A 115,343-nucleotide genomic window follows, 5' to 3' on the forward strand; every position below is an offset into this window, starting at 1 on the left:
CTGTCGCGTCCGACTCGGGGGGCGGCTTCTCTGTCTCCAACGACCGCCCCGAGCTCGAAAACGCGGCGTTCGGATCGAGGGTAACCCGGACCCGAGATTCAGTCGAGGTGACGCTCGCGGGGACGACGCCCGGCGAACCGGTCCGGCTGACGATCCCCGTCCACGATTCCCAGTTGGCCGAGAGCGGGTACGTCGTCACCGGAGTGACGGCGAACTTCACTCGCGATCTCGAGGGCGACCTCTCGGTGTCGACGCCGGACCAGGCGGGCGTTCCGCCAGTTTCCGCAGACAAGCAGATCGGCTACGTCGTCATCGACCACTCGATGCCAGCTGACAGCGTCTCGAACGCGAGTTACGCGTTCCTCGTGAGCGAGCGCCGGCTCGACGAGGCAGGCATCGACCCTGACGCTGTCGCACTCTTCCGGCTCGAAGCCGACGGCTGGACCGAACTCCCGACCCGGTTCGCCGAGGAGACCAGACACGGCTACCACTTTGTGGGTGACTCCCCGGGCCTGTCGGTGTACGCCATCGCCGAGAGCGGATCGGCGCGGCCGCGGTTCGAACTCAACGAGACGTCGCTCAACCGGACTGCGGTCCTCGCCAACGAATCGGTCGCGGTAAACGCGACGGTAACGAATCACGGAACGGGCCCGGGGAATTTCACCGAGGCCCTCCTTGTAGACAACCGATCCGTGGACAACCGAACGGTCCGGGTCCCCGCCGGTGAGCGGCGGACGCTTCGATTCACACACTCGTTCGGCGCGACGGCTGGGACGTACAACGTCAGCATCGAGAAGGCGACTGTCGGGAGCGTCACGGTGAGCGTCCCCGAGGCCGATCAGGAGCCGTCGGGCTCGGCCGATCCCCCGAACGAGACCGCTCCCTCGAACGACGATGAGAACACCACTACTGCGGAGTCGAACGACGACGCGCCCGCCACCGAGGAGGCGGGTATCGATCTCGGCGGCCGGGGAGCCATTCTCCTCGCTGTGCTGGCAGTCATCGCCGTCGTCGGGATCGCGTATTACCGTCGGTACGGAGGCGTATGATCCGCGCCGCTCTCTCTGGTCGACGGGGCTGGCGGATCGGACGCTCTCGGAGAGATCCTGCGCTCTCACGACGCCAGTCACGCGACACACAGTGGACAAACGCCGGGACAATCACGCACCTCACACGTCTTGCGGCGAAACACCTCCGGATGGAACGGTGTCGAGGCGTTCGGTAACTATGTCACAAGAGACGACGGCCGAATCGGTCATTCGGTGCGAACACGTCACGCGCACGTATCGAGGCACCGGCGGGGCGCGACTGGTTGACCGGCTTCGCGACGACGGTGAGCGGCCGGCAACGACAGCGGTTGAGGACGTGTCGTTATCCGTGTCCCGCGGTGAGGTCGTCGGTATCGAGGGGCCGAGCGGCAGCGGGAAATCAACCCTCCTCCACCTCCTCGCGGCGCTCGACGTCCCGACCCACGGTACGGTGTCGGTGTGCGGTGCGGACACCGCCGACCTCTCTCGACGGGAGCGAACCCGGCTTCGTCTCGAGGACGTCGGCATCGTCTTTCAGCGGTTCCACCTGTTTCCGTCGTTGTCGGCGCGGGCGAACGTCGCGCTGCCACTCGTCGAACTGGGCGTCCCGAAGCGAGAGCGACGCGAGCACGCCGAACGATTGCTCGACAGCGTCGGGCTTGCGTCCCGCACGACGCACACGCCGCGCCAGCTCAGCGGCGGCGAACAACAGCGCGTCGCCGTCGCCAGAGCCCTGATCACGGAGCCCTCGCTGCTCGTCGCCGATGAGCCCACCGGCGAGCTCGACACCGCGACGGGCGACCGGATCCTCTCGTTATTCACCGAGGCGGCCGCCCGGGACACGGCGATCGTCCTCGCGTCGCACGACCGCAAGGCACTCGACATTGCGGACAAGGTGATCACGCTGCGGGACGGAGGTCGAACCGATGGGTGAGCGATCCGCCCGCCTCCGTGGGGGCGTCGAGCTCGGGGTGGCAATGGTAATTCAGCGACTCCGCCACACCGCACCGCGTCGTATCGCGTACTCCATCCTCGGCGTCGCGCTCGCTGTCGGGCTGTTCGTCCTCGTCGCCGGGATCGGTATCGGCCTCGCGACAGGGGATGCGGCCGTCGGATCGAACGCGGACTACCGGATCGTCCCCGAATCCGAATCCAGCGCCACCTTACCGGTGTCTGTCGGCGGACCGCAACTGGGGGGTGTTCACGAGGTGGGCGCCCGACTCGGTGAGCGCGACGACGTCCGGTACGCGTCGCCCGTCGCAGTCACACTCGCGGAGCTGACTCACGGGAACACGACGGAGCACGTCCTCGTGTTCGGCGTCGTTGCGCATCCGGGTCTGCGGGCCGGTGGGCTCAGTTCCGAACCGCTGACGCCCGGAGACCCGCACTACGCAAACGGGACGTACGGTGGCCCGAAGACGAACGAGATGGTCGTTTCGACCGGGACTGCCGATCTCCTCGGCACAACAGTGGGTGAACGAGTGCTGTTGGAAAGCCCCAGCGGCGCCGGTCGGGAGACGGCACGAATGACAGTGACCAACGTCAGTGTGGCCAGTACGCCGGCCTTCGACAGCGTCCCGGTCGCACTCGTTCACCTCTCAGAGCTCCAGACAGCGACGGGTGACACGGGACGGGACACCGCGGATCAACTGGTCGTCGCAGCCGAGTCACCTGCCGTCCGGGACGATCTCGAGACCTTGTACGACCGGACCGAGGTCGTCGCGCGGTCGTCAGCCTCCGGCGTCGGCACCGACGGCGACCTCGCGCTCGCCGTCGGCGGCGCCGGCTTCGTCGTCTCTCTTGTCGTCGGCTCGCTGTTCGTCGCCACCACCACCGGGCTGGAAATTCGTCGCGACCGACGGCTCTGGGCAACGCTATCGGCCCTCGGATTCAGCGCCTCCAGCAGGGCTATCGTCGTCCTCGTCCGGACCGGTCTCGTCGCCCTAGCTGGGGGCCTGACAGGAATCGGGCTCGGGCGGATCGCTATCGCCGTAGCGAACGCCGGCGTCGATCGGTACGTCGACGAGACGACCGTGGCCGTCTTCAGTCCGGAGGTTGCGCTCGCCGGACTCGTCGTGTCCGCCGGTGTCGTCGTCATAACCGGTCCGTACGTGCTGTGGCTGACCAGCAGGGAGACGGCGAAAGCGGGGTTGAGCGCATAGATGTTCGACCGTTTCCGCGCGGTCATCGGGCTTGCTGCGGTCCGCGTCCGGCGTGATCGAGCCCGGACGGTGCTCGCGGTCTGCGCTGTGTCGCTCGCGGTGGTGGCCGTGACGATGCTCGGGAGCCTCGGCGTCGGCGTCGTCGAGACCGGCCAACAGAAGTTCGAGTCGGCAGACCGTGATCTCTGGGTCTCGGGGGGCCCGCTGCGCATTGCTCCCGGGACCGTTGGTGGGTTCCAAGGCGGAATCGTCGACGCGCACGCAACCAGTCGGCGACTCGCGTCGTCGCCGGGGATTGAGACCGCGTCGCCGTTGCTGTTTCAGACGATCTACGTCGGCGCTTCGCCGAACTCCCTTCGGACGGTCGTTGGCGTCGGCGCAACCTCCAGTGCGGGGTTTCAGGTACGGGGTGGCGACGGGTTCGGTCGGGACAACGGATTCTACAACGACGGCGGGTACAACGGGACTGCGTCGCAAAAGATCGTCCTCGGCGACGGGATTCGGTCTACCCTCGGCGTCGCTGTCGGTGAGACAGTTTATGTCGGCGGCACGACCAGCGACGCGAGGCAAACGCGGTACACCGTTGTCGGGACATCGCCGACGTTCTCACGCTTTCTCGGCGCCGACACCGCCGCGTTGCCGCTCGCCGAGTTACAGGCGATGACCGGAAACGCACACACCGATCGCGCGTCGATGCTTACGATCGATGTCGCCGACGACACCGATGCCGCCGATATCAAGCGGACGGTACAGGCCGAGTATCCGGAATATACGGTCCGGACGAACGCAGAACAGCTAGAGAGTATCATCGGTAACCGAATCTTGGTCGTTGCTGCCGGTGTCGTCCTTACCGTGGTTGCGGTGGTCGCCGGCGTCGCGCTCTCTGCTAATCTGCTATCCCTGCTCGTCGCCCAAGAGCAGACCACGATAGCCGCCCTCCGGGCCGTCGGCCTCTCCCGCGAAGTTGTCGCCGGCGTGATTGCCACACAGGGCGTTTATTACGGCATATTTGGGGCGGTCGGGGGCATCGCGATCACAGTGCCGTTCGCGACACTGCTGAACAGCATCGCGGCGTCCCTGTTCGGGTTCAACACGTTAGTTCGTATCTCACCATGGATACTCGCTGTAGGCTCTCTCACTGCTCTCTTCGCGGGCGTCCTCACCGCTATTTTAGCAGGCTGGCGGACGGCTGGCACGGAGCCGCTGGCGGTTCTTGATAGATGAGGCAAATTATTACTATCGGACGGAATCGCAACTCCATGTCGCTGAAAGTGTTAACAATAAGTCATTCTACCGAATCAACAAACTAACTTATTTAAATATTTTAGTTATAAGCTTGTATCGTGTCCATAACTCAATCTTAACCGGGTATATTGATGTGTCTTATAGTAATACTTCCTTAATACCTTATATTGTGAATACTGTCTATAGTGTTACGAAAAAAGAGTTATACATCTGGTATGAAATTCATGACTGTGAAGTGAAACAAGACGGAGTACATTATGAGCAAATCAGAATCCACCTCAATTCAGCCCAAGTCGATCCGACAGAAACGGATATTAGAAACCGCCGCCGAGAACCCAGGGGCGTCACTCGCGGAGATAGCCGAGGAAATTCCGAGCGCCTCAGCCGACCATGTCGACCGCGTCCTCGATCGGTACGGCGACCCCGCGGCGTCCGACGACTCGGACGCAGACGACTCACAGCCGGAGTCACCGACCTCGGCTTCGATGGAGGATGAGAGTCTTGATTCCACGGACGATCCCGAGGACCATCCCGAACCTGAGCAGACTAACCAGACTGACGACCTAGAACCTCCGGCTGAGCAAGAACCTGACGAGTCATCGCTGACCGATATGCCCGACGATACTCCACCAATGGACTCGGACACGGACGCCGAGCCGGCCGGCTCAGTAGCCGAATCAAAGCCTGAACTACACAACGACGCGGAGGAGGTGACTGCTGACGATACCGATACGGTCTCCTCGGCCGACGACACGACTCCCGATCCCGAAGACCTCACGCAGAAGGAACGCGAGACGCTCCGAGCGATCTTCTACGAGCCGACCGCGACGCAGGACCAGATCGCGGATATGCTCAGTATTTCCCGCGCCACAGTATCGAACCGTGTCAACGCTATCTCGGGATTTGACTGGGCAGATCGCGGGTCGTTCGTCGACAAACTGTTTGACGAGCAGTTGACCGTTGGCGATTCCGTGAGTCCGGCCAACGGTGGCGATTCAGTAGCCGCACAAAACGCCGGAAAAGAAGTCGTCACCGACGGTGCGCCAAGCGCGAGTGCCGACCCTAGCGTCAGTGACTCGGCTCCCCGGAATCCGCACAACACCACTAATGACGGCGTTGTGGACGGTCCGGCCCCCTCGGATCCGGAGCCTAGCGACCAAGACGGTACTACGGACAGCATGGCGGCCGAGTCGGGTGACACGGTCGAGGCGATGTCACACCAGTTAGATGAGCTCGCCCAGCAGCTGGCGACTATGGAACAGGAGTTAGACAACTCGAGTGAAGCCGACGAGGAACCTCCACTCGGTGATACTGATCTACTACATAAAGTCGTTCACGCCTGTATGAACTCTGATCAGATCACAGAAGACGAAGAACTAGAGATACTCGAAGGCCTGATGAACTGAGTTGAACCTGTGCTACCTTCACGCCTTATCAGCCACGACGGCACAGTGCCGTTCTCGATTCACTTTTTTGTTTCTGCGCCTGCCGACAGTGTAACCTTCGTGTCTTCGATTGAGTCGACGGTAACCGGCGAATTCACGCTTTGTGCGGCAGCACACGCAAGCGCCGAGACAATTGGATGGTCAAGCCGTGACAGCGGACCAAAGGCGGGCTCGTCGACAGAAATGATGACTTCCCTAGCGACTGTGCTCTTCTCGACCGTTATCTGATCGGCCACTTCGAAGTGTTCCACGAGTGAATCAGCGACCTGTTCGACCGCGCCAAGCGTTGTCTCAGGTGCCTGCGTCGTCCGAATTTCGTCAACCTCTCGCGTCATCTGCTGGCCGGTGGGTGTAAAGGTTATCCCCTCTGATCCGCTCGCATCGTCTGGGAACACGTGCGACAAGCTCTCTGGCGTCTCGAAGCTGCTATCCCGCGGAATGAATCCTCGCGTTTGATCACCGACGGGGACGTACACGGTCACTGGCTGTAGTCCGAGTTCGCTTTTGAGATCGGTTAGCGTCGTCATCGCGCCGTCGTATACGCTCTCGCTCACGCTGATTGGTACGACCCGCTCAGGAGTCAGGTACCACGTCATTGTCCCGCCGAACAGCCCGATGGCCCCAGTGACAAACAACACCGCACGGACGTCTGGAAGAGCCACGCCTCCGAGCACCGCTACGAGGCCGATTACTGCGAGTGCCAACGCGGTTTCCCGGTAAGTAACTGCGCGAGCCCGAGCGTAATCCGTTCGTAACCGCTCGTTCTCTGCCTTTAGCACGTCGACGAGCGTTTCTAACTCTGTAATCCGCTCGGAGGCGTTAAACGAGTCTGCTTCGTCCGTGGAACCACTCGGTACGTGTCCGTCTTTTCTTGTTTCTTCAGTATTCGCTGATCGTAGCGTTGTCGTCGGATCACCGCCTCGATTAAGCTGTTCTACTGCCTCCGCATCGTCGTTGTTCGCATTGGGTGCGCTCATCTCTACTCCGTGGTACGCTCGACTGCCATCACGTCGGTCTCCTGGACGCCAAGTGCTTCCGCCGGCGTTACGGCGGACATCGACGCTCTCCTCCCGATACGTCGGTAACTCGCTAGCGGGTTTCGACCGTCGGCCAGCAGGCTATCTTTCGGCACTGGCCAGCGGTTTGTAGCCGTCGAACGCCCATCACGCTTAGTACGAAGGCTGTCCTGCGGTTGTGGCGGTTCCATTAGCGCACGGACGTGTCTGTCGCTAATTGAAGCTACTGGTGTGGATAACAGAATGTCCTATTTTGTACTTATTTTGCTGAAAATACGTCAAAATCACGTTGTATACACACTGATGGAACATACCACACACTAAACATTCACTAAACACGCTCCAAACACGATAAAGTATAAGAATACACATCGATACCGGTGCTGTGTGCCACGCTCTCTCGTCCGCCGTCTCCTCGCCATCTGTTGTGTCGTACTCGCTGTGGCGGTCGTCGGCGTAACGGCCGGAACGGCGGATACGGGAGCTAAGATCGATCGGACAGAAGCACAGACCGAGGGACCCCGGCCGAATGCGACCGAGATCCGGCACGAGCGCTTGGACAGGGAGAGAGAGTCCGGAAACCCGTCGGCGCTTGAGCGACGTCTCTCCGCTGGCTTGACCGATCGACTGTCGGAGAGCGCAGACAGCATCGAGGCGGGAGAGTACGATGCCGCACAGCAGTTGTTGGCGGCCGGATACGACCGGCAATTAGCGCTGTACATGGAAGTGTATCGGACGGCGGTCACTGCCGACCTCGAGCGCGTCGAACAGCGGCAGGCGCTCTTCGCAGAGACAGCAGCGTTACAGGGGCGATACGCCGAGCGGCTCTCGGCGTACCGGAGCGTCGCAACCGACTACGAGAGTGCCGTCGAAGCAGATGATCGCGAGCGCGCGCAGCGACGCGCACGCGACTTACAGAACATCACGGGCGACCTCCGTCGGATCGAACGGTCGCTCGTCCCACGGTATGAGGAACTGCGCGAGACGACGGACGGTTCGGTCGAGACTGCGAACGGTATCGTCTCGGCCACGACAGCTGACAGAACGCGACAAACGGCGGCGCGCGTTGAATCGACGTACACGGCGACGGAAGTGACCGCCGAGGCCAGCCCCAGCGGGTCGTTCGCCGATCCGATTCGTCTCACCGGTCGCCTGACTGCGGCCGGAACCGACCCGCCGAGCGGAAACGTCTCGTTCCGTGTGAACGGGAAGACCGTCACGACCACGATCGAACCGGACGGGACCTTCGTGCTGCCGTATCGCCCCGTCACAGCGAACGAGGGGCCGGCCCAAGTCTCGCTCACTTACGCGCCCGGTGATGCGGCACTGTACCTCCCGTCACAGACTACCGTCTCGACGAGGATTACGCAGTCGACGCCGTCACTCTCGATAGAGTCTTCGTCTGTCCGTGCGAGCGCCGGATCGTCGGTCACCGCCGCCGGAGGGGTCACGGTCGACGGAGTTCCCGTTCCGAACGCGTCAGTCTCCCTCCGGGTCGGCGAGCGAGCGTTGGCCGAGACGCGGACCGACGACACCGGGACCTATCGATTCGACACTCGACTACCGGCGAACGTCTCCGCAGGAACGCGAACGCTGTCCGTCTCCGTCGGCCGCGCCGGTACTGCGCTGGTACCGGTGAGCGAAGACGCCGAACTGACGATCGAAGAGACGCCGACACGGCTGACGCTGTCCGCGGTCCGGAGCAAGGGTGTCGTGAACGTCGCCGGCCGACTGGTGACCGACGCGGAGACCGGCATTGGCGGGGAGGCGGTCGTCGTGTCGGTCGACGGTGAACGGCGTTCGACCGTCCAGACGGCCGCCGACGGGAACTATCAGGCGACCGTCGAACTGTCGAACGCGACGAACGCATCGAGCGCAGTATCGGTTCGGGCCGAATTTAATGGCGGCGACACGAGCCTGAGCTCCGCGGCCGTCAGCGCCGCGCTCACGCCGCCCGGGGAAGGCGCTCTGATCGACGCCCGAACGCTCACGCTCGCTTTAGCCGTCGGTCTCGTTACGATCCTCGTCGGGGGACTCACGGTCTACCGATACCGACGCGATGGCGATTCCTCGGGTGGCCTACCAACTGATGCGGTCCAACCGACCTCGACCGACCCAGCGGTCGTCGCCGTCCCCCTCGTTACCGATGGCGACGAGTCCGGGACGAACACGGACGCGTCACCGGGCCCCGAGCGACCGGAGGATACCCATGACTAACGGAGACCCCATTACCGGAGACGACGACACCGAGCCGGACGCGGACGGAGCCAGCAGGACTGACGACGACAACGTCGACGGCGCTTCGGGTTCAAAAGTCTCGCTCCCGGGGGACCTGACCGCGATCACTCTGGTCACAATACTTACGTGCGCTGCCGTCGCTCTTCCCGGGGTCCGATCGACGGGGCTCCGCTCCGTACTCACCGTTCCGTTCGTGCTGTTCATTCCCGGCTACGCAATCGTCGCGGTCCTGTTCCCGGAAGCAGGTGTGAGCGACGGCGAGGCCGGCGAGGAGACGGACGGGTCCGAGCGGGCCGTCCGCCCCGGACTCACGTACGTTGAGCGAGCCGCGCTGTCGTTCGGCGTGAGCATCGCGGTCGTGCCGCTCATCGGACTAGTGTTGAATCTCACCCCGTTTGGGATTCGGCTGGCCCCGGTCCTGATCTCGGTTTCGGGGGTAACCCTCGCGGCGTCCGGCTTCGCGGCGTACCGTCGGATTCAGATTCCTGCGAACGAACGGTTCTCGGTGCCGTATCGTCAGTGGAGTCGGTCGGTCGCCGGCGTCTTCTCTGGGCATGAGTCCAACTTGGACCGGCTACTAACCGTTGTCACTGTCGTAGCGCTACTTCTGGCGGTGACGAGTGCTGGATACGCAATCGCCGTGCCGAAGGAGGCAGATGCGTTCACCGAGCTCTATCTCGTCACAGAACAGGACGACGGGGAGTTGGTCGCCGACAACTACCCGACCGAGTTCGTGAGCGGTGAGTCGAAGTCGCTCGTCGTCGGCGTCGGTAACTACGAACACCAAAGTGTCGAGTATTCGCTCGTCGTCGAGCTACAAGACGCTACGGTCGTGAACAACTCGACACAGGTTCACGACCGCGTCGAGTTGTCTCGGCAGCGGCTCACCCTGGCGGATGAGGAAACGTGGGAGAGCCAACTGAACGTGACCCCGGAGATGTCCGGCGAACGACTACGGCTCTCGTTCATGCTGTTCAAAGGTGACCCGCCGTCGGCGCCGACGACAGACGAGGCCTACCGGGAAACCCACCTGTGGATCACTGTCTCGGACAGCGCTGAGCAGTCGTAGCGTTCGAGTGAGCCATTGTCACGCTAGCTATTCTGTCCGGACTCGTCCGTCTTGATCTCCCCCGCAACGCGTTCAACCCGCTCGGCGTCCCAGTCCGGCTGTCGCTCGTCGATCGCTTCCTCGACCGTGCCCCCCGAGTACAGTTCGGCAGTGGTCGGATCAGGTTCTTCTCGATCGTTGCCGGTCGTCACTCTCCACCATGCGACGCCGAGTACGGCGATGAGCGACGTCGAGATTACAAACAGGCGAGGCGGCGAGTCGGCGGTCGTCAAAACGAAAGCGATCCCGTCGGGAATCGCGGGCCTGCGCTGCTGGTCGACGAGCAGAGCATCCGACGAGCCGAGGAGGTTCGCTGCGAACCGCCGGTTGTCCGTCCGGTCGAGCATCCCGTTGATGAAGACGCTCGCGTCGCTGACGAGGATCACGCTGCCGTCGTCGACGTCCTCGCGGACGACTATCGGACGCTCCCGAATCGGCTCCACCGGGTCGAGCTCATCGTTGCCGTTCGCGTCGAGGTACGAGAACGCGGAGCTGTTCACGAGCACAGTCCCGGTCGTCGACGCGTTCACCGTCGTCCCGTGATTGAGCGTCACTCCCGAGACGTTACGCGTGGTGGAGGTCTCGCGGACGGGCGTCCCGATCGGCAACGCGGGACTCCGGTAGAACCGCTGCTCGTCTCGGAGCGGTCGGCCGTCGAACCGCGACTCGACGCCGAGCGCCGCGAGCAGTCGATTCGCCTCGCCGTTGCCCTCGGCCGCGACGACGACTGTCCCGCCACGGTCGAGGAACGACGCCACCGCCTCTGACTCCGCGTCAGAGTACCTCTCTGTCGGTTCGAGAACGAATGCGGTTGCGCTCTCGGCGTTCGCCTCCCGATATCCTGCCGGAGAACGCACGATCTCGACGTCGGCACCGGCGTCCGCGGCGACCGAGCGAACATCGCTCGTCCCGTCCCAGTCGTAGTTGTACGGCCCGTAGGCCGTCGCCGAGGTTCCGACCCCGACGGCCAACGTCGTCAGCGTGACGAGGAGAACCGCGGCGAACACCACCCGCGGATACGTCAACTTGTACTCACGCACGCGCATCGGTTAGATCACCTCCGCCGGCAACACGGCGGCCGTCCGTCTCGCGAGCACGACGAGAAACCCGGCGATTCCGACGAGAATCAGCCAGCGAACCCGCTTGCGCCACGGCGGCCGGACGTGGATCGGCGAGGTAAACTCGACGACGATGAGCACGCCGATGAGCGAGACAACGAAAAACAGCTCGTACGTGAGCCACCCCGTTGCGACGAGCACGAAGAGTCCGGCAAGCGTCCACGCGAGCACGCCCGACACGAACTGATACTGCCGTGCGACACTCATTATCGTGCCCCAGAGTGTACGCAAATATGTAGCTTCGGTTTACGCAAAATCGAACACCGCTGTTTGATTCGCGCGATGAGTACGACCACCGCAAACAGTGGCATGATGTTTACGTATACCAACTCAAGTATGTGTTCTGTCTGTTGCTCCAGCGTTGAACTCCGGGGTTATGTGCCGGCCCGCGCGTGACGGACCAGATCTACGACCCAGTAATACGCCGTGATCGAGATGACGCCGACTGAGAACAACGTGAATAGATGAATATTGAGTGAATCCGGACCGGCCCAATAGGGGATTGCCGGTCTCGGGACCGGTGGAGTGAGCGGCCAACGGTGTGACAAGAATCCTGTGATACGGGTCGCGTTAATTTAGTATCAAAATGGCTGCTGTCATGCGATTTTGCTGAAGTGTTCTAGAATGTTGTAGCTGATCGTGTTCTGACGATCAACGGGGAGGAGAACTGAGATCTTGTTTCTCCCGGAGTAACTACCTGTCTTGAGTATATAAATTGGTTTTCTCGAAGCCGTGGAATACTCTTGCTGTCTTGCGTTTTTGCTTAACTTAACGCGATCGTGATACGCTCCCTAAATTGTAAGGAACGCGGGTTGTCGTCGGATCCGGGTGGAGTGCCGGGTCCCCGGTCGTGTGAACCGCATCAAGAAATTTGGCTTGACGAAATCCGGCGGCCTAGGGGCCCCCATCGCCGGTGCCGTCGGAGGTACTCACTACGCGGATTCCCCGAGTTCCCTCTACGGCACGGGGTTCCGAGACAGGCGGCGGGCGATCGGTGTCGCCGTCGAGCCCGACGGCGTTTTGCGAGGGCAAACCCCGCTACGAGTAGGAGACGTTGATCCCGATGACGGTGGCCGTGTCTTGGACCATCTCGGGGATCTCCTCGCGGAACCGGTCGCCCTTCATCCGGGTCGAGGGCCCGGAGACACTGACGGCCCCGATTAACTTGCCAGCGTTGTCGGTGATCGGAGCGGCGACGCACCTGATCCCCTCGGCCCGCTCCTCGCCGTCGAAGGCCACGCCCCGGTTGCGAATCTCCTCGAGTTCGCCCTCGAGGGTGTCCTTGTCGGTGACGGTGTTTGGCGTCTTTGTGGGGAGGCCGTGTCTGTCGATCACCTCCTCGAAGCGCTCCTTGGGCATGTGGGCGAGGATCGACTTCCCAAGCGCGGAGGTGTGAAGGTACTGCCGCGTCCCCACCTTGGTGTCGAGGTGGACGGCCTCTTCCCCTGCAGCGATGTAGACGTAGACCCCCCGGCCGTGTTCTTCGATCATTAGGTTGGCCAACTCCCCCGTATTGTTGGCTAGGCTGTCGATCTCGCCTTTCGCGATGTCGAACACGCCGGTCTGTCGCCGTGACTGTTCCCCCATCTCCAGCAATCGAAGTCCCGACCGGTAGGTCGAACCGTCTTTGATGATGTACTCGTTGTCCTCAAGCGTACTCAGGTGGTGGTGAGCCGTCGCCTTGCTCATCCCGAGGTGGTCGGCAATCTCGGTCACCCCACCGCCTTCCAGTTCGTGGATCGCCTCCAGGATCCGTAGCGTCTTTTCGCTGGAACGGACGGTGTTTTTTGATTTTTTCATACTACGTTACACATTCTAGTATATTGCTATATAAAAATTGTTTCGCCTGGTGTAACAGATTTGGGTGATCGACCCGAGATACGTTGAGCTTTCAGATCCCAGTTCGGCAGGCAGAACCTATATCTGGGAACTCTGTGGCCGATATGGAGGTGTGTCAAACAGCAACATGAAAATTTTACGATACCAAACGTATCCTTTCTGAGATTCCCCAAGCGCTGTGCCCGGGGAACGAAGCGGTCGGGTCGCCCGGGACTCCCGGAGCGGCAGGTCACCGTAAGACCCGGACTCACGGACATCTCGTCTCCGACCGGTTCTCCCTAATTTGTTTGGTGAAACCAAACGGTGTTGCGCGGGCCATCGAGATTCTGCTCGGGGTGTCGACGACCGGGGGTCAGGGGGGCTCGTCGCTGACTGCGGTCGCGCCTGTCCCGTCGCCTGTGGGGCAGGTTGGAGCCTCAGCCGTGTACCAACGTTTTTCCTGCTCCTCTTGGAGAGGACGGTGTCGACAATGCAAGCCAGTCCCTCACTCCCACGATCGGAGTTCGAGCGTCGCCTGTCCGCGGTTCGCGATTGGATCGGTGAAACCGACGCGGACGCCGGCGTCTGGTTCGGCGCCCGCAGCATCGAGTACCTCACGCACTTCTACCACGCTCAGACCGAGCGCCCGGTCGTGCTCGCGGTCACCGCCGACGAGGTCAGGATCACCGTCCCGAAACTAGAGCACATCCGTGTCCGGGACAACCCCCTGATCGACGAGGCGTACCACTACTTCGACTACCCTGGCGGCGACCCCATCGCCACGGCGGTCGTGATGCTCGAGGACCTCGGCGTCGAGCGGGTGGCCGCCGATATGGACGGCGCGCCCGGCGTGATGGGCTACCAAGGACCGGCGCTCTCGGATTTCGTCGACGTGGAGGGGCAGTCCTGGATCGATTGGCTACGCAGGGAGAAGTCCGACGCCGAACTCGCCGTCATGCGGGAGGCTTCGAAGTGGGCACACCTCGCCCACCGGTACCTCGCCGACAAGATAAAACCAGGGGCAAGACAAGGCACAGTCAGCCAGCGGGCGTCGATGGAGGCCTCGCGGGCGATGTTCGACACGCTGGGGACCCGGTATGTGCCGAGGACGGGGATCTACTTCGAGGGTCCGACCCACACGGGGATGCACAGCGGCGAACAGACGGCCGAACCCCACCCATACCCGGCCAACCAGAAGCTCCGGGAGGGCGATACGATCATCACCGCTGCCGAGGCGGACGTCGACGGCTACCTCTCGGAGATCGAGCGGACGATGTTTGTCGGCGACCCCGACGACGAGCAACGCCACTACTTCGAGGTGATGCTCGAAGCCCAGACCACCGCCATCAGGACCGCGGGCCCGGGCGTCGAATACAGCACCGTCGCTCAGGCGGTCTGGGACTACATGGTCGAACAAGGCGTCGAGGACCTGGCTTTCCACCACGTCGGCCACGGCCTGGGGATGGTGACCCACGAGCCCCCCTACGTCGACCGCGGGAGCGAGGCGACGATGGAACCGGGCCACGTCTTCACCGTCGAACCGGGGATATACGTCGAGGACCTGGGCGGGTTTCGCCACTCCGACCCCGTCGTCGTGACCGATTCAGGCACCGAACTGCTCAACTACTGGGGCCGGGACCTGGAATCGAACATCGTCACTTGGTGAGTCCCCTGTCGGTCCGCCGGGTCCTCCCGGTGGGTGTCCATCCGCGAGCGAAGGTTCCGGGGGGAGTCTCCGTATCACCCGACGACTCGCTCGCCGTGCTTGTAAACCGTCCCGACGGAGTCGGTGAGGGCGCGGATGTCTGACAGCGGGTTCGCCTCCAGAACGATTATGTTCGCCGCCCGGCCGGGCTCGATCACCCCGACGTCCTGCTTCTTGAGGGCCCTGGCGGCCTCGCTCGTCGCCACCTTGATCGCGTCCATCGGGTCCATGCCGCACTCTTCGACGTAAAGTACCGCCTCGTCGGCGTTCTCGCCGTGGGGGACTAGGTCGGGCCCGACGAAGTCCGTCCCCAAGGCGATGGTGACGCCGGCGTCGTCGGCCCGCCGGACGGCATCGAAGTGGGCCTCTCTGGCCTCTCGGGCCTTCTCTAGGCCGAACTCGGGGATTCCGTGGTCGGCCCCGTGCTCGCAGATCCGGTCGACGATGGCCAGGGTGGGGACTAGGACGCCGTCGGTCTCCAGCAGCATCTCGATCCCCTCGTCGTCGATGTAGATGCCGTGTTCGATCGTGTCGACCCCGTTCCTGAGGGCGTTTTTGATCCCCTCGGCACCCTGGGCGTGGGCGGCGACCGGGATCCCGACCCGGTGGGCTTCCTGGGTGACAGCGGTGATCTCGTCGTCGGTCATCTGGCTCTGGCCGGGGTGGTCCTTCTCCGAAAGCACGCCCCCAGTGGTGCCGATCTTGATCAGGTCGACGCCATCACGGATCCGCTTGCGGGCCTCCTTCCGGCACTCGTCGGCCCCGTCACAGAGGGCAGGGTCGTAAGGGTTCCACTCCGTGACCCACTCATAGGGGAGGAAGTGGGCGTCGCCGTGGCCCCCGGTCTGGTAAATCGCGCGGTGGCTGGTGTGGATCTCTGGGCCCCGGATCGCGCCCTCCTCGACGGCGGTTCGCAGGCCGAGTCCGGTCCGAGAGTCCACGTCCCGGACCGTCGTGAACCCGGCCTCGAGCAGTCGTTCGAGGTGGACCGTCGCACGGGCGGCCCCCGCGGCGACATCGTAGCTCAGGTAGTCGGACTGGTCCATCGAGGGCCACCCCTTGAGGTGGAGGTGGGCGTCGATCAGCCCCGGCAGTACAGTCTTGCCCGAGTGGTAGATGACCTCCGCGCCGTCGGCGTCGAACTCCTCCTGGGGCGTGACTTCAACGATCCGGTCGCCCTCGCAGACGACCACGGCGTCGCTCCTCGGCTCGTCGGAGAGCCCGTCGATCAGCGTCCCGCAAACGATGGCGGTTTTCTCGGACATCGTCGGCCCCAACGCCCAACAGCGGATTAAAAATTCCCACTGCAGGGGCAGAGGTTGTGAGACAGTCCCAAGATTCAGCTCCGTCTTCGTTGTAGGTGGTCCCGACGTATGACCGAATGCCGGGGAGAGCCGTTGCTAGCGGACGCCGTCGAAGCGATCGCCGCCGAACGCGACGTGACGACAGAGGAGATCGAGGCCTTGGCCGCTTTCGCTCGCCGGCTCTCCGAGACTCCCGAAGCCGGGGCCGCCGCGATCCAGCCCGCTAGCGGGGGCCACGACGAGGGTCCCGCTCCGGACACCCGGTCCCTCGGCGTCGACGTAGGGACCCGGACCCTCTTCGAGGAGACGGTGCGGCAGGCGCCAACCGCCGACGAGCACGAGGCCGAGCCCACGACGCAGATGGCCGCGGACCTGGCCCCGGAACTCGCCGCGGCGATCTACGGCTCCGCTGACCCGACGCCGAACCTGCGGACCCTGCTCCGGCGGGCCGTCCGAGGCGTTTTTGAGAATCGGCGGCAGACGATCCGGAGGGGCGACCGAGAGGAGTGCGGCCTCCGCTCGTACCGCTCCGAACTGGCGGCGATCTGCGAGAAACTCGCCGAGTACGAGGCGTCCCCCAGACACCCCCGCGGACGGGTCGTTCGGCCACTACGAGCGGCTGGGCGAACTGTGGGGGGCGTGTCGCCGACTCGCTGTCGACCGACAGGAGTTGCTCCACGAGTGGATGGGCTCCGAGTACGACCATCTGGAGTACGTCGCCTGCCTCTACCGGGACTGCGCCGTGTCGTTCCCGGTGCTGGCCGCCGTCGCCGAGACGGAGGCGGCCGTCAAACGTTTTTAAGTGGCTGTCGAACGAGACCTCGTCGGTGTCGACGAGACCGGGGATCACGGCCCGTCGCAGGTGGGTCGCCGGTCCGCTGGCTCGGCGATTTCTATGGTCGTCGTCGGCCCCCTACCCATCCGGATCCCTGTCCTCGCCCGTCGGGACCCCGCCGTGGTCGCCGAACCACGCGAGGATCCGCTCGAAGCGGTCGACGACGTGGCCCGGCTCTCCCGCCCGAGAGAGCTCGTGGGTCTCCCGCGGGTAGCGGACGAACTCGGTCTCGACGCCGGTTTTCTTCAAGAAGCGGTAGAAGACGTCCGCATTGTGGACCGGGACCCGGAAGTCGTTCTCGCTGTGCATGATCAGCGTCGGGGTGTTGACATCGTCGGCGTAGGCGATCGGCGAGGCTTCCCAGTAGCCCTCGGGGTCCTCCCACGGCATGCCGAGTTGCCACTCGTTCGAATGATAGCAGTCGGTGGCGCCGAACTGGGCGACTTGGTCGTAGACGCCCCGCTGGGCGACCGCGGCCCGGAACCGGTCAGTGTGGCCGACCGTCCAGGCAGTCATGAACCCGCCGTAGGACCCCCCGGTGACGAACAGGCGGTCCTCATCGACGTAGTCCCGCGCGGCGACCTCGTTGACGCCGGCCATGACGTCGACGAAGTCCAGGGCGCCCCAGTCCTCACCGATCGCGGTGGCGAACTCCTCGCCGTACCCCGTCGACCCGCGCGGGTTACACCAGAAGACGACGTAGCCGGCAGCCGCCAGCGTCTGGAACTCGTGCCACATCGTCCCGCTGGTGGTCCACATGATCGTCGGGCCGCCGTGGATCTCGACGACCATCGGATACGTTTCCCCGGGGTCAAAGTCGGGTGGCGTCAGCACCCACCCTTCGATCTCGGGGCCGTCCTCGGCCCGGAAGCTCACCGGTTCGGGCCGGGCGATCTTGTGGTCGTCGAGGTAGGCCTCGTTGAGCCGGCTGACGCGGGTCGGCGCGCCGGAGAAGTCGGTCACGAACACGTCGCCGGGGTGATTCCACTCGCTTTGGACGAACGCGGCGCCCCGGTCGGTCACGTCGAGGGCGTCGACGTGGCGGTCGTCCCCGCCCAGCACAATCTCGACTGTGGCCGCCTCCTCTGGGGCGACCCGGGCGAGTTTCACGGCCCCCTCGTCAGGGGCTAGGAAGTAGAGGTCACCCTCGGGTCCCCACTGCGGTTTCGCCCCGCGGTAGACCCGTCGCTCGAACCCGGCCGTGGGCGTGACGGTCTCCCCAGTCTCCTGGTCGTGGACCTTGATTTGCGTCGAGTACATCGCCGACCCGGGCTCCTCGTTCCGGCTGTACCGGTAGGCGACCCGCCCGTCGGTCGTCGCGGAAAACGCCGGGAGCCACCCCGTCGTCTGGACGACGGTGGTCTCCGCGTGGGCGGGCAGGTCGTGAGCCACGATGTCGTGCACTAGGGTGTCGTCCGGGACGCCGGTGCGCCGGACCGAGTAGTACAGGGTCTCGGGGTCGCCCCACTCGGGGTGTTCGAAGTCGTACTCACCCTCAGTGACCCGCTTGACAGCGTCCTCAGCCAGGTCGACGGTGTAGACGTGGCTCCGCACGCCGTCGAAGTACTCGCCGTGGGCGCGGTAGACCAGCCGGTTTATTACCCGCGGGTCTGGTTGCTCGCGCTCGTAGTCGACCCTTCGCTCGCGGTCGTGTCCCGCTTCGCGCTCCTCGGCGGTGACCCGCTGGACGAACGCGATCCGGTCGCCGTTGGGCGACCAAGTCGGATTGGTCACTCCGCCGACAACCTCGGTGACTTTCCGGGCCTCGCCACCGTCGACCGGCAGGACCCAGAGCTGGGGGACCTTGTCGTTCCGGTCGCTGACGAAGGCGATACGGTCGCCGCTCGGGCTCCACTCCGGGGCCGAGTCCAGGTCCCCGGCGATCGTAAACCGGGTCGGTGGCTCACTCCCATCGGCCGGCCCCACGAAGACGGTCGACTCGTATGACTCGTCGTCGACGGGGCGCTTGCGAACGAACGCGACGGACTCGCCGGTCGGCGACAGGCGGGGGTGTTCGGGCGAGGCGAGGTCGTGGTAGTCGCTTCCAGTGATCCGCATGGTCCGATCCCGACCGGAGGGAGTAAAATACGTTCGACTGTCGGGGTCGACCCGGCCGTCGAAGTCTGTGAGAACAGACCTTGTGACCCGACCCCGCGGATCGACGGAGACGTAGAACTAAGTGCGGCACGGGGCTAAACGGAAACGATGTCAGAGCTGATAGACCTCTCCGGTTACATCGAGGAGGACCAGCCCCTCGCCGGGTCGGCCGACGACACCCGGATCTTCACGACGCTCACTCATGAGGAACGCGGGTTCCAGGTTAAAAAGGAACTCGAGGAGAAGAGCTTAGACAGTGAGACCGAGTACGTCACCCGGCACCTCCGGGCCGAGCGCGAGGGCTATGAGGAGGAACAGCCGATGAACCGCACGCTGATCATGAGCGAGCACGGGCCAACCCACGTGGATTCGATCGATCACCTCGACCCCACCTCGGAGCTGTCGATCGACGAGATGCCCCTAGAGTGGTTCTACGGGGACGCAGTTTGTCTGGACCTCTCTGGCGTCGACCACCCCGAGCCGATCACCGTGGCGGCGATCCGCGGCCAGCTCGAGGAGTCCGGCTTGGAAATACGTGAGGACGATACGGTGTTGCTGGAGACCGGCAACCGCAAGAACAACTACTCTACGACCGACAAGGAAAAGAAACACCGCTACACAAGTAAGTTCGTGGGCTTGGAACAGCCGGCCGGGGAATTTCTCGTCGACCAGGGCGCCAAGGCCATCGGGATCGACTCAATCAGCGTCGACCACCCCGCGAACATCTACCCGAACTACGACTTCCCGATCCACGCGCTGTGTTCCCGCGAGGAGATCGTGATCTACGAGAATATGTCCAACCTCTGGGAGGTAACCGGCCAGCGGTTCACATTCTCGGCGTTCCCGCTGAAGATCCGCGACGGGACCGGGTCGCCGATCAGGCCCGTGGCGATCCTCGACGACTGAGACCCTCCACCCAGCCGACCACGACCGAACGCCCCCGTCCGGCGGGTGTGACGGGGGTCGTCCAGCTGATACCCGGATTCTTTAAAAAACGTGCCACCTAATCAAAGCTATTATAATAAATCGTATTAATTAGGGATGTAGAATCACTGTAAAATCAGTGAAACAGAACAACTCTATCAATCATGACTGACGACAACCCCGACGTGGTCGTGCTTCGGAAGAACACTGAGGGCCTCTCGACGGCGGACTATGCGGACCGCATCCGTGATCGACTCCCAGACCACGACGTCGTACACGCCAAGACTCCCCATCAGGAACGCACCCTCATCGAACAGGCCCCTGTCGCCACGGGCGTCACGCTGAGCGAGACCCATCTCAACCACGCCGAGAACCTCCGGATGTTCGTGGTCGCTTCCTCTGGCTATAATCACCTCCCGGTCGGGCGGATGACCGACCGAGGGATCGTCATCGCCAACGCAGCGGGTATCCACGCCCCAGGGATCGCTGAGCAGGCACTGGGCTACTGTCTCTCCTTCGCTCGGCGGATCCACGAGGGCTGGGAGCGAAAGCGGGGCGGGGAGTGGCGCCACTACAAAGCCGATGAGTTCACCGATTCGACAGTGTCCGTCATCGGGCTCGGTGCTATCGGCACCGAGTTCGTTGACCGCCTGTCGGGCATGGGCGTCCACACCATCGGTGTGCGCTACACCCCCGAGAAGGGTGGTCCGACCGACGAGGTCTTCGGATTCGACGAGCGCGACCTCCACGAGGCGCTCTCGCGAACCGACTACTTGGTGCTCTCCACCCCGCTGACAGACACGACCCGGGGGTTGATCGGCAAAGCCGAGTTGAATACGCTCCCGCCCAGCGCCTATCTCGTCAACGTCTGCCGTGGCGGGATCGTCGACACCGACGCGCTGCTGACGGCTATCCAGAAGGAGGACATCGCCGGCGCCGCGATGGACGTCACGGACCCCGAACCGCTCCCGCCGGACCATCCTCTCTGGCGGATGAGCAACGTCACCATCACCCCCCACATGGGCGGGCATACGCCGAAACACTGGGATCGACTGGCTGACATCCTCGCGACGAACGTCGACCGACTCGAGACTGGAGAGGTCGAGAGCTTTCGCAACCAGGTCAACGATCCCGTGGACCTGGCCCCCGACGTCCGCATGAATACCCACGAGGAGTGACCCCCGGTCGACTCCCAACGGTCACCGGTCGATCTGTTCCTCCTCGGTCCCGGACCGCCCCGAGGTGACGGGTGGTCTCAGGGTCGTCCGTCTCTCGCCCCCGGGGTCCATATGGCGTTCCACTGTCCCCCGAGCCCGCGGTCGGCACCGGGGTTTCATTACCCCTGATACCGTCGATTTGGTCGCATGCCGATTGAGCAGATCCGCACCAGAGAAGCATTCGAAAGCAGCGCACCCCTCTCCCAGGCGATCCGACACGGGGACACCCTCTACGTCTCTGGCAACGTCCCGATCGACCCCGAGACGAACGAACTCGTGGAGGGTGGTGTCGGTCCTCAGACCCGCCAAGTCCTTGAGAACGTCGAGGCGATCTTGGAGGAAGCCGACACCTCGATGTACAACGTCGTCCGAACCGGCGTCTTCATGACCGACATGGACGCCTTCGGAGAGATGAACGAGGTTTACGAGGAGTTCATGAGCGAACCCTACCCCGCCCGGACGGCGGTCAAGGCTGAGATGGCAAGTCCCGACATCGACGTCGAGATTGACGTGATCGCCGCGATCGAGTAGAGCCTCGCCGATCGACGATCCACTCCGTCCGCAGTTCACTCTTTCCGGTTTCGCTGCGAGGCCCCTGTAAGCCAAGCACATTCGCCGATCGTCGACGTACCGCCAGTGGGGTCGTCGCGGGGTCGGCCGCTCCGGAGCCATCGGCCTGAGCCCCGGATCCCACCGGGATTTATAACGGCCCGACCGGAAGAGAGGCTATGGCGACTAACAGTCAAGAGGATGACCTCTCTACGGAGGCGGCCTTCGAGACGGTCCTCGAAAAGAGCAAGCGGATCCTCGACCTAGAGAAGGCGGACTTTATGCTCCGGTGGGACTCGGACGTGATGATGCCCGAAGGCGGCGGGCCCGCCCGGGCGAGCCAGCGCTCGTCAATCGCGGCGGCCCAGCACCGCTACCGGACCGACGAGGACCTCGGGCGGGCGCTTAAGATCCTCGAAGACGCCGAGTTGACCCGCGACCAGGTGGCGATCGTCCGGGAGGTCCGCCGGGAGTACGACGTCGAGACCAGCGTCCCCAGCGAGGTCCAAGACCGTATCTCCGAGGTGACCTCGGGCGCCCATGAGGACTGGAAGCGGGCCAAGGAGGCCAAGGACTGGTCGGCGTTTGCCCCGACGATGGAGCGGGTCGTCGATGCCTGGGCCGAGTGGGCCGACCACGTCGACCCCGACAACGACCCCTTCGAGACGCTCTGGACGAAGCGCTCGGGGTATCACGCCCAGCGCTACGTCGACTTGGAGACCGTCGACCAGATCTTCGACACGCTCCGAGAGGAACTGGTGCCGCTGATCGCCGAGATCCACGACAGCGACGCCGACCTGGCGACGGATGCCTTCACCGCGAACGATCCCTACGACGTCGACGCCCAACACTCTCTGTGTGAGGACACGCTGGATCTCCTGGGCGTCGACTGGGACCGGGCACGCTTGGACGAGGCGCCCCACCCGTTCTCGTATGGCACCCAGTACGACGTGCGGATCTCCACCCGGTTCAGCGAGGCGACGCCGATGGTCGCGCTCCAGGGCGTGCTCCACGAGTTTGGTCACACCGCCTACACCCACGGCCTCCCGCAGGATCACTACGGTGACCCCATCGGCGAACCGCGGGGGCTAGGCGTCCACGAGTCCCAGTCGCGGTTCTTCGAGAACCACGTCGGCAGGAGCGAGCCCTTCTGGGAGCTGTTCATGCCCACTCTCCGGGAGCACTTCCCACAACTGGCCGACGTCTCCCCCCAGGAGGCTTACGAGGCGGTCAACCAGGTGTACGACGACAACTACATCCGGGTCGAGGCGGACGAGCTTACCTATCATATGCACATCATCCTCCGGACCGAGGTCGAACGCGCCCTCGTGGCGGGCGAAATCGGTGTCGAGGATGTGCCAGAAATGTGGGCCGACAAGACCGACGAGTACCTCGGGATCCGACCGGAGAACGACGCCCAGGGACCGCTCCAGGACCCCCACTGGGCCGGACAGATCCCCGCTTTCATCACCTACACCATCGGGAGCGTCTTGGCCGCCCAGCTTGACGCCAAGATGCGCGAGGACCTGGCCGTCGACGACCTGATCCGGACCGGGGAGTTCGAACCTATCCACGACTGGATGACCGAGCGGATCCGCCGCCACGGCCAACGCTACCGGACAGACGAGCTGATCGAGCGCGCCACCGGCGAACCGCTGACCGCCGAGTACTTTGTCGACTACGCCCGCGAAAAGTACGGCGAACTGTACGACCTCTAAGGCAGCCGGATGTCCCCGATCCGGACGACCGACGGCCGGAAAATGGGGCCCAGCGACTTCCATTCCGGGTGTCCCGGGGTTTGCGGACCGTGCTCAGTACGGCGCCGGCATCGCCCCGTCCAGCCGATGGAAGGTGTCCACGTCGAGGTTCAGCGTGGCCGCGGCAAGGTTTTCCTCCAGTTGCGCGATGGTCCGTGGCCCTACGACCGGGCTGGTCACCGCCGGGTGGGCGAGTAGCCAGGCCAGCGAGACCGCCACCGGCGGGGAGTCGAGGTCCTCGGTGACGGCCTCGACGGTCTCCAGGGTGTCGGAGTTCCCCGCAGTGAGGTACCGGTCCTGGAACCGTTCCTCGTGTGCCCCTCGCGATCCGGCCGGCGGTGACTCCCCACGCTCGTACTTGCCAGCGAGGAACCCGGCCGCCAGCGGCGAGAACGGCATCAGGCCCAGCCCGAGTTCCTTGACCATCGGGAGGACCTCCGGTTCGACCTGTCGGTCGACGAAATTGAAACCGATCTATGTGACCGAAAAGGGATCGTAGTCCTCGCGACGGGCTATCCCGTTGGCGTGGGCGACCTGCCAGGCGTTTGTGGGGCGGTTTGAGGCCCAGAGGTAGTGTGCGTGACCGGCTTCGACGAAGGCGTCTAGCGTGCGCAGGAACTCCCGGACCGGGGTGTCCTTGTCCCACCGGTGGACGTACAGCTGGTCCATGTAGTCGGCTCTCAGGCGGTCGAGGATCCGGTCGAGCTGTCGTCGGAGGTGATTGCGGTTGAGCCCGCGGGCGTTGGGGTCGTCGGGGTCGGTCGGCCAGTACAGCTTCGAGGCCAGGACGAACTCCTCGCGATCCCAGCCGTCGAGCTAGTCGCCGACGTAGGTCTCGTCGTCGTCGCCGCCGTAGACGTCGGCCATGTCGAGGAATTTCCCGCCCGCGGCCGTGTACCGGTCGAGCAGCTTGTAGGCCGTCGACCGGTCGATTTCGAGCGTCTCGTCTTCGCGTTCGTTCCCAAACCGTGCCGTCCCAAACGCCAGTTCGCCCACCTGGAGGCCCGTCGAACCGAGCCGGACCGCGTCGAGTTCCATATCCGGGATCCGGAGGAGCAGACCACAAAAATCTCCCGAGCGGGAGCGAACCAGGGTGTCAGGTTTGGCAGGGGAAGCCTGAGAACCGTCAGATTCCGGGAGCGGAACGCGTCGAAATTCCTCGCGGGCTCCGGTCCCTCGGGCCGTGCGAACGGCGGCTACGCCGCCGTGAGCAACACCACCCGGGTTCCTAGAGCTCGATTCGCCTTTTCAGTCTGTCAGGAGTCGATCCCTTGGGGGGGGTGAAAGAGCGATGGTCGCTCGCGCTGGAGTGGAATGACTGTCCGCGAGCGGCTCGGGGACTCCTGATGGCTTCCCCGCTCCCAAACGTTGACTCGGGGCCACAGCCCCGAGCGATATTACTGTTGCCATCGCTCCCCGGATTCACGGCGAGGGTTTAACAAGATCACCGCCAATTCCTAGGTATACTGATGACAGAACACGGGCCAACGAGTGTTGAGGACGTCACCGTGGTCGGCGGCGGGGACGCCGGGAAGCTCGCCGCGCTGATATTCCAGGCTGAGGAACCGTCGCTGAACGTTCGTGTGATCGACGACCCCGCGGAACCGCCCAAGGAGGTGGGGAAGTCGACGTTCTCCAGCATCACATCGATCCTCCACGATCACCTAGGGATCGACCGCGAGAACTTCTTCAGGGAGGTCACCCCGGTCTGGAAACACAGCGTGTACTTCGAGGACTGGACCGGCGAGGAGCTGTTTACCCCCTTCGACCTGAAGGACGTTTTCGACATGGCCGACCGGCCCCTCGAGGACGTCCACTACCGCTACCGTAACGACAGCTTCGAGACGATCAATCAGGTCTCCACGACGGATCAAAAAACCCCGTTCGTCGAGGAACACGGCGGGGTCGACTTCGACCGGCCCTACCCGTACGTCGCCTACCACCTGAACGTCTACGACTTCGACAGCTACCTCCGGGAGCTGCTGGAAGAGCGCGGGGTCGAGGTTGTCGAGGACCGGATCCGATCGGTCGGGACCGACGGAGAGTGGATCACGGACATCGAGGGTGAGAAGGGGACATACGAGGCAGACCTGTACGTCGACGCAACCGGGTTCGGGCGGGTGCTGGCCTCCGAGCTCCCTGTCGAGTTCTCGGAGTACGACTTCCCGCTGGACGCCGCGGTGGTCACCCAGGTGCCGATCGACCTGGAGGATATTGTCCCGGCGACGGTCATCAGGACGCTGGACAGCGGGTGGACCTGGCAGATAGACACGACCGAGGCCCGGGATCTGGGCTACGTTTACGCCTCCGAGTACGCCGACCGCGAGACCGCCGAACGGGATTTCAGGGAGCGCCACGATATCCCGGAGTCGGCCGAGGTTACCTCGTACTCGTTCACCTCGGGCCGGTTCGACCGCGCATGGGTCGGGAACTGTCTGGTCGCGGGCGACGCCTTCGCGTTCGTCGAGCCGCTCCAGGCCACCTCGCTGTCGACCCACGCTCACATCGCCTACGATGTGGTCAAACAGCTCGCGGACAACAGCTGGACGATGCACGAGGGGCTGCGCCGGATCGTCGACGGCACCGTCGACGAGTATTGGACCGAGATCTACGACTTCCTGACGGCCTTCTACCGGTACTCCCGCGGCGAGACGCCGTTCTGGGCGCACATGCGGACCGTCGGCGACGACGCCGACTGGGCGGCCTACGAGGACACCTACCAGAGCGGCGCCGGGTTCCTGCTGTCCAGGTCGAAGGCCGACCGGAAGATCACCTTCGGGTCGGTGTTCAACGTGTACCAGACCGACTACACCATGTACGACCTCGGGGTGCCGATCGACCTCCACGAGTCTGGCGACGTCGAGGTCGGCGACCAGACCAGCGAGCGCATCGAGGACCTCGGGAACAGGATCGACCGCGTGGTCGAGGATTTTCTCACGTACCCGGAGGTCTACTCCGGGGAGTACCTCGGGGAGCCCACGGCGGAGGGAGAGGACCCCGTCGATGGGACCGACGACGACAAGTTCCTGACCTGAGCCCCACCGGCCCCGAGGGAAGCAGCAGGGTCGGCGGAGCTCCGGGACACTATCGGCCCCCTGACACCGGCGGGAGTCGGGAGGACGGCCCGAGACGGTCACCGGGAGACGCGGGCGTCAGTTGTCCCGGTCGGTCCAGAAGTCGAAGCCGCGACCGGGTGCGAACACGTCGAGCCCGACGGCGAGTTCGTCGCCCTCGTTGGCGACGCGGTGGGGTTCCCAGGACTCCAGCCAGACCGAGTCGTACTGCTCTAGGGTTACCGCCTCCTCTTCGGTGTAGAGGGTGAGTTCCCCCTCCAGACAGAGACAGACCTGCTCGTTCTCGTGGTCGTGTATCGGCGAGGAGTGGCTCGGCGGCTTCTCGAACCACTCGAAGGTGAACGCGTCGCTGCCGGCCATCGAGACGCGCCGCCAGCCGTCTTCCGGCTCGTACGTCTCCGCATCGTCGAAGCTAACGAGTTCCATGAACACGGCCTCACGTCCGGAGCAAATCAATCTTCGGATCGTGAGTTCCGGCCGACGGCTACCGTTCCGATCGGGAGTCCTGTCGGCCACCGGCCGGCAGCACAGATCGCGGGCGGCGCGGTCGACCGGTGGATCGGCCGCCGGGGCCGCCGGAGTGAAAACGCACTTGTAATGGGGTGTGGCTGTGGGATGTATGGACCTCGGAATCGATGGCGGTTCGGCACTGGTGACGGCACCGAGCAGCGGTCTCGGGGAGGCCTCAGCCACCGCCCTGGCCCGTGAGGGCGTCGGCGTGGTGATCAACGGTCGTGACGGGGGCCGACTCGCCGAGGTCAGAGCTGAGATCAAGGAGGTAGCGGCCGGCTCGGCCGTCACCCAGCAGGGCGACCTGACCGAGAAGGCCGACATCGAGGCGATGGTCGATCGCCCGGTCGAGCGCGGTGAGTCCGACTCCTACGAGGTGGGTATGAAGGCCCGCGGCGAGAGCATCCCTATCGGACGGGTCGGCGACCCGATGGAACTCGGCGACACCGTCGCCTACCTCTGTTCGGAACAGGCCGGCAACGTCAACGGCCAGTCGATCGTGATCGACGGCGGGTCCGGCTGGGTGAACCTCTAGCGAGCCCAGGCGGACGGCCGACCCTGCGCGAAGGACCTATTCGATCCGAGGGCGTCAACCGTTTGGGCACACCCTCGATTGCTGTTCGGCCGCCGAGGTCTTTCGACGCCTCCCACTCGCTGCCGTCTACCGAGTTTCCCGTTCTCTTTGCTAAACCTGACACCCTCGATCGGGAGTTCCTGTCGTCCGTTATCACTCCGGGAAGACGTCCTCAGGGAAGTGGGAGGACACCGCCCAATTGGGCCTGTCGACGATCTCGTTGATCTTCAGGTCGGCGGCGACGGAGGTGAGGATGTAGGCGTCGTGTCGGGACAGTCCCCTCCGTTCGTCGAGGTGGGCGACCATGCTGCTGGTGGCCTTCCGGGCGGCCTCCATGAGGTCGCTGTCGATTCCCATGGTCGAGTAGGTGGGCGAGTCCGACAGGTGCGAGGGACCGCCCGGCATGTGGTACTGGGGTTGCTCAATCCCTCGGCCCCGATCGATGTCGATGCGGACGTCGACCGTGATCGGTGTCTCGATCGCGCCGCCGCAGATCTCGCCGTCGCCCTGGGCGGCGTGGCCGTCGCCGATGCTCAACAGTCCCCCGGGGGCCTCGACGGGGAGGTACAGCGTGGTCCCGCCGGTCAGGTGCTTGGTGTCCATGTTACCGCCCGCGTCGTGGGGCGGCGCCATCCCCCGGATCTCGCCCTCGGGCGGCGCGAGACCGATTGTCCCCGGGAACGGATCCAGGGGTACCTCGATCCCGTCAACGAATTTTCCCACCCCGTCGTCGAGCTCCCAGTAGTGTAGGCCCCAGTCCTCGAACTCCTCGTACAGTAGGCCGAACTCGTCCTCCCGAGGCCGGAACACCGTCCAGCCCCAGTCGTCGTGTTCGACGTTCAGGATTTCGATGACGAGGGCGTCGCCGGGCTCGGCCCCCTCGACGGCGACGGGACCGGTGATCGGCATCCCGTCCTCGCGCTGTTCCAGCGCTTTCGGGACGTCCGCCGGTTCCATGTCGGCTTCGATCAGGCCGTCCCAGGCGTCGCGACACTCGAACTGAACCGTCTCACCGGGACTCACCGTTAGCACCGGGTCCATCCCGCCGTCCCACTTCGAGTGGAGGTTTTCGTCGGTCGCGGGAACCGTGTGGTCGACTGTCGGCGTGGTCATGAACGGGCCTACTAACGACCGAGGCCGAATTATAGTTTGGCATCCCGTGGAGGCCGCCAGGGTGTCCTGGGGACCCGGAGCCACGGGTCGCCGCCGGGTTCTCCAAGGTGCGGGGTCCACAAGGTCTCCGGGGATTCGCACGGATCCAAGGCGGCAGATTCCGGGGATCAGATCCCGGCGTCCCGACGCCGACTACCCCTTTCGCTCGAACTCGGGTCGACCGGGTAGCTCAGGGGGAAGGTCTCGGAGAGCCCGTCGGCACCCTTACAGTCGGCGAACGTCCGGCCCTGTTTCTCATGGACTCGCCGGCCTCCGCGAGAACCCGCCGTTCGTCCAGCCCGCGGATCGATCCGTCCTCGACGAGGTGGGTGCTGTCGATGAAGACCTGGGCGATGTCGGTGGGCGTCGCGTAGTGGATCAACGCCCAGATCGGGTCGTAGACCGGCGCGGTGTGGAGCTGCGAGAGGTCGATACAGACGACGTCGGCCTTCGCGCCGGGGGCGAGATGGCCGAGGTCCGAGCGGTTAAACGCTCGCGCGCCGCCCAGAGTCGCATTGTCGAACAGTTCCCGGCCGATCGCCATGTCGGCACGCTGTTCGACGGTCTTGCCGGCAGAGGCCGTCCACCGGAGCACTGAGACCGGGTCGTGGGGGAAGGTATCCGTGCCGATGGCCATGTTCACCCCAACGCGGTACCGGGAGAACGGATCCAACGCGATCCCACGGCGGACAAACACCATCCGGAGGTGGATCCCCAGCCGGTCGGCCTCGGCGTTCGCCCGCTGAGACAGCTCCGGCGAGCAAGTGTCGAGGGTGTAGGGGAAGAGGTAGGGCCGGACCCGGTCGGAGCCGATCTCCCGGACGGTCTCGGCGAAGCCCACCGCCCGCTCCAATTCTGCCCGCCTGTGTTCCACGTGGGCGGTAATCTTCCCGACGTCGCGGTGCGAGCGGGAGTGGTACTCGTGGGCGACTCACCCCCGGAGCCCCACTTCCTCCATCGGGGCGGCGATCGCGGGCGGTTCGTAGTCCGGCAGTCCCAAGCGTTTCGTCGCCACCGTCGTGATCGCGCCGACGGTGGTCGACCCACAGCGCAGCGCCGTCGCGAGCGCGTGGCGAGCGCTGACGCGGGTTCGTCGCTGGTTTAGGACTTCTTTCCTCGCTCTCCCAGAGCACCTCGCATTTGGGAGACACCGGCGAGTTCACGTCGGGCCCCCAAGACCTCCACGTCGGTGTTGGCCATGTAGTGGAGGTTGACCAGACCCAGGATCACCACGTGGTTTGTCGCGTCGGCGGTGCGGTCGACCGGGCTCTCATAGTCTATGCTATAGTAGTCGATCTTGCCGTCCTCGTAGACGACCTCCCCATCGAACGATGCGTGACCGCCGGCGTTGAAGCCAACGACCAACCGGCCTGTGATGCGTGTTCGCATGTGTTCGAGCGGCGTTCCGGTACTGACACCACCGGATCGTAATTGTTGTTCCGCTGGGGATGACCGACGACGGCTCTCGGGGAGTTCAGAGCCGGGAGCCCGGATCGAGGCTTACCGGGGATCGAAGACGTCGGGGAGCGATGACGACGGTGAACGGGAAACGACGACTGCGAAGAAGACTGGCCGGGGGCGGTCGGAGCCATTTCGGGGGAGGGGCAAGCCGCGGTCGGTCGGCCAGTCTCAGGCGTCGGGGTAACGTTCGCCCGGTGCCTCCGTGTCCACCCGGTGACAGGCGGCGACGTGGCCGTCTAGGGCCTCGACCATCGATGGGTGTTCGTCAACGCAGGGGCTCGAGAACGCTTCACGGAGCATTTCCGTGGCTGTCTCCCGTTCGCCGTCGACGTACCGTTCGGTCGCCGACTTGAGCGTGCCGAGCACTCCACTCGGCGTCGCATCCAACTCCCCTGAGTAGGTGTGTTCCAGCATGTACTGGACGACCTCGTCGTCGGAGGCCTCCCTGTCGCCGACCTCGATCCGGTCCCTGATCGACCCGACCTCAACCTCCTCGTTTCCGAGGGCGATCCGGTAGGTGAAGGCGGCCTTGAATAGCGTCTGGTCGTGGGTCCACGACTCCGGGGGGATCACGGCCGGACATCGGGTATGAAAGCGGCAGCCTGAAGGCGGGTCGATCGGAGTTGGAACGGTCCCCTCCAAAGTGATCCGGTCGTCCCCGGCTCTGGGGTCAACCCGAGGAACCGCGCTGAGCAATGACCGCGTGTAGGGGTGCTGTGGGTTCTCGAAGAGCTCCTCAACCGGCGCCACCTCGACCACCTGTCCGAGGTACATCACTGCGACCCGGTCGGCAATGTGGCGCACGACGCTGAGGTCGTGGGCGATGAACATCATCGAGAGGTTGTACTCTGACTGAAGATCCAGGAGGCGGTTGAGTATCTGTGCTTGGACGCTAACGTCCAGTTTCGAGACCGGCTCGTCGGCCACCAGCAGGTCCGGTTCTAAGGCTAACGCTCTCGCGAGACCGACCCGCTGCTGTTGGCCGCCACTGAACTGTCGTGGATACCGGTTGAAGTGGGAGGCTTCGAGCCCCGCGTCCTCTAATGCGGTCTTGGCAATCTCCTCGCGCTCCTCTTTGCTGTCGCCGATTCCGTGGACCTTTAACGGAGTCGTCAGGATGGTTCCGATGGTCTTTCTTGGGTTGAGCGACCCACCAGGATCTTGGAAGATCATCTGCATCTCCTTCCGGTACGAACGCATCTCTTTTTCTTCCAGCCCTGTGATATCGTCGCCCCGGTAGTTGACTGACCCCGATGTCGGCTCCTCTAGATTCAGAATCGTCTTGGCCAGCGTACTCTTACCACAACCAGACTCTCCGACGACGGCCAGGATCTCTCCTTCGTAGATGTTGAGGTCGACACCATCGACGGCCTGAACTGTCCCGCGCTCTCCGAGAAGCTTATCAAGGAAGCTTCCACCCAAGTCGAAGTGCTTCTTCAGGCCCCGGATCTCTAGGATCGTCTCTCGGCTCGGGTCGCTAACCCCCTCGCGGGAAGTGGTGAAAGAACGACTCATTGGTCCTCACCCACCACTGCCTCGTGAGTTGACGTTGGACGCTCGCTCTCCGAGATTCCCCGGTAGTGACAGGCAGCTATATGGTTGGCATCCTCGTTTTCGCCCACCACACGCATTTTCGGCTCGATCTCAAAACACTCTTTTGTTGACTCCCCACACCGGGGAGCGAAGTGACATGCGTAGGGAATGTCGATTAGGTCGGGGACGTTGCCGGTGATAGCCGTTAGTTCTTCTTGTGGGTCGTCAAGCCGCGGTGTGCTGCGGAGAAGTTGCTGGGTGTAGGGGTGTTGCGGGTTGTCGAACAGTTCTCTCGTGGGGGCTTTCTCGATGATCTCGCCGGCATACATGACGTTAACCCGGTCACAGGTTTCGGAAACTACCCCTAAGTCGTGGGTGATGAACAGAATCGCAGTCTCGAACTCGGAGCGGAGCGACTTGAGTTCCTCCAATATCTGGGCCTGTATCGTTACGTCGAGCCCGGTTGTCGGCTCGTCGGCGATCAAGATATCCGGCTCGCAGGACAGCGCCATTGCGATCATGGCACGCTGTTGCATCCCCCCGGAGAACTCGTGGGGGTAGTCGTCGGCCCTGCTTTCAGGTGCCGGAATCTGAACCGATTCTAGCATCTCGATGGCCCGCCGCCAGGACTCTGTGTTCTTCGAAGCACCGAGGATTTTGCGCTTGATTTCGGCCGACAGCCGCGTCGACTCCCCGGTGTCTTGGTGGAGGCGGATTGACTCGGCGATCTGTTCGCCGACGGTCAAGGTCGGGTTCAGCCCACCAGCGGCGTCTTGGAAGGCGATCGATATCCGGTTGCCTCTGATTTTCTGCATCTCTTTCTCGGTTTTGTCACGCAATGATGTTCCTTCGAACCGGACATCTCCTTCCACTATCTCACCGTTCCCTTCGACCATCTGTAAAATGCTGGTAGCCAGGACGGACTTCCCGCTGCCACTTTCGCCGACGAGCCCCACGATTTCGCCTCGATCTATCGATAGGTCGACGCCGTTGACTGCCCTGACGGTGCCTCGATCGGTCTGAAACTCGGTTTGTAGGTTTTCAACTTCAAGCAACGTCATCGTTCGCTCACCTCATCACCAGCGTTGAGGCTGTCACGGAGCCCATCGCCCAATAGATTGAATGCGAGCACAGTGATCATAATGGCCAATCCGGGGAACAGACTGATCCACCAAGCGGTCGTAATGTACCCTTGCCCCTCGTTAAGCGAGCGGCCCCAGCTCGGCGTTGTTGGCGAAACGCCGATCCCCAAGAATGTTAATCCGGCCTCTGCGAGGATCGTTAGTGGTATCATTAGCGTCAGCTGGACGAGCAGTGGACCTACCGCGTTTGGCAGGATCTCGCTGAACATAATCCGCAGATCACTCATTCCAACGGATCTTGAGGCTGTTATGTACTCCTCTTCTCGGATGCTGAGAATCTCGCTACGAGCGATGCGGGTGAAGTCATCAATGTACGCGATTCCGATAGCTACAATTACGTTGAGCGTTCCAAGCCCGTCAAAGAACGCCAAGACTCCGATGGCGAGGATCAGTGCCGGAAACGCCCAGAGGAAGTCGATAAACCGCATCAGCACATCGTCCACGACGCCCCGGTAGTATCCAGCCACCACGCCGAGCGTCGTACCGATCGTAAACGCAAATATAGCCGTCGCACCGGCCACCAGTAGGGAAATGCGCGCTCCGTATATAATCCGGCTGAGCAGGTCCTTGCCGAACCCGTCCGTCCCAAGCGGATGCCACACTTGCTTGGTCTCGCCGTTAACAACTACTTCGGACGAGCCGCCCGGTCCAACTAAGAAATCGAACGTGGTGCCCGGGTCGTGTGGGGCGATGTACGGCGCCAAGACTGCGACGAAAATAAAAAGGCCAACCGTAATCGTTCCTACCGTTGCGAGCTTATCATTAACCATCCCCTGAAGGATCTGATCCAACGTCGAGTCGTGGTCGGGGACGTTCTCTTCCGTTTCATATTCTTGTGGAACCTCGCCAGCGCCGTAAACGTCACCGAGGCCCCCGTCGGTTCTGTTTTCATCGCTCATGCAACATCACTCTCGTAGCCGATCTGTGGATCGAGGTACGCGTAGGTCAGATCGACGATCAGATTGATTGTTACCATTGTAATTGCAACGAGGATGATTGTCCCCTGAACGGTCGCGTAGTCCGCCTGTAACATTGAATTGACGAGCAGTCGTCCCAGGCCCTTAATCCCGAATACGAGTTCAACGGTCACACTGCCGGTCACTATTAGTGCTACCTGAATCCCTGCGATCGTAACGACTGGCATCATCGCGTTTTGTAGAGCATGCTTGTAGAACCGGATGCGACTGGACAGTCCTTTGGCACGTGCAGTGCGCATGTACGGTTCTCTGATTTCGTCGATCAACGACCCGCGCATCATCCGCATCACTATCGCAGCGTACGGCCCTCCGACAGCGATTCCGGGGAGAATGATACCCCTAAACCAAGGGTACAACCCCTCAGATATCGGAACATATCCGAATGTTGGTAGGAGATTTGTCCAGACACCGAACACCAGGACGAGCAGGATGCCAATAAAAAAGGCCGGCAGCGATATCCCTGCGAATGAGGCCACTGTGGCGACGTAATCGACCATAGTCCGTCGGCGCGTCGCGCTGAGAATCCCGGCCGGGATCGAGATGGAAATACCCACTACGAGCCCCACTATCGCAATTGAGAGTGTCCTAGGTGCGGTCTGCATGATCAAGTCGCTCACTTGTGCACTCTGGGTCATGCTCGGTCCGAGGTCACCCACGATCAGGTTCGACATCCAATTGAAATACTGCTCGTACAGCGGGTCGTTTAAACCGTACTGCTCTTTGAACCTCGCTACCACTTCCGGACGGCTCTGAAGGCCGAACACTGCCCGTGCCGGCCCCCCAGGGACCAACCGAACCGCGAAGAAAACGGCTGTAGCTACCAGCCAAACCACAAAAACCGCGTGTACAACTCGTTTGATTATGTATCGCTTCATCTCTGAAGGGCACACTCTCTACTTTTCATATGTGTGATTGGGTATCACAATGAATTTAGAGTACTTCAAAATACCGGTTTACATAAGAGGTATTACATTTCCCAACTCTCAAATATTATCTACTTTGACCTGATTAGTCCCTATGCCCTCTAGAAATTAGCTATACTCTGCGAGCCCCATACTGCCTGTAACACCAAATCCACTTATCACACTAACGCGAATATTTATCCATACCATTAATTTTCGAAGCTTGTGCTGTATCGTATGGTACAATATTACCTTGAGGTGAGTGTACTTGTATACCCGGTACGTTCAGACCCGCGCTTGGCTCTCGATACCTGTTGGAAGGAGAGAGTGGGCCACTACACAGATGACGGAACGAGTTGGGAGACAACTACTCCATCCAGACTTGGTGGAAGTCCTGATTCTCGACGCGAATTGAAAAGTCTTTTACACTATTTCTGATGCCTTGGATACTATCGTCAACGCTAGTGAAGCACCGAGCGACCTCGCGGATACAGATGTCTTCGATCTCCCAGAGCATCTCCTTGCGCTCCTCACGGTCAGGTTCGGTGCGCTGCTCGCCAAGCAGCTCGTGGACTCGCCGGTTGGTAAACCGCTCTTCGTTCCAGATGCCATCATATCCTTCTTCTTGGGGCCCTGAGAGCCCTTCGTCGGCGATTTCGGGGTAGTCCTCCTCAGGAGGGAGCCTCCAGAAGTTGTACATCATCCCGTCGGGATCGTACCCTCCCCCGCCTAGGAACGTCGCCTCGTAGTCATGGGGTGGGGCGAGGTAGTCAACCAACTGGGAGTAGGTGATTAGTTCCACATTGACAGTTATTTCGCCGTTGGAGTTCTCCTCAATAATCGATTTAGTGATCCGAGCAGTACGCTCGTTCCCATCTGTTACCTCAATCGTGAATTCCATCCCCCCTAGGTCGTTTTCCTCTATGATTTCCATGGCACCTTCGGGGTCGAAGTTCTGGGTTGGATCTCTCTTAGGTCCGCCCGGCTCAGCTCCCGGCTCGGCGAATTCATCACGATAAAGCCATCCATGGACGGGCGTTATAGGTCCTTGATTTGGCGTGCCGTAGCCGTTGAGAGCCTGTTCGACAAACTGCTCATTGTCCATGACTTTCGCAATCGCCCGGCGTGCCTCCACCGACGAGGCGAAGTCCTTAGCATGGTTGATGACCAGTGCCTCATACCGCAGGAATGGGTTGACCTCTAGGCGGATGTCGTTCGCCCCTTCCAGTTGTCCGGCCTGCCCCGGTGTGACGTTGTCCATAAACTGAATTTCATTGGCGCGTAGGGCGTTGATTCCCGTCCCTGTCTCGGGAATGAAGTTGACAACGATTTCATCGAGGTACGGTAGTTGGTTCCCGTCATCATCAGTCATGTAGAAGTCGTCGAACGCCTCGAACCGGAGAGTGTCTCCCAGCGAGTGTTCGGTAATCTCGAACGGCCCTGTCCCGACCGGAGTCAGGTTGTGCTGATCATCGCCCATCTCCTCAAGCGCATTCTGGTCGAGGGGAGTCCCGACTCGACCTCTTGAGGTGAGGGCAAGAAGACCCGGTGCGTACGGCTCTTTGTAGTTGTACCGGACCCGGTAGTCGTCCAAGGCCTCAACGCCGGTACCGTCGACCGGGTCTTTGAGGAACGATGTCTCGCCGACGATGTTGCTAGTTTCGAGGTTACGAGCTCTATCGGCGGCAAAGACGAAGTCCTCCGCCAGCACTTCTCGCCCGGAGTGGAATTGGATCCCCTCCCTGATGTCGATCGTAATACTGAATGGGTCCTCTTCCACGGTCCAGTCGGTAGCAAGTTCTGGGACCACCTCGAGGTTTTCGTTCGCACGGACGGCCCCGTGAGCGTAGTTCCGCATCCACTGCTGAACCTGAGTGGCCGCGATACGCAGGGGCTCGACGTTGTCCCACTCCCCTTGCATCGCACCTGCTTGTAACGTCCCGCCGGTTTGGACATCGCCATCTTCGTTCGTAGTGCTCCCATCGCCGCCATCACCGCCGTCGCCACCATCACCGCCATCGCCACCATCACCCCCGCCTGTACAGCCTGCCAAAGTGCTGGTGATACCAACGCCGGAAGTGGCAAGCAACTTCATGGTCGTCCGCCGATCAACTTTGGGTCCACTGAGGTCTTCAGCAGTCAGCCCTAGTTTCTCAAGAGTGCTGTCTGATGACATACCGCACAAATGGAAGCTATTATATATATAATTTGTGCTGCTCAGTGACAGATAGATAATGAACAATTCGTACATTAAGTAGTAATTGGATGGAATCCAATCGAGATCTCATATTAACAATTAGAGTTATTCGGTACAGACAGAAGACAGCGAACGTGTCGGGACCACCTCACTCGAGCAAAGAAGTAGAGACAGAGCCCGACACAGTGCGGGAACCGACCGCGGCACAAGTGGGGGGACCAAGCACAGCGGGGCGCGGGCAAAAAAGCTGAGCCAGGGAGTTCGCCGCAAGTACTTTGGTTTTAAACGTATTAGTCCGGACAAGTAAACTAATTATGACAGTACTAATCACAGGAGGGGCTGGGTTCGTTGGAGCGAACGTCGTCAGGCATATGGCCGAGGGCGGTCGGGAGACAGTGTGTTTCGACCGAGATGCGGGCGATAGCGACCGTTTACGTGAGTGGTACTTTGAGGACGCGAGGGAACGAATCGACGAGGTTGAGGGCGACGTTTCGGACCCTGAGGACCTCCGAGAGGCGGTCGAGCGATACGATGTCGATCGTATCGTCCATGCCGCCACGATAACGCCCACTCCCGAGGCCGAGCGCGACCAAGCAAGGACTATTCTCGACGTGAACCTACTGGGCACGGCGAACGTCCTTGATGCGGCGCGGGACGCTGGCGTCGATAGGGTGGTCTATATTAGTTCGGGCGCGGTATACCGGAACAACAGCGAACTGGAGGCGATAGACGAGTACGACTCCCTAGACCTCGACGGCCTGTACCCGATCAGTAAACACGGCAGCGAGCAACTGTGCCGGCTCTATGAGGACCGATACGGGCTGGAGACGGTGACGGCGCGGCTAGGGTGGGTGTACGGTCATATGGAACGACCCACCGGCTCCCGACAACACATGTCCTCGGTCTACAACGCGATGCGCGCCGCCATCGAGGGTGAAAATATCCGGATTAACGATCCAGACAGACTACGCGACTGGACGCATAGTCGCGACGTCGCACGGGGGCTTCAGACCCTGCTGGCGGCTGACTCGCTGGGTGAACCGGTGTACAACCTCACCGCCGGGGAGGGGTATCCGATGCGTCAAGTGGTCGACCGGATTGCTGATCTGTTCGAAGGGATCAAGACCCGGCGAGTAGACAGCCGACTCGAGGCGAACGTCCCGGTCAGCTCGTCCAGCCGTCGGGGGCATCTGAGAACCACGCGGCTGTCCCGTGAGACGGGGTTCACACCGAAACTATCCCTCGAAGAGGGACTCGCCGAGTACCGTGATTGGTTCCGGCGGGCTCAGAGTGCCGGCGTGTTGTGACAGAGCATGGGCTACCGTCATGCTGACGCCCTCCGACCGATACCTATCGACCGCTTCGACCCACCGGCGTCAGCGTCCGTACGCGAGCGCCAGCGAAAGTACTGCGCTGAAGATGAGACAGACTGAGAGACAGAGGAATGCGACGGTGAAGCTGTACGTATCGACCAAGAACCCGACAATGCTCGGACCTAGACCGGCGATTCCGCCGTAAATCGCACTGAACGCCCCGTAGTCGCCGCCCTTGCTTTTTTGAGGGAAGTAGTTCATCATGTACGACTGTAGCGCGGGCCAGATCGCAGCAAGTCCCGCCCCGAGGACGACGATTCCTCCCACGAGAACGGGGGTACCGTCCGCGAAGACGACGATACACAGCCCTATGACAGTGGTGGTCGCGACCCCGGCGATTAGTCCCGGGACACTGACGCGGTCAGAGACTCTCCCCGACAGGAGGTTCGCCCCGATACCAACGGTGAACAGGAGTGCGAACAGGTTGTTCGCGAGCGTCGGGGAGACGGCCTTTTTATTCTGGAGGAAGGTCGGAAGAAAGGTGATAACCCCCTGCCATGCGACTCCGAACAACGCCCCGATCAAGAGCATCCGGCGAACGTGAGCCGACCGGATTAGCCGAAGGAACGTCGAACGGATGTCGAGATCCGGTCGTTCGAACCGGTAGGGCTCGTTGTTTCCGAAGTGAAACGCAGGGACGAGAATGATCAACGCCACGATCACGGGGAGAAACGCCGACCGCCATGCCGTCGTAGTGATTACTGCGTTCGCGAGTACCGCCCCGAGGATCCCTGCCAAGTATATCGAGCCGTTGTTGACACCCATCGCCAATCCCTGTTGGTCGCCGAATAGGTCCGAGAGCCAGGCCAACGCCGCCGTCGAGTAGAGTCCAACACCGACGCCGACGGCGGTGACCCCCAGCAAGAACGTAGGGTAGTTCCCTACCCCTGCGAGGACACCAAATCCGATCATCGAGACGAGCAGGCCGCTGACAATCACCGTCTTCCGACTGAGGTCGTCGGAAAATCGACCACCGGGATACCTAACGAGGGCGGTAATCCCGGACATCATCGTAAGTCCGATTCCGGCCGCAAAGGCTGAAATGGCAAGCGAATCGATGATTGTGGGTAACAGTGGTGACAGCACGAACCTGCCAATCGAGAATGTACACGTCCCAGTGGTGACCAGCCCCAGTTTGAGCCCTCTGCTCTGCTGGAAAAACAGGCTCTGTGGGACTATCGAACCGATCACATCTACTACTTAGAAGCAGAGCTATTGAAACCCCACCACGTCTGAGAGGGCTCTACCTGCCTCAACACACGGCTCTCTCACCCCTTTGATTTATATTTGTTACAGGATAGAGCTAGCACGCATGACGCAGCTATTCGACCTTTCCGGCTACATAGAGGAGGGACAACCGGGCGTCGGGTCCGAGACGGTATTATACACTACCTTGACCCACGCCGAGCGCGGCCACCAAGTCAAACGCGACTTGGAGAGCCGCGGGCTTGACGGCGAATCAGAGTACGTACGACGGCACCTCCGTGCCGAGCACGAGGGCTACGACGAGGAGCAGCCGATGACGCGGACGATGATCGTCAGCGAGCACGGACCGACTCACGTCGACTCGATCGATCACCTCGATCCCACCTCGGAATTGTCCATCGATGAGATGCCGATGGAGTGGTTCTACGGCGACGCGATCTGTCTGGACCTCTCAGAGGTGGAATACCCGGACCACATCACAGTGGCCGACATCGAGGCCCAACTCGACGAGTCGGGCCTCGAGGTGCCTGAGGAGGGAACGGTGCTGTTCGACACCGGCCACTACGAGGCGAACTACTCGACGACGAACTACGACAAGAAACACCGCTACGAGAGCGAGTGGGTCGGGATGACCGAAGCGGCCGCCGAGTTCGTCGTCGACGCCGGCGCCCGGGCCATCGGGATCGACGCCATCAGCGTCGACAACCTGGAGAACATCGAGCCCAACTACGAGTTCCCGGTCCACGCGCTGGCCTCGCGGGAGGACACCGTCATCTACGAGAACCTCGCCAACCTCGGGGCCGTCGCCGGCGAGTCGTTCACGTTCAGTGGGATGCCCCTAAAGATCCGCAACGGGACCGGCTCACCGGTCCGTCCGTTCGCGATCTTCGAGTAACCACCGTTCGGGTGACGACCGGGGGACAGGTGACAGGGAACCCCAGTTGGTGATCTCACCGGTTCCCGGAACATCCCTTCGACCGGACGTCGCGGATCAGGTCTCCGGTTCGGCCAGGGTCAGCACATCCCGCGGGTTCCGTTCGACGACCGTCTCGAGGTCCGCCTGCGCGACGCCGTACTCTCGGAGAGCGGGGAGAATCGTCGAGACGATGTAATCGTAGCCGTCGCCGCCGTACTTGACGAGACACCGCTTGAGGAACACGTCGTGGGAGAGCAACAGCCGGGAGTCGTACCCCTCAGCAATCATCTCGCGGATCCACTTGATGCGGTCGGTGTCCCCTGGCTGGGCATCGTCGTAGGTCGGGCGGGGTGACTCCGGGTGGCCGAAGAGGTCGAACTCTACGTACGCGCCGCGTTCGGCAAGTTCCTTCTGGTAGGTGAGGTCGCTCTCCAGCCACTTGGACTGGTCGCGGTGGCAGAAGACGACCCGGTCCGGGGCCAGCCCTTCCTTCTCGATAATGTCGAGGATCTCCAGACAGCGCCGAGAAGTGGGGTACTCCTCGGTGCGTCGGAACGGCGGGTGGATGCTGAGGGAGACCCCGGTGCGCAACGCCGCGTCGACGCCCGCCCGGAGCACCTTCAGTTCGGCGTCGTGAAACTCGTGGTCGATCCCGCCATCGTCACCGTCTGCGGTGTCGGTGACGCCGATCTCCCCGATGATCCCGGCACGGACCGTCGTGTCGTCGATACCGGTCCTGACGTCGGAGACAAACTCCTCGGCGATGTCGTCGCGGCTCATCTCGTCGATTCGTGGCGGGTGCGAACTCCGCATGTAGAAGGCAGTCCCGTGGACGATAGTGACACCCGTCTCCCGGGCGATTCCCCGGACTCGCTGTGGGTCCCCGCCGACGTTCTTTGGCGTCACGTCGACAATGGCGTCCCCGCCCGCCCGGCGGTACCGGACCAGTTCCTCGACGGCGTCCTCAAAGGAGTCGAGCCGGAGGTTGTCGCGGTTGCTCACGGGGTCCTTCCTGACCCGCCACTGGTTGTCCATCGACATCTCTTGGCGCGCCAGGCGTCGTTCGACCGCCGAGTCCGGTTCGGTGAACTTGTCGGCGTTCCAGTCCGCGAAGACGTGTTCGTGGGGCAAGGTTACCCCGAGTTCGTCGGGGTCTATCGGTCCCTCGACTGTCAGGATCGAGCCGTTCTCGTCCGCCATGGGATCTCCTTCCCAGACAGGGTACAAATAACGATGGGGCGAGGTTCTTACGAAGGTGTCAACTGTAGCGCTTGATACACTCGGGGTCCCTGATCCGCCGCCCGGATCGCTCCGGAGACGTCGAAAGCCATCGGCGGGTCATACTCGCTACCGCCTGCGAGTCCGTTGGATCTCTTCGCTAAACGTGACGCCCTTCCGTACTCACTCCTTCTCGACGGCCACCGCTGCGAGGCGCTCGCCGCCGGTGACGGTTCCCCGCCGCCGGAGGTGGTAGAGGATCCCGTCTTGGGAGGTCTCCACCTCGTGGACCGGCTCGAATGTCGTCGGGTGGTACACCGTCCCTAGGGACTGCCCCGCCGAGACCCGTTTGCCCGGCCAGACGTCGGGATCGGTGACGAACAGGCCCGAGGCGGCGGCGTCAAAGGAGTCGCTCCGGTTGCTGTGCATCGGTGAGGTCACGAGCAGGGCCTCGCCGTTCTCGACGGGCTCGCCGTCGAGGACCCCTACCTGTTTGAGGACGTTCAGGACACCGGTGACCCCCATCGCGACGGTGTTCTCTTCGACCCGGTAGGCCTCCCCGAGTTCGGCGATCATGCTCGGGATCCCCTCGTGGCTGGCGATCGCCCGGAGGGTGCCAGAGACGTCCCGGTCGGTGGGCCAGTCTGGGGTCCGTGGGGCGACCGCCGAGGGCATCACCAAGTCGGTGCCAAAGACGCGGGCCAGCTCCCGCGAGGCGGGGTCGTCGTCGGTGTACACCGAGTGTGGGTGGGTCGCCGGGGACCCGGTGTGTAGGTCGACGACGGCGTCGGCGTCGTGGACGTGCTCCCAGAGCCGGGCGGCCATCCGTTCGTGGAGGCTTCCGTCGCGGTCGCCGGGCCAGGTGCGCTCCATGTTTGCCGTCCAGAGGTGAGTGTGGTCCAGTGCCGTCGGGAGCGTGTACCGCTGGAGGTCGAAGGTCAGCGGGTTCGCGACCGGCACCAGTCGCACTTCGCCGGCGAACTCGCGGTCGGCCAGCTTGTGGTGGACCCGCCGAATCACCTCGACGCCGTTTATTTCCCGGCCGTGGACGGCGGCGTGGACGTACGCCGTCGGCCCCTCGGTCGGCCCGCTGATCGTGTGGAGCCGGGTTGTGACCTCCGTCCCCGAGGGCAGTCGTGCCAGTGTGAGTCGCTCGGTCTCCGTTGTAGTCGCTGACATCGCCGTGCGCACCTACTCCCCCCGCCAAATATAATCGTTCCCCCGGGTGACCCCCTTTCCCGATGGAATTCGTCGTCGATCCGGTGGCGTGGACGGCGTCTCCTCGTACTCGACGGGCAAACGCGGGGCACGAAGGCTTATCAGGACCGCACTCGACAGGCACTACGATGACTCCCGAATGGCAGGAGTTCCGAGATCGGACGACGACCGTGACGGTCGACGGCGTCGATGTCAACCACTTCGACGAGGGGGAGGGCGACCCCCTCGTGTTGGTACACGGCGGCGGCCTGACCTCCAACGCGGCACTGAACTGGGGCGCGGTGATCGATCGCTTCGCCGAGCACTTCCGGGTGATCGCTCCCGACCAGCCCGGGTTCGGCCACACCGACCCGCGCGGCGAGGTGGACTACTACCCGGCCGAGCGGGCGAAGTTCCTCATCGAGCTGATCGAGGAGCTGGGCCTAGATGACGTCTCCCTGGCCGGCGGCAGCGAGGGGTCGACGCTCGTGAGCCACGTCGCGCTCCGGCGGCCCGACCTCGTTAACGGGATCTGTCTCTGTAACGGCGGGACGATCGTCCGGGAGTTCGGCTCGCCTTCGCCCCACACCAGGGTTGAGGAGCCGACCATGGAGACGGTGCGGGAGGACGCCGAACGACTGGCCGAGGAGTACTTTACCGAGAGGAAGTACCACCCGTTCTGGAACGAGCTCACCGACGGGAAGATCGAGTACCTCTACGAGCTCAAGAAGCGCAACTGGGAGTTCAACAACGCCCGAGACGAGGCGATCCGGGAGACGGCTTGGGACTACAACCGCACGCTGGCCTACGATGGCAAGCCGATCGCCAGACAGCCCGAGAACTTCGAGGTCCCGCTCCTGTTCGCTTGGAGCACGAAGCCGTACTTCTCGATCGGCTACTACGACGACCAAGAGGGCGAACGCGACGCCGGCAGCCCCGACGCGACCTACGAGTTTTTCAAGCAACTTGACGACGCACAGATGCACATCTGGCAGAACTCCAAGCACCACACCCAGACCGACAAGGCCCCCGAATTCGTCGACGTCGTCACCTCGTTCATGAAGCACTAGGCAGTCCGGGGTCTCTCTCCCTCGACCCTCTCCTCGCCGTAACCGGGAGATACCGGAACTGGCATCCGGCAGCGAGGACCCAATATTAAGATCCGCCACCGCATTGTGGGTGTATGGGAGGCCCAGTCAGATTCGTAGATCCGCCCAGCCGGGCAGAGATCCGCGAGCGCGCCGCGGCGAACCACCTCGACCTGAGCGAAGCTGAAGTCGAGTACATCCACGAGGCGATCCGGTCGAACCTCGACGTCTACCGACGGATCGACCGGATCTCGTCCAAAGAATCGGATCGTCGCTACACTGACCGGGATCCGGGATACCGCCCCGACGCCGAGGAGGACCCGCACAACGCCTTCGTCAGGAAGTGCCGGATCCCCGGCGCCGAGGACGGTCCGCTCTCGGAGGTCACCGTCGGGCTCAAGGACAACGTCGCCGTCGCTGGTGTCGAGACCACCGTTGGATCGCCGATCATGGACGGTTACGTCCCCCAGCGGGACGCGACGGTGGTCACACGGTTGCTCGACGTCGGGGCGACGATCACCGGCAAGCTCACGATGACGCCGTTTTCGGTGGGCGACAGCTTCCACGACCCCGGGATGAATCCTCGGAACCCCACGCGGGACGCGGGGGCGTCCTCGACTGGGTCGGCGATCGCCGTCGTCACCGGCGACGTCGACGTCGCTCTGGGCGCCGACCAGGGTGGCTCGATCAGGCAGCCCGCGGCGTGGTGTGGCTGCGTCGGGCTGAAGCCCACCCGCGGGCTGGTGCCCTACACCGGGATCCAGTCCCTTGACGACACCATCGACTACGTCGGGCCGATGACCCGGACTGTCGGCGACTGTGCCCGAACGCTGGAGGCTATCGCCGGCTACGACCCGCTGGACCCGCGCCACCGCCACCCAACGCCGGCCGACGACCCCGGGTTCGAGACAGACGACTACACCGGGGCGGTCGGCGGGAGCGTCGAGGACCTCACGGTCGGTGTCCTCGCTGAGGGGTTCGAGACCGACGACCCCAATGAGGCGGTCCTGGAGACCGTGCGGGAGGCGGTCGACCGGTTCAAGGACCTAGGTGCGACGGTCCGGGAGGTCTCAGTCCCGTGGCACACGGACGGTGCCCTACTCTCGACGGCGATCCTCACCGAGGGAGTCGCCATGAAGGTCAGCCACGAGGGATTGACCCCATTCTCCCAAGGCTACCAGGACATCGGCTACGCCGAGAGCTTCGGGAAGGCCCGGCGGGCCCGCGGTGGCGACGTCTCGCTGCGGGTGAAATACATGACGGTGATCGGCGACTACCTCGGCGACCGCTACCAGCACCGCTACTATGCGAAGGCCCAGAACCTCGCCCGCGAACTGACCGCGGCCTACGACGAGGCCCTCGAGGAGGTGGACGTCCTGGCCCTGCCAACCTGGGACGACGTCGCCCCCGAACTCAACGCGACGGAATCCTACGATGAGACGGTCGAAGCGACGCGGGAGGCATGGGACACCGACACCTCCTCGACGACCAGCCAGTTCGACGTGAGCGGCCACCCCGCGCTGACGATCCCCTGCGGGACCGTCGACGACCTACCCGTCGGGCTCCAGCTTGTCGGCGAGCACTTCGGCGAGCGCACCCTTTTCCGGGCCGCCGACGCCTTCGAGCGCGCGGTCGACTGGGAGTCGTAACAGGGGGTCGACCGTTGAGTTCAATCGTTTGGGGCTACCCGCGTTCGGCGGCCGAGGCCTCCTTCGTGGTGGAGACCCACCCAGAACTGGTCCAGCGCGATACACTCTCTCGCGGCTACGTCGGGGAGGTCGACGGGGAACCTCTCCAGCGCGAGGGCCTAGACGCCGTCAGCGACAACGGCGTCATTAGTGACAGGAAGAAGGCCTCGCGCGCAACCGGCCGGACGACCGTCCACAAGACGGTACGGTACCTCGCCGACGCGATCGAAGGCGAGATGGAGTGAGCGGTGACGAGGTCCCACCGCCGACACCGGACCCGTGTGGATCCCCGGTCGGACCTCCGGAAGAACTATACGAGGGCCCGGAGTGATTCGCTCTACGGAACCCCCATGAGTGAGGACACCGGTACGGTCGTCACCGTCGAGGGTCGCATCGATCCAGAGGAACTCGGGGTCACGTTGCCCCACGAGCACCTATTCGGGAACGCAGTCGACAGCCTCTACGAACCGCCGGATTCGGCGGTCGAGCGACGGATCGCCGAGGAACCGATCTCCCTGGAAAACTACTGGTGGGTCAGGCGTAACCCTTGGAACCACAAGGACAACCTCGTGCTCGACTCCTTCGAGGACGCCGTCGAGGAGGTAGGCCATTACCACCGCGCGGGCGGCGACGCCATCGTGGACGTCTCCCCCAAGGGCACGGGCCGCAACCCGGAGGATGTCAGGGCCGTCGCCCGGGAGACGGGGGTCACGTTTGTCCACGGCACGGCCTTCTACACCCGCGATTCGCACCCGGACCGCGTGGCGGAGATGACCGCCGACGAGATTGCCGAAGAGTTCGTCGCCGACGTCCGGGAGGGCATCGGCGACACCGACGTGCGGGCAGGGGTCATCGGCGAGATCGGGATCACCGGCCACGAACAGGACGACAACGCGTACTGCGACTGGATCCACCCCCAAGAGGAGAAGGTCCTTCGGGGCGGGGTCCGGGCCGCACTCCGCACCGGGGCCTCGGTCAGCGTCCACCCGCCCTCCAAGCGGGACCCGGAGTATCCCACCTCCCGGCGGACCTTAGAGGTGCTCGACGTGGCCAGCGAGGAGGGCCTCCCGATGGAGCGGCTGATCCTCTGTCACCGCGACCAGTCGAAGTGGCAGGAAACCGATCGGACCTACCGCACGGAGATCGCCGAACGCGGGGCCTACGTCGAGTTCGACCTGTTCGGTCACGACGACCTCTACCACGCCGCGGTCGACGACGCCCAGCCCTCGGATCTGGACCGAGTCAAGGCCCTCATCGGGATGATCGACGACGGCTACGCCGACCGGATGTTGCTCTCCCACGACGTGTTCCTGAAGTACCTCCTGAAGAAGTACGGCGGCTACGGCTACTCCCACATCCTCGAGAACATCGTGCCGCTGCTTTCGGAGATGGGCGTCGAGCGGTCGGTCCTCGACACGATGCTCATAGATAACCCCCAGCGGGTCCTAACCTTCCAAGAGCCAGAGTCGTGACCGATCTCCCGAGATCCCTCCTCGTAGCCGGCCGAGACTAGCGCGGCTCCCCGGGTGGGACCGCGCCGTCCGTCGGCGGACCGAGCAGTACACTTATGATCGGGACGGGAGTACCAGCACCCAGGCCGGACGATGAAACTAGATACCAGGACTGCAGTAGTGACGGGCGCGGCCTCGGGCATCGGCCGCGGGATCGCGATCGAACTCGCCAGGGAGGGCGCGGACGTCGTCGTCTCCGACACGGACGAGGCCCCGCCGGGGTCCGACCAGGCGACGACCGTCGAGGAACTCCGGGACCTCGGTGCGGAGGCTACCTTCGTCGAGTGCGACGTCTCGGACCAACTCGAGGCCGAGGCGCTGATAGAGACCGCCGCCGAGGAGTTCGGCGGCATCGACGTGCTCGTGAACAACCTCTCCATCTCCCGACCCGGCACCGTCGAGCACCTCTCGATGGAGGAGTGGCACGAGTCCATCGCGGTGAATCTCACCGGGAAGTTCCTCTGTTCGAAGTACGCCATCCCCCACCTCCGAGAGAGCGACCAGCCCCGGATCATCAACGTCTCCTCGCAGGTCGCGTTCGTGAGCCGCCCCCGGAGCGCGGCCTACGCGACGACGATGGCCGCGGTGTCACACCTCACCCGACAGATGGCGGTCGATCTGGGCTCGGATGACGTCACCGTCAACGCAATCGCCCCGGGACCGGTCAAGACTGAACGGATGAAAGAGACAACCCAGGAGTGGATCCTGCCGTCCCGGATGGACAACAGGGTCGTCCTCTCAACAGTCGGGGAACCGAAGGACATCGGGAGAGCGGCGGTGTACCTGGCCTCCGAGGACGCTAGGTACGTCACGGGACACAACCTCGTCGTCGACGGCGGCTGGACCGTCAACGACCTCGCGGAGTGAATCGATGAGTAGAGAACGCGGTACTCGTGGCTCGCGGGACGGTCGAGACGGCCGCCGGGTCCAGCCACGGTGGCCTCGCTTCGGTAGTGGCGTCAGGGGCACCAGTACACTTTTGTTTCGAACCGGGGAAGGGGGATCTGAAGAACCACAATGAGACTCGAAGACAGAACCGTCGTGATCACCGGCGGGGCCTCGGGCATCGGCCGCGGCACGGCGATCGAGATGGCCAAGGAGGGCGCCGACGTGGTCGTCGGTGACGTCCGGGAGACCCCGCTCGGGGCCGACGAGGACGAGACGACCGCCGAGGTGGTCCGAGACCTCGGTCGAGACGCTGTCTACTGCGAGTGTGACGTCTCGAAGGAAGCCGACGTACGGGCGCTTATCGAGACCGCCGGCGAGGAGTTCGGCGGCATCGACATCCTCGTCAATAACGCGGCGATAAACCTGCGTGGCAGAGTCGAGGAGCTCTCCCTAGAGGACTGGAACACCATGATCGGCGTCCTCCTGACGGGCCCGTTCATGGGCTCGAAGTTCGCGGTGCCGTACCTCCGGGAGAGCGACCAACCGCGGATCATCAACATCTCCTCGCAGGTCGCCTTCGTCGCCTGGCCCGGCAACGCGGCCTACGACACGCTGAAAGGTGCGCTCTCGCATTTCACCCGGCAGATGGCGGTCGACCTCGCCGAGTACGATATCCGGGTCAACGCAATCTGTCCGGGGCCGATCCGGACGAAAAACGCTAAGGAGGAACACCGCGACTACGAGATCAGCCACCGATACGACGAGAAGACGCTGACCTCGTTCACAGGCGAACCTCAGGACATTGGTCGGGCGGCAGTGTTCCTGGCCTCCGAGGATGCCCGCTACATCACCGGCCACAACCTGCTGGTCGACGGCGGGTGGCTGGCCGGGGACTTCTACAGCTGATCGACCACATCGGAGAGTGTCTCAGTCCCTGGGTTTCGGGTTGATGTGTCGGATCCTCGTGGTCGGACTGGACCCTTCTAACCCCCTCAATCGAGGATCGCGTGGGCCCGGACCGGCGACCCGGTCCCCTCGCGAACCTTCATTGGGAGCCCGGAAAAGGTGAACCGCCGGCCGGCGACGGTGTCGAGGTTCGCGAGGTTCTCATAGATGACGACCTCCTCGCCAGCACACAGCGAGTGGATGGGGAAGTCGTAGGTCGGGAAGATGTTCGGCGGGTGGTCGACGCTGATGGCATCGATGCCGATGGCCTTCGCGCCCCCCTCGATCAGGAATTCACCCGCGGAGCCCTCCATCCCAACGAACTTCGACTCGTACCGGCGCTTTCGCTCCCGGTCCTCGAGGGAGTAGTTCCGTCGGTAGTTCCCGGTGTCCAGCAGGACGATGTCTCCCTCCCGGATCTCCAGCCCCGACGCCTCAAGCGCCCGCTCTATGTCCCCGGGCGTGATCGGGTCCGGGTAGGTCACGTCCGAGACGTCCAGGCAGACCGCCGGACCGCGGAACCACTCCAGGGGCATCTCGTCGATGGAGAGGTCGGAGGTGGGGTCGAGGTGGTCGATCGAGTCGACGTGGGTCGGGCCGTGCTCGCTGACGTACAGCGTCTGGTTGATCGGCTTCTCGTCCTGGCCGGCCCGCACCCCGCGCATGTGGCGCTCGACGTACTCGTTCTCGCCCTCGTAGCCCGCTTCCTCACGCTTCTTTTTGACCTCGAAGGCGCGTTCGGCGTGGGTGTAGCCGGTGAACAGCTGGGTCTCGTCGGCCGACTCCGCTAGTGGTTGACTCTCTTCGATGTACCCGGAGAGGTCTATCAGCTCGGACATCGAACCCACCCACGACGGCCCGGTACATAACTCCACACCCCGGGTCGGGCCCGAACACAACCGGGACCAGAAGGTACGCCGCCGAACTCCCCCGAACGCGTTCCGGATCATCTGGACCCCGACCGACCGACGCGCCGGGACTCACTCCCAGACCGACTCGAACACGCGCTGGAGGTTGCCCCCGAGGATCTTCCGCACCTCGTCGTCGTCGTAGCCCCTGTCGACCAAGCCCCGGGTCAGGTTCCCGAGTCTCGTGTACCGGTTCAGGCCCTCCGGGTAGGGGTCCATCCGGTCGGTCGGGCCGTCGCCGTACACCTCGGGGTGCGTCTTGCGCCAGACGTTGAGGTTCGACCCTTGGTGGATCGACCCCGAATTCAGGGTCCGGTCGCTCATGTCGCCCCCAAAGGCGACGCTGTCGATGCCGCCAACCTCAACCGCGTGGTCGACGTGGTCGAGGACGTCGTGGACCGTCGCCGGCTGGACCTCGTGAGTATCCGGGTCACGTTTGATCACTGGCGGAAACGGCGTGATACAGTTGACACCACCGGCTTCGGCGACGGCGCGCAACTGCTCGTCGGTCTTGGCCCGCCCTTGGGAGTTCGCCAAGGCCCGACAGCCGATGTGGGAGGCGATAACCGGGTCCGCCGAGTGCTCAACGACATCCATCGTCGTCGCGTCGTTTGTGTGGGAGACGTCCAGTAGTATCCCCCTGTCGTTGAGCTCCTCGACGGCCTCCCGACCGAGCATGGTGAGTCCGGCGTCGCGGCCCTCGCAGCAGCCGTCGCCGAGCGTGTTGGCCCGGTTGTACGCGAGGTCAATCACCTTCACGTCGAGTTCGTCGACGACCCGGATCCGGTCGAGGTCAGTTCCGACCCAGTTTGCCCCCTGGAACCCGAGGACGATCCCGGTCCGGTCTCCGGCGCTATCGATATCCTCGACCGACTCGATCAAAAAGTAGTTGTCGGCGTTAGCTCGGATCCGTTCCCGCACCTCGCAGACGCCGTCGACCGTCGCCTCGAAGTCGTCGTCCGACCCGCCGACGGTGAGGTTCCCCGCGGCGATCCCTGCCTCGGGCAGGCGGTCGCGGTAGTCGGAATCGTCGAGGTAGTAGGTCCCGGCGATTAGGCCGTCCACGATGGTCGTACTGCGGTGGAGTTCGTCCGCTCGGGCCTGTTCCTCGTCGGTCAGTTCGAAAAACTCTCGGCTGTCGTCGGGGGTAGTGGTCGCCATAGCTATCCTATCTCCCCGGAGCACCTAAAACCAGGTGCCCGGGAGATCCAGGTGCCGGCTGATCGATGTCACCGGCCGCCCGGAGGCGATGTACCTGATCCGGCGGAACCGACGTCGGTACGCTCGCTTGGGTCACCGCCCGACAGAGGCCCCGGACTTGCCAATCGCGGGCAGGGACGACGTTTGGACCTGGGGAACGGATCACCCGACGTGTCCAGCCTCGTTCGGAGCATGGAGGCATCTCGGAACCGGCGTGCGGTGACCCCCTCATAACCTCGAAGCCCCCCCGCGATCCTGGGGCGTTCCCTGGGCCGACGGTAGGAGCTATCCACCTCACCGGAGGGACGGTGATCTTCCTCCGTCGCACTGGACAGATACCGCTCGACTGGCCGTCGAGGGCCGTGTCGACCCGCAGTGACCGGGTGCCCCCAGAACCCTCTAGCTCCGACCGGTACCGCCCCGGGCTGTTCGGAGTCGGGTGTGGCCCGTCGGCGCCCCACCGACCCGGTGTCGATCCCGGGGCCGACGGAGAGCTACGGACCGGTACCAACGACATATTTTGTTTGGATGAGTGAAACAACTGTGTTGGGAGTTAACAAGGATCGATAGCGATAAAACCCACCATTTGGGCCTCTCACGGTCGAATTAGCCCTAAGACGCCCCTGCCATTCCAGAACTGATCGTTCATTTGTTTGGAAGAGAAAAACACTTGTTACTAAATCCTGAGCGGGCCGGACGCCGCGATGAATGTTTGGTCCGCCTCGTCGAGATGGTGTACCTATCTTTCGACCAAGCGCTGCCACGGCCTGAGCCATAGCTTACGGTGTTCGACCTGTCTGGGAATAGGACGAACAGTGGTACGTGGGTGATCTCGTCGTGGAGGTAGCGCGGGTGTTTGTAGTAGCAGCGAAGGCTCTTAGCCGCGAACTCGTCAAGCACCGGCGAGGTGTCGCGGCCGTGGCCGTAACACCGGAGGTGGTCTGCGCGGAGCGCGCAAGGGGTGAATAAAACGACGTTTGTACGGTGTTTGTCCAGCATGTTCGGGAAATATATCGGCGTTAATGTGTTACGTACCCGATGGGACTCCCGCCAGCGTTCACAACTATATGTTATCTGACTGGTGTTAACTAGCTACATGGTTATACATTACATCTGTATCCGTGTAAAGATAGCTGTGGCGACAATATAATCAATATAACTATTACGCCTGTAGTAGCGTAAATGATCAAATCATAATCTGTTGGCGGTTCGATACAATCTTGAGAAGACAAATACTGGTGTATGAGAAATAAAGTGGAGATTCTATTACCATCGTCGCATAAGAGATCAGTCACTGAAATACCGCGGAGAATACGGTAGTAACCAACTGTTTGTCACAGTCGAACTCGCGCTTCCGGCCTGACGGTCCGCGTTCACCCAGTTCGTGAGGTATTCATGGAGGCCAAACCTTTTTTTGCGACTGAAAGGCCACAATGGCTGAGCTAGCCAATGTAATGTTTGGTTATACCAATTTGCGTATGTGCTCGTCCCGGTTGCGAAGCACCGCACCACGGATCAGGTTCCTGCTTGAGCGTGACGAAACACGTCTACGAGAATATAATACCCCGTGACGACGAGGAATCCGACGGAAAACAGCGTGAACAGATGGATGTTAATCGACCGCGGACCGGCCCAATACGGGATCGCGGGTCTCGGGACCGGTGGAGTGAGCGGCCAAAATAGATCACTCGGAATCTGACCTGCTGATAGCGCAGCGTAATTGTCCGCGACGAGATGCGAGGCGTACGCGATGGCAAACGCGATCCCTGCTCGGAACCTGTCGGTCTTCCACCCGTATAGAACGGCAAGTGTCCAGATTGGAACGGCAACTGGCAGCGAGTGCATACCGACGCGGCCGGTCGGTAACACACCCAGCTCCAGCGCGAGCGGTTTATCGATGATATCCGGGAACTGACTCCCAACGAACGCCACGGCCGCGAGCTCGAGCGACGGGAATCGTCGCGCCACGAGAGCCACGTAACAGCCCACGCATAGAAGCGCGACAATTAGGTGTTCGATCGGTCGCATCGTTTCACCTGTTCATTTCAACGATAAAAACGTCATCGTTGATCCGATTTAGACTCTCTACGACTCCCACCCATCGTGCCGTCGATACCGTGTGACGCCACCTCGTCGAGTTCATCTCCGATCCACACAATGCCGCTCCGTTGGATTCGTCGCGTACAACCCCAATAGCTATGTCCGATTCCACCGTGGATTTGTGACCATGACGACTACGCGTCGGATACTCGGGATCTATCTCCGAGGATTCTGTATGGGGGCCGCCGACGCCGTCCCTGGCGTCTCCGGCGGGACGATAGCACTCCTCACCGGCATCTACGAGCGACTCATCACCGCCATCACGGCTCTCACCGTGAGTAGGATTCGCCGACTCGCTCACGACGCCCGCGACGGAAATCGTCAGGCCGTCGTTCGGACCCTCACTGAGCTGGATATCGGGTTCCTCGTTGTCCTCGGAACAGGAATCGCTACCGCCGTCGTGAGCGTCTTGCGACTCATCAGTTGGTTACTGACCGTTTCGCCGGTTGAGGTGTACGGATTCTTTTTCGGGTTGATCGGTGCTTCCGCCATCATCCTCTACCGGGACGTCTCGCTGGAGACCTGGGGGAAGCGAGCCGCTGTCATCGTCGGATTCTTCCTCGCCTTCGTCGGTTCCGGCTACGCGGCGACGGGGATCAGCACGTCGCTCCCGGTGTTGTTTCTCGCTGGCACCGTTGCGATCAGCGCGATGGTCCTCCCGGGACTGTCCGGATCGCTGTTGCTCCTCGTCCTTGGCCAGTACGAGTACATGTCGACGGCGCTGAGTCGATTCACCGACGCGCTTCTTGCCGCGCTACAGGGTGGCGGCGCCGAAGCCGTCTACCAGAGCGCCGTTCCCGTCGTGACTTTCCTCCTCGGTGCGGTCGTCGGGCTGCTATCCGTTGCCCATGCGGTTCGGGCCGCGTTCAAACGGAACCGTGAGATGACCGTTGCTTTCCTCGTTAGCCTGATCTTCGGCGCACTCCGAGCCCCCGTCGAACAGGCGTCCGTTGAGCTAGCCGCGATGGGACTGAACTGGACGCGGTATTGGATTCAGTCGTTCATTCTGTTCGCAATTGTGGGCGTCGGCCTCGTCGTCATCTTCGAATGGGTCTCAACTCGAGATGTACAGTTTGCGTCGGTTACGGAGCACCAAGCCGAGTGAACGTCTTCCTGACTATCCAAACTGACCGTCTTGGGTGACTACTTTTTATTGTCTTGTGTGTATTGACCAATATTGATATCAACGCCTGATGCCGGAGTCGGAGGGCCACTGTCGTGTCGCGCCCACGCTAGCTTATGACAAAATAAAAATACTAAAACAGTACTCTACATTATAGATTAGAAATAGTCTCTCCTTTCTATGTGAGTATATTTGAATTATACGTCTCGTGAGTCGCTCAGCCACTCAGACATAAACACATTCAATTATGAGAAGAATTTAGCATAGGGTACATGGCTACGAATCAAGTCACCGAGTCCGCCGTTCGCGTCGAAGTCGAAAACATCGGTGGAATCGACGAAGCGAGCAGTACCCTCCCACCCGGTGTTTCGGTGCTCACCGGTGAGAACGCGACGAATCGGACATCGTTTCTCACCGCCATCATGGCCGGTCTCGGGAGTGAACGGGCATCGCTGAAAGGCGACGCCGAGCGCGGTTCAGTCACGCTCGAAATCGACGGCACGACGTACACCCGAACGGTGGAGCGACAGGGAGAGACGGTCACATTCGGGGGCGACCCGTTCCTCGACGACCCGGAGCTCGCCGAACTCTTCGCGTTCCTCCTCGAGAGCAACGAAGCGCGACGGACCATCGCGAGGGGCGATGACCTCCGCGAACTCATCATGCGTCCCGTCGACACCGACCGGATCGACGCCGAAATAGACTCCTGTAAACGCGAACGCGACGAGATCGATGACGAGCTGGAACGGCTAGACCGGATCGAGAATGAGCTCCCCGAGCTCGAGGAAGAACGGCAAGAGACGAAAGAAGAGCTCGACTCGACGCTGGAAGAGCTTGACGCGGTTCAAGACGAGATAGACGCGTACGACAAAGACATTGAACAGAGCCGTTCGCAGAAACAAGAGCTCGAAGCGGCGTTTCAGCGCGTTCGGGACGCGAGATCGGAGCTCGAAGACCTCGAGTTCGACCTCGAAACGGATCGGTCGACGCTCGAAGAACTCGAATCCGAACAGGCAGACCTCGAGGATACGCTGGCCACTGCCGACGAACCTGAAGAGAGTCCCGACCGCCTGACCGGTCGTATTCAAGAGCTACGAGACCGGAAGCGCAAGATCGACGATACGATCAGCGAGCTCGGCAGTGTCATTAATTTCAACGAGGAGATGCTCGAGGACGAGGGCGTTAGCGTGGAGTTAGCTGACGAGGACTCGAGCGGGGCTCCGACGGACGAGCTCCTCGCCGCCGACGAAATGACGTGTTGGACCTGTGGGTCGTCGGTCTCCGCTGACGAACTCTCTACCACGCTCGATCGGCTCCGCAGCCTTCGGGCCGACAAGCTCGACGAACGCCGAGGGGTCGAATCAGACATCGATGAACTCTCCGAGAAGCGGTCCGACCTTCGCGAACAGCGCAACGCCCTAGAGCAGGCCGAAGACCGACTAGAGACCGTCGAGTCCGAAATCGAGGCCACGCAAGAGCGGATCAGCGATCTCGAATCGCGCATCGAATCCAAACAGGAGGAGGTAGCGGAGCTCGAAGCCGAAACCGAGTCGATCGAGGTCGACGACCACGAGGACCTGCTCGAACTCCACCGCGAGTCGAACGAACTGGAGCTCAGAGTCGAAAATCTCGAGTCAGATCTCGAAACGCTCGATACGAAGATCGCTGAACGGGAGGAGGCGATCCAGAAGCGCGACGAGCTAGAAGCCGACCGCGAGGACGTCTCACAGCGGCTCACTGACCTCCGAACGCGCATCGAGGATCTCGAAGCGGAGGCGGTCGAAGCGTTCAACACGCACATGGAGACCCTTCTCGATATCCTCGAGTACGAGAACCTCGACCGGATCTGGATCGAACGACGTCAGGAACGGGTCAGGGAAGGCCGTCGGAAAGTCGAGAAGACCCGATTCGATCTCCATATCGTGCGGTCGGCTACCGACGGTACGGCGTATGAAGACACTATCGAGCACCTCTCGGAGAGCGAACGTGAAGTGACGGGACTGGTGTTCGCTCTGGCCGGGTACCTAGTCCATGACGTCCACGAACAGCTGCCGTTCATCCTGCTCGACTCGCTGGAGGCGATCGATTCGAACCGGATCGCGCGGCTCGTCGAGTACTTCCGGACTCATGCCCCCTACATTACGGTAGCGCTCCTTCCCGAGGACGCCGCCGCGCTCTCAGACGATTACACCTACATCACTAGCATCGACTCCTAACGCCCGCTGGTCCTGCGGGTCCGTGGGCGCAGTACTACCAGCACTCCGACAAATTACATCGGTAAGCTTGTAACGCTCGATACGGTACATTAGACATGAGCAACGAGTCACGCAAGCGCGGGACGAAAGTCGCGCGGCTCATCGAGAAGTACGAGCTATCGGGAAAGGGGGCAGAGCTAGAGGCAGCGTGGATCGGTGACGACGGCGAGCGAACGAGCCTCCGCGACCTCGCCGACGAATTCAACGAGACGGTCCTCCGGTCGACACTCAAAGAAAACGGAATATCGCTCTCCAACTTCGAGGTCGCCGGGACGTATGAGGCGCTTCGGCACGGGTCTGGATCTGACGAAACCCGCGCTCGTCGACGGCTCGAACGGGAGGGAGTCGACGTTGAGGAACTCACCGGCGACTTCGTAACGCACCAGTCCGTACACACGTATCTCACGGACGCCCGTAACGCGTCGCTTCCAGACCAGGGCGAAGACGCGGTCGAACGGCGCACGGAGACAATCGAGAAGTTAGAGGGCCGCACCGCAGTGGTGACCGAGGCATCGATCGAATCGACACTCCCTGATGAAGAACTGAACCGTGTCGATTACGACGTCATCGTGGACGTGCAAGTCGTCTGTTCGGCCTGCGGCTCGACGTACGATGCCGGTGAACTCCTGCGTCAGGGTGGCTGTGACTGCGGGGACTCGGCGTAGCAAAGCTCGCAATATATACTCTCTCAATTATTATGCCTTAGCTGATAAAAAATATAACAAAATATCTATATGATTGATTTGCGGCGGGTGGCCGGCAATCTGACAAGCCGTTTGAGTCCACTCCTACTGAGGGTCCCGCACTTTCTCCGTACTCGTCCAACTATATTGATTAATACTGTATAATAAGCAAGCCCGCGTCCGGTACGCTGAGAGAGTCTCAACTGATCGACCGCAATTAGTATACAGCAGCAGTACGTGTACCAGTACCATGGGTGTAGACAACACTCCGGTTGAAAAATTGATGAGCACTGACCTTCTGACCGTTACACCCGACACCGACATCAACAAAGCCGCAGATATCTTGCTCGACGAGGGTGTCGGGTCACTGATCGTCTTAGACGCCGACGATAACCTCGCAGGAGTACTGACAAGCACTGATTTCGTTACAGTCGTCTCGACAAACCACTCCTCGTACACTGGGGTCGTCGGCGATTACATGACGGAAGACGTTCTCACGGTTCCCTCTTCGGCCACGCTCTACAATGCCGCGGTCAAGATGATACGAGAAGACGTCCAGCACCTCCCCGTCGCCGGTGACGGCAACGAAATCGTGGGAATGCTGTCTGCGACGGATCTCACGGCGCAACTGACGTACATGGGCAGCAGTGGAACCGATTAACTGTTCTGAGACTACTCTCACGCACGTCTCGGAGTTGCTCATGTTGATTTCGCGGGCGGGGTCCGACAGGTCGGCCGCGTGTAACCGACTACAGATCTAAGTTGAGAATCTAAGATAGTAGTCTTAGACGAATATCTAAGCTTTGTTTCTAAGTCGTCATTCTACGGCCTGAGCAGGCCGAGTGACCCGGGGCTTGACCCGAGGGGGTTCGCATACTGAGCCACCGCTTCCAGACGTGTGGCCGAACTCTGCCGAAAACGACCCGACAACACGGTTGTGAACTCACCCCGGAGTCTAGCCCCGGGGCAGTCGCCTCGACCGCCTGTACACCCAGAGGTAGGTGCCTCAGTGACCGTCGAGCACGTGGTCGTACGTCGCGGCGATCGGATAGTTCCACCCGCGTCCGAGTGCCTTCTGCGTGATACGGAGCGGCGGCGGTGTCTGTCGTCGTTTGAATTCGGCGTGCGTTACCCGTCTGAGGGCTTCGTCAACGACGTGGTCAGGATACCCACGCTGGATCGATTCGGCGTTACCACCCCCCTCGATGTACTGTTTTAGAATGGGATCTAGAACCTCATACGCCGGAATTTCCTCCTCGTCAGCCTGCCCCGCGCGTAGCTCTGCGGTCGGTTCCTTCTCGATTACTGACCTCGGGATGACCGGAGACGTCCCGGCCGACGCAAGCGTCCGGTTAAACACCTCTGCGAGTTCGTACACCAGTTGCTTGTAACAGTCACCGAGCGGGGCGAGCGCACCCACGGCGTCGCCGTACAGCGTACAGTAGCCGACGGCGGCCTCACTCTTGTTATCGGGCGTAAGCACGAGGGCATCGCGCTGATTTGCGATCCCCATGAGGATGGCGCCACGGATCCGCGCTTGGATGTTTTCAGCTGCGACACCGGTGAGCGATGCGTCGTTCGCTTCGAGCGTCCCGGATATCGTCTCTACCATCGCCCCGATTGGGATTACGTCGAATTCAATCTCTAGGTTCGCCGCCACTGCGCGGGCGTCAGCGACGCTCTGTTCGCTCGTGATCTCGCTCGGAAGCGACACGCCGTAGACGCTGTCCTTGCCGAGCGCGGCAACCGCGAGCGCGGCTGCGACGGCGGAATCGATTCCACCTGATAAGCCAATTACCGCTTCCTCAAACCCGGTCTTTTCGAAGTAATCACGCACCCCAAGCATGAGTGCCTCGCGAGCCTGCGCAGCACGAGTTTCTGACTCGCCCGTCCGAGCGGCCGCGCTACCAGTGATCGGAACATCTACCACCGCTGTGTCGGAGTCGAATCCCGCGAGCCGCTCGTGGACTGCCCCGTCAACGGTGACTAGCGAGTGGCCGTCAAAAATCAACTCGTCGTTGCCGCCGACCTGATTGGCGAAGACGACCGGGCACCCCGTCTCGGCCGCGTGGGTCGTGAAGCGGTTCTCACGGCGAGACGGTTTGTTGAGACTGAACGGGCTCGCTGATAGCGTGACGATGAGTTCCGCGCCGCTCGCAGCTGTGTCCTGTAGCGGCGTCTCGTCGTGGCGCTGTGTTCCGGTTACCTTGGCGTCTTGCCACGCGTCTTCACAAATCGTGACTCCCACCGATGTTCCGCCAACGTCCACGACCAACGGCTCGCTCCCGCGGCGGAAGTAGCGATGTTCGTCGAAGACGTCGTAGGTCGGGAGTAAGCGCTTGTGATACGTCTCACTCCATTCCCCATCGCGTAACACGATCGCCGCGTTGTGGATCGGTGCGCCGGTCTCGTAGTCCGTCCTGACCGCAGCCCCAACAATCAGTGGTGGTCCGTCCTCGGTCTCTGAAGCGAGGTCGTTGAGTGTAGATTCCTGCGCATCGAGTATCCCCGACCGGTGGAGCAGGTCGCGGGGTGGATACCCCAGCAACGAGAGCTCGGGTGTGACAACGAGATCCGGATCAGTAGCCAGTAGCTCTCCGTACTCGTCAGTGACCTTGTTACAATTCCCGCGGACATCTCCAATTATCGGATTGTGTTGTATAATGCCTATCTTTAGCTCTTTTTCCATCCTTCTAGAGAAAGTTTGACTGAACACTAATAAAAACTAGAATAGGTTGGTGTGTATAGTCAATTACTGAGTTCCCCCTTGTCAGTTCGCCCGCCCTGTAGTTCAGCAGTATAGATTCAAACTCGAAGCTAGACGGTTCGAATCACCACGAACTCATGTTGATTCGATTCAATACTGGCCCATCCTCCGAAAGTATGGAATTTCACCGTAGTCATGGTAGTTGAGACTGGCCGTCTCAATGTATACGATTCTCGAACTGCTTCGACGAGGCTACGGGCGGAGTATCCCCTTCAGCAATTTCGTCGCTTTCACACCTAACACTCATTACGATTGACACCGTATTTCTGTTCAACGATGTCCATCGACCGAGATACCTTCGAGAAGACGAGCGAGGACGAACTCGAGGAACTGTCCGTCCCGGATCAGGTCCTCGGATTTCTCGCCGCCAACGATGATCGCGCGTTCAAGGCCCGCGAAATCGCCTCTCAGATCGGTCTCGATGAGGGCGCGGTCAGCACCGCGCTCTCGAGACTGAAGGACCGCGATCTCGTCGAACACAAAGCGACGTACTGGGCGATAACCGACGACACAGAGCGACTCGACGGATACAGCGGGTACGAACGAGCGACCGCCCTGTTCAACCAGCGACTCGATACAGAAGACAAGGAGTCTTGGCGGGAACACGCGCCCAGCGAGCCGCACCCCAATGTCGAGGACGAACAGTGACGGACGGAGGCGCTCCGATTTTCGAGCGTGGAGACGTCGTCTACGGCGATGATCCGTTCAAAGGTGACGAGGACGCTCGACCCTGGCTCATTCTCTCGAACCACAAGGGACGGCCGTTTTACGGCGAACAATACATCGCGCTGACGTTGACGTCGAAATCCTGGATGGACGGCCTCATCGACATTCCCGAAGAGAGTTGGCTTCGTGGCGGTACGCCAGACGAGAGCCGGGTCGTTCCATGGGGTGTACAATCGATTGGCCACGAGGACATCGATTTCTGGCAGGGCCGTCTCACAGACGATTTCGTCGATACCGCAACTACTGCTCTCGTCGACGAACTTCGGTAGCCACTTTCGAGCACTCACGTGCGACGTGTACATCCATTCCTGACCATAGTCTCAACTTCCCCACCGTTGCACAGTAGTTGAGGCCAGCTTTCTCAAGGCATATGGCAGTCTGGCGCAGTTCATAAATAGTATGAAGACGTAGTTTGGGATAGAACGATGGCACGAATCACCGGTTCCTATCCAGACGATCTCGACCTCCTCATCGAGGGTGCTGTCGAGGCTGGTGTGTTTGGGGGCAAGAGCGATGCGTTGCGTGAATTCGTGCGTGAGTACTTCGAGGACCACGAAAACGAACGCACCGCTGCTGCAGTCGCCCTCTACGAACGCGAGCGGATTACGCTCGGTGATGCTGCGAGACTCGCCCATGTCGATCGCTGGACGATGCGGGATATTCTCTGTGAGCACGGTGTAGAACTCCGGCTCGGGCTCGTGGATGAGGAGGATGCGGCCTACGAAGCGGAGGCGGCGACGGAACTCGAATTCGATGATGAGCCTGCTGATAACGATAACTCGGACTCGCAATGACGACTACCGATATTCTGTGGACCCAAGCGTTCTCAATACGACCGTTCTCTCGAACTTTGCATGCATTGACCAGTTGTGGGTGGTTTCAGGACTCTCAGGAATATGTACGGTGCCGGTCGTTCCTCTACCAATGAGCGCTCTCGAAATAAATCCCACTTCAACGCTGACTGACACAGTCTAAATGACCAACGCAGAAGGACGACTCCTCATGCTGCCGGTCGTTTTCCGGCACATCGTGACTGATAAGGAGATGTAACATCAAAGTATGGTGAGGGGTGACATTGGTGTTCAACTGGTTCTCGAGGGCGTGACTTTCGCAGGCGAGTACGGATTTAGTCCTGGCGCTTCATGATCAACTATGAGCAAAGTTGGCACTGACCGCGAGCGTGTGACTTCACAGCAGCAGCTGACGGTGGATTACATGCAGATGGCGGGACACCGGAGCAACATTCACGGACTCGTCGAGATTGACGTTACCGATGCCAGAGAGCGCATCCGGACCATCGAGGAAGAGACCGGAACAAAACTCTCGTTCACTGCTTTCATCGTATCCTGTTTGGCCGCCACTGTTGATGAACAGCCTCACGTTCAACGGTACCGTGATTGGCGAGGGCGAATCTACGAGTTCGAGGATGTCGATGTGAACGTCCTCATCGAACGGGAAACCGATGGTGACCAAATCGGCATCCCGTATGTCATTCGCCAAGCGAACCAGCGGACGATTCGGTCGATTCACGACGAAATTCGACGTGTCAAAGCAGACACGACGAACCGTCCAGAGGCCCGCGTCGCCAGATTCGCACGCCGCCTTCCCGGCTTTCTGCGCCGTCAAATATGGCGGCTTCCCCAGTGGTTCCCGACACGTTGGAAGCACATCGCTGGCAGTGTCGCGGTCACCTCTATCGGCATGTTCGGCACCGGAAACGGCTGGGCTATTAGTCCCACTAACTACACCCTCCAACTAACCGTCGGCGGGATCGGCACCAAACCACGCTTGATAGACGGCGAACTGTGTTCCAGGGAGTTCCTGAGCCTGACCGCCACGTTCGACCACGATGTCGTTGACGGAGCGCCAGCCACACGATTCGTCCAACGCCTCTGCGAACACATAGAAGCCAGTCACGGGCTTGATACTATATCCACCGAATGATTGAGCTATCGATTCCGGTTTGCTGGGTATACCCTCTGTATCGGTCACACCCTTACTGACTGGCGGGAGAGAGTTCGAAACGGCGCTGCTGCATACAGAGCGCTTCTCTCACACACAAGTATCTCTTGATTCGATCTATGTTGGACCGATCAACATTGTCCTCGTATTTCTCAATCGTGAGTACAGTTTTAGGCCGCGGCGTTATGCGGATTCAACAGGGCACAGTTGAGATACAGTTATTTCTTCTCCTGACCAAGATTGTGTGTGATGTCCACATTACTCAAAGACAACGTGGCGGTTGTTACCGGTGGCTCCAGCGGAAATGGACGCGCGATTGCCCGTCGGTTCGCTTCGGAAGGGGCCGACATCGTTATCGCGGATATTCAGGAGTCGCCTCGCGAGGGCGGGGACCCGACGCACGAACTGATCGAGGCCGAAACGGAGGCGAGGGCGACGTTCGTCGAGTGTGACGTCACGAACGTCGACGATCTCGAGGCGGCGGTCGAGGCTGCCGAGGAGTTCGGTGGGATCACCGTGATGGTGAACAACGCGGGGATCTTCCACGGCGAGGAGTTCCTGGAAGTCGACGAAGATGCGTTCGATCGGATGATGGACATCAACGTCAAAGGTGTCTATTTCGGCGCACAGGCGGCCGCAAAGCGGATGGTCGAAGCCGGGGGCGGGCGGATAATCAACCTCTCGTCGGTCGCCGGTCTCGAGGGCTCCGGCGAGTTCATCACGTACTGTGGGACGAAAGGTGCCGTGCGACTACTCACGTACTCGATGGCGGCGAAGCTGGGGCCCGATGGCGTTCGGGTGAACGCTATCCATCCGGGGCTGATCGAGACGACGATGACGACCGATGACTACCCGATTATGGGGACGGATGCTGAAGAAGAGTTCTTACAGGCAATCCCATCGCGGCGGGCGGGCCAGCCTGAAGACGTCGCGGATGCAGCGCTGTATCTCGCAAGTGATCTCTCAGACTACGTGAACGGTGAATCGCTCGTCGTTGACGGCGGGATGACGAATACACAGTAGATACGAAACAACGGCCACAAAGAAGGGAGTGGCCGTCGGATTATTCTCTCCTATCACCGTATCACGTGGGCCGCTATTTACCGTCGATTTACAGACGGAGGTCAGCCATTTCTGGTCGGAACTCAGTAATCGATTCGCAGGGACATTCTCTCGGCTGATTCAGGATTAATTTAGAGAAAATATCGAAGCTCTTGTGCTGACTACATCCTCTGGGCCTTGTTTAGACGCCAGCGTTCAGCGGTCTGTCCCCTCGATCGCGCGTTCGAGGTTTCGCACCGCTGATTTCATAACAAGTTCGCGGAATTGACCGAACCACGTTCTCACCCACAACGTCTCACCGTATCGCTACCGAAATCCGAAAAACACGGAATAAGCATTCGAACGCTGGTTATACGCCCGATCATGGATGAGTAAGTTTCTCGCCCATCCTCGGAAACCTGGGCCGCGTTGCGGAATCAACGGTGTGATACTTTCAGCAAGCAACCTCGTCCGAAGTGCTTCCCAGTCGTATCCTTAATCAGCCGCTACAGCCGTCAGATCGTCGAGATTCCGCACTAACATTGCCAGCTGACCTGTGTATCGTGCGGTTGTTTCATCGAACAGTGTATGTCTAGAATCGCACTCGTTTTACAACCGATGAGCAGCGTGGTCTTCACCGACTCAAAGGTGTAATCCGTCCGTTTCGCGTAGTGCTGGCTCGCTTGAATACGATCCACGTCGGTTGCGTCGATTGCCTGAATATCTCCGAGTTCATATAGTCCGACCGACCCGTCGAGGATCGCTCGCCACCGCTTCATCGGACTTCCTAGTAGATTTGGTACTTTGTCGGAGCTACTAGCAAGACGACACTAGTCACACATCATTCAGACTGAGCGACTCTCCTCGTCTAAACAAGGCTCATCCTCAGTATCCGCTGCGGCCAAAATCTCAGGATACCGGTTCCGTATCGTCATCTCGCTCACGCCTGTAGCATGAGCGATATCTGCCTGTCGGAGAGACTCATCGCATCGTTTAGCAGCCGCGTACAGCGCCCCAGCGGCGATGCCTACCGGATGTTTCCCGCTGTGAACGCCGTTTTCAACCGCTATTCCGGCGAGACGTCGTGCCTCTCGCTCTGTCGCGTCCGTACACCCCACGTCCGACGCGATCCGTCCGATGAACGAGCGGGGATCTGGTGGAGCAATTTCCAACCCGAGTTCACGTGAGACGTGTCGGTATGCCCGCTCAACGCGAATTTGTTCGACGCGGCTCACTGCCGAGACCTCGTCGATAGAGCGCGGGACACCGTCTATGCGACTCGCCGCGTATAGCGCCGCAGTGGCGACGCTTTCAACAGCTCGACCCGGAAGGAGTCCGTCCGCGAGTGCACGACGGTAGATGACGCCTGCCGTCTCTCGGGTGCTGTCGGGCACGCCGAGCGCGGAAGCCATGCGATCAATCTCACCAAGCGCATGCATGAGATTTCTATCCGTAGATGAGCGTCGTCGGAAGCGCTCATCCCACCGTCGAAGGCGACGCATCTGTTGTCGCCGTTCTCCAGACAGCGCGTTCCCCTTCGCATCGGTGTTCTGCCACCCGATCATCGTTGACAACCCCTTATCGTGTAAGAGGTTCGTGCTTGCTGGTCCGACGCGAGAGTCCTGATCGCCGGTGCCGTTCGGCGTGTACAGCGTGACACTCGTATCAAGCGTCGCGTCTGAAACGACGAGTCCACAGTCGTCACAGACCGCATCCACGCCATCATCGGCTCGACGAAGTCGTCCGTGACACTCCGGACACGTGGTCCGACCGTGCCGTCCGTCCCTATTCTCCTCGGAAACGGAGTCGGTAACAGATTGTCCGTCGCCGGTTTCGCTCGATGAGGCCCCGTGGGTCCTATCGCTGCGAGAAACGGTGTCCGGTTGCTCTCCGTCAGTGCGCTCGTTCATCACGTGGCATCACCCTCGTGACCGGGACGGAACAGACGCATTCCACCGCGTGTCTGACCTGTACTGTTCATCATGGGATCTGAGCCGGCGTCGAGTCGCTGATCCTGATTCCGTGCGCGGTAACTCTCGTAGCGACGGCAGATGGAACTGACCACACTGTCTCGGTGGGTACGGTTACCCCATCAATCGCGAGACAGACGAGCTTCCCTTGTCCCCGCCGCGCCGCAATGACAAATTCGAAACAACGTGACCGGTCGTCGGTCGCTGTCACGTGAATCGTTGAGAGCCCGTTCGCACTCTCCCACGTTGTCGTGTCGGCGATATTGAGGTCGCCTGCTGGCGTAACGACCGATGAGCCGCAGGCTGGACAGGACCCTTCGTGCGGCGTCGTTCCAAGGTACCCATAGTCGGTGTCACACGCGAAGCAGTGTTCCATAGTTCGCTGTCAGCGACGGGCTAGCACTGTCTCTGCGATGTTCGCCTTATTAGAACATGCTGGACAGGCAACTACGTCACCATCGTCTAACCCGAACACGGTCACAAACTGTTGTGAGACGTGTGCTCCACAATGTGTACACTCCGGCATCAGATCACCCCAGCGAGCCCTCCATTTCGAGTTCGACGAGCCGGTTGAGCTCGACGGCGTACTCGATGGGCAGCTCCTCCGTGATGGGCTCGATGAAGCCCGAGACGATCATCTGCTTGGCGTCGTCGTCGTCGAGGCCCCGCGACTGCAGGTAGAAGATGTCCTCGTCGCCGATCTTGCCGACGGTCGCCTCGTGGGCGACGTCGACCTTCGACTCGTTGATCTCCATGTACGGCATCGTGTCCGACGTCGACTCGTTGTCGAACATCAGCGCGTCGCACTCCACCGCGGTCGAGGAGTTTTCTGCCCCGTCGGCGATGTGGACGAGCCCGCGGTAGTTTGTACGGCCGCCGTCTTTCGCGATCGACTTCGACTCGACGGTCGACTTGGTGTCCGGCGCGTTGTGGTACACCTTCGCGCCGGTGTCGATGTTCTGGCCTTCGCCCGCAAAGGCGATGGTGATGTGGTTGTCGGAGGCGCCGCGGCCCTTCAGGATCGTCGACGGGTACAGCATCGTCGCCTTCGACCCCATCGATCCCGAAATCCACTCCATGCGCCCGCCCTTCTCGGCGATGGCGCGTTTCGTGTTCAGGTTGTACGTGTTCTTCGACCAGTTCTGTACGGTCGAGTACTGGACGTGGGCGTCCTCGCCGACGAACACTTCGACGCCACCGGAGTGGAGGTTGAACGCCGAGTACTTCGGCGCCGAGCAGCCCTCGATGTAGTGGACTTCCGAGCCCTCCTCGGCGATGATGAGCGTGTGCTCGAACTGGCCCATCCCCTCGGAGTTCATCCGGAAGTACGCCTGTACCGGCATGTCGACGGTGGTGTTCTCCGGCACGTAGACGAACGAGCCGCCGGACCAGATCGCGCCGTGGAGCGCCGCGAACTTGTTGTCGCTCGGGGGGACGCACTTCGTCATGAAGTGCTCGCGGACGAGCTCCTCGTGCTCTTGGACGGCCTCGTCCATGTTACAGAAGATGACGCCCTTCTCCTCCCAGCGCTCCTGCATGTTCTGGTAGACGACCTCGGACTCGTACTGGGCGCCGACGCCCGAGAGCGCGTTCTTCTCGGCCTCGGGGATGCCCAGCTTGTCGAAGGTGTCCTTGATCTCGTCCGGGAGCTCCGTCCAGTCGTCGACGCCGGCGCGGACGTCGACGTCCGGCCGGATGTACGGGATGATCTCGTCGACGTCGACCTCGCTGAGGTCGGGCTGGCCGGGCCAGTCGGTCGGCATCGGCATCTCCTGGAACTGCTTGAGCGCGCGCAGGCGCCGCTCCAGCATCCACTCCGGTTCGTCCTTGTCCTCCGAGATGACGCGGACCGTCTCCTCGGTGAGACCCTTCTCGGTCTGGAAGGCGGATTTCTCCTCCTTCTTAAACTCGAAGCGGGCCTCGGTGTTCGTCTCCTTGAGATCGTCTTGTTTTGAACTCATCAAAGTATTCTTCAGAGACTACGAATATAAGTGTGATGCGTTAGAATATAATTTTGTAACCTATATTGGTTTCTTTAATGGGAGAAGATAACTTTATGAGATTTAATTTGGTTTCACTACTTGATGGAACTTATTGGGATTAGCAAAAGAGTCCGCACATAGAATCAACTACTCTCGAATCCCTGTCAGAACCGACGTGATAGATACAACGCGCACATCCATCAGAGCAAGAATTCTTAGACTGGACTGAAAGAAAGCGAATATGGATGAATTATCATCAGACCGATGCGGATACACGTGGCCTGAAGATAATGGAGTTGTTCACAATCCAAGTCCCCAAAGTTGCTGCTGGCGGGAGACGATGGAAGAAAGCGACTCCTGTATCTGGCACGCCGATTCAAACGAAGTCTCGAAGTCGGTTGAAACGTTACGGGAAGCACGCGCCCCACCAGAGATTCGTGAGCAGAATTCGGCTCACTCTGCTTTGTTGAATCCGATGACGGCGTCGGGGTCACTGTTTGAGAGCCTGTTCGAGGTTGTAGACTGCGGCGGTCAACACAAGTTCGCGGAACTCGCGGTACCACGCGCGAGGGTGGACAGCGGGGCCGAACCGACGCTTGATGGCCGAAAAGGCGGTCTCGGCCATCCACCGCTGGCCGTATAGCTCGCTGTCCAACCGTGCGTTGTGCGCGTGATCGTACGCAGCGAACAACCGGTGACGCAGCAACGGCCGGACGCCCTCTGAACGGAGGGCGTCCCGGAGAGATTGGTCGTCATAGCCTTTGTCGCCGGCGAGACTCTCGATTTTCTCGGTGTTGCGAAGGGCAACTCGACGGCCAGTTTGGGTGTCGTGAGGCCAGTGTGCCGAGCAGTGAATATCGAGGATGGCACACGAATCTGTATCGACGAGTGCCGTCGTTTTGAGCGTGCGTATGTGGCGATCCGAGCGGTGTTGGTAGTGTCTCGATGCCGTTTCGCGGTCGAAGAACGTGGCATCGATGGCACCGTGCGAGCCCGGATCGCAGATGGTCGCAGACTCCCGAAGGAACCCGCGCCACACGGACATGGGCACCCTCTCAAACGACCGGTACAGCGTTGAGGGTGCGGGAAATGCCGTTCGAGCGAGCTGTAACAGACCACGAACACGATCCATTTCACTCGCCCAATCGACGATCTCGCGGTACGTCGCATCCATGTGAACCCGCAAAAAGTGGAGCGTGACATGCTTCCACCCGGGAAATCCGTTGCCAGTCGGATCACTCACCGCCGTTGGACTGGCGGCACAGCGCTTTTGAGCCAGCGACGCGGCTTGCTTAACGAAGCGGAAGAGTAGGTTAGTCACATTCGGCTCTTCCGCTTCGCTTCCACCTTCAGAGCGACGCTATCCCTTTGCCTTCTGCGAATTCAACAGAGCAGCTCACTCTGAATTACTCGATGGAGCTAAACTATCTGGTCTTGACCTAAAAGACCGGATTAATTTCTACCATGTCGCACTTCGTGAAAGTGATCTCAGAGATGCGGACCTCTCAGATGCGAACCTCAATCGTGCCGATCTCTCGGACGCAAGCCTCATGCATATCGACTTCTCGGACGCGGAGCTCATGTCTGCTGACCTCTCGGATGCGAACCTCTGGGACGCCGACCTTTCGAGTGCAGATCTCCGGGGTGCTAAACTCTCGAACGCGCATCTCGTGGACGCCGACCTCTCGAATGCGGACCTACAAGAAGCGGTACTACAGCAAGCCGATGTAGATGGCGCAGATTTTGTCAGCGCGAATCTAGCAGAAGCATCACTGGTGGGAGCGGACTGCGAAAGCGCGGAATTCGAGAATGCAGTGCTGGTTCGCGCATCACTAGAGAATGCAGACCTCGTAGACACGAATCTTACGAGTGCCTACCTGTTCGGGGCTCGATTAGGAGGAGCACGTATTGATAGTGCGACTCAACTTGTCGTAGAGGGTGGCGTCGGCGATGTGACGGTGACCGAGCGGTGCCGGTACGATCCCGACGCGCCGCCAGAGGGACCGGAGGCGTCGCTGGCGATGGACCCGGAGGATCTCAAGGCAACCCCCGACTCACCGCGGGTTATCCAGTTACGCCGCGCCCGTAGCGTCTACCAACGATTAGAGGGGTTGGGCCGGCAGAACGGATTTCCAACCCTTCAGAGTCGGATGTTCAAGCGCCGCCAGGAGATGCGCCGACACCTGCTTCGTGAACAGGGAGAGCGCACGCGCTGGCTCTTCGCCGAGCTCCAGCGGGGGCTATTCGTCTACGGAGAAAGCTTTCGTCGCGTCCTCTCAATATCGGCGCTCGTTGTCAGCCTGTTCTGGGGGTTGTTCACCACGACGGGGACCATCGAGACGACCGACGGAACAGCCGTGACCGCTGGGGCTGTCGTTGACGATCAGCTGCTGGTCTGGGAAACGTTGTACCACAGCCTCTCAGTGTTCTTTGCCGGTACTGGCCCCCTCTCTCCGACCGGAACGCTCGGACAGGTACTGACAATATCTTTACGCGCCACAGGGCCAATCCTCCTCGCGCTGCTGATCTTTGTGTTGGGCCGTCGCGCTGCAAGATAGACACTCTGCATCTCGCACGCCAATCTTAGCAAGTCAGAGCCCTGTTACGTTGGAAATATGAGGACTTTTGCTAATCCCTATTAATATGTGGCATTGAGGGCCATTCCGTACAATCCGGATCAAAATCACTCGTTAGCGAGAACGACTCGACAGCACTCAATCGCTGCTTCGATGTGGCGGTCGGCGATCACATCGTCCGTTTCGTCAGCCGATTCAAGCAGTGTGGCAACCTGACGAACCCGTTTCTGTCTGGTTTGAGTGTCAAGATCGTCACTGGTAGCGTCGCGGGCGACGGCTTCAGCCTCTCCGAGCCATCGGTTCGTCGCTGGCGGTACTGGGCGATCTGCGGTCGCAGTGAGATGAGTCGCCAGTGCGTCGACTGCAGCCCGCGGCTCGGTTGGGATGTCGATTTCGTCCGTCATCGTTAGTGTATTGACACCCACTGTGAAGAATTGTTGTCCCAAGCGACACTCCAGACTCTTGAGAACGTCTCCAGCCTAGCACAACCCCTTGTCAGTCAGTGGCAACGTGTCCTCAGTGTCTGTCCGGTATCGTTCGAGAGCCACACCAGACGACACAAACCCATACGCGGCCGAGAACGTCGAGTATGGTGGAAGTCGATCTCCCCGACTTCGTTGTGTGGTCGGTGAGCGAGCGAGGAGAGGGTGACGTGCTCGTCGCGCTCCCTGCTACCTGATCACCACCGAGTCGGTCCCGTACACTGTCAGTCCTCCGGTCGTTCGGCCGGTGAAGACGGCGATTGTGTCGTCAGCCTCGAAACCGGCGTCGGAGAGGCGGAAGACCGCGACAAGGTCGGCGTATCCGTCGCCGTTTACGTCCTCGACGTCGGTTGCGAACGCTGTCGCCCCGCCGCCGGCGGCGACCGTCGTCTCGGACCCGAACCTGAGCGTCGAGTCGTCGATAGTGGTCGGGTCGAAGTCCGCGTTCCCGAGGACGGCAACGGGGACTGCCGCGCGTTGGCTCGGCGGGAGTTTGTTCGCCGTATCGCCCGGCCGGACGTCGACCTCGACGGGGAGCTTGACGAGTACCGTGCCGACAGCGGCGCTCTCGACGGCGAGATCGAACGTCCCCGCAGCGGTGACGGTGTAGTCGAACGTCACGGTCGTCTTCTCCCCGACGCCGAGCGTGACCGCCCTCGAGTCCACCACCGCCCCGTCGACCGTGAGGTTCAGCGTCTCGGAGCCGGCGGCGCCGCCGCCGTTTCTCGCGGTGGCCGTCACAGCGACCGTGTCACCGACGAGTACTTCGCTCTCGTCGACCGAGGCGTCGATGACGACGATCTGGGGGACCAGCCCGCCGATCGCGAACACCGATAGGCCGGGCGAGACGGCCTTGTACTCGTACGCATCCGACGTGGCGTTCAGCCCGAGGGCCGTCGTGGGGAGCGCCTCGGGCGTTCCCGTGGTATCGTCGTAGCGGAACAGCGCCACGTTGTTGGGGGCGACGCCCGCCGTGGCGAGCGCGTCCGCGTCGACACTGAAGCGGAACACGACCTCAGAGACCTCGGCGTCGAGAAGACTCGTCTCGACCGTAAGGTAGCCGAACGGGACGGTCCCGTTCGGGCCAACGACGGCGAGGTCGGTCGTGCCAGGCGGGGCCGTCTCGCCCGTCGTCACGTTGAGCGCGTAAGTCGTATCGAGCGCGGTGGTGACCGCGAGCGAATCGAGGGTGACGTTCTCGGTCACCGGGTCGTCAAGCGGAATCGTCACCGGCTCGTCCGTGATGGCGCCGATGACGGTGACGTTCGAGCCGTCACCCGAGTCGTCTACGTCGACCGTCGGCCCGGTGGTCCCGAGCGGGGCGAAGACACTGAAGTCGGTGATGCTTGCCGAGACGGTGTCGTTCGTCGTGTCGACCATCGACCCAGGGACCGGCGCCCAGGCCGCCCCGTCGTACTGCCACAGTTCGAGCGTCGATTCGGTGATGTCCCTGGCGAGCACGTCGGCGTCGTCGTAGGAGACGGTGATGTTGAGGAGTGACGAACTCAGGCCAGTCGTGCTGGTCGCGGTCGCGTTGAAGAACCCGCCCACGTTCGTCCGGTCAGTGGGCGTCGCCGGCAAGGCCTCGACGTCGCTGACGCGAACGTCTTGGCCCGTAAAGGAAACCGTCGCCGACGACAACTCCAAGCTCTCGAAGGCGATCGCCGTCGAGTTGTTGTCGAATAGCGAGGGATTGCTACCGACGCGAACGTCCTCGAACCCGCTGTTCACGACGGTGCTGTTCCGTACAGTGACATTGTCGGAGGGTTCCCCCACGCTATCGTCCCCGACACTGATCCCGGTCTGGGCGTTGCTAACCGAGAGGCCCTCGAGCGTGGTGTTCGCGCTGTTCCGGATGGAGACGCCTACGAGGGCGTCAGAGACCCCGACGTTCCGGACGGCGACGTTGTGAGAAGGTGCGCCGAACGTGCCGTCTCTGGCGCTAACCCCCGTGTTGACATCGGTGATAGAGAGGTCCTCGAACGCCGCGTTCGCGTTGTTCCCGATGTCGACACCGATGAGGGTGTTCGAGACCGCGACGTTCCGCACCGAGACGCCGTCGCTCCCGACCACTGTGAGCGCGCTGTCGAGCGGGCTGCCTCCGAGTCCGCTCGCGGTGATATCCCCGAGAGAGAGTTTGCTATCGGTGAATGCCGCGTTCCGGACGGCGCGAAGCTCCACGGCACCACCGCCCTCGACGATGCCGTTCGACGTTGACGTCTCCTCGACGATATTCGTGATCACTGCCCCATCGATGTCGGACAACCCGACAACGGCGGCCCGACGGAGGGTAACGCCGGCGACCGTCACGTCGGTGCTCGCCTCGAAGGATGCTCTGTTACCCTGCATGACGACGTTTTCGAGTCGGACATCGGTGGTCTCGACGAACTGGAACGTGTTGACGGTGAAGCCGCTCGTGGTGACATTCCGGACCGTGACGTTCGTGTAGGGACCGGCAGTCGTCCCGTCTACGAGCACGCCGATCGACGGGTCGAACGGTAAGTTTGTGCCCGTTAGGGCGTACCCCTGTCCATTCAAGACGACGTCCGAGGATCGGATGTCGATGCAGACGTCCGTCCCGTCGTCGAGGATAATTCCGTTTTGCAGGACGGAGAGGTCGTTCTGCACGAGGTAGACTCCCGGCGAGTCGATGACTCGGCAGGTAGTGACGTCGGTGGTGGCGGCCGCGACCGGCGTGGCCAGCCCGACGAACCCGCCTGTCACGACCCCTAAAGTCACGAGGACTACTACTGCGGCCCGGATGACGTTCGTACGGCTTGTACCTCTCCTCTGGAGCGCCTCACGGCGTGTTGAATCGGACATGGCTGCGAACTCCGTGTCGAACTACGACTGGTAGCAATTGACACGTGTAGAACGGCTTAATCGAAGATATACTTATCTACGGAGAACGCTTTCAAAATCGAGACTCGAATAAACGGCTCCGTTGAAATCATTAATCGGTGATAGGTTTCAGCGGTCGTGCTGCATACAGGGTACGTATCTCGCACAAGGCCTTCGTCAGAATAGGTGGCTCGTTCAGTACAGGTCGGACAAGCAAGGGAGTGCGAAAAAACTACTCCCCGTCTCTAACCAGGCTTGTCACAGGTATCACTCGCCGCTGAGCACTCCTCGGATCGCGCTGACTGCCTCTCTGAACGAACGAACGTCCATGGAGTCAGCAGTAAAGAGGACGCCAACATCGCCCTCAAGCACCCTGACGACGAATCCGTTGTCGTGGAATCGGACGGTGAAGTTGTACGGGCCGATGTTCGAACCGTCGTCACTGTGTGCGATTTCGGTTCGGGCTGACCGTTCCGCGAACCCCACTTGTTCGAGTTGGACCAATTGCGCTTTCCGTTCTTGCGCGGCCTCATCAGACGGGTAGAGGTCCCGCCGTACGTACAACAGATCGAACGACGACGGTGTGAAATACATGACGCTCCGGAGGGTGTCCCCGAGGCTAGTTCGGGTGGCACTGAGGATCTGTTTGGCCGTCTCGTCACTGATACTCGTATCGAATGTCTCTGAGTTCATACAACGTAGCAATCGCGTCCGGTGATAAGAAGCATTTCTACGGCGATATCCGAAAATCAGCCCTGGCGTTCCGGCGAGATCTGCTGTACACACTGTCTTCCGCATCGAGAGCTGCTCCCATGATGGCGTATTCGGTTCTAATCGCCCCATTGGAACCGAAAACTTGTGTAATTATAGACGAAGTAACAGTTAGGTAGAGTCCGCTCCAATACTGTGTATGCCCGAAGACAGTGAGGTAGTATCTCAGGACCGAATACTCAAACCGGGACAGCAGGTGTACGACGGGAACGGCCGGACCATCGGCGTCATCTCTGCCATCACGGAAACTGGGGTCGAAGTCAACACCAACAGTGACGTTGACACGTTGTCGCTCAGGCGCGCTCCCACCGTTAATCTCGGCGAGGGATATCTTGTGTGGCGGTGCAGCGAGTGTGGGGAGTTGGGTGATATCGACCAGATTCCCGACCACTGTCCAAGCTGTGGAGCTAGCAGAGAAACCCTCTACGCCTACCTAGAGGATTAACACGTATGTCAGAGGATCACCCCCCACGCGATTCGCCGGAGTGGAACAACCCTGACCTGTGTCCGTTTTGTGGTGCGGCCCTGTCGGACGGCGGGGTCGGATTTATCGATCACATTGCGGACGCCCCCAGATGTGAAGAGCGATTCGAAGCTTGGCGAGGACAAATTCGAGACGACATCGGTGGGGAATGGGGTGGGTAACTGCGGTTTGCCTGCTGTATCTATCCTCTGAGTCTTGCACAGTGATTGCTGACACATTCCAATATAGGTCGAAGTGAGACGTGCAAGATACAGAGAGCTTGTTCGGCGATGAGTCCCCGAGTGAACACGAGGCCTATCGCACCCGAACTTTCATAAACCAGCGTCGTCGGACGACCGTCAGGCGGTCTGTGTGCCAACTATGTGCGACTAATCGGTCTCTTTCATCAAATTCCATACGTTCCGGCTCGCGATTACCTGCGTCTCCATCGCCGAGATAACCGGCTCCATCGCGTTTATGTAATAGACGTTGGGGTGGAGCCGGAACGGAGCGGTGTCCGACCGTGGCGTGAACTCCGGATATGCATTCCATGGAATCGTCTGCACTTCGGTGACGTCGTAGAATATATCCGTTTCGGTTACCGGGACCGATGGTTCTCGCGATGCTAGGGCGAAAACGTACGTTCCGGTTTCTCCATCGGTAGGCTGGCGGTGTAGGTCGTAGAATGGTTCCGTCGAATCCGCCGTCGTAACTACGGATCCGGGTGGAGCATCGGTACTCCCGAAGTATTCCGGTGAGCACTCCCCGGCTACGAACTGCGATTCCAGCCGCACGAAGCCGATATCCTCCGGGAAGTCGACCCCCTCGAGGGACCTACCGATCGAGATATCAGCCGGTTCCAGCGGCGCCGCGATACATAATACGTCGAATTCGAAGTCTTCTGTGTCGGTTGCAACAGAGACGGTGGAACCATCCGCTTCGATCGAGCGAATCTCCATGTCGGTTTTTACCGTGGCGTTCGACCGTTCGAGGAGCTGCTGACAGAACTGGATCGTCCCTCCGTCCACTGTGTACACCGATCCGACCGTCCCTCCCCCCACGAGCGCGACGAGACAGGCGAAGGCGTGGATTTCAGAGGCGTTCTGTGCATAAAAATTTCGTGTGATTGCACTCACGAATTCGTCGATTGCCCGGTCTGAGATTCCCTTATCCCTGAGGTATTCGTCACCTGGGATCCAGAGCAGGTGATCGAGACCAATCGCGTGTAACAAATCCGTTGGGGTTTCGAATCCGGCCGTCGAAACCGGGAGACGATACACGCGTCTAAACCGGCGTAAGAACGCCTGAGTCACCCAGTGGATTCTCAGAATCGAGAGGCCGTACCGCCTGACAATAGACGCATTCGCTCGCCACGCAGGACCGTCGGTTCGGACGACGAACCGGTGTCCGTTCCAGATTCCACTTGGCCCGTGTTTGGGCTTCATCGGTTTCGAAAGTTTCAGTCCAAGTGTGTTCGCCAGTCCTAGCAACAACTCGTTTGACGAGTGGATGTACTTTCCTCCTGCATTAATGGACTGGCCACCTACGGAGATCCGTTTGATTCGTCCCCCGATCTCTGGTGCTCGCTCCAAGACCACAATCTCCGCGGGCTCTCCGGACTGTGTCCCGACCTGGTACGCCATTGAGCATCCGGCGATTCCCGACCCGATAATTCCGATCGTGCGTGAAGTCATCGAATTGCATAAGCAGCGTTTGGCTATCAATCAACCGAATACACATATACGCAGTAATTGCAGTCCTGAGTTGCGGAATCACGGGTAGTGTGAGATGCACCCTCGTATCAAAAACCCCTCTCGAACAACGAGTCTCGCCGTCAATAAGCATGACGGCAACGAGACCACCGAACTCGGGACAATCAGTTCGACAGCGATGCTTGATCTCTCATTCGGACGTTACTGATTCGAGTTCTGCTCTGCAGTTTCGCTCGGCTCCGTTACTGAGGCGACTGTTGCGACCACATTCGGAGCCATCCGCTCTGCGTACCCTGCCGCAAACCCGATAACAACCATTATCGGTGCGGTAATCACGTCGTCCGCGATGATCGTCCCGTTCTGCAACAGGGGCGTCTGGAGGACGAAGTAGAACAGGAGCGCGGAGATCGCTCCGATCACACCACGAGCGCCCGTAACAGTGAGTTGATTGATCTGTTGTGGGATCTTCGTCGAGAGTGATCGGTTCCTGAGCGAACGCATCCCGAACAGGGACGCACCCATCACACCGGCGATGATCATGAACACCGCGAACCCCGGAGTTGCAGTCGCTGGTTCTCCCCACGGTGTTTCGAGCAGGGATGCCACGCTGCCGGTGAGCCCCGACGTTCCGTTCCACACCCAGTCGAGCAGCGTGAGCGCGAGCAACGTCAGTCCGGAGAGCGCACCCATCAGTACGAGTTGGTTGAACTGACGCTGTCGCTCGCTCCGGTTCAAGTAGACACTCTCGTACTGATCGTCGAGGATCCGGCTCGCCGCTCGGAGCTCCGCGCCGGTGATCTCGTCCTTGAGAGCTTCCGTCTCGTCACAGAGCAGATCAACCACTGCCTGTCTCGGCCAGCCGCCGAGCGCATCGAGTGCCTCCCCGCGGATGACGGCAGCCCGAGTCCTGAGTTCCGAGCCACGGTCGTGGTTACTGTCTATTCCCTCGAGCTTCTCGAGGCCGTAGACTTCGAGCCGTTTCGCGGTGTGGAGATGGCGCCACGCCTCGTCGAGGGCGCCCGAACGTAAGTCCGCTTCAGCCATCGCCAGCAGTTCACGCCCGTACGCGACCCACGAATCGTCTTCCGAGCGGGTCCGCTCGGCCAAGAGCTCGAACTCCGGGCGAGCCGTGGAGAGTTCGGCATGGAGTCTCACATAGGCTGCTCTGTTGACGAATCCCCTGGTCAGGAATCTTGGCCCCGTGAACCGGTCTCGTGCGTCGACGGGCGTGCCCGACCCCGTGGCAGAAAGAGGCCGTTTCTGTATAGCCGATGCCTGATCGGGGGGACTCATGATTCGATAGATACGTCATCACACAGCATAACCGTATCGTCCGCGTTAGATACGCTCGACCGCCACGAACTCCATACGCGACTCCAGCGCGATCACCCCTCCGCGGCTCGCGGCTTCCCAGTAGGTTTTCGACCTTGTAGCCCGGTGTCGGATGGATATCTCGTCCACTTTTCCGACGCTAAGTTCATTTAGTAGTATGACATTTAGGGCTCTGAATATGAGTGTGATAGAATCCGGAGTGAGTTCCGAGTACAAACCGCCCGAGGATCTCGAGAGCTGGCGCGACGGCGTCAAACTTCCGGGGACGGATCAGGTTGGACGCGGCTACAACGTCTTCGAGGGCGACTACCTGCCGGACGCGAACGCGATGAGGGAACCCCTCTTCGACCTGGGGGAGTACGAGGAGGACTCGACGCTGAACGATCGGAAGTACTACAAGCGGGAGCGAGTGGACGTACTGCCGAGAGGCCTGGGAGAGTTCACGAAGACTGAGGGGCTAACCGTACAGGAATACCAGCGGAACCTCGCAGTGTCGGTCGGCATTGAGGGGGAGTCCGCGGTCGGGTTCGGGCTGTTGAGCGGGGCCATCAGCGCCCAGTTCGCGACGTCGCACATGCAGCTTGCCTCGGCGTACTTCCTTTCGCGCCACAATAACATCCACAAGGCCACGTTGCGCCTGCCCAGCGGCTTCCGGAACCTGCTCACCGACGAGGCCAGGTCGGACTTGGCCCGGATGCCCCCCATGGACCTGTTCGACAAGTACGGCACGCACTTCCTCCGCAGTCTGATCATCGGGGCACAGGCCGAGCTCAGGGTCACGACCAACACGGCAGAGATAAGCGACGACATGGATATCGATGTGGCAGCTAAAATGTCATACGAATACCTCACTGGGCGGGTAAAGGCCGAGGCGGCCGCCGAGTACCGCGAGCGCCATCGGGAATTGCAGCGGCACTCCCTCCTCCACCTGGTGACACGGGGCGGGAAGGTGGAGTACGGCAACGGTATCATCGAAAAGGGTACTTACGAGCAGTGGACCGAGAGTATTGAGGGGAACCTGGCCGTCGTCGCGCTCCCGCACACCAACGACCCAGACCCCTCGAACAGCAACCGTCCCCTCCAGCCGATCTGGGAGCTCTGTGACGACGACCAACGTCGGGAGGAAATCGAGGCGGCGTTCAAGAAGTACGCGGAGCGGTTCGAGTCGCTACCCGAGCCGACCATCGCGCCGGTCTACGCGTACTCGACGAAGAAACCGAAGAACGGCTACTCCGTCAAAGAGCCGAAACGCTGGTACTTCTCCCGGAGCCGATCCGAGATGGGCAGCGGGGGCTGGGTCCTGCAGCCCCACCCGTTCTTTTACGTCTCCACGGAACCCGAAGATGACAGGGTACCCGTCTACTTGCACTCGGCGCGGGAGCCGCTTCGGTTCAAGCTCTCTGTCAACCCGAAAGAGGACCACGGCTGGTCGCTTCACCGGCCCGACCCAGTCTGGTACGCCTACCACCCAAACTCGGGCGTCGAATCGGGAGGGGTCCCGATATTCGGCCACACGAACCCGAACAAAAGCCACAAAGGCGTGTCGGGCTGGTATTACAATACACGCGATCGAGCGCACGGATGGGACAGTGAGGAGCTGACCTTCTACGCCGACGTGGCGAAATTCGGTGAGTAGACAGGTCGATACCGGCCCAAGCTCTCGACCGCAAGGGGGGGGGGGGGCGTGGGAGCCCCCCGATTCCCAGCCAATATATTTGCTCCTTATCAACGCAGCCCTGCACGTTAACGTCGGAGAAGTCCGTAATCGGCATCACCCATCCCTGCCACCGCCTACCTCACGCTTCTACTTCCACGTGCAAAGCTGAGTACTTCAGAAAGCGTTCCGAACGGACTCTTCCGAAAACAGGAGTTCGATGGCGAAGATCGTAAAGAATCGACTGCTGGCGGCATCATCAGAGAGAACGTCATATCATTGGCCAAGAACGGCAGACACGTCCCCGATGGTACCCACTCCCGTCTCTCGGCGTGATGTCTTCCGCTCGATAGCAACAACACAGTATCTCGACTGGCCGGCGTATGGCTCGACGCCACTGTACGACCAGAGTTCACTGCCGGCGCTTATTGAGGATTTCCGGACCGTTTCGGGAATCTGGTTCGAGCACGACGCCCACGACTCGGTTGAGAGGTTCGTCTGTCAGTATCCACTCTCCTACGTGGAGTTCAGTCCCCACGACCAGTACTCCGGTCCGACTCGATACGAGATGCCACAGCTCTTCAGGGCGTTCCTGCTGAAAGAGATACACGCCTGGGACCACGAAACCGCGCTCGTCGAATATCTCCGGCAGCACTCAGAAACCCATCGCTCGCTCGGGTTCGATTCCGTTCCCGATCAGTCCACACTCTGGCGCAGTTGGAACAAGCGCTTCAGCGCCGGCCTCCGTGAGACAGTCGAAAGAACGGCTCGGACGATCCTCATCAACGCACAGAATGCCGGTGTTGCGGTTCCCCGTGACCCGGAACGGAAGCTCCAGTACTATGACGACGAATCCGAAGCGAGCGATCCGGACGATCAGTCCGTTTTGGAAGAAGCAGCGAAGATTAGCGATCACGTCAGCCGTGTCGTCTTTCCGGCGTTCTCGCTGGATCGTGGCGAGGGCTGTGAGATCCACGAGAACGCCTACTGGGGCTTGCAGACGTATCTTGGACTTCGCGACCGGCTAGCTGCCAACGAAGGAGCTCGCAGTTTCGTCTATGAATCGACTCGGGATCGAACACCGCTGGGGCACGCCCATCGCGAGCACATCCGCGACCTCTCGATTGGAGAGGTACGAGAGATGTACCAGCAGGCCATCATTCGGCTCTTAAACGAAGTTGCGGAGACAGAGCAGTTCTTTCGAGCGGGAGTCGTCGCAATCGACATTACCGAAGCTGACCCGTTCACGGGCGATAGAACGGGCTACGAAGACGAGATCATCGGGACGAAGGAGAAGACCGACGAATACGCCTACCAGTGGGCGACAGTCCAATTAGTTGGTAATGCCGTGCCGATCGTTTTAGACGCACGGCCTGTTCGGAAGGGCGAGAGTCGGAAAGAAATCGTCGAGGATTTGCTGAACTCGGCTGAAGATCTTGTCCACGTCGATAACGTGCTGATGGACCGGGAGTTCGATAGCCAGCACGTCCTAGAGATGCTCAGCCAGCGTGGCTTGTCGTATGTCGTGCCCAAGCGGATGCAGACCAGCGAGAAAGCCCAAGCGAAGCGGTTGCTCCAACGAGATCGGGATCGATACGAGACCGACCGGAAGCTCCACCTCGGGAAGAACGAATGGCACGAGACGACGCTGATCTACCGCCGGAAAGAAGACTCCGAGCATGACGACCACCGGCAGTACTCGGTGTTCATGACGAATCGGGGGAGCGGCCACCTCACTGAGTACGGCTACAGGTGGGAAATCGAGAGCGGGTATAAGTCGATCAAGCGATTTATGGCCGCCACGACGTCGAAGGATTTTGGACTGCGGTTCTTCTACTTCGCGTTCGCGTGTCTGCTGTACTCTATTTGGCGAGCAGTCGATCTACTCGTACAGGTGGAGTTGACCGGAGAGTACGAGCATTCGCCTATTGTGACAGCCGACAATACGCTTACCCTGTTGAAGAAGGAAACCGGAATCGGGTAGAGAGGCACTCATTCTAGGTTAGCGTGGCGTCTGAGTGGCTACACTGTTCGTGGCCGGAAAATACTCCGAATTAGTCCCAATCTCAACAAGAATACTCGTTGGGAGAAGGATCTAAAGCAGATTCCGCTCGTCAATTCGTCCGAAACCGCGCATCAAAGCCCCGCTAAACCCACTGTAGTCTCAACTTCTACCTAGTCAGAATTCGTATAGCAGAATGCGATTTACAAAGCGGGGCTAATGTCTAAACGTACGAAAAAAGCCTCTAGAGGCTATTTGAGGCTATACTGAATATTGAGACACTTACTTTGGATTAGTCGAGTAGTCACAAGTAGATTTTTGAGGGTCGCCGCCGTCGGTGATGCTGAATCGATGGCACCGCCAGCTGACGGCCCTCACCCCGGGGAAACGACCGGTGAAACACCACTCGACGAGCCACTGTCGGATTTTCTCGACGCAAAGGCGAAGACGATCGAAGAGACGGATTCGGATGAAGACGAGACGCAGCGTTCAGGCAACTACGTTCAAGCGCTCGAACGCGTCATTCCAGACTGGCTCGAGTGGATGGTCTGTCGCAGCGTGACTACCTTCGAAAAACTCGATAGCCGCGACCTTGCCCGATACGCTGGTCATCTCGCCCGACGCGTGAACGCCCGACGGGCGAACGGTGACACCGAGGGGATCACAGCCGCTACTGCGTGGAACTACTATTCGCTCGTCTCCGCATACCTCCATTATTGCCAGCAATGGGAGTATATCGCGGAGAATCCGGCAGATACCGACCGAGCGAAAGACGAAATGCCTGACCGCCCCACGACGGATTCCGGTCAACAACAATTTTGGTCTGAGCAACAGCGTGAGACAATTGTCTCACACGTCGACGGGCGAGCGTACGATGCCATTGATGCGGATCCCCAGAGCCGGGAAGCACTCACAGCAGCCCGTGACCGGGCCCTCGTCTACGTCATCGGGTTCTCAGGTGTCCGTGGTGCTGAGGTTCTGGCTGCCAGTCGCGATGACCGAAGAACGGGAATTACCTGGGCGGACGTCGACACCGACCAGGAGGTGCTGACAGTACTCGGAAAAAGCCAGAAAATCGAGAAAGCACCGCTGACGGATCGCCCTGTCAGAGCACTCACACGCTGGCAGACGCTCTTAGATCCCCCCGGCGGTGCCTGGCCCGTGTTCCCCTCATTCCACCTCGCATCACTGCGAGACGCCGCACGAAGCCAACTTCAGGACCGTGGGGTCAATCACGAGACGATTGATGAAATCACCAGCCTCGGCACAGCTGAGCTCGTCGGTGCCTTCCGGGAACGAGAACTTACACCACCGGCGTTAACCACTGAAGGTGGCCGGTACACGCTCAAAAAGCTCTCTCAAGCAGCTGCTGTGGATTGTTCTGGCGATTCGAAGAACTATCTTACCCTCCACGGCGCTCGCCGAGGCGTTGGTGAAGCGTACTACGATGAAGCAGGGTTCAGTGACGCGCAACGAGTCCTTCGACACGAGGACCCGTCGACGACATCGAAGATGTACGCCCACAAGGAGGCGAGTGAACTGTCCGACGTTGGCAGTGAAATCTTCTCACCAGAGGAGTAGCCGCTATCAGCCTGCGGTCAAGCAATTAACAAGTCACTGTATAAACCGTCTATAGCGATATCATATTGGACGCGGTTACCGTGCGCACACCCGTTTCAGTCGAGAGCGTACCCCCACTGTTTGAGGACGTCGACGACATCGTCTGTGTGTTGGAGTCCGACCAATAACGCTGCTTCCCGGAGATCGGCTTTTCGAACGCTCTCCCCAAGCCGGGCCTCAATGAGGGACTTCTGTTTCCGCTGGACGTTCATCGTCTCTTCTTGGAGGTGAAGCTGGACTGTCTGATCGCGCCCGTCAGTGATACTATTTCGTCGGAGAACCCACGGAATGTCTCCCGCTGAAGTGTTGTTTGCCCTAGTTTCGACGGTATTCTCCGTCCCGGTTTCTATCTCCACTTCGGTAGATTCTACCTCTTGACCGCTGCTGTCCTCATTGGCCGATGCATCTCCTTCGGACTCCGGCTCGCTGTCGTTGTCTTCCTCTTCTTCGTCGTCCCACCCGTTGACTGTCCCCTCTTTGAATCCCCCCATCAGGCGGTCACCTCCTCAGGATCGTCTAATGCGCCAGGTTCTGGTGGGGATGGGGCAGTAATACCGCCCTGGGTTTCGAGGAATCGAGCAATTCGATCGAACTTGGCCAGTGTCTCAACCTCGTAATCCCGGCGTCGACTCCGGTGAGATCGCACGAACTCGAACGCACTACACTGATGTCGCCAACATCCCTCCATCATTGAGGTCCGGTCACCGATTACCTCAGGGACCTCGAAGGGAACCTCTTCGACGATCTCGTTCTGGTCTTTCGTTCCCTTGAACTCGATCGGCACCGCACCAAGGACCCCGACATCGATATTCAACTCATCTGCGAAGTTCGTCGCAAGCTCTTCTAAGCCCTCAACGGACGCTTCTCCCTTCGCCGACGGCTCAAACGGAATGAGGAGGTTTCGCGTCGCGTAAATCGCATTATAGAGGTGATCCGATTCTGTCGCTGGCGGATCACAGATGAGAACATCATATCGGTCCGGCACATCGTTTTCTGCGAGCACACGGCGGAGCTGCGCGTAGATATTGTACGCATCTCCAAAGTCCTCTGCTCGACTCTTCTCGCGTGCGAGGTGGTCTGAGAGGTCCGAGAGCGTGTTGTGCTCTGGAATGATATCGATACCCTCTGCCGTCCGAATCAGATCGTCGAACTCGCCACCAGGGTTACCGACGAGATGTCGAACAAGGCTGTCTGCGGACGAATCACTCCGATCGTCATCGACGTCGAACAATCGGCTTAGATTACCGTCTTGTGGGTCAAGCGGGATCACGAGTACATCCAACCCGGCCCGAGCGTGCGCACAGGCGATGTTCGCTGTCAACGACGTTTTGCCGACGCCGCCCGCCTCGCTGTAAACCGTGTACGAGAGCATGCCGGGTTATTAGATACGCATCAAATAAACCTATGTCAGACACCTATCTGAGATGGATAACTTAGATACATCAGGTACTTATATGTCTAAGATACCTTAGATTGTTATCTAAGATTACTTTATAATATTCGCTCGTCGCAGCCCACATAGAATAGACGTTGTTGTGATCCTGCTCGCAACCCGGGTGTTCACCCGGTTTCGTATACAACCGAGGAAGTCGCTTTCTGGAACACATCTCTAAGTTATATTTCTAAGACACTTGACTAAGATAGATATCTAAGATATTTCTCTTTTATTGCCGCCCGAAAATCAGACAGTCCCGTCTTCTGTCAGGCCCTGTAGCGTTTCGACCGCTTCGTCACACCACTCCGAGCAGTCGGTCGTGCGGCGGTGAAGACGGCGGCACAACGTTGCTGACGGTGTTCCACTCACAGAGACAATAGGGGACGTTCGTTGCTCCCATGAGAGCGTCCACGAGGCATCCGGTTCGATCCGAAGATACGTCGTAGTGTTACTCACGCTTTCGAGGTCCGAGACTGAGTGGTGTTGCCGCCCGGCAACGGCTGTGTCGTCGACGACTACTGACGCCGTCGACGGCACTGCGTCAAGCACACGGACCGCTTCGACGAACTGCGACCGAGTCCCAGCCTTCCACGTCAATGTCCGGTGGGTAGCAAACGTTTCGACGTGGATCACCGGATCGACAGGAATCCTCCGCGGGCCGTCAGCTGACGTGTTTTCTGGTATCTGTCTTTGGTCGGTCACACAACGGCGAGGCGTCTCAATTGTGGTGTACGTCGATCGATTCAGCTGTCGAACTCAGGCATCCGTCCGCCGTCGACGGCGACGTTCTCTCCGCTGATGTAGTCGGCCGCATCGCTCAAGAAGAATCGCAGCGGAGCAGCAACATCCTCAAACGACGCGGGACGTCCTCGCGGGAACGAGTCCACGCCTGCCTCTGTGTTCGAGACCGCGAACGGAGAGACGGCGTTGACAGTGACGCCGTCGTCGCGCGTGTCTGTCGCCAACATACGCGTAAACATGAGGACGCCGGTCTTCGCGACGAAGTACGGGAAGTTCTCCGGGTGGGCGTGTATCCGGTCGCTGTCGGCGAACCCAATGTTGACGATCCGTCCCCATCCTTGGTCACCCATCTTGGGAACGGCGCGACGAGAACACAGCACAGTGCCGTAGAACGTTGTTTCGATGACGTTCTGCCACGATTCCCAATCGATCTCACTCCAGTGACGCGCGTCGAAGTCCCCAACGTTGTTGACGAGTATGTCTACTGATCCGAGTTCTGACTCAATCGTTTCGAATAGCTCATCCACGGACGCTGGATCGGTTATATCTCCCTGAGCGGTGATCGCAACCCCGCCGCGGTCGCGGACCTCCTCGGCCGTGGCGGCCGCCGCCGCGTCACTTTCGTTGTAGTGGACGACGACGTCTGCGCCGCACTCGGCGATCGACAACAACAACTCGCGGCCGACCCGCTTCGCACTACCGGTTACCAGGGCTGTTCGTCCACTTAAATCCGGGTGCGTACCCATGGAATGTGATAGTGGTGAATCGTGGTAAACGTTCTTACGTCGGTCATAGCATTGCCCGTCGCAAGCTAATGAGACGTGCTCATTCGTCTCTATTCCTCACCGCTTACGAAAGAAATGAGAAAGCCAAGAGCTTCAGCTGGAGGCGAAGTCCGACTGTGTCGGTTACTCGTCTCCGCCGTCGGTCAGTATCTCTACGTCGTCGGCCGACTCCCTCTCAGAAAGCGATGGGTGCTCGCTGACATCCTCTGCTTCGTCCTCCTTTTTTCGGGACCACTCGCTGGGTATGTGACTGTGGCACATGATACGGCATACCATAATAGGTGGTGTCAATTAAATCATCGGCCGGGAGCCGCCTTGGAGCCGTCCAACACTGTATCTACAGGCTCGTTCGCCGAGAGCATCTATAGCTCAGGCATTCTCGACCACAAGTGAGACTTCCAGTCGATCGATCCTCTCTGGCAGACCTCTGTTGAATCAGCGCTTCAACGAGCGCTCGCGGAGGAGTGATTGGACTTCTCGCTGCGGCGACACTTACCAACAGTATTTGTGCCACGAAACATCGCTGAGACCCGCAAACGACGCAACTGGCAGCTGACGCGTAGCTCACTATCCCAGACGGCTGTCAGCGTCCGAAAGTAATTCATAGTCACCGGTGAGCTTGTCGTGCCGGTACACCCTACAGCTGGGGCCGCTCCCGGTCTGTCTGTTCGACTGGATGACCACGTTCGGCCGACTTGGTGTTTCCTCGCGGACAATCCGTCCAATTACCGGAAGCCCGCGCATAGCCGCGTAATAAACCCTGTCAGCGTGAAACTGCGATATCTCGGCGGTGAATTCTGACGAGAAGTGGTCTGGGAGATCGTCGTCAGTGACCCTGTGACCGTCCTCGGTTGACCCCGACACTGTAACTGCTAGGGTCTGTACTCCGCTAATATCGGGCGCTAGGCCGTACTCGAAAAACGCCGCTTCAGCGTCGTCGATGACATCTAATAACGCGTTCCGATTGGGCGAAGCGAGACTGAGGTGCGTGGTTACTGCCATGATCAGACGTGAACAGGCCGTATCGTGTTGCCGTCGCCGTCCGTCGACGAGTCGTGCGACGCCCAGAGACTGTGGCTCGAACGCCAGTTCATGTTGTTGTATCCGGCGCCGCGAGCATATCCGTTACGACCTATCAATTGATCTGCTAAGCCCCAACTGCGTGGGCAGCACGCTGCCGACCTCGTTTCGGGTTCCGCTGGATGGCCGACGGATTGAAGCGCCGCCTCGGCATTGATTTAATCGTGAATGTCGGGCGATACCGATCGCGAGACCGGGCGCTCGGCGTCCGCAAATAGCGGCGACCCGCCACAGCAGACGGGTCCGCTGGCGGCGGAGATTCCGACGCCAGACGCGGTCTCTGATCTCGCCGACTCGACCGGTATCGTCGTCTGGCACCGGAAACACCTTCGCGTGGAGGATCAGCTGGCGGTGTCACGTGCGGTTGCCGACGGTGACGTGTTCTGCCCGCTGTTTGTGTTCGACCCAACGTTCTACGCAGACAGCGGCCTCGCGTGTGACGCTCGGATCCGTCTGTTTGAGGAGGCTGTCGCGAGTCTCGACCGACTGTACGCTGCGGCACCTCCCAGCGCGACGCACGTAGACGCAACGGATTCAGTAGCACGACTCGCTGACACGCTTGATTCGCCGCCAATTACGGCTGAGGCTGCCAGCGAGCCGCCGGAGACGATCCAACGACCGGACTCCTTGGGGTTGACGCTCGGGTACGGCGATCCGGTTGATATCTTGTCTCGCTTCGTCGACCGCGGCTGGCACGTCATCACGATGGCGACACCAACAAGCCGCTACGGTCAGCGGCGCGACGAGCGTGTGCGAGACACTTGTGGCGACGCGGTTACGTTCGTCTCTGGTGACGGACTCGTTCGCGATGAAGAGTGGCCGCGGTCAGACTGGCAGACACAAATCACCGAGTGGCTCGCGGCCGAACAACACACACCAGGGTGGGATGACCACGACACAGTCCGAGTCAGTATCCGCACCGGCGTTACGCCGGCAGCGGTTGACCGCCACTTCGACGTCTCCCCCGCGAAGACGCAGGTCCCGGTGGGAACCCACCGGGCAGCGATGACTACATTACGAGAGTTCACTGACCGTGTCCGGTCGTACCCGACCAACATCTCAGCACCGCAGGACGCTCGCGGCGGCACAAGCGGACTTTCGCCGTACCTCAACTTTGGTCTGCTCTCGGTTAGGCAGGCACACCAGTATGTCGTTGATAACGCACCGTCCTGCCGTGGGGCAGATATGTTTGAGAGTCGGCTCGTCTGGAACCTCCACTACAATCAGAAGCTCGTCGACTGGCCGGGTTGGACTGAGCAGGCGGTTAATCCGGTATTCGAAGGCCGTAATGAGGCGTTTCACGACCCCGACCTCGTGACTGCGTGGAAACGCGGACAGACGGGGTTTCCGATGGTCGACGCATCGATGCGGTGTCTCCAGGAAACCGGATGGCTCAATTTCCGAATGCGCGCGATGTGTGCGTCATTTTTCACCCATATTCTCCACCAACCGTGGTGGATCGGCGCCGACTGGTATCACCATCACCTCATCGACAGCGATGTCGGCATCAACTACACGCAGTGGCAAAGTCAGGCGGGGCTGATCGGCAAGCCGTCACAGCGAGTGTACAACCCTCGGAAGCAGGTCCGCGATCAAGACCCCGACGGCGACTGGATCACCCGATGGGTTCCTGAGCTTGCCGACTTGCCCACGGAGTTTCTTGATCAACCCGAGAAGACGCCGCTTGCCATCCAGCAGGAATGTGGAGTCCACGTCGGAGAGTCGTACCCGCGTCCGGTTGTCGACTTTGAGGCGCGCCGCGAGCAGTTCTGGTCGCGGTATGAAGCTCAGCGGTCTGAGGCTGCGCGAAAGCTTCGACGACCAGAAATCGCTAAACGGGCCTCATTTTCTGGCGGCTATGGTGCTGCCAGAGCCATTGCGGACAAACACGGAGCAGCCGACGCCGACGCGCCGGACGGAACGCAGGTCTCTCTCGACGAACTCATCGATACAGATGCTACTACTGCTGAAACTGAGGGAGCCCAAGCAACGCCGCCGCAAACGAACACGGCGGAATCAGTCGACCTGACACCGACTGACCCACATGAATCTAGTACGCAGACGACGATTCCGACTGGAGCCGGCCGGAAAGCCGGTGAACCGTCGCCGGACGATCGCGCAGCGGTATCGGGTCAGCGCCGAGAGACTGGGGAAGATAATGAGCCTGACAAGGAGCAGGACGTGGACCCCACCGGACAAACCCGATTCCACGACTTCGAGTGACACACATCTCGGTGGCTCGTTGACAGCGCGCTGTCGCTGCTGTTTTGGTCAGCTCTTAACGGTGCCGTCAGCGAAAGCCAGCTGGGTCACGCCGTCACAACACCCGAATTCGGTACCCGTTAGCGGCGGCTTCATCAGTGACCCGTCCAGCTTCAGTAGCAGCGTCAAGAACCTCTTCAACGAATTCCTTCGGCACCTCGACGCCAATGAAATCGGGACTATCGCCGGCCGTGGTCACCCGCGCCATCGTCCGGCCGGTCCCGTCGTCATTGTAAATGCTGCCGACGCGTTCCCCGTCTCGGTGAAATCCGAGCGTGACATCGGCCGGCTCGATGGCGTCGAAGTTCACTCGAACACTCGGTCGCTGCGCTAGATCTGAGCAAGCATGTGTCTGTCGTGCTCCGTCACAATCGTATTCATACAGCACTTACGAGTCCACGACGGATAAGAGAAAATCGCCGTCAGTCCCACACCACACAGCGATGCTAACCCCTACTGCTGAACAGTAGATGTTCGTCCTTGACGGCCCGAGCTACCTCGCCGATTCCGCTACCAAGCCGTGACACCCTGCCCGTGATTAGGTGTCTAGCTGAACGACGCCGACACCGGTTTGTATGTGACGACACAACAATTTGTATGTCCAGTACAAGCGTCGCAACGGCGGCTAACCCGCAGATACTGATCGACAAGCTTCCAGCAGCTCCAGCTAACTGGGAACGGAACGAAGAGCCCGGTGGCATCGTTGAGTACCGACTTCCAGACGAAAACAGTCCCTGTACTGCGGCGAAAATCGCAGTTCGTCCTGATATCCTGAGCGACGCGGCTGTCCGACTCGTCCGTAAGCGCGGCTGTAGTGATGCGGGGAGCGACACATTCGATTCACTTGATGCCGCCGTAGACGAAGTCGGCCGAGAACTCAATCACGTTCTCGCGGCTGTCAACGAGGACAAGGCGCGGTAGGCACGGCTGCGGGCTCGGCCGTAGCTTTATTATTAGCACCAGTGGGTACGGCATGTGACGCCGGTCAGGTCGGTCACGACCAATATCGATATTCAAACGGGCGATAGACTATGAACTATGTCGACACGACGCAGTGACGCCGCTTCGGCTACGTTGGTCGCACTCGTCGTCTGGCTCGCCGGACGACGTGAGGGGCTGTCTCCACGATCGATGCTTCGGCCGGTCCCATTCTTTGGCGGTGCGGCCGTCGCGGTGCTTGTTGAGGCCGTGTTCGCACGGTGGCCGGAGCGGACGGCGCGCCTCTGGCGCCGGCCAGCGATCCGCTTCGGTTCGCCTGTCGCACTTCTCGCTGCGACCCTGTCAGTAAACCCTCGCAGTGGCACGCCCCACGCGGCGACACTCGGGGGGCTCGCCGGATACTTTGTGCTGCTTGTCGGGATTACAATAGACCTTGTTCCTGAGCCGGAACAGTGGTTTTGACGCATCGGCTCGGACGGGGAGCGGGACCGCGACGACAGAGGTCACGGCCGCGGCTAACCAGCTATCGTATCGAGAACAGCACTAGAGTAGAGTCCGTCTCAGCGGACGCTTAATGCCGCTCGCGACCCTAAGTCCGGTATCCAGATGGCCGAGCAGTACCCGATAGCGGAGCTCCCGATGCCAAGCCCCACGTACGGACCCAGCCGAGTGGTCTCAATCCAACTTGAGGCACTGGCAACCAACGACGAGCCGTTCGAAGACGCTGGCATTGGCGTCGCGTACAACTTCGCATCCCCGGCGAACAGACGAGCGACGGGCCCGTTTGACCGCTTCCGACAGATGGTACACAATCCACGCTATGCCCCAATGGTCGACCACGTCGAGGCGACGACAGGCCCTGTTGAGCGCGACGACGATAGCGCCACACAGCGTGTCACGCTGACCGGTCCCAACGGTCGGACAGTGACATACGCTTTCAGGTTATCGCGACATCGACGCGGCGAGCTCGATGAGCACTGGCTGACAGACAGCGTCGTTCAAGAGTAGCCTGACCGACTGTCCGGTGACTGCTTGTGCCCCAGTCAGTGATCCCGCCATTCGAGCGACTGCCGATTTAGCGTCTCAACGGTCGGCTTCCCATCTTCGAGCATTCTATCAGCGATCTCGATTGCCTCCCGCAGTTCCTCTATTGACAGTTGTTCGTATGCGGGAGTCCCATCGATGTGGTCGTACCAGACTCCTTGGAACAGCGTGTCCAGCACCACACGGGCAAAACAGTGGTCGTGGCGGATTGGCCAGTCGCCGGCTTCGGCTGCTGCCTCGGGGAGTGCTTCGGTAACCCGTTGGAGATATATCTCGCGTAAGAGCGTGATGTCGTCGCCGCCGAGCGTTTGTTGGCCCATTCGACATTTGGGATACGAGCCTCAGTATCAATACAGCTTTGCCTACTACCCAACTGTATCCATCGTAGTCCTACCGGACAAGCGATTCGTTGGCATCAATAGATTCTGGCTCTGTTGATCTTCCTTGCTGCTCCGTGCCGACTCTCCTGACTGTCTCAATCTCTCTTCATGCTCAATAAAATAGACGTCTCGTTCCTCTCTTTGTGTATTGAAATTAAATTCCACCAATCAAATCGGTTTCCATTAATTCCCGTAGGCTCTCTCAGGAATCTGTATCGGATGGCGGTCGCTTCGAGAGCCGGTCAAAAAGGTCTTGAGAGGCGTTTGAACGCCTTTCTGTCTCCCCAGATTGGTACTGTGAAGAATACACGGCGCCATCACGAATCTCTACTTCCAAAATCGCATCAGTATGCTGCCCATCCGATGGCAGCTCGTCTGGTTCGATAACCGCATTCCCCACTTCTTCACCATCCTGCTCAAAGAACACTGTCGCGAGCCCGTCCTCAACCGAATCGACAACGGCGGTGCACTCGCCGTCCGGGAGGTCGATTGTAGTCATTAGTAGCTCTCCTCCAGCACTCGGTCGCCCTCATTTGTAGTTACAATCACCGTATCGCCGTCATTATTCCAGACTAGTGACACCGAGCCCCAGTATAGTTCGCTATCGGTTGCGGTGTCACTCCCGGTGATAGGGTCACCGTCTCACCAGGCGCCAGCGTGAAGCTATCCGGAATCGTGTATGTCTGGTCAACGTCGTCTGCGACTGTCCAGCTGGACAGATCGAGTGTTTCCGTGCCCGTCTTCTCAAAGACGACGTACTCATCGTTGAGGTTCTCACCATCTCGCCCCTCAGCGTCCGAGTTGATTTCTGCGACAGCAAGTGTACTGGTGTTCGAGTCTGTCTCCGAGTCGTAATCTGAATCCGTCTCGTCCGGCTCGTCACCAGTGTCGATCGCCCCAGTTCCCTCACCACCAATCCGCTCACGCTCGGTGACGCCACCGGCTGTCCCCGGCTCAACGACATCGCCATCGCGGAGACTGAGCGGATCGGTTGGTGCTGCCTGTTGCGTCTGAACGGAGACGGCCTGGCCATCACTCACGAGCACAATATCCCCGTGTGTGGCGGTCTAGTAGGTCGGGATCGAACGATCGGACAGGCGTTGGAGCACTTCCTCATTGGGATGGTCGTACTGTGAATCGTATGCGCTTGAGATGACGACGGCCTGGGGCTGGACGGCATCGAGGAACAGCTCACTCCACTCACCACGGTCGCTGTCGACTATCGGTTGTTGTATCAGCGATGGGGACTTGTCGGCCCTGACTCGATTGCGTTTGGATTTTCGGGTGTCGTGAGCGCATTCGGCGGCCTGCTTGCTATTGGTTTCGCAGGCGTCGTTGCTGAGTGGTACTCATGGCCGCTTTCGGTTGTCACGACGACTGGATTCGTGGCGGGTGGGATGGGGATCGCACTCTATCAGTCCCCGCTACTTCCGGTCCCACATACCGGAGAACTGGCCGTCGGTGCGGCGGTCGCGATAGGACTTGTTTCGCTCGGGTGGTGGTGCCGAGAGTCCTCCGTCCGCCGATGGATATCAACTCATCAGGATGCGATTGTACTCTTTGGTGTGCTTTGTTGAATCCGATGACGGCGTGGGGATCACTGTTTGAGAGCCTGTTCGAGGTTGTAGACTGCGGCGGTCAACACGAGCTCGCGGAACTCGCGGTACCAAGCGCGAGGGTGGACAGCGGGGCCGAATCGACGCTTGATGGCCGAAAAGGCAGTCTCGGCCATCCAGCGCTGGCCGTATAGCCCGCTGTCCAACCGTGCGTTGTGCGCGTGATCGTACGCAGCGAACAACCGGTGACGCAGCAGGGGCCGGACGCCCTCTGATCGGAGGGCGTCCCGGAGAGATTGGTCGTCATAGCCTTTGTCGCCGGCGAGACTCTCGATTTTCTCGGTGTTACGAAGGGCGACTCGACGGCCAGTTTGTGTGTCGTGAGGCCAGTGTGCCGAGCAGTGAAGATCGAGAATGGCACACGAGTCCGTATCGACGAGTGCCGTCGTTTTAAGCGTGCGTATGTGGCGATCCGAGCGGTGTTGGTAGTGTCTCGATGCCGTTTCGCGGTCGAAGAATGTGGCATCGATGGCACCGTGCGAGCCCGGATCGCAGATGTTCGCGGACTCACGAAGGAACTCACGCCATATCGACATTGGCACCCTCTCAAACGACCGGTACAGCGTTGAGGGTGCGGGAAATGCCGTCCGCGCCAGCTGTAACAGACCACGAACGCGATCCATCTCACTCGCCCAATCCACAATTTCGCGGTACGTCGCATCCATGTGAACCCGCAAAAAGTGGAGCGTGACATGCTTCCAGCCGGGAAATCCGTGGCCAGTCGGATCACTCACCGCCGTTGGACTGGCAGCACAGCGCTTTTGAGCCAGCGACGCGGCTTGTTTAACGAAGCGGAAGAGTAGTTTGGACACATTCGGCTCTTCCGCTTCGCTTCCACCTTCAGAGCGACGCTATCCTGTCGCCTTCTGCGGATTCAACAGAGCACTTTGGTGCGTTTGGTGTCGTTGTCAGTGCGCTCGTGGCAGGGATGTTCTCTGTTGAGACTGGCATCGGCGGTCGATTTCCGAACGTGATTGCTCACGGAACCGGACTTGTAACTGGCGTTTGTGTCGTCGGGACTGGACTGCGCTTGCTTTGAGCGCTGCTGTTCTCATCGTGTCGTGGCGCTTTGCTACTGCAATATCGTTCGAACCCAAACTGTCTCACGTACTATATAATAACACATTTTTTAGCTAAACTTAGATGTCTCCCAGTGTACTTGACCGTAAAATTCTATGCCAGCAACGGTACGCTAGCGCATAGTGAAATGTCGTAGGATCTGCTCTACATAATCTTTATACTCCTGGCTGTGGACGATTTGTTCAAATGAGTACATTTGTATTGAACACTGGTCTACTCTACTTTGTTCCTCTCATCATCGGATTCATGTTTTGGAAATATTATGTTCCAATCGATGCGTTGGTTGGCTATAACGTGAATGAGAATAAAGTAGCAACACAGAAGGGGGCGTTAGCTTTGGCAGCGTCAGCCATCCAATTAGCAATCTATATCGCTGTGATTTTGTATTCTGCTGAAATTGTATCTGGACTAATAAACGCCACAAACAATCAGTTGCTCCTTGGTTTAGGTCTCGCTTTTGGGTCACTAATACTACTTGATTTCAAAAGGAATGATACTGATAGAGAGAGACGTATTCTCGAACGTATTATCCGATTAGGGAGGGGGAGTGCGGAGACTCACTTCCGATATGCGTTTCTCAAAACAAGGAGTTCCAATGACATTAACGATGCGAGGGAACATTTTGAAAAAGCAATAGAGCTTGACCAAGAGAATTCCCAGTATTATTACGTATACGCTCGACTGCTCCAATTTTTCAACGAGAATGTTGAGAAAATTCGTTCTCTCTACGAACGGGCAATTAAACATAATCCCGGTGATGCTGATCTCCACTATTATTACGCTCGTCTATTATTTAATGAAACTGATGAGTTTGATATAGCACAAACCCACTTTGAGAGAGCAATTGAACTCGACCCAGAACACTACGACGCCCACTATACGTATGCGCTGTTGTTGTCTACTGAGCTTGAAAATAACCAGAACGCTAGAAACCACTTAGAACGTTGTATACAACTTGATCCGGAAGCCGCCAACGCACACCACTTATATGGTAATATTCAGATGTCCGAGTTTGAAGAATTTGAGTCTGCCCGTAGCCACCTACAGCGTGCGGTTGAGTGTGATCCTGACTATTTCCCTGCGCACCTTGATTATGCAGCACTATTGTATTCAGAATTTGATGATACCGAGAAAGCCCGAGAACACTATGAACGCGCCGTTGAACTGGAGTCAGAAGACAGTAGAGCTCATCTCTTATATGGCGAAATGTTATTCAATCTTAAGGAATTCACTGATGCCCGGAGACATTTGAAGCAAGCAACCGAGTATGCCCCCGACAATGCGGGTGCACACCACCTCTATGCCCGAGTACTTGCTTCGGAATTTGATGAATATGAGGCCGCGCGTGCTCACTTTGAGAAAGCCATCGAACTCGAACCAACCAAGACGAAGTCACTTGTCCACTTGGCAATACTGTTAGCTACGGAATTTGAGGATGAGGACACCTCAATCAAGGACTATATTGATGAATCAGACCTAAATAAAACGATAGACTCAGATATGGAAGAGATTCTGGATAACATCCTTAACCCTGATTCGGAAGACAGGTCAGAGTACGACGAAGGGATTGATGATTCCCCGATTGAACCGATCCAAGATTTAGACCGGACTAGCAAAGAAATCAACAAGCGACGACCGTCAGACAACTGATGGTCGGTTTGAAACAGAACCTCCTCTCCAGTAAGCCTCTTCTTACTCGTAGTATCTGTTCACCGCACCAGGTGAATTTATATTGATATTTTGACTGTCATCAATATCGACAGAGATGAGTTCGTCAAGGTGCTCTATCTCCACCACTAGTTGCTCAAATATACTCTCAACAGTGAGGTTGCCATTATTCTGACGAAGCTGTTTGGCCGCATTTTCAATCGTAGAGTCTTCCGTTGCCCCTTCGAGTGCTAGTAAGAATTCACCGTCAAGATTAACGTTCAACTGTGGGAGGGCAACAGCTAGCTTGACTGCTGCCTCAGCTACCGATAATGGAGTCTGATCCTCAGCTCTTGTTTCTTCAGCGCTTAAATCTCTAGATGAGTCCCACGAAAGAACTGATTCGACGAGAGCTGGAATAGTAGTTTCAGAAACTGCTCTGGACCAGAGCTGAGTTAGCGGGATCATCGATTCGATTATTAACGCTTGTAAGGCTGGTGGTGCCTCGGCTTTGATCACAAATCGACAGCAGTGGTTGACCGCCTCAATCGTTGCGTCCATTTCGGCTTTGTCCAAATTCTGGTGTGGAGCTGTTTGGCCAAGACAATATATCAGTGCGGCCAGCTGGCGTCCATCCGTTGAAGGATCGATAGCCATCCGGAAATTTGGGAAGTAGGATGCGATATCATCTGGACTATGATACGCGACATTCGCCAGGGATAACGCAGCATATGTGGCTCGTTGGCCTGAACTTGCTACCTTTTCGACGCATGTCTCAATCGCTGGCGGATATTTAACGAGAGATGAAGGCCATTCTAATGCAATCATGGATAGGGCCAACAGAGCATTCTCGCTCAGTTCTCGATCGACCATTGTCGCGGCAGACGTGAGATCTGAGACGAGCGATGAATCCATTAACAACCGTCGCGTTTCCGCATTCCCGCTGATTAGTGTCCCTCCAATACCACCGATCGTGTTGACACGGATAAGAGCATCATCGGCATTTACACAGTCGCGAATATCGGCCGTAAAGGATGGGGAAAGATCACGGACTACCCCTGCTTTAGCCGCCATGACGTACGCATAACTACCACACTGTCGTGTTTTCGAATTACCCGTGATAAGTGCTGATTTAATCTTTTTCCGGTTGGATCGCCAGTAACCACCAGGATCATTATCAACACTATCCAAATCAATCTCTGTCATTATTTCAATAGTTGTCAGACGTCCTCTTATTGGTTTCCCAAGTTAATGGGTTAACCTACACTTATTGGTTGTCAACTACTATTCGCTATTATGAGCGATGGTGAAACAATATTCACCCATTTAACGTCCCAAGCAGTACACGTCCTTCGAGCGACGATTTTAACAGTCCTCTATGCGGGATTAGCACTCTCATTCTCTGGAGGAGCCCTGGGGCTGCTGGGTGTCTATCTTATCTTTACTTCAGGTATCCTACCGTGGTATTTCTCGGGTCTCCATAAACAGGAACGGATTCTGATCCTTGTAGTAATAGCGAGTATTGGCATCATTCAGGCTATTGCGTCGCTATGGGTACATCCAATACTCTCTACCTCAGTAGTTTTTGTTGCGGGGAATGTACTCCTCAACAATGGTGAGAACGTGGAAAAATATGATGCGCTTGGAGATGAGTATTGGCCGGTATCAATACTATTAGTGCCATTCGGATTGGTCGGTTGGATTTTAGCATCTCCAATATCTATTGTGATATGGTTTACAGATTTTATTTCGTGGATGAGCGATATGGGCGACACCACCGAGCAAGCGACATCTGGAGAACCGAGAGACAAATCAGCACCAACCACGCAATCACAACCACAACAAAGGCTAGAAACAGTACAACGTTCGGGGCAAACTGCCGAAGATATCAACAATCGGCGTCCAGATGAACCGAAAGAGACGTCGACAGGGGCTGGTAGTTCGTCCCCGTTCGAAAACTGAGTAGCCCCAACCGCAGAGAGTGAGATCCAGAAAAGACGAATCGATGGCGGAACAACGTGATCTGGTGAATAAGTCGGTATTCGAATCTAAGCTATTACCCTTGGTAATCGTTTTTGCTGTTATCGCTATTAATCTGAACGTTAACTGAATTATTGATATTATACGTTGTTTCTTCGGTAGCCCCATCTTGATGGGTATCATCTGCGTCGTCACTCTCACCTGTCGTATCGCTGCCGGGTGATTGTTCGTTTATCAGAGCACCCGCCCGCGCTTGCCAGGCCCCCGATTCATCGTCGATATCTGTGTAGTCTTTAGGTTGATCCACATCTACCGTGGGGGCCTCCAGTTCACGTTCAGAACTTTCCGAAACAGTACTATGCTCGGATGTCGAGGACCGAAGATAACACCGGGCGACGCGGTCTGTAAACGCATCCATATCCCGTCTTAGTTCTTCTGGGATTTTGGATCCATCAGAGTCTATGTCAATCGCCGCATCTAGTTTGTCTTGGTCGGTAGCGCGGTCTACGAGATTCATAGCTTCTTTCTCAAGCTCAGCATATATGGGGTCCTCAAGTTGGTCATCCGCAAGGATATCTGCGACCTCCTGAAGCCGATGGCGGAGCGCCGAGGAGTCCCCCACGGAGATCGCGTCTTCAATGCGTTCACAACACAAAATCATAGTATAAGCGTTTGTCATACCTGTAACTCCGTTGCCAGCACTAAAAATGCCTGGCACGGGTACCTATCTTGATCTGCCAACACTCCTATAACCGACACTCTCACCACATAATTATATGATTGACTAGTCTCGTATCTATCACTAATGAATTCAGATATCTACAAATTGATTCTGACCAATGTGGGTATCGTCTCTATTTGGATGAGTCAAGTGGGACCGGTGCTGGTCAGTAAACCGTACTATACAAATTCGGTATCTGCGTATGAAATGGCCTTCTTGTTTATTGCTCCTCTCGTTATACTCACATTTGGGTATCTTATTTTTGAATGGGAAATATCCAATAAGGTAGTTGTGGCTTCTATGGTTGTCCCATATTCGATTTTGTCAGCTCTCGTCGGCTTTTTCTTTGTTGTGGAATATATTAATTTCATATCAATTTCTTTCTCAGCTATTTCTGTTATCGTCGGTATTGTATTCATAAAATCGTATAATAACGGTGACAGTAGTGGGAAAGATGATAAAACGAACCAGTTTGACCCCGAACAACACTCACCGGAGAGGGACAACAAACAAAATAATTCTCAGATTGAAACTATACAGCGTTCCAACAGAACTGCCGAGGACATCAATACACGACGTCCTGACGATGAGTAATTAAAAACTAAGCGACGGGGTTATCGGATCCGGTGTCAGATATCGCCCTTATGTACGTGGACGAATCTGGAAGTATTTACAAACCGTTTGAACTATTACGTCTCCCTCTCCCTCGTCGTTGTTCCTTCTACTCTACTCCATGGAAGTTCTGTTGGGGTCACCCAATCCGATCGTTGTACACCGGTAGTCGGTCTTCGCGGTCAGCGAATCGGCGTTGGTGAACACGTTCGCGCTGACGAGCTCGCCGTGTCGATCGTGTTAATTCGACCCGGTAGACGCACCAACATTTCGAACTTCGATGGTGGCGGTAGAGTCTATCGTACAGCCGTCCTGATCCAATGTACACTATCTTGTACCCGGTAGGCGTATCAGCTGGTCGACCCAGTTCGTACACTCCAACCCTGTCAGGTGGTTTTTCAGGGTCATATGTCGTAAACGGTTGTTGGATTGGCATCACGCAAATGTGGGCGGCGGTCAGAAGACCGCCGTAGGTGGTTACCCGGTTCCGTACTGCTCGTCCCACTCGTGGAAGCGCTCAATATCTTGAGCCGACAGCGACGGGCTAATCGTCTCAAAAGCGGCTCGGGTCTCGGCGGGTTCAATGGGAGTTGTCTCCAAAGACTCGTCCTGTAACGCTGTGAGGCTCCGATCAGCCTGTTCCGCAAGATCAGGGTTTGTCCGGTGGACCATGTTCGCGATGATTTCGCCTGCCAGCGCCTCGATGTCGCTGCCGGTGAAGCCGCGCTGGTGGGCCCCCATCCCGATCGCACCTGTCACAGTTGAAACCGAACTCAACTCGACTGCGGCGTCATCTGGAAGGTGATCGGTAGGTGCGCCAGTGAATGAGACACCACCGTTGACCGTGTGTACCTCGACGATCTCCTGACAGGCCCGCTGGTCGGGCAGGGGCACAAGTTGTCGGTTGTCGAAGCGGCGGCGGATGGCGAAGTCCAGATCCCAAGGGGTGTTCGTCGCGCCGATGACGTAGGTAAAGGAGTCATCGTCGCGGAGCTCGCTCAGTTCTGACAGGAGGGTCCCGAGCACCCGTCTGGAAGCATTGTCACTACCACCACCCCCACGACTCGTTGTGACAGCGTCGATCTCGTCGAGGAAGATGACCGATGGTGACAGCTCTCTGGCTACCTCGAAGAGATTGATAATCTTCTGGCTGGACTGGCCGTACCACTTGCTCAGCAGTGACCCCAACTTCACGTTGAAGAACGTCGCGTCAGTTTCGGTGGCGACGGCCTTTGCTAAGAGCGTCTTCCCCGTGCCCGGCGGCCCGAACATGAGGGTCGATTGTGCAGCCTTGACTGCTGCCGGCTTGTTACCGACGGCGCCGAGTGCCAGCGTTTGCCGTAACCGCTGTTTCGTGTCGGACAGCCCGCCGATGTCCTCCCATGTAACATCGGCGTCGACGATGAAGCTCTCAATCACCTCACGGAATTCCGAGGGCTCATCACGGTCACCGTTGGGACCACCACGGTCATTCGCGTTCGGGCGGCCGTGGTCATAAGACGCCTGATCGCTGCGGATGACTGCGTCCCCCTTTTCCGCTCGGTCGGCGATCTCGCGTAACTCGTGTACCCGTTCGGGGACAGTCATTCCACGCTCGTGCGCGATTGCCTCTTTTGCGTCGGCAGCGTTCCGGTAATGCTCAGCCGCCTTCGTTGGATGATTCCCATCTGCCGCGTCTTCGGCTTTGTTCAGCTCCGTGGTGTACCTGCTGTTGAGCCGATCGACTTCGTGTGCGTCGTATCTCATTGGCTGACTGTTATGATTGTGTGGCTGGATAGTTGGTCACCGATTCACTGACTGAATGAGGAAGGGTGGCCGCGAGACTAGTCGTCTGAGCGGGCCCGAGACCGGCTGTCGGAACTGTTGCGGGTCTCGTATTCGCGCTCTTCCTCACGCTGTTCCATCCGCCCGAGGTGCTTATTCTTGGAGCTGCGGTTCGTCGACGAGGAGGACACCTGAGCGGAGATGTTCAGGGCGCCCATGATCTTGTTCACCTTCTTCGAGTCCAGCTTGAGATCGCGGAGTTCACCGCGGACGGCTGCCCCGACCTCCGTGCTGTTGGCATCCTCCATCAGCTGGTCGATGGTGAGATCCGAACTCCGCATGCGCTTGCGAACGCCGCGAACTGCGCGCAGCAGCCCTAGCTTGTCGGTCTGAGTCTGGTACGACTCCTCGTACTGGACCCGTTCGTTCTCGATGAGCTCCGCTTCGGTCGCGAGGCTCTGCTTTTTGTACTCCGGTGCTCCGGCGCCCTCGTCGTAGAGCGCCTCCTGCTCCGCGTTGAGCTCATCGATCTTGTGTTCCGTCTCTTCCCGCTCCATCTCCAGCTCGAGCATGTCCTGCTCGAGTGCCTGATTGGAGTAGACCGCGGGGTCGAGGATTTTGCTACTGTTCTGCAGGCCGAATTGCGTCTTGATGTAGTTTCGGAAATCCATTGTCGTTGGGTGGGGTGTTAGCTGGTCGTCGGTTCGAACACGGTGGTGATCGAGGCGATGCCAATGGTTGCGCAAGCCACCGCCACTATCACCAATTGCTTCATCTCAGCCACGGAGACTGAGAGGAACGCTTCTCCGAACCAGGCTTGGACTAGGATGATGCCGATTGCCAGGCTGAACCCGAGCATACCAGCTAAGGCTGGAACCTTCTCGAGAGTCGTGTACACCACGACGGTGTACCCAACACCCACGAGCAGGTTCAGTAGGCCCGCGGCGATCAACAGTTGGCTTATTTGGTCCATCCGCATTTACTCCATTGCTGGATAACAACATAAACTTTTCGGCTAAATTGGAGACTCAGGATTATTTAGGCCCCTAGAAGGTGGAATATGGGATATTTCCTCCACAAGTGGAATGTGGGGCCTGCGTTTTTAGCTTGGCGGCTTCAGAACACACCATATTTGGAGGGGAAGACTTTAGGTCAGATATGACGCATATGGGAGTAACGAGCGTCATGGTGAACAAATAGATGCGCCAGTCAGGAGACGGTGTACGTGGCCGGACGAATCGTGCTCAGTCAGGCGAGAATGAGGAGACATCTCAGACTGCATTCGATCGGAACTCAGTCGGAACCGGACAAGATGACACGTCGAGTGAATCATCGGATGGCGCCGAAAATCCGGCGGGTGAGTACCTTGTTGCGTTGGACTATCAGTCGGATGCTGAACGAAAACGCGTTGAATACCTGCTGAACAATCGCGATGATATCGAGGTGGAAAAAATTCGCGGCCTTGCGCGCATCATTCGCGTGGGCGAAGACGATTTCGAATCCTTCTACGAGGACCTTTCCGCGAAAGTTGATGGCATCGACCACCTGCGAGTAAACGAACTTGACGAGGTCGATGTCGCCCCTGACGAAAACCACGAGCGATTCGGTATTGAGACGGATGCCTCCCCAGACCAGGTCGAGTGGGCATTTGAGACGATTAAGCGAAAGCGGGACGCGACGGTCGAAGACAGCGGAACAGGGACTGATACGACGTACAAACAGTACGTCGCGACCACACAGAGTGGGACAGTCCGGTATTCGTACGAAGTGTCTGCGGGGCCAAGTGGCGACACACATGTAGACGTTCATGTTTGGGGGTATGGCGACGCGCCGGAGGTGCTTCGCTCGTTCATCGAAGAAGAGCTCAGCTACGCAATCTAAGCCAATGTCATCAGAAGACGACATCGAAACGTGTCTTAACAAGGCAAAGACGGTGATCAGCGAGGGGATCAGTCATTGGAACGCGCCGGGGCTCGCCCGTCGCCGGAAAGACGAACATGAGACACTCATCGAGTGTGGATTCACGGTTCGGGATCTCAACATTCAGGGCGACGTATTCGATGAGACGCATGATAAGCTTCGCAGCCGGATTGAGGTCGCGAAGTTGGTGCTTGCTGCGGCTGATCTCGATGCTGCGCAATCAGATGGGTCACTTGCGGCGCAGTACCCACAAGATGTGTTAGAACGGATGATCGAGGTGGACCGCTTCCGTCAGTACGACGTCTACGAGGCCGATAATAATGAGTTACAACAGCGTATTCAGAGTCATGACGGCCAACTGTATGAGATGGTCCGCAAGGAGGTTGCGCCACAGCTCCGGTCACTCAATGAGGGACTGACCGGCGATCATTCAGAGCTAAGCAAGTACCAGATGCAGGGGCTGAAAGCTATCTATGGAGATCGGCTTGAGACACTTCAAGACGCTGTCGGGCACTATATCACCCACCACGGGCTGCCGAATGTCGTCGACGACATGGAGGAGGCAATCCTCGAGACAGCCGAGGCAGCGAGCGACCGCGAGCAGATCGTTGCTGAACTAGAGGCGAGCCTCGGCGACTCGATTGATGAACTGTCCCAGTCGCTGCATCACAGCATCCGTGACGAGTACCGTCAGCTCGAGGCCGAACTGTACAGACTCGACTACACCGAGACGACGACCACCGACGCCACTGAAGAAGAATTGTCGTCGCTACTTGACCGGCTTGAGGGGCTGTTAGACCAACAAGCGGACCGACAGGCGGCGTTGGTTGAGCAAATTGAGTTGCGGGAGTCAAAATTAACAGACCTCGAACAGCATATCGAGCGGCTTGAGGAGCGACTTGCGGCCAACAATATCGAGGATGAGGTGAGCCAGATTGTTGACGCAGAGCTCGACCAACTCCGCGATGAGCGAGCCCGGATTGCCGATGAACTCGCTGTACTCGAGGCCGAACGAATCGAGCTTGAAGAGACACGTCAGCAGTTAGAAGACGAGCGGACGCCGCTCCAGCGCGGCGAACTGCCTGACCGCGACGGTGAGCAGATACCGCCGGTCCGGGCAAGTGAAGCTCGCATTGCCGAGTTCGACTACTCCAGCCGATTTGAACAAGCAGTCCATCAGGCGGAGCGTATCGTCCTCCCGGACGGAGACGCATTCAGCGCTGAGCCGGCATACTGGCGCGATCATCACCAACGCCGTGACGAACGTGAGCGGATGCGGGAGCTATTGGACGACGCTGTCGATGATGAGATGGACGTGGATACCCAGCTCGGAAACTATCCTCTCAATCGCAACTCACGGTTTGTTGTGCAACGCTCGGGACGGTTTCCGCTGACTGGAAGCCAAGAGCTGACTATTGAGCTCCGCATACAGTCACATTTGGAGACCTTCGCGCGCTACGGCGCTGATGACCGCCCAGCGACCCAAGCCGACCTTTTAGAAGTAATCAATGACGTCGTGCGTGGTGCCGAGCAGGACGATGTGCCGGGCATTGTGGCAGTTGCTTCTCCGACAGGATGGACCGAGGCGGTAGAAAAGACCATCCAGGGGGGTGATGACATCGGAACCACGTTTAGCCGGCAGGTAGGTGTTGTCCTTGTCGACCTACACGACCGGCAGCTCATATACGATTCGAGCCAGTCATTGGTGACAGCTAATGCCGAACTATTCGAGTTCGAGACCCTCGCTGAGCGGGTACAGACCACCGAGACCAGGATCCGGGACGAGCTGCTGGATGTAGCGACAGAGTACATCCAGCTGGATACAGTCGTGGACGAGTTGAGTGTAACCGAGCAGGTTGCGTCAATGGCGCTCAATCGGCTTGCTACACAAGGAGTTGGAACACTCAGGCAAACGAGCAAAGGGCTTGTACTAGACCTTCGCTGAGCGGCTCAACGGTATTCCGTGTCTGTTATCCAAACACTGTTCGCCAAACGATCGCCTTTTGCGAGGGGTTTCAGAACAACTCGGTACTGAATTCTCCTGGCACTCCTAGCGTGACGGGGTCAAAGGAAAGGCCCCGATCAGCATAGTACAGAGCGATGTTAGCCTCAAGATCAGTGTTCAGGTAATGTTCAAGGACCTCGCGGAACGCGGCGATTGCTTGCTCATGCTCGGTGGCAACGACATCAAGAAACGCTGGCCCAAACTCGTCGCCGAAGCGGGAATTATCGAGCGGGGCGCCGTTCCAGATTGTCTTCGGGACTGGATAATTATAGCCGCTGAGACACTCTTCAAGCGAGGGCCACTTCTCTCCTGGATCACACGCCGTCTTCCGGTCGGTGAAGAGGTCGATGTGCTGGCCCGTTGTGTGGAGGGCTGGGGGTGACGGCGCCGAGTCAAATCGAGTACTTCGCTCAGCGAGAAAGTCCATGTCGAAATCGGTACCGTTGTAGCTCACGAGTACGTCGCCGTCGAGTTCGTCGATATACCTGAACGCCTTCCGGACGAGGTCCTGCTCGTCCGTGATCCCGTGATTGCTGCGGGCGAACGATTCATATTGGGCGTCAGTTCCGGGAGTTCTTGGCTCGTGGTGACCGACACCGATTGCGACCGTCTCACCCTTGTCCGGGTCCCAGTGTGTGGTCTCGATATCGAACGTAACGATCCGGTCGTGGTCATCGAATTCCTTGTCGAGTTTCATGCTTGCCGAGATCTCTCCGTTATCATTTCAAGCTTCGGTGAAAAGCCGAGTTTTATTATCTCACCGAAAGATGTGAACCGCATTACTTCGCGGCTACGTTGATAGTATACTGCTGGTCATATCAATTACCTTAATATGATAGATAGATGGAATAACAGTGAGGCTCGTTGGTGCTGGACTCAGAACGGTTGCTGTGGACGGAACTGTTCATTGAATTCCTGCGCGGTCAATCCATTGGTAACGATTGCCTCCAGGCACGTGACCCGAAACTGAACCCCGTCGATTGACGCTAACAGCGCACCCTTGTGTGCCAGTGTCACCCACCGCTGGTGCTGTTCGTAGTTCCGAAGGGAATGCTGAACGACGCTGAGTCGGTAACGCACTAACTGACAGTCGCTGGCTATACGGCGCCCTGACACCTATTCGTCATTGGGCTCAGTTGCGGCCCTTCACGGAGTTTCTCAGGCGACGTAACATCGTACTCATTTTTCTACGTCTCGTTTGGGATTGGAGTGTATCCAAGAGGTGCTGAAGTCCATCGTGGTTGTGTTCGGCTATCCGGTCAAGATTGTCTGAAACCGGTGGTACAATCCATCTGTGGTATCTGTCGTTGGCCGTTCATTGGTGTGTTTTTTAGCCACCTCTGTTGTGACGAAATAGCCAAGATTGGTGCGTGCGGTCGTTTCGGCGACAGCAGCTTCTGATGCGATATACGCTGCCGGTCGCGGTTCTGAGAGGGTACATGTGATTGAGAGAACCCGCTCAAATGGCCTCGTATTCTCCGTCCACTCGTCTGGGGCCGAGTTGAACGTTAACATAGTCGGTACTCGCCGTCAATTCAACTAAGCGCACTCGCGGCACGGTGGAATTTGTCTTTCTTGGTAGCTACAAGGGTACAATTATCACCTATTCTATTTTCCACGGTCGAACTCAATTGCGTTCCACATGCGATCGCAGCCATTGTTGGCAACCGTTTGCCGTCTCGACTGCCCCGAGCGCTTTGGGTTTCGAATTTCGACGAAATATTCTCAATACAATGTGCGTACCCACCGAGTTCACCATTTCCAACGAATCAATCTGACTGGTGAGAATCGGTATTAGCCCTTCCCACGACTGTTAACCAACAATCAACTAACAGCTACCCATTGTTGGTTAATCAATTACCCAGACGTTGACTCAAACCCACTTTGACTTGGCCCTCTGACCCCAGCTGAGAACATTCTGTGTCTCAGGTAGAATTAACAACCTACAGAAACTTCGAATTTAGCATGGGAGACGAGAATCTCCGACGACGGTCGTTACTCACGTATCTTGGGGCAACCGGTGTCAGTGTCTCGCTCGCTGGGTGTAATCTCAGCGAGAGTGGGGCCAATTCCACGGATTCACAGCCCAACGGGACAAACGGAAATGGTACAGACAGTGGGACGTCTCCAGAGCCTTCCACAGAATCACTCACATTACTTCACGACACCCACGTTGGCGGCCGACTCGGAAACGCAGACGCTGATGACAATGAAAACATTGAGAGCTACTTCGGATTGATGGACGATCTAGAGGAGCCGGATCGGACGCTCCGATTGGGAGCGGGTGATGATCTCGGATCGTCCGCCCTGTCGTCTGAATTCGAAGGCCAACACGTCATAGACCCCTTTGAGGCAGGTGACCTCACTCATGACACGTTTGGCAACCACGACTTTGACTTCGGCCCAGATGTCCTCCGAACACGGGTTAGTGAGACTGAGGACTTTCTGTGGGTCACTGCGAACGTCGACGGGCCCTCTGGTGAGGTGTTTGCCGGCGCCGAAGGGGCCGAGCGCTACGATATCGTCGATGTGGCCGGCATTCCAATCGGCGTTACGGGGGTCTTGACGCCACGAGCCCGGGAGGTAACGAGTCTCGGGAATGCGACGGTCCGATCGCCGACCGACGCACTCGGTGAGGTTGTCCCGGACATGCGAGATGACGGTGCTGAGGTGGTCATTGTGATGTCGCACGTTGCCAACGACTTAGCGCGGAATGAGATTGCCCCGAACGTCGACGGCATTGACGTCATCGTCGGTGATGACGCCGCTGAGAAATTCGATGAGGTAGTCGAGGTCAATGATACCATCCTTTCTTTCGTTGGCGACGAGTACGACTTCCTAGGGGAGGTAACCCTCGAGGTTGGTGAAGACGGGATCGAATCGTTCGATCGATCTGTCTACGACGTGAGCGAGGAGGACATGGAGCCGAGCGAAGCTGTCGAGGCGGTCGCCGACTTCTATCGCCGGCAGGTCGACAGCGAAGTGATTGGGGAAGCCAGTGTCCAGCTCAACTGTGTGAGCGAGGACCTCCGCACCGGCGAGACGAATATGGGGAACTTCGTTGCCGATGCGGTTGGGGCTGCCCTCGAATCTGATGTTGTCATCCAAAACGGTGGGGGAATCCGGACAAACACGCTGTACTCACCGGGTGATATTACTGACCTCCTCATTCGGCAGATCCTCCCGTTCGGGAATACGACGATTGAATTAGAGGTGAGTGGGCAGACGATTCACGATGCCCTGGAAAACGGTGTGAGTGAAGTTGAGAGCCTCGAAGGTCGGTTCCCGCAGGTTAGCGGGATGGAATTTGCCTGGGACCCCGATGGCGACCCAGGCGACCGGATTGACCCAGCCGATGTCACTGTCGGTGGTGACCCCTTGGACCTGGAGGCGACCTACACACTCGGGACGAACAATTTCATGGCTGATGGTGGTGACGGGTACAGCATGCTGCCGGATGCGACGCGGACTGGCGCTGGCGACACAACAATCTCACAGCTGGTGATCGACCGCATCCGTGCGCAGTCGCCAATTGCTCCGGAGACAGACGGCCGGATCAGTCGGCTGTAAGTCGGGATCTTGTTCTAAGACATATATCTAAGATTCTCATCTAAGATCTATAGCCCCGCAAGACGTGGATGCTATCGCTTCCTGTATTGACCACCTAGACGCCTCTAACGTCTGGGAACATCGCATCGATATACTGTGGGAGGACCGCCCTTTGGAAGCGCTCTCAGGTCACCTACACGAGGGTTTCCCTGGCACGTACCCTACACGAGGAATCGGCCCCTAATTAGTATTTACTACGCACAATTAGATTACTCGGACTAACCGGACTGGGACCCGTACTGGGAGTCGCAGCGCGTAGGGAGAAGCGAGCGAAGCCGCGTTAAACGACAGGCTCAACGACCAAGTGATCCTGCGTGAGCCGTGGCTTCTTCGCGCTGCCATCGGTATCGTACCGGATGATCCCGTGTTCTGCGAGGATTGCTAAATCACGGCTCACCTGTCCCTTGTCTCGCCCCAGATCTCGACCAAGCGACCGGACCGAATCCGGCGGACTCTCTCGAAGTTGCTCGATTAGTTCTCGCCGCATCGGTGTGAGCACTTCTTGGGCCGTGTCCCAACTGATCACCTGAACGCCCGACATGCCGCCCCGGGCAAGCGACCGGGCAAACTCACCCCGTAGCTTAGTGTTGTCACCGCCGTCAGATGCGTCCGCGTTAGGGGTCGTACCCACACTACTTTCAGACATACTGTCTCACCGTACCGTTGTGTATACACCTCAACGGCTTAAGCCTTACTGAAACACTCGAAATAGGGATTGTAAGCGATATATCCCCTCTCAACAGTCAGAATCAAAACATTTAAGTTCAACAAACACGTATGTATAATTGAGGAGACGTTCTGCGTCTCTCAGCTTGAACACCTACATACATGACTGGAAATCCAGACTTTGCGTACCTCTACGAACTGAATCGAGTCCGTAGCACAGTTTTTCAAATCGGCGCGCGCGCCGATCCGAGCCTTGATACTCCCGACTCCTTCGCGGTCATCCTCTTTTTCGAGTTGGCGGATGGGACCGTTGTCGAAGTAGCGAAGGTCGACAACACCGAACACGAGTCGGGGACCATCCACATCGACCGGTACTACCGAGACCACGGTGCCGAGACGAAGGACTTCGATGTCGATATTGACGGTCTCTACGAAGCTGATGCCTACCTTGAGCGGAACTGGGAACGGTTCGCGCAGGCCTATCTCGATACCCACGGGAAGCAGCCGCGGGACAGCTGACAGGTTCCGCGTGCGGTAATCGTGCCGACAGCACGGCCATTCTCCAGCTGGTGGGGTGAACCCGGCAGCGGAGACGTCGACCGCGGTTAGTGGCCGCGGTTCATCGGCATTTGCTGGATCGGGCCGTTGAGCCCGGCCAGCGGGAGGAACGAAGTTTGATGGCTACGCCAGCGAAGAATCACTCACAGTTGGCGACTCGGCTCAATCGGTCAAGTGCCAGTGTTCTTGGTGATGTTGACGTCTTGGTGAACGCAGGTCTCGTCTTGCGCCAGGAGGGCCCTCCAAACCTTACCGTACCGTATGATCATATCGTAATCGAATACTCCATTCAGGCGGACGCATCGACTGAGTAGAGCGTTACGATCCTTTCTACTCCGGCTTCACAACCTTCTCACAGGACGGGCACTCCGCGAAGATGCCCGTGTTCCCGTCTGCTTGTTCGTACTCAATGAGCTTCCAGGCCGCTGAGATCTCTTGTTCGCAGCTCGGACAATGTCCAAGTGCCGGCGGACTGTCGGTCATTAGGGGGGAAGGAGGAGCGTGTGACTCTCCTTCCATCCGGCCGTTTAGTTTCATCTGTCATAAACACTCGGCGGGAATGTGTGGTGAGTGCTGGCCGCGAATCACGACAGATGATTCATTTTCCTCTGTAGAAAGTTAACCAACAATTCTCAATATACCCTATCACTGTTGGTTAAGACTGGGATCTGTTAACCACAAGACTACAGTTTACGGCAGCACACTTTTACAGTAGCACAAAGTAACAGTAACTATGCCAATGGAAATCGATGAGTTCGAAGAAGAGACAAATGGGGAAGAACTCACCACTGGAGAGGCTATCGTCGAATTCCTCCTTGAGAACGATGGGAAGGCGTGGAAGCGGAGTGAAATCGCTGAGGCCATTGACCGCGATCCGAACACTGTGGCGACGAACCTCAGCCGATTGAAGAGTCGCGGGCTTGTCCGACACCGCAAGAATCACTGGGCGATCACCAACGACCGTGAGCGCCTTGACGAAGCAATTCGCTTCTCCAACGCTCTTACTGGTCTGAATGAGGCATTTGGTCCAATAATCGAAAGTGAAGAGGACGCCCAGGCGTGGAGTGAGTCGCAGCCAGATGAGCCACATCCGTCCGAGGTTGACGACGAGGAAGTAGATGAAACGCGGACCATTGAGATTGAGGACCTGGATTCCGACGGATGAACGTCTCACATGGGGGTAGAGAATACGGGGTCGGTGATGTAGTCTGGACGGTCGACCCGTTCAAACTCGGTGGTGATGTCTCGCGGATGTTCACTATCGTGACCACAGAGACACATCCGTTTCAGGGCAAGCAATTCGTGGGCGTAACGCTCACAACAACAGACCACTTGATCGGCCACCCGCTATCTAACGAACACTGGGAGATGGGTGGTACACCAGAACCCTCACGAATTCTTCCCCTCTCTATCCACTCACCCCGGACGTCGCAGATCCAAGCCCCACTGGATTATGACAGTATCTCTGACCCATGGCAAGGACGTCTCACGGAAGGTCTCATGAAGAAAGTCGTTGGCGAGATACTCTTCGCGTTCAACAAAGACGTTGGTTGGGTATAGCTCTAATCTGGGGTTTTGAATATCTGTTACGCTTCTTGCGGGGACCCAGGATCTGTCATCAGCCCGTCTTGTGTGCGAATCACCTGATATACTTTCTGACGGTGGGGGCCTTACCGTCCGAGCAATCGAGTTAGAAACCCACTGGAGCCGTTTTCTGCCTCGGTGGTCTCCTCATTGCTGGATTCAGAATCATCACCGCCCATCTTGGCTGCTGTCTCGTCGCTCAGCAACTCTTCAACTGAGAATCCGACCCACTCCGCAAACTCCTTAGGAGCACCAATGTACACGCTTGTCGCTGATTTCTCAGACATGAACCGCTTTGGAAGTCGTTTTTCGTAGTCGTACACCTCGTACCCCTCCCGATCGAAGTTCGCTGTGATGGCCCCCGGTTCAGATTCGAAGGTGACGCGACCACCCTGGATATCTCGTTGCCACATCAGCCGACCTGTGTTGTACTCTTTCTCTGCCGGCTCATCAGCCGGGAAGTAGTCCGGCTCCTCTCGGCCGGCCTTCTCATAGAAGTCACGCATGATCTGCCGGACATCCTCAATTGTCCCACTCCCGTTGGTCCAAGGCTTCTCAGTCACCATCCGCCGGGCCACGTAACTGAAGATCGGATTCTGCCGTTCCAACACCTCAGACAGATCTTCTTGTGCTTCCCGGAAGCCAGGGTCCTCTGGATTTGATGGGAACGAGACGTCCATGCTGAGAATCTTCATCCGATTCCGGAACTCCGACTTCGGAAGCGCATCATTCGTGGTAAAGATGAGACACGGCTGGTCGACACTTGTGGGGGTCCAATCACTCCAATAATTCCGAATCGGGCTCCAGCGCTGGATCTTCTCTTTTTCCGCGTCGATGATAGCGTACGGGAAACACGTATCCCACTCACGAATCCCACGGACTTCCTTGACCCCGATCTCGTCAGCGTCAACACCAGAAATGACTGTGTTGTCAGAAATGAGCCGGAGGATATACTCGGTGAGCTTGTCTTTGCCTGCGTCGCTTTTGCCCTCAATGTACAGGTGCTGGAGGACGTTATCAAGTGTCCGAGACGGTGATGATAGCGCCTCTGCGTACTGGTTCGCGAACGGCGCCCAGAACCCGTAGAGAAACGCCTCGTACATCTGTGACATCACCGCCTCCTCAGATTGGGTGTGGCCGTGGTTCCTGACGGTCAGGATGTAGTCCTCGATTGTTTCGAGACAGTGGTCGAGGACTTCTGGGGTCGGTTCCTCAGTCGCAACAAGGATCATCTCATCGTCTTCGCCGATCACAACCTGCTCGGCCTCTGGGAGGACAGACATCGTTGGAATCGATGTCGACTCTTTAACCTCGCGGGTGTACGCGCTCATCGGAGCTGTAATACTGTGATCTTCGACGGTGGCTCCGCTATCGCGGAGTCTCGATCCGAATTTGTCTGCGGTGTCTCTGTCGACTTTGCTCGTCCCCATTCGGATCTTCTCATCTGCGGTGCGCACGCGCGGTCGGTCAAGCCCGTCAGTCAGCTCTGTTTCATGATCCGACTCAATCAGTCCGACATCTGGTGCTTCTTCGGCAGTGTCATCGCGTTCATCCTCTGATTCGTCGACATCACTCGGCTCCACGACACTGCGGTCAGCGTTTTCAGGTTCCTCAACGAATGCGACAGTCTCGTCTGCCTCATCTGGATCGTCGACAACGGCAGTCACCTGATCAGCGACCTCTTTTAGATCCTCGACAGCGTCCTGATTGAGCGCAGCAGTGTCACTCACGTCAAGATCGCCGGCCCCGACCCAGTACTCAATTCGATTCTCTCGCTCCTCCGGCGAATCAGCTTCCTCTAATGCTTCAACCAGTCCTTCCAAGAGTGTCTGATCGCTGTACCCCTCGCGGTATTCGTCGATGAAGCGTTTGAATTCTGAATCGAGTTCAGTACCCACCTCGGTCGTTAGTATAGCGATCTGGTTGGTGTGATATTCCCAGGAGTTCCGAGAGAGATTCGCTGACCCGTGGACGAGTTTGACTGTCTCGTCCGGCATGACGATCCGGTAAATCTTCGAATGAACCGTCTTCTGGTTCTTCAACCGGATCGTCAGGCGATCGTCTTGGCGCAACTGAACGAGTGATTTTGCGGTCGCAACTTCATTCACCCGCTCCGCATAGTCATCAGAATTACCGATGAGAACATCTAACGACCCAATGTTATACTCAGTCAGCATTTTCACCATCAGCTCCGGCGTCTCTGCGTACGTTACCGCATCAACATGGTGAGCTCCTTCGAACAAGTCCAGAAAGTCACTCCGGTCTTTCACCATCGCTAAGCGATATTTCGCCGCACCAGACCCGTAGAACTCTGGCATGTCCGGGTACTTATCGAATGAGATGTTCGCCGTTACTTCGTCCATATTTAGTGGCAATCAACTAATGTGAATAAAAACTGTGTTAAGGGTGGTGAAAGTGGAGGCCACTGGATCCACTACATCAGTGCTAACATGGATGGAACTCCCTCACTCGACTCGACCTCAGGAATATATTCGGAATAATATTAATACTGAAACTTTCTTTCTGTACAACAAGACATAAGCCGGTCTGCTCACATCAGACAGTAGAGATATTGATGGCAGGCTTAGTTTCGTGTCCCGTTTCTGGCTGCGGCTTCGAAGACACACTAAGTCAGGTCATCCACCACGTCAGTGGTGAGAGTGACCCGGCTCACTCGTGGCCTGCTATCGGGTACCAGCACTCCTACGAATTCCGTTCAGCGATGCGTGATGAGAATGCTGAGACAGTCGCTACTGACGACTCATCAGACTCAACAGCAGAGCTGACGGACCTTCCTGGCGTCGGTCCCACGCGGGCGACAGCACTCACTGAGGCTGGCTATGAGGGTATAGACGAGATTGTCGCAGGGTCGTTACTCACCCTAATAAGCTCGACACAGCTTGGAGAACGAACCTGCCGTTGTATCTGGGCGATGGCCAATGAGGCATGCGAGAGTGAGGGCACGCTACTAGCAAACCTCGCAGACGGGCTGGATGTGCCCCGCAGTGAGGTTGCTTCAGCGTATGGTGACCTCGCACCTGTCGGGGTGCCACCAGAGGAGGCCGCCGGATCGCTCATTGAATGGTTCACGCCGTCACCACTTGCTGAAGCGCTTCAAGAGGGTGGCTACTCGATCAGGTACTACCATATGCTGGGTGAGGAGGGCTTTGAGACGCCAACTGCTGTTATTGACGCGTCTGTTGACGCGCTTACTGCCGCCCAGTATGTTGGTGAGCGCGTGGCACCATCTCTCCGTGAGGCTGTCGAAGACTGGACTGAGTCGGATGAAACGGCGGGTCAGGGACAAGATCTTGCCACTAAAGAGACGGGCGAGACCCAGACTACCGACCCTGATGACGGGACCGTAGAGGACTCGGAACAGTGTGACGAGTCTACCAGCCGTACGGATCTTGAATCACCGGCAAGCGATTCTACTGGGCACTCGGGTGACGAGCCACCCGCTCAGGAAGTACAGCCAGACGACACGGATCGAGTACCTAGAGCTCGAGCGCAAGAACTGCTGGAACGAAGTATCGGTCCTGACGCGGAGTTTCGCCCACAACAGTGGGAGGCAATTGACCGCCTCGTCAATGACAACGATCGGCTGCTGTTAGTCCAGCGGACGGG

At 59.4% G+C, this 115,343-nt stretch carries 100 protein-coding genes and 5 pseudogenes (2 of these 105 cut by a window edge); 52 read left to right on the forward strand and 53 right to left on the reverse strand.

The window, feature by feature from the left end; all coding sequences use genetic code 11:
* From ACZ5KW_RS00260 to ACZ5KW_RS00280, 5 genes are all read left to right on the forward strand, one after another.
* On the forward strand, positions 1-1,049 hold the final stretch of the coding sequence (locus ACZ5KW_RS00260) for a PGF-pre-PGF domain-containing protein (protein ID WP_343778933.1). The gene continues 1,252 nt to the left of window position 1, outside the view; the window shows 1,049 of its 2,301 coding nt (coding positions 1,253-2,301); its start codon lies beyond the left edge, outside the window; the stop codon is at positions 1,047-1,049.
* A 328-nt stretch (positions 1,050-1,377) separates the two neighbouring features.
* On the forward strand, positions 1,378-1,962 hold the full coding sequence (locus ACZ5KW_RS00265; protein WP_464388558.1) for an ABC transporter ATP-binding protein: 585 nt from the start codon (positions 1,378-1,380) through the stop codon (positions 1,960-1,962).
* Positions 1,955-3,190 (forward strand): ABC transporter permease, encoded by a 1,236-nt coding sequence (locus ACZ5KW_RS00270; RefSeq protein ID WP_343778930.1) that lies wholly within the window; start codon positions 1,955-1,957, stop codon positions 3,188-3,190. Before ACZ5KW_RS00265 ends, ACZ5KW_RS00270 begins: the two co-directional genes overlap by 8 nt.
* The gene (locus ACZ5KW_RS00275; protein WP_343778928.1) at positions 3,191-4,414 is read left to right on the forward strand and encodes an ABC transporter permease; all 1,224 of its coding nucleotides are present in this window, start codon (positions 3,191-3,193) and stop codon (positions 4,412-4,414) included.
* 278 nt (positions 4,415-4,692) lie between these two features.
* Positions 4,693-5,841, forward strand: a complete 1,149-nt coding sequence (locus ACZ5KW_RS00280; RefSeq protein WP_343778926.1) for a winged helix-turn-helix transcriptional regulator — start codon at positions 4,693-4,695, stop codon at positions 5,839-5,841.
* 59 nt (positions 5,842-5,900) lie between these two features.
* On the opposite strand, the gene ACZ5KW_RS00285 is transcribed toward ACZ5KW_RS00280, so the two are convergent.
* A complete protein-coding gene (locus ACZ5KW_RS00285) occupies positions 5,901-6,857 on the reverse strand; it encodes a DUF7982 domain-containing protein (protein WP_343778924.1) in 957 nt (318 codons plus the stop codon).
* Positions 6,858-7,511: 654 nt separating this feature from the next.
* Here ACZ5KW_RS00285 and ACZ5KW_RS00290 point away from each other — a divergent pair.
* Complete coding sequence (locus tag ACZ5KW_RS00290) at positions 7,512-9,113, forward strand: hypothetical protein (RefSeq protein WP_343778922.1); 1,602 nt, start codon at positions 7,512-7,514, stop codon at positions 9,111-9,113.
* The gene (locus ACZ5KW_RS00295; protein ID WP_343778920.1) at positions 9,106-10,203 is read left to right on the forward strand and encodes a DUF1616 domain-containing protein; all 1,098 of its coding nucleotides are present in this window, start codon (positions 9,106-9,108) and stop codon (positions 10,201-10,203) included. Before ACZ5KW_RS00290 ends, ACZ5KW_RS00295 begins: the two co-directional genes overlap by 8 nt.
* 23 nt (positions 10,204-10,226) lie before the next feature.
* Here the strand turns inward: ACZ5KW_RS00295 and ACZ5KW_RS00300 are convergent, their stop codons facing one another.
* From ACZ5KW_RS00300 to ACZ5KW_RS00310, 3 genes are all read right to left on the reverse strand, one after another.
* Positions 10,227-11,288 carry a DUF4350 domain-containing protein gene (locus ACZ5KW_RS00300; RefSeq protein ID WP_343778918.1) on the reverse strand — a complete coding sequence of 354 codons (1,062 nt, stop codon included), beginning with the start codon at positions 11,286-11,288 and terminating at the stop codon, positions 10,227-10,229.
* A gap of 3 nt (positions 11,289-11,291) precedes the next feature.
* Positions 11,292-11,567 (reverse strand): hypothetical protein, encoded by a 276-nt coding sequence (locus ACZ5KW_RS00305; protein WP_343778916.1) that lies wholly within the window; start codon positions 11,565-11,567, stop codon positions 11,292-11,294.
* A gap of 831 nt (positions 11,568-12,398) precedes the next feature.
* Entirely contained in the window at positions 12,399-13,160 is a 762-nt protein-coding gene (locus ACZ5KW_RS00310; protein WP_343778914.1) for an IclR family transcriptional regulator, read from the reverse strand.
* A gap of 508 nt (positions 13,161-13,668) precedes the next feature.
* On the opposite strand from ACZ5KW_RS00310, the gene ACZ5KW_RS00315 reads away from it, so the two are divergent.
* On the forward strand, positions 13,669-14,844 hold the full coding sequence (locus ACZ5KW_RS00315) for a M24 family metallopeptidase (RefSeq protein ID WP_343778962.1): 1,176 nt from the start codon (positions 13,669-13,671) through the stop codon (positions 14,842-14,844).
* Between the two features lie 74 nt (positions 14,845-14,918).
* On the opposite strand, the gene ACZ5KW_RS00320 is transcribed toward ACZ5KW_RS00315, so the two are convergent.
* Positions 14,919-16,148: a metal-dependent hydrolase family protein gene (locus tag ACZ5KW_RS00320; RefSeq protein WP_343778912.1), complete on the reverse strand. Its 1,230-nt coding sequence runs from the start codon at positions 16,146-16,148 to the stop codon at positions 14,919-14,921.
* Positions 16,149-16,256: 108 nt separating this feature from the next.
* Here ACZ5KW_RS00320 and ACZ5KW_RS00325 point away from each other — a divergent pair.
* Positions 16,257-16,989 (forward strand): annotated as a pseudogene (locus ACZ5KW_RS00325) (DUF7260 family protein).
* 111 nt (positions 16,990-17,100) lie between these two features.
* Here the strand turns inward: ACZ5KW_RS00325 and ACZ5KW_RS00330 are convergent.
* Entirely contained in the window at positions 17,101-19,080 is a 1,980-nt protein-coding gene (locus ACZ5KW_RS00330) for a S9 family peptidase (RefSeq protein ID WP_343778909.1), read from the reverse strand.
* A 147-nt stretch (positions 19,081-19,227) separates the two neighbouring features.
* Here ACZ5KW_RS00330 and ACZ5KW_RS00335 point away from each other — a divergent pair, with 147 nt between their 5' ends.
* From ACZ5KW_RS00335 to ACZ5KW_RS00350, 4 genes are all read left to right on the forward strand, one after another.
* Positions 19,228-20,025, forward strand: a complete 798-nt coding sequence (locus ACZ5KW_RS00335; protein ID WP_343778907.1) for a cyclase family protein — start codon at positions 19,228-19,230, stop codon at positions 20,023-20,025.
* 182 nt (positions 20,026-20,207) lie between these two features.
* Entirely contained in the window at positions 20,208-21,221 is a 1,014-nt protein-coding gene (locus ACZ5KW_RS00340) for a D-2-hydroxyacid dehydrogenase (protein WP_343778906.1), read from the forward strand.
* Between the two features lie 186 nt (positions 21,222-21,407).
* On the forward strand, positions 21,408-21,791 hold the full coding sequence (locus ACZ5KW_RS00345) for a RidA family protein (RefSeq protein WP_343778904.1): 384 nt from the start codon (positions 21,408-21,410) through the stop codon (positions 21,789-21,791).
* 197 nt (positions 21,792-21,988) lie between these two features.
* Positions 21,989-23,527, forward strand: a complete 1,539-nt coding sequence (locus tag ACZ5KW_RS00350; protein WP_343778902.1) for a carboxypeptidase M32 — start codon at positions 21,989-21,991, stop codon at positions 23,525-23,527.
* Between the two features lie 93 nt (positions 23,528-23,620).
* Here ACZ5KW_RS00350 and ACZ5KW_RS00355 read toward each other — a convergent pair.
* Positions 23,621-24,604 (reverse strand): annotated as a pseudogene (locus tag ACZ5KW_RS00355) (aldo/keto reductase).
* Between the two features lie 431 nt (positions 24,605-25,035).
* On the opposite strand from ACZ5KW_RS00355, the gene ACZ5KW_RS00360 reads away from it, so the two are divergent.
* The gene (locus ACZ5KW_RS00360; RefSeq protein WP_343778901.1) at positions 25,036-26,601 is read left to right on the forward strand and encodes a tryptophan 7-halogenase; all 1,566 of its coding nucleotides are present in this window, start codon (positions 25,036-25,038) and stop codon (positions 26,599-26,601) included.
* A gap of 117 nt (positions 26,602-26,718) precedes the next feature.
* On the opposite strand, the gene ACZ5KW_RS00365 is transcribed toward ACZ5KW_RS00360, so the two are convergent.
* Complete coding sequence (locus ACZ5KW_RS00365) at positions 26,719-27,066, reverse strand: cupin domain-containing protein (RefSeq protein ID WP_343778900.1); 348 nt, start codon at positions 27,064-27,066, stop codon at positions 26,719-26,721.
* Positions 27,067-27,259: 193 nt separating this feature from the next.
* Between ACZ5KW_RS00365 and ACZ5KW_RS00370 the strand changes: the two genes are divergently transcribed.
* On the forward strand, positions 27,260-27,685 hold the full coding sequence (locus tag ACZ5KW_RS00370; protein WP_343778899.1) for an SDR family oxidoreductase: 426 nt from the start codon (positions 27,260-27,262) through the stop codon (positions 27,683-27,685).
* 192 nt (positions 27,686-27,877) lie between these two features.
* On the opposite strand, the gene ACZ5KW_RS00375 is transcribed toward ACZ5KW_RS00370, so the two are convergent.
* The 8 genes from ACZ5KW_RS00375 to ACZ5KW_RS00410 all read right to left on the reverse strand — a co-directional run bounded on the left by ACZ5KW_RS00375 (position 27,878) and on the right by ACZ5KW_RS00410 (position 37,067).
* Positions 27,878-28,837 (reverse strand): acetamidase/formamidase family protein, encoded by a 960-nt coding sequence (locus ACZ5KW_RS00375; protein ID WP_343778897.1) that lies wholly within the window; start codon positions 28,835-28,837, stop codon positions 27,878-27,880.
* Positions 28,838-29,066: 229 nt separating this feature from the next.
* Entirely contained in the window at positions 29,067-29,717 is a 651-nt protein-coding gene (locus ACZ5KW_RS00380; RefSeq protein ID WP_343778895.1) for an amidohydrolase family protein, read from the reverse strand.
* 260 nt (positions 29,718-29,977) lie between these two features.
* Complete coding sequence (locus tag ACZ5KW_RS00385; protein ID WP_343778894.1) at positions 29,978-30,265, reverse strand: hypothetical protein; 288 nt, start codon at positions 30,263-30,265, stop codon at positions 29,978-29,980.
* A 240-nt stretch (positions 30,266-30,505) separates the two neighbouring features.
* Positions 30,506-31,852 (reverse strand): ABC transporter ATP-binding protein, encoded by a 1,347-nt coding sequence (locus ACZ5KW_RS00390; protein WP_343778893.1) that lies wholly within the window; start codon positions 31,850-31,852, stop codon positions 30,506-30,508.
* Positions 31,849-32,931, reverse strand: a complete 1,083-nt coding sequence (locus tag ACZ5KW_RS00395; RefSeq protein WP_343778892.1) for an ABC transporter ATP-binding protein — start codon at positions 32,929-32,931, stop codon at positions 31,849-31,851. The genes ACZ5KW_RS00390 and ACZ5KW_RS00395 overlap by 4 nt, the downstream gene beginning before the upstream one ends.
* A complete protein-coding gene (locus ACZ5KW_RS00400; protein WP_343778891.1) occupies positions 32,928-33,911 on the reverse strand; it encodes an ABC transporter permease in 984 nt (327 codons plus the stop codon). Before ACZ5KW_RS00400 ends, ACZ5KW_RS00395 begins: the two co-directional genes overlap by 4 nt.
* Positions 33,908-34,864, reverse strand: a complete 957-nt coding sequence (locus tag ACZ5KW_RS00405) for an ABC transporter permease (RefSeq protein ID WP_343778890.1) — start codon at positions 34,862-34,864, stop codon at positions 33,908-33,910. The genes ACZ5KW_RS00400 and ACZ5KW_RS00405 overlap by 4 nt, the downstream gene beginning before the upstream one ends.
* Positions 34,865-35,258: 394 nt before the next feature.
* The gene (locus ACZ5KW_RS00410; protein ID WP_343778888.1) at positions 35,259-37,067 is read right to left on the reverse strand and encodes an ABC transporter substrate-binding protein; all 1,809 of its coding nucleotides are present in this window, start codon (positions 37,065-37,067) and stop codon (positions 35,259-35,261) included.
* A gap of 335 nt (positions 37,068-37,402) precedes the next feature.
* Here ACZ5KW_RS00410 and ACZ5KW_RS00415 point away from each other — a divergent pair, with 335 nt between their 5' ends.
* A complete protein-coding gene (locus ACZ5KW_RS00415; RefSeq protein ID WP_343778886.1) occupies positions 37,403-38,395 on the forward strand; it encodes an NAD-dependent epimerase/dehydratase family protein in 993 nt (330 codons plus the stop codon).
* A gap of 69 nt (positions 38,396-38,464) precedes the next feature.
* Here the strand turns inward: ACZ5KW_RS00415 and ACZ5KW_RS00420 are convergent, their stop codons facing one another.
* On the reverse strand, positions 38,465-39,652 hold the full coding sequence (locus ACZ5KW_RS00420; protein ID WP_343778884.1) for an MFS transporter: 1,188 nt from the start codon (positions 39,650-39,652) through the stop codon (positions 38,465-38,467).
* A 121-nt stretch (positions 39,653-39,773) separates the two neighbouring features.
* Here ACZ5KW_RS00420 and ACZ5KW_RS00425 point away from each other — a divergent pair, with 121 nt between their 5' ends.
* Positions 39,774-40,562: a cyclase family protein gene (locus tag ACZ5KW_RS00425; protein WP_343778882.1), complete on the forward strand. Its 789-nt coding sequence runs from the start codon at positions 39,774-39,776 to the stop codon at positions 40,560-40,562.
* A gap of 96 nt (positions 40,563-40,658) precedes the next feature.
* Here ACZ5KW_RS00425 and ACZ5KW_RS00430 read toward each other — a convergent pair whose 3' ends face one another.
* Positions 40,659-41,783: a phosphotriesterase family protein gene (locus ACZ5KW_RS00430; RefSeq protein WP_343778881.1), complete on the reverse strand. Its 1,125-nt coding sequence runs from the start codon at positions 41,781-41,783 to the stop codon at positions 40,659-40,661.
* A gap of 201 nt (positions 41,784-41,984) precedes the next feature.
* On the reverse strand, positions 41,985-42,980 hold the full coding sequence (locus ACZ5KW_RS00435) for a succinylglutamate desuccinylase/aspartoacylase family protein (RefSeq protein WP_343778880.1): 996 nt from the start codon (positions 42,978-42,980) through the stop codon (positions 41,985-41,987).
* A gap of 167 nt (positions 42,981-43,147) precedes the next feature.
* Between ACZ5KW_RS00435 and ACZ5KW_RS00440 the strand changes: the two genes are divergently transcribed.
* From ACZ5KW_RS00440 to ACZ5KW_RS00465, 6 genes are all read left to right on the forward strand, one after another.
* Positions 43,148-44,068, forward strand: a complete 921-nt coding sequence (locus tag ACZ5KW_RS00440; protein WP_343778878.1) for an alpha/beta fold hydrolase — start codon at positions 43,148-43,150, stop codon at positions 44,066-44,068.
* A 113-nt stretch (positions 44,069-44,181) separates the two neighbouring features.
* A complete protein-coding gene (locus ACZ5KW_RS00445; RefSeq protein WP_343778876.1) occupies positions 44,182-45,735 on the forward strand; it encodes an amidase family protein in 1,554 nt (517 codons plus the stop codon).
* A gap of 14 nt (positions 45,736-45,749) precedes the next feature.
* A complete protein-coding gene (locus ACZ5KW_RS00450; protein ID WP_343778875.1) occupies positions 45,750-46,019 on the forward strand; it encodes a creatininase family protein in 270 nt (89 codons plus the stop codon).
* 105 nt (positions 46,020-46,124) lie between these two features.
* Positions 46,125-47,246, forward strand: a complete 1,122-nt coding sequence (locus ACZ5KW_RS00455; RefSeq protein WP_343778874.1) for a phosphotriesterase family protein — start codon at positions 46,125-46,127, stop codon at positions 47,244-47,246.
* A 159-nt stretch (positions 47,247-47,405) separates the two neighbouring features.
* Entirely contained in the window at positions 47,406-48,152 is a 747-nt protein-coding gene (locus tag ACZ5KW_RS00460; protein WP_464388559.1) for an SDR family NAD(P)-dependent oxidoreductase, read from the forward strand.
* 150 nt (positions 48,153-48,302) lie between these two features.
* Positions 48,303-49,079, forward strand: coding sequence for an SDR family NAD(P)-dependent oxidoreductase (locus tag ACZ5KW_RS00465; RefSeq protein WP_343778871.1), 777 nt, complete (start codon positions 48,303-48,305; stop codon positions 49,077-49,079).
* Positions 49,080-49,165: 86 nt separating this feature from the next.
* On the opposite strand, the gene ACZ5KW_RS00470 is transcribed toward ACZ5KW_RS00465, so the two are convergent.
* The 3 genes from ACZ5KW_RS00470 to ACZ5KW_RS00480 all read right to left on the reverse strand — a co-directional run bounded on the left by ACZ5KW_RS00470 (position 49,166) and on the right by ACZ5KW_RS00480 (position 53,254).
* A complete protein-coding gene (locus ACZ5KW_RS00470) occupies positions 49,166-49,957 on the reverse strand; it encodes a cyclase family protein (protein ID WP_343778870.1) in 792 nt (263 codons plus the stop codon).
* A gap of 141 nt (positions 49,958-50,098) precedes the next feature.
* Positions 50,099-51,187: a dipeptidase gene (locus ACZ5KW_RS00475; RefSeq protein WP_343778868.1), complete on the reverse strand. Its 1,089-nt coding sequence runs from the start codon at positions 51,185-51,187 to the stop codon at positions 50,099-50,101.
* Positions 51,188-52,741: 1,554 nt separating this feature from the next.
* On the reverse strand, positions 52,742-53,254 hold the full coding sequence (locus tag ACZ5KW_RS00480) for a metal-dependent hydrolase (RefSeq protein WP_343778866.1): 513 nt from the start codon (positions 53,252-53,254) through the stop codon (positions 52,742-52,744).
* A 199-nt stretch (positions 53,255-53,453) separates the two neighbouring features.
* On the opposite strand from ACZ5KW_RS00480, the gene ACZ5KW_RS00485 reads away from it, so the two are divergent.
* From ACZ5KW_RS00485 to ACZ5KW_RS00500, 4 genes are all read left to right on the forward strand, one after another.
* A complete protein-coding gene (locus ACZ5KW_RS00485; protein WP_371153055.1) occupies positions 53,454-54,431 on the forward strand; it encodes a DUF368 domain-containing protein in 978 nt (325 codons plus the stop codon).
* 290 nt (positions 54,432-54,721) lie between these two features.
* The gene (locus ACZ5KW_RS00490) at positions 54,722-56,665 is read left to right on the forward strand and encodes an archaea-specific SMC-related protein (protein WP_343778863.1); all 1,944 of its coding nucleotides are present in this window, start codon (positions 54,722-54,724) and stop codon (positions 56,663-56,665) included.
* Positions 56,666-56,760: 95 nt separating this feature from the next.
* Positions 56,761-57,369 carry a rod-determining factor RdfA gene (gene rdfA, locus ACZ5KW_RS00495; protein ID WP_343778862.1) on the forward strand — a complete coding sequence of 203 codons (609 nt, stop codon included), beginning with the start codon at positions 56,761-56,763 and terminating at the stop codon, positions 57,367-57,369.
* Between the two features lie 301 nt (positions 57,370-57,670).
* On the forward strand, positions 57,671-58,048 hold the full coding sequence (locus ACZ5KW_RS00500; protein ID WP_371153054.1) for a CBS domain-containing protein: 378 nt from the start codon (positions 57,671-57,673) through the stop codon (positions 58,046-58,048).
* Positions 58,049-58,393: 345 nt separating this feature from the next.
* On the opposite strand, the gene ACZ5KW_RS00505 is transcribed toward ACZ5KW_RS00500, so the two are convergent.
* Positions 58,394-60,076: an NAD+ synthase gene (locus ACZ5KW_RS00505; RefSeq protein ID WP_343778858.1), complete on the reverse strand. Its 1,683-nt coding sequence runs from the start codon at positions 60,074-60,076 to the stop codon at positions 58,394-58,396.
* Positions 60,077-60,430: 354 nt separating this feature from the next.
* On the opposite strand from ACZ5KW_RS00505, the gene ACZ5KW_RS00510 reads away from it, so the two are divergent.
* From ACZ5KW_RS00510 to ACZ5KW_RS00530, 5 genes are all read left to right on the forward strand, one after another.
* On the forward strand, positions 60,431-60,802 hold the full coding sequence (locus ACZ5KW_RS00510) for a MarR family transcriptional regulator (protein ID WP_343778856.1): 372 nt from the start codon (positions 60,431-60,433) through the stop codon (positions 60,800-60,802).
* Positions 60,799-61,149: a type II toxin-antitoxin system PemK/MazF family toxin gene (locus tag ACZ5KW_RS00515; protein WP_268105792.1), complete on the forward strand. Its 351-nt coding sequence runs from the start codon at positions 60,799-60,801 to the stop codon at positions 61,147-61,149. Before ACZ5KW_RS00510 ends, ACZ5KW_RS00515 begins: the two co-directional genes overlap by 4 nt.
* 156 nt (positions 61,150-61,305) lie before the next feature.
* Positions 61,306-61,674 carry a UPF0175 family protein gene (locus ACZ5KW_RS00520; protein WP_343778854.1) on the forward strand — a complete coding sequence of 123 codons (369 nt, stop codon included), beginning with the start codon at positions 61,306-61,308 and terminating at the stop codon, positions 61,672-61,674.
* A gap of 358 nt (positions 61,675-62,032) precedes the next feature.
* Complete coding sequence (locus tag ACZ5KW_RS00525) at positions 62,033-62,824, forward strand: 2-oxo acid dehydrogenase subunit E2 (protein WP_343778852.1); 792 nt, start codon at positions 62,033-62,035, stop codon at positions 62,822-62,824.
* 267 nt (positions 62,825-63,091) lie between these two features.
* Positions 63,092-63,865 carry an SDR family oxidoreductase gene (locus tag ACZ5KW_RS00530; RefSeq protein ID WP_343778850.1) on the forward strand — a complete coding sequence of 258 codons (774 nt, stop codon included), beginning with the start codon at positions 63,092-63,094 and terminating at the stop codon, positions 63,863-63,865.
* A 234-nt stretch (positions 63,866-64,099) separates the two neighbouring features.
* On the opposite strand, the pseudogene ACZ5KW_RS00535 reads toward ACZ5KW_RS00530, so the two are convergent.
* From ACZ5KW_RS00535 to ACZ5KW_RS00555, 5 genes and pseudogenes are all read right to left on the reverse strand, one after another.
* Positions 64,100-64,662, reverse strand: a pseudogene (locus ACZ5KW_RS00535) (transposase); the annotation flags it as partial.
* 66 nt (positions 64,663-64,728) lie between these two features.
* The gene (locus ACZ5KW_RS00540; RefSeq protein ID WP_371153059.1) at positions 64,729-65,601 is read right to left on the reverse strand and encodes a transcription initiation factor IIB; all 873 of its coding nucleotides are present in this window, start codon (positions 65,599-65,601) and stop codon (positions 64,729-64,731) included.
* 637 nt (positions 65,602-66,238) lie between these two features.
* A complete protein-coding gene (locus tag ACZ5KW_RS00545) occupies positions 66,239-66,379 on the reverse strand; it encodes a DUF7563 family protein (RefSeq protein WP_425544611.1) in 141 nt (46 codons plus the stop codon).
* Between the two features lie 4 nt (positions 66,380-66,383).
* Complete coding sequence (gene sufB / locus ACZ5KW_RS00550; protein ID WP_343778848.1) at positions 66,384-67,814, reverse strand: Fe-S cluster assembly protein SufB; 1,431 nt, start codon at positions 67,812-67,814, stop codon at positions 66,384-66,386.
* Positions 67,815-68,325: 511 nt separating this feature from the next.
* The gene (locus tag ACZ5KW_RS00555) at positions 68,326-69,156 is read right to left on the reverse strand and encodes an IS5 family transposase (RefSeq protein WP_100050285.1); all 831 of its coding nucleotides are present in this window, start codon (positions 69,154-69,156) and stop codon (positions 68,326-68,328) included.
* Positions 69,157-69,286: 130 nt separating this feature from the next.
* Between ACZ5KW_RS00555 and ACZ5KW_RS00560 the strand changes: the two are divergent.
* Positions 69,287-69,352: pseudogene (locus tag ACZ5KW_RS00560) on the forward strand (hypothetical protein); the annotation flags it as partial.
* A 63-nt stretch (positions 69,353-69,415) separates the two neighbouring features.
* On the forward strand, positions 69,416-70,393 hold the full coding sequence (locus ACZ5KW_RS00565; RefSeq protein ID WP_464388560.1) for a pentapeptide repeat-containing protein: 978 nt from the start codon (positions 69,416-69,418) through the stop codon (positions 70,391-70,393).
* 125 nt (positions 70,394-70,518) lie between these two features.
* On the opposite strand, the gene ACZ5KW_RS00570 is transcribed toward ACZ5KW_RS00565, so the two are convergent.
* The 3 genes from ACZ5KW_RS00570 to ACZ5KW_RS00580 all read right to left on the reverse strand — a co-directional run bounded on the left by ACZ5KW_RS00570 (position 70,519) and on the right by ACZ5KW_RS00580 (position 74,427).
* Positions 70,519-70,815: a hypothetical protein gene (locus ACZ5KW_RS00570; protein WP_343778847.1), complete on the reverse strand. Its 297-nt coding sequence runs from the start codon at positions 70,813-70,815 to the stop codon at positions 70,519-70,521.
* 267 nt (positions 70,816-71,082) lie between these two features.
* Positions 71,083-73,617: a right-handed parallel beta-helix repeat-containing protein gene (locus ACZ5KW_RS00575; protein WP_343778845.1), complete on the reverse strand. Its 2,535-nt coding sequence runs from the start codon at positions 73,615-73,617 to the stop codon at positions 71,083-71,085.
* 384 nt (positions 73,618-74,001) lie between these two features.
* Positions 74,002-74,427, reverse strand: coding sequence for a DUF7522 family protein (locus ACZ5KW_RS00580; RefSeq protein ID WP_008847019.1), 426 nt, complete (start codon positions 74,425-74,427; stop codon positions 74,002-74,004).
* A 217-nt stretch (positions 74,428-74,644) separates the two neighbouring features.
* On the opposite strand from ACZ5KW_RS00580, the gene ACZ5KW_RS00585 reads away from it, so the two are divergent.
* Both ACZ5KW_RS00585 and ACZ5KW_RS00590 read left to right on the forward strand, forming a co-directional pair.
* The gene (locus tag ACZ5KW_RS00585; RefSeq protein ID WP_049911817.1) at positions 74,645-74,950 is read left to right on the forward strand and encodes a DUF7130 family rubredoxin-like protein; all 306 of its coding nucleotides are present in this window, start codon (positions 74,645-74,647) and stop codon (positions 74,948-74,950) included.
* A 5-nt stretch (positions 74,951-74,955) separates the two neighbouring features.
* Positions 74,956-75,150 carry a DUF7501 family protein gene (locus ACZ5KW_RS00590; protein ID WP_425544610.1) on the forward strand — a complete coding sequence of 65 codons (195 nt, stop codon included), beginning with the start codon at positions 74,956-74,958 and terminating at the stop codon, positions 75,148-75,150.
* Between the two features lie 207 nt (positions 75,151-75,357).
* Here the strand turns inward: ACZ5KW_RS00590 and ACZ5KW_RS00595 are convergent, their stop codons facing one another.
* Complete coding sequence (locus ACZ5KW_RS00595) at positions 75,358-76,611, reverse strand: FAD-dependent oxidoreductase (RefSeq protein ID WP_464388561.1); 1,254 nt, start codon at positions 76,609-76,611, stop codon at positions 75,358-75,360.
* Between the two features lie 270 nt (positions 76,612-76,881).
* Entirely contained in the window at positions 76,882-77,973 is a 1,092-nt protein-coding gene (locus tag ACZ5KW_RS00600) for a hypothetical protein (protein ID WP_343778841.1), read from the reverse strand.
* Between the two features lie 196 nt (positions 77,974-78,169).
* Between ACZ5KW_RS00600 and ACZ5KW_RS00605 the strand changes: the two genes are divergently transcribed.
* The 3 genes from ACZ5KW_RS00605 (at position 78,170) to ACZ5KW_RS00615 (ending at position 83,249) form a co-directional block, all read left to right on the forward strand.
* On the forward strand, positions 78,170-79,648 hold the full coding sequence (locus tag ACZ5KW_RS00605) for an MAC/perforin domain-containing protein (protein WP_343778840.1): 1,479 nt from the start codon (positions 78,170-78,172) through the stop codon (positions 79,646-79,648).
* Between the two features lie 325 nt (positions 79,649-79,973).
* Positions 79,974-81,650, forward strand: coding sequence for a transposase (locus ACZ5KW_RS00610; protein WP_343778839.1), 1,677 nt, complete (start codon positions 79,974-79,976; stop codon positions 81,648-81,650).
* A 369-nt stretch (positions 81,651-82,019) separates the two neighbouring features.
* Positions 82,020-83,249 carry a tyrosine-type recombinase/integrase gene (locus tag ACZ5KW_RS00615; protein ID WP_343778838.1) on the forward strand — a complete coding sequence of 410 codons (1,230 nt, stop codon included), beginning with the start codon at positions 82,020-82,022 and terminating at the stop codon, positions 83,247-83,249.
* Positions 83,250-83,344: 95 nt separating this feature from the next.
* Here the strand turns inward: ACZ5KW_RS00615 and ACZ5KW_RS00620 are convergent, their stop codons facing one another.
* From ACZ5KW_RS00620 to ACZ5KW_RS00640, 5 genes are all read right to left on the reverse strand, one after another.
* Positions 83,345-83,779: a DUF7970 domain-containing protein gene (locus tag ACZ5KW_RS00620; protein WP_343778837.1), complete on the reverse strand. Its 435-nt coding sequence runs from the start codon at positions 83,777-83,779 to the stop codon at positions 83,345-83,347.
* Entirely contained in the window at positions 83,779-84,660 is an 882-nt protein-coding gene (locus ACZ5KW_RS00625; RefSeq protein ID WP_343778836.1) for a ParA family protein, read from the reverse strand. Before ACZ5KW_RS00625 ends, ACZ5KW_RS00620 begins: the two co-directional genes overlap by 1 nt.
* An 806-nt stretch (positions 84,661-85,466) precedes the next feature.
* Positions 85,467-86,210 (reverse strand): SDR family NAD(P)-dependent oxidoreductase, encoded by a 744-nt coding sequence (locus tag ACZ5KW_RS00630; protein ID WP_343778834.1) that lies wholly within the window; start codon positions 86,208-86,210, stop codon positions 85,467-85,469.
* Between the two features lie 162 nt (positions 86,211-86,372).
* Entirely contained in the window at positions 86,373-86,510 is a 138-nt protein-coding gene (locus ACZ5KW_RS00635) for a hypothetical protein (RefSeq protein ID WP_343778832.1), read from the reverse strand.
* Between the two features lie 306 nt (positions 86,511-86,816).
* A complete protein-coding gene (locus tag ACZ5KW_RS00640; protein ID WP_343778831.1) occupies positions 86,817-87,251 on the reverse strand; it encodes a hypothetical protein in 435 nt (144 codons plus the stop codon).
* A gap of 246 nt (positions 87,252-87,497) precedes the next feature.
* Between ACZ5KW_RS00640 and ACZ5KW_RS00645 the strand changes: the two genes are divergently transcribed.
* Positions 87,498-89,552 (forward strand): cryptochrome/deoxyribodipyrimidine photo-lyase family protein, encoded by a 2,055-nt coding sequence (locus ACZ5KW_RS00645; protein WP_343778830.1) that lies wholly within the window; start codon positions 87,498-87,500, stop codon positions 89,550-89,552.
* A 94-nt stretch (positions 89,553-89,646) separates the two neighbouring features.
* Here ACZ5KW_RS00645 and ACZ5KW_RS00650 read toward each other — a convergent pair whose 3' ends face one another.
* A complete protein-coding gene (locus ACZ5KW_RS00650; protein WP_371153053.1) occupies positions 89,647-89,901 on the reverse strand; it encodes a hypothetical protein in 255 nt (84 codons plus the stop codon).
* Positions 89,902-90,188: 287 nt separating this feature from the next.
* On the opposite strand from ACZ5KW_RS00650, the gene ACZ5KW_RS00655 reads away from it, so the two are divergent.
* Positions 90,189-90,512: a hypothetical protein gene (locus tag ACZ5KW_RS00655; protein WP_343778828.1), complete on the forward strand. Its 324-nt coding sequence runs from the start codon at positions 90,189-90,191 to the stop codon at positions 90,510-90,512.
* Positions 90,513-91,136: 624 nt separating this feature from the next.
* Positions 91,137-91,538, forward strand: coding sequence for a DUF4864 domain-containing protein (locus ACZ5KW_RS00660; protein ID WP_343778826.1), 402 nt, complete (start codon positions 91,137-91,139; stop codon positions 91,536-91,538).
* A gap of 35 nt (positions 91,539-91,573) precedes the next feature.
* Here the strand turns inward: ACZ5KW_RS00660 and ACZ5KW_RS00665 are convergent, their stop codons facing one another.
* The 4 genes and pseudogenes from ACZ5KW_RS00665 to ACZ5KW_RS00680 form a co-directional block, all read right to left on the reverse strand.
* Positions 91,574-91,894: a hypothetical protein gene (locus ACZ5KW_RS00665; protein WP_343778824.1), complete on the reverse strand. Its 321-nt coding sequence runs from the start codon at positions 91,892-91,894 to the stop codon at positions 91,574-91,576.
* Positions 91,895-92,156: 262 nt separating this feature from the next.
* Positions 92,157-92,453: a DUF3006 domain-containing protein gene (locus ACZ5KW_RS00670; protein ID WP_343778822.1), complete on the reverse strand. Its 297-nt coding sequence runs from the start codon at positions 92,451-92,453 to the stop codon at positions 92,157-92,159.
* Positions 92,453-93,150, reverse strand: a pseudogene (locus ACZ5KW_RS00675) (lamin tail domain-containing protein); the annotation flags it as partial. The pseudogene ACZ5KW_RS00675 and the gene ACZ5KW_RS00670, both read right to left, overlap by 1 nt.
* Before the next feature lie 401 nt (positions 93,151-93,551).
* Complete coding sequence (locus tag ACZ5KW_RS00680; protein WP_464388554.1) at positions 93,552-94,382, reverse strand: IS5 family transposase; 831 nt, start codon at positions 94,380-94,382, stop codon at positions 93,552-93,554.
* 454 nt (positions 94,383-94,836) lie between these two features.
* Here ACZ5KW_RS00680 and ACZ5KW_RS00685 point away from each other — a divergent pair, with 454 nt between their 5' ends.
* Positions 94,837-96,300 carry a tetratricopeptide repeat protein gene (locus tag ACZ5KW_RS00685; RefSeq protein WP_343778090.1) on the forward strand — a complete coding sequence of 488 codons (1,464 nt, stop codon included), beginning with the start codon at positions 94,837-94,839 and terminating at the stop codon, positions 96,298-96,300.
* 42 nt (positions 96,301-96,342) lie between these two features.
* Here the strand turns inward: ACZ5KW_RS00685 and ACZ5KW_RS00690 are convergent, their stop codons facing one another.
* A complete protein-coding gene (locus ACZ5KW_RS00690) occupies positions 96,343-97,503 on the reverse strand; it encodes a hypothetical protein (RefSeq protein WP_343778088.1) in 1,161 nt (386 codons plus the stop codon).
* Between the two features lie 90 nt (positions 97,504-97,593).
* Between ACZ5KW_RS00690 and ACZ5KW_RS00695 the strand changes: the two genes are divergently transcribed.
* Positions 97,594-98,259: a hypothetical protein gene (locus ACZ5KW_RS00695; RefSeq protein WP_343778086.1), complete on the forward strand. Its 666-nt coding sequence runs from the start codon at positions 97,594-97,596 to the stop codon at positions 98,257-98,259.
* A 94-nt stretch (positions 98,260-98,353) separates the two neighbouring features.
* Here the strand turns inward: ACZ5KW_RS00695 and ACZ5KW_RS00700 are convergent, their stop codons facing one another.
* Complete coding sequence (locus ACZ5KW_RS00700) at positions 98,354-98,956, reverse strand: hypothetical protein (RefSeq protein WP_343778084.1); 603 nt, start codon at positions 98,954-98,956, stop codon at positions 98,354-98,356.
* Positions 98,957-99,082: 126 nt separating this feature from the next.
* On the opposite strand from ACZ5KW_RS00700, the gene ACZ5KW_RS00705 reads away from it, so the two are divergent.
* Entirely contained in the window at positions 99,083-99,592 is a 510-nt protein-coding gene (locus ACZ5KW_RS00705; protein WP_343778082.1) for a hypothetical protein, read from the forward strand.
* Positions 99,593-100,087: 495 nt separating this feature from the next.
* Here ACZ5KW_RS00705 and ACZ5KW_RS00710 read toward each other — a convergent pair whose 3' ends face one another.
* The 3 genes from ACZ5KW_RS00710 to ACZ5KW_RS00720 form a co-directional block, all read right to left on the reverse strand.
* Positions 100,088-101,356 carry an ATP-binding protein gene (locus tag ACZ5KW_RS00710; protein ID WP_343778081.1) on the reverse strand — a complete coding sequence of 423 codons (1,269 nt, stop codon included), beginning with the start codon at positions 101,354-101,356 and terminating at the stop codon, positions 100,088-100,090.
* A gap of 77 nt (positions 101,357-101,433) precedes the next feature.
* Positions 101,434-102,045 carry a hypothetical protein gene (locus ACZ5KW_RS00715; RefSeq protein WP_343778079.1) on the reverse strand — a complete coding sequence of 204 codons (612 nt, stop codon included), beginning with the start codon at positions 102,043-102,045 and terminating at the stop codon, positions 101,434-101,436.
* Between the two features lie 17 nt (positions 102,046-102,062).
* Positions 102,063-102,347 carry a hypothetical protein gene (locus tag ACZ5KW_RS00720; RefSeq protein ID WP_343778077.1) on the reverse strand — a complete coding sequence of 95 codons (285 nt, stop codon included), beginning with the start codon at positions 102,345-102,347 and terminating at the stop codon, positions 102,063-102,065.
* 227 nt (positions 102,348-102,574) lie between these two features.
* Between ACZ5KW_RS00720 and ACZ5KW_RS00725 the strand changes: the two genes are divergently transcribed.
* Positions 102,575-103,255, forward strand: coding sequence for a hypothetical protein (locus ACZ5KW_RS00725; RefSeq protein WP_343778075.1), 681 nt, complete (start codon positions 102,575-102,577; stop codon positions 103,253-103,255).
* Between the two features lie 4 nt (positions 103,256-103,259).
* Positions 103,260-105,239: a coiled-coil domain-containing protein gene (locus ACZ5KW_RS00730; protein WP_343778073.1), complete on the forward strand. Its 1,980-nt coding sequence runs from the start codon at positions 103,260-103,262 to the stop codon at positions 105,237-105,239.
* Between the two features lie 70 nt (positions 105,240-105,309).
* On the opposite strand, the gene ACZ5KW_RS00735 is transcribed toward ACZ5KW_RS00730, so the two are convergent.
* Together ACZ5KW_RS00735 and ACZ5KW_RS00740 are read right to left on the reverse strand one after the other, a co-directional pair.
* Positions 105,310-105,996 (reverse strand): ribonuclease H-like domain-containing protein, encoded by a 687-nt coding sequence (locus ACZ5KW_RS00735; RefSeq protein WP_343778071.1) that lies wholly within the window; start codon positions 105,994-105,996, stop codon positions 105,310-105,312.
* A gap of 554 nt (positions 105,997-106,550) precedes the next feature.
* Complete coding sequence (locus ACZ5KW_RS00740) at positions 106,551-106,814, reverse strand: DUF7342 family protein (RefSeq protein WP_425544604.1); 264 nt, start codon at positions 106,812-106,814, stop codon at positions 106,551-106,553.
* Positions 106,815-107,264: 450 nt separating this feature from the next.
* On the opposite strand from ACZ5KW_RS00740, the gene ACZ5KW_RS00745 reads away from it, so the two are divergent.
* Entirely contained in the window at positions 107,265-108,869 is a 1,605-nt protein-coding gene (locus tag ACZ5KW_RS00745) for a bifunctional metallophosphatase/5'-nucleotidase (protein WP_343778069.1), read from the forward strand.
* A gap of 319 nt (positions 108,870-109,188) precedes the next feature.
* Here ACZ5KW_RS00745 and ACZ5KW_RS00750 read toward each other — a convergent pair whose 3' ends face one another.
* Positions 109,189-109,554 (reverse strand): HVO_A0114 family putative DNA-binding protein, encoded by a 366-nt coding sequence (locus ACZ5KW_RS00750; RefSeq protein ID WP_371153042.1) that lies wholly within the window; start codon positions 109,552-109,554, stop codon positions 109,189-109,191.
* A 182-nt stretch (positions 109,555-109,736) separates the two neighbouring features.
* On the opposite strand from ACZ5KW_RS00750, the gene ACZ5KW_RS00755 reads away from it, so the two are divergent.
* The gene (locus ACZ5KW_RS00755) at positions 109,737-110,093 is read left to right on the forward strand and encodes a DUF7718 family protein (RefSeq protein ID WP_343778067.1); all 357 of its coding nucleotides are present in this window, start codon (positions 109,737-109,739) and stop codon (positions 110,091-110,093) included.
* 369 nt (positions 110,094-110,462) lie between these two features.
* On the opposite strand, the gene ACZ5KW_RS00760 is transcribed toward ACZ5KW_RS00755, so the two are convergent.
* Positions 110,463-110,669, reverse strand: a complete 207-nt coding sequence (locus ACZ5KW_RS00760; protein ID WP_442490325.1) for a DUF7837 family putative zinc-binding protein — start codon at positions 110,667-110,669, stop codon at positions 110,463-110,465.
* Between the two features lie 196 nt (positions 110,670-110,865).
* On the opposite strand from ACZ5KW_RS00760, the gene ACZ5KW_RS00765 reads away from it, so the two are divergent.
* A complete protein-coding gene (locus tag ACZ5KW_RS00765) occupies positions 110,866-111,297 on the forward strand; it encodes a TrmB family transcriptional regulator (protein WP_343778065.1) in 432 nt (143 codons plus the stop codon).
* Positions 111,294-111,692 carry a hypothetical protein gene (locus ACZ5KW_RS00770; protein WP_343778063.1) on the forward strand — a complete coding sequence of 133 codons (399 nt, stop codon included), beginning with the start codon at positions 111,294-111,296 and terminating at the stop codon, positions 111,690-111,692. The genes ACZ5KW_RS00765 and ACZ5KW_RS00770 overlap by 4 nt, the downstream gene beginning before the upstream one ends.
* Positions 111,693-111,802: 110 nt before the next feature.
* Here the strand turns inward: ACZ5KW_RS00770 and ACZ5KW_RS00775 are convergent, their stop codons facing one another.
* Positions 111,803-114,079, reverse strand: a complete 2,277-nt coding sequence (locus ACZ5KW_RS00775) for a phospholipase D-like domain-containing protein (RefSeq protein WP_343778062.1) — start codon at positions 114,077-114,079, stop codon at positions 111,803-111,805.
* 359 nt (positions 114,080-114,438) lie between these two features.
* On the opposite strand from ACZ5KW_RS00775, the gene ACZ5KW_RS00780 reads away from it, so the two are divergent.
* On the forward strand, positions 114,439-115,343 hold the 5' end (the start) of the coding sequence (locus ACZ5KW_RS00780; RefSeq protein WP_343778060.1) for a RecQ family ATP-dependent DNA helicase. It continues 1,915 nt past the right edge of the window; 905 of the gene's 2,820 nt are visible here — the first part of the coding sequence; the start codon lies at positions 114,439-114,441; the stop codon falls past the right edge of the window.

Source organism: Halorubrum ejinorense (genome assembly GCF_055389685.1).

What these genes read in the sequence shown, in the direction of transcription:
- ACZ5KW_RS00270 (WP_343778930.1), top strand. Translation starts at nt 1,955, where the DNA reads ATGGGTGAGCGATCCGCCCGCCTCCGTGGGGGCGTCGAGCTCGGGGTG.
- ACZ5KW_RS00275 (WP_343778928.1), top strand. Translation starts at nt 3,191, where the DNA reads ATGTTCGACCGTTTCCGCGCGGTCATCGGGCTTGCTGCGGTCCGCGTC.
- ACZ5KW_RS00280 (WP_343778926.1), top strand. Translation starts at nt 4,693, where the DNA reads ATGAGCAAATCAGAATCCACCTCAATTCAGCCCAAGTCGATCCGACAG.
- ACZ5KW_RS00285 (WP_343778924.1), bottom strand. Translation starts at nt 6,857, where the DNA reads ATGAGCGCACCCAATGCGAACAACGACGATGCGGAGGCAGTAGAACAG.
- ACZ5KW_RS00295 (WP_343778920.1), top strand. Translation starts at nt 9,106, where the DNA reads ATGACTAACGGAGACCCCATTACCGGAGACGACGACACCGAGCCGGAC.
- ACZ5KW_RS00300 (WP_343778918.1), bottom strand. Translation starts at nt 11,288, where the DNA reads ATGCGCGTGCGTGAGTACAAGTTGACGTATCCGCGGGTGGTGTTCGCC.
- ACZ5KW_RS00305 (WP_343778916.1), bottom strand. Translation starts at nt 11,567, where the DNA reads ATGAGTGTCGCACGGCAGTATCAGTTCGTGTCGGGCGTGCTCGCGTGG.
- ACZ5KW_RS00310 (WP_343778914.1), bottom strand. Translation starts at nt 13,160, where the DNA reads ATGAAAAAATCAAAAAACACCGTCCGTTCCAGCGAAAAGACGCTACGG.
- ACZ5KW_RS00315 (WP_343778962.1), top strand. Translation starts at nt 13,669, where the DNA reads ATGCAAGCCAGTCCCTCACTCCCACGATCGGAGTTCGAGCGTCGCCTG.
- ACZ5KW_RS00320 (WP_343778912.1), bottom strand. Translation starts at nt 16,148, where the DNA reads ATGTCCGAGAAAACCGCCATCGTTTGCGGGACGCTGATCGACGGGCTC.
- ACZ5KW_RS00330 (WP_343778909.1), bottom strand. Translation starts at nt 19,080, where the DNA reads ATGCGGATCACTGGAAGCGACTACCACGACCTCGCCTCGCCCGAACAC.
- ACZ5KW_RS00335 (WP_343778907.1), top strand. Translation starts at nt 19,228, where the DNA reads ATGTCAGAGCTGATAGACCTCTCCGGTTACATCGAGGAGGACCAGCCC.
- ACZ5KW_RS00340 (WP_343778906.1), top strand. Translation starts at nt 20,208, where the DNA reads ATGACTGACGACAACCCCGACGTGGTCGTGCTTCGGAAGAACACTGAG.
- ACZ5KW_RS00345 (WP_343778904.1), top strand. Translation starts at nt 21,408, where the DNA reads ATGCCGATTGAGCAGATCCGCACCAGAGAAGCATTCGAAAGCAGCGCA.
- ACZ5KW_RS00350 (WP_343778902.1), top strand. Translation starts at nt 21,989, where the DNA reads ATGGCGACTAACAGTCAAGAGGATGACCTCTCTACGGAGGCGGCCTTC.
- ACZ5KW_RS00360 (WP_343778901.1), top strand. Translation starts at nt 25,036, where the DNA reads ATGACAGAACACGGGCCAACGAGTGTTGAGGACGTCACCGTGGTCGGC.
- ACZ5KW_RS00365 (WP_343778900.1), bottom strand. Translation starts at nt 27,066, where the DNA reads ATGGAACTCGTTAGCTTCGACGATGCGGAGACGTACGAGCCGGAAGAC.
- ACZ5KW_RS00370 (WP_343778899.1), top strand. Translation starts at nt 27,260, where the DNA reads ATGGACCTCGGAATCGATGGCGGTTCGGCACTGGTGACGGCACCGAGC.
- ACZ5KW_RS00375 (WP_343778897.1), bottom strand. Translation starts at nt 28,837, where the DNA reads ATGACCACGCCGACAGTCGACCACACGGTTCCCGCGACCGACGAAAAC.
- ACZ5KW_RS00385 (WP_343778894.1), bottom strand. Translation starts at nt 30,265, where the DNA reads ATGCGAACACGCATCACAGGCCGGTTGGTCGTTGGCTTCAACGCCGGC.
- ACZ5KW_RS00390 (WP_343778893.1), bottom strand. Translation starts at nt 31,852, where the DNA reads ATGAGTCGTTCTTTCACCACTTCCCGCGAGGGGGTTAGCGACCCGAGC.
- ACZ5KW_RS00395 (WP_343778892.1), bottom strand. Translation starts at nt 32,931, where the DNA reads ATGACGTTGCTTGAAGTTGAAAACCTACAAACCGAGTTTCAGACCGAT.
- ACZ5KW_RS00400 (WP_343778891.1), bottom strand. Translation starts at nt 33,911, where the DNA reads ATGAGCGATGAAAACAGAACCGACGGGGGCCTCGGTGACGTTTACGGC.
- ACZ5KW_RS00405 (WP_343778890.1), bottom strand. Translation starts at nt 34,864, where the DNA reads ATGAAGCGATACATAATCAAACGAGTTGTACACGCGGTTTTTGTGGTT.
- ACZ5KW_RS00410 (WP_343778888.1), bottom strand. Translation starts at nt 37,067, where the DNA reads ATGTCATCAGACAGCACTCTTGAGAAACTAGGGCTGACTGCTGAAGAC.
- ACZ5KW_RS00415 (WP_343778886.1), top strand. Translation starts at nt 37,403, where the DNA reads ATGACAGTACTAATCACAGGAGGGGCTGGGTTCGTTGGAGCGAACGTC.
- ACZ5KW_RS00425 (WP_343778882.1), top strand. Translation starts at nt 39,774, where the DNA reads ATGACGCAGCTATTCGACCTTTCCGGCTACATAGAGGAGGGACAACCG.
- ACZ5KW_RS00430 (WP_343778881.1), bottom strand. Translation starts at nt 41,783, where the DNA reads ATGGCGGACGAGAACGGCTCGATCCTGACAGTCGAGGGACCGATAGAC.
- ACZ5KW_RS00435 (WP_343778880.1), bottom strand. Translation starts at nt 42,980, where the DNA reads ATGTCAGCGACTACAACGGAGACCGAGCGACTCACACTGGCACGACTG.
- ACZ5KW_RS00440 (WP_343778878.1), top strand. Translation starts at nt 43,148, where the DNA reads ATGACTCCCGAATGGCAGGAGTTCCGAGATCGGACGACGACCGTGACG.
- ACZ5KW_RS00445 (WP_343778876.1), top strand. Translation starts at nt 44,182, where the DNA reads ATGGGAGGCCCAGTCAGATTCGTAGATCCGCCCAGCCGGGCAGAGATC.
- ACZ5KW_RS00455 (WP_343778874.1), top strand. Translation starts at nt 46,125, where the DNA reads ATGAGTGAGGACACCGGTACGGTCGTCACCGTCGAGGGTCGCATCGAT.
- ACZ5KW_RS00465 (WP_343778871.1), top strand. Translation starts at nt 48,303, where the DNA reads ATGAGACTCGAAGACAGAACCGTCGTGATCACCGGCGGGGCCTCGGGC.
- ACZ5KW_RS00470 (WP_343778870.1), bottom strand. Translation starts at nt 49,957, where the DNA reads ATGTCCGAGCTGATAGACCTCTCCGGGTACATCGAAGAGAGTCAACCA.
- ACZ5KW_RS00475 (WP_343778868.1), bottom strand. Translation starts at nt 51,187, where the DNA reads ATGGCGACCACTACCCCCGACGACAGCCGAGAGTTTTTCGAACTGACC.
- ACZ5KW_RS00480 (WP_343778866.1), bottom strand. Translation starts at nt 53,254, where the DNA reads ATGCGACCGATCGAACACCTAATTGTCGCGCTTCTATGCGTGGGCTGT.
- ACZ5KW_RS00485 (WP_371153055.1), top strand. Translation starts at nt 53,454, where the DNA reads ATGACGACTACGCGTCGGATACTCGGGATCTATCTCCGAGGATTCTGT.
- ACZ5KW_RS00490 (WP_343778863.1), top strand. Translation starts at nt 54,722, where the DNA reads ATGGCTACGAATCAAGTCACCGAGTCCGCCGTTCGCGTCGAAGTCGAA.
- rdfA (WP_343778862.1), top strand. Translation starts at nt 56,761, where the DNA reads ATGAGCAACGAGTCACGCAAGCGCGGGACGAAAGTCGCGCGGCTCATC.
- ACZ5KW_RS00500 (WP_371153054.1), top strand. Translation starts at nt 57,671, where the DNA reads ATGAGCACTGACCTTCTGACCGTTACACCCGACACCGACATCAACAAA.
- ACZ5KW_RS00505 (WP_343778858.1), bottom strand. Translation starts at nt 60,076, where the DNA reads ATGGAAAAAGAGCTAAAGATAGGCATTATACAACACAATCCGATAATT.
- ACZ5KW_RS00510 (WP_343778856.1), top strand. Translation starts at nt 60,431, where the DNA reads ATGTCCATCGACCGAGATACCTTCGAGAAGACGAGCGAGGACGAACTC.
- ACZ5KW_RS00520 (WP_343778854.1), top strand. Translation starts at nt 61,306, where the DNA reads ATGGCACGAATCACCGGTTCCTATCCAGACGATCTCGACCTCCTCATC.
- ACZ5KW_RS00525 (WP_343778852.1), top strand. Translation starts at nt 62,033, where the DNA reads ATGAGCAAAGTTGGCACTGACCGCGAGCGTGTGACTTCACAGCAGCAG.
- ACZ5KW_RS00530 (WP_343778850.1), top strand. Translation starts at nt 63,092, where the DNA reads ATGTCCACATTACTCAAAGACAACGTGGCGGTTGTTACCGGTGGCTCC.
- ACZ5KW_RS00545 (WP_425544611.1), bottom strand. Translation starts at nt 66,379, where the DNA reads ATGCCGGAGTGTACACATTGTGGAGCACACGTCTCACAACAGTTTGTG.
- sufB (WP_343778848.1), bottom strand. Translation starts at nt 67,814, where the DNA reads ATGAGTTCAAAACAAGACGATCTCAAGGAGACGAACACCGAGGCCCGC.
- ACZ5KW_RS00565 (WP_464388560.1), top strand. Translation starts at nt 69,416, where the DNA reads ATGTCTGCTGACCTCTCGGATGCGAACCTCTGGGACGCCGACCTTTCG.
- ACZ5KW_RS00570 (WP_343778847.1), bottom strand. Translation starts at nt 70,815, where the DNA reads ATGACGGACGAAATCGACATCCCAACCGAGCCGCGGGCTGCAGTCGAC.
- ACZ5KW_RS00580 (WP_008847019.1), bottom strand. Translation starts at nt 74,427, where the DNA reads ATGAACTCAGAGACATTCGATACGAGTATCAGTGACGAGACGGCCAAA.
- ACZ5KW_RS00585 (WP_049911817.1), top strand. Translation starts at nt 74,645, where the DNA reads ATGCCCGAAGACAGTGAGGTAGTATCTCAGGACCGAATACTCAAACCG.
- ACZ5KW_RS00590 (WP_425544610.1), top strand. Translation starts at nt 74,956, where the DNA reads ATGTCAGAGGATCACCCCCCACGCGATTCGCCGGAGTGGAACAACCCT.
- ACZ5KW_RS00595 (WP_464388561.1), bottom strand. Translation starts at nt 76,611, where the DNA reads ATGGCGTACCAGGTCGGGACACAGTCCGGAGAGCCCGCGGAGATTGTG.
- ACZ5KW_RS00600 (WP_343778841.1), bottom strand. Translation starts at nt 77,973, where the DNA reads ATGAGTCCCCCCGATCAGGCATCGGCTATACAGAAACGGCCTCTTTCT.
- ACZ5KW_RS00605 (WP_343778840.1), top strand. Translation starts at nt 78,170, where the DNA reads ATGACATTTAGGGCTCTGAATATGAGTGTGATAGAATCCGGAGTGAGT.
- ACZ5KW_RS00610 (WP_343778839.1), top strand. Translation starts at nt 79,974, where the DNA reads ATGGTACCCACTCCCGTCTCTCGGCGTGATGTCTTCCGCTCGATAGCA.
- ACZ5KW_RS00615 (WP_343778838.1), top strand. Translation starts at nt 82,020, where the DNA reads ATGGCACCGCCAGCTGACGGCCCTCACCCCGGGGAAACGACCGGTGAA.
- ACZ5KW_RS00620 (WP_343778837.1), bottom strand. Translation starts at nt 83,779, where the DNA reads ATGGGGGGATTCAAAGAGGGGACAGTCAACGGGTGGGACGACGAAGAA.
- ACZ5KW_RS00625 (WP_343778836.1), bottom strand. Translation starts at nt 84,660, where the DNA reads ATGCTCTCGTACACGGTTTACAGCGAGGCGGGCGGCGTCGGCAAAACG.
- ACZ5KW_RS00630 (WP_343778834.1), bottom strand. Translation starts at nt 86,210, where the DNA reads ATGGGTACGCACCCGGATTTAAGTGGACGAACAGCCCTGGTAACCGGT.
- ACZ5KW_RS00635 (WP_343778832.1), bottom strand. Translation starts at nt 86,510, where the DNA reads ATGTGCCACAGTCACATACCCAGCGAGTGGTCCCGAAAAAAGGAGGAC.
- ACZ5KW_RS00640 (WP_343778831.1), bottom strand. Translation starts at nt 87,251, where the DNA reads ATGGCAGTAACCACGCACCTCAGTCTCGCTTCGCCCAATCGGAACGCG.
- ACZ5KW_RS00645 (WP_343778830.1), top strand. Translation starts at nt 87,498, where the DNA reads ATGTCGGGCGATACCGATCGCGAGACCGGGCGCTCGGCGTCCGCAAAT.
- ACZ5KW_RS00655 (WP_343778828.1), top strand. Translation starts at nt 90,189, where the DNA reads ATGTCCAGTACAAGCGTCGCAACGGCGGCTAACCCGCAGATACTGATC.
- ACZ5KW_RS00660 (WP_343778826.1), top strand. Translation starts at nt 91,137, where the DNA reads ATGGCCGAGCAGTACCCGATAGCGGAGCTCCCGATGCCAAGCCCCACG.
- ACZ5KW_RS00665 (WP_343778824.1), bottom strand. Translation starts at nt 91,894, where the DNA reads ATGGGCCAACAAACGCTCGGCGGCGACGACATCACGCTCTTACGCGAG.
- ACZ5KW_RS00670 (WP_343778822.1), bottom strand. Translation starts at nt 92,453, where the DNA reads ATGACTACAATCGACCTCCCGGACGGCGAGTGCACCGCCGTTGTCGAT.
- ACZ5KW_RS00685 (WP_343778090.1), top strand. Translation starts at nt 94,837, where the DNA reads ATGAGTACATTTGTATTGAACACTGGTCTACTCTACTTTGTTCCTCTC.
- ACZ5KW_RS00690 (WP_343778088.1), bottom strand. Translation starts at nt 97,503, where the DNA reads ATGACAGAGATTGATTTGGATAGTGTTGATAATGATCCTGGTGGTTAC.
- ACZ5KW_RS00695 (WP_343778086.1), top strand. Translation starts at nt 97,594, where the DNA reads ATGAGCGATGGTGAAACAATATTCACCCATTTAACGTCCCAAGCAGTA.
- ACZ5KW_RS00700 (WP_343778084.1), bottom strand. Translation starts at nt 98,956, where the DNA reads ATGACAAACGCTTATACTATGATTTTGTGTTGTGAACGCATTGAAGAC.
- ACZ5KW_RS00705 (WP_343778082.1), top strand. Translation starts at nt 99,083, where the DNA reads ATGAATTCAGATATCTACAAATTGATTCTGACCAATGTGGGTATCGTC.
- ACZ5KW_RS00710 (WP_343778081.1), bottom strand. Translation starts at nt 101,356, where the DNA reads ATGAGATACGACGCACACGAAGTCGATCGGCTCAACAGCAGGTACACC.
- ACZ5KW_RS00715 (WP_343778079.1), bottom strand. Translation starts at nt 102,045, where the DNA reads ATGGATTTCCGAAACTACATCAAGACGCAATTCGGCCTGCAGAACAGT.
- ACZ5KW_RS00720 (WP_343778077.1), bottom strand. Translation starts at nt 102,347, where the DNA reads ATGGACCAAATAAGCCAACTGTTGATCGCCGCGGGCCTACTGAACCTG.
- ACZ5KW_RS00725 (WP_343778075.1), top strand. Translation starts at nt 102,575, where the DNA reads ATGCGCCAGTCAGGAGACGGTGTACGTGGCCGGACGAATCGTGCTCAG.
- ACZ5KW_RS00730 (WP_343778073.1), top strand. Translation starts at nt 103,260, where the DNA reads ATGTCATCAGAAGACGACATCGAAACGTGTCTTAACAAGGCAAAGACG.
- ACZ5KW_RS00735 (WP_343778071.1), bottom strand. Translation starts at nt 105,996, where the DNA reads ATGAAACTCGACAAGGAATTCGATGACCACGACCGGATCGTTACGTTC.
- ACZ5KW_RS00740 (WP_425544604.1), bottom strand. Translation starts at nt 106,814, where the DNA reads ATGTTAACGTTCAACTCGGCCCCAGACGAGTGGACGGAGAATACGAGG.
- ACZ5KW_RS00745 (WP_343778069.1), top strand. Translation starts at nt 107,265, where the DNA reads ATGGGAGACGAGAATCTCCGACGACGGTCGTTACTCACGTATCTTGGG.
- ACZ5KW_RS00750 (WP_371153042.1), bottom strand. Translation starts at nt 109,554, where the DNA reads ATGTCTGAAAGTAGTGTGGGTACGACCCCTAACGCGGACGCATCTGAC.
- ACZ5KW_RS00755 (WP_343778067.1), top strand. Translation starts at nt 109,737, where the DNA reads ATGACTGGAAATCCAGACTTTGCGTACCTCTACGAACTGAATCGAGTC.
- ACZ5KW_RS00760 (WP_442490325.1), bottom strand. Translation starts at nt 110,669, where the DNA reads ATGAAACTAAACGGCCGGATGGAAGGAGAGTCACACGCTCCTCCTTCC.
- ACZ5KW_RS00765 (WP_343778065.1), top strand. Translation starts at nt 110,866, where the DNA reads ATGCCAATGGAAATCGATGAGTTCGAAGAAGAGACAAATGGGGAAGAA.
- ACZ5KW_RS00770 (WP_343778063.1), top strand. Translation starts at nt 111,294, where the DNA reads ATGAACGTCTCACATGGGGGTAGAGAATACGGGGTCGGTGATGTAGTC.
- ACZ5KW_RS00775 (WP_343778062.1), bottom strand. Translation starts at nt 114,079, where the DNA reads ATGGACGAAGTAACGGCGAACATCTCATTCGATAAGTACCCGGACATG.